Here is a 115,343-nt window from a genome sequence, read left to right on the forward strand (position 1 = left end):
GACCAGGATGGCATCATTGTTGTGAGAGAAAACGTAGCCATTGTTCGACCCCAGCCCGTAACTGGTCGTCTCATGGAAGAGCGACGCCGGATACTGCTGGACCGAGACAGGCTCAACCACCACATCCGCGACCTGCTCAATATCGTTCGCAGGCGTGGACACCGCCTCTTCTGCCGCGTCTTTAGCAGGCGTCTGGGCGCAGGCCGCCAACAGGGCCGATGCGCCAATCAACAGGGTTTGTTTCAAGTACATAAATGCCTCCCGCAACCAAGATTGCGGAAAGCTAGCACTCGCCTTTCAGGATAGCGAGACCGTCAGGCCGGTTTTACAGGGTTACCGTGCCGGCAATCCGGCGGCCATTGCGATCAAGCTCGATCGCCCAGCGCGACGCATCGGTATCGAGGGCCTCGTCCAGCTGCTCCAAGGTCTTGATCGGCGCATTGTTGACCGAGACGATCAGGTCGCCGGGGCGCACAACCCTCCAGGCATATGCGCCGCGCAGGATCCGGGTTACGAGCACCCCTGTCACGAATGGATCGCGGCCCATCTCCTCAGCGAGGCGGGGGGAAAGCTCGGCAACTTCCGCACCGGAAAACGGATGGCGGCCTTCCAGCAGCTCAAGTTCAGCCTTGGTCGCTCCCGGTGGCGGCGCGAGCGTGACACCGACGGTCTCATAGCGCCCGCCATGCAGGACTTTCAGCTGGGAGACCTCTCCGGGTGAACGCGTCGCGGCGAGGAATTTCAGGCCGTTCTCGTCAAAAACCTCGCGGCCATCGATCTCCGTGATCAGGTCGCCGCGCTTCAAGCCCGCCTCGTCGGCCGGGCCATCATCGAAGACTTCCGTCACCATCACGCCGACCGGCCGGTTCATGCCCTGCGACTTGGCGATGTCATAGGTCACCGATTGCGCCTTCAGACCGAGCCATGGGCGGACAATACGCCCCTCGTTGACCGCAGCATCGACGACCCGCTTGACCATCTCGGCCGGGATGGCAAATCCAATGCCGTTCGAGCCGCCAGAGCGCGAGAAGATGGCGGAATTGATGCCGACCAGCTCACCCTTCGTATTGACCAGCGCGCCACCGGAATTGCCGGGGTTCACTGCCGCATCGGTCTGCAGGAAGAAGGCGTAGTCGGACACGCCGACATCGGTCCGCGCCGTCGCGGAGATGATGCCGCTGGTGACCGTCTGCCCCACGCCGAACGGGTTACCGATGGCCAGAACGATGTCGCCGACTTCCGTATCACGCGTGTCGCCATACTGTACGGTCGGAAGCGGATCGCCTTCGGTGTCGATGCGCAGCACGGCAAGGTCGGTACGCTCATCAGCAAGGATGAGCTCTGCCTCGTATTCGCGGCGATCCGAGAGGACGACGAGCAACTCGTCGGCATCGGCCACAACGTGGTTATTGGTGACGATCACGCCGTCATCAGAGACGATCACCCCGGAGCCGAGCGAATTCTGGACACGCTCCTGAGGGGCTCCGAAAAACTCCCGGAAGATCGGGTCATTGGCAAAGGGTGAAACGTTCTGGCGAACGACTTTCTTTGTGTAGACGTTCACCACCGCCGGCGAGACCTTCTTGACGAGTGGCGCATAGGACAGCTCCACCTGCGCGTGGGTCTGAGGCACCTGCTTGTCGGTATCGTTGCCGAAGAAACTGACGCCCTGCGCGCCAGCCTGTCCGGCTGAGAAGAGCGGGCTGATAAGAACTGCAAGCAGGGCGAGCACAGCGACCACACTCACCAGAAGCAGTTTCGAAACATGGCGGGTCATGGTGTTGGTTTGCATCATGAAAATGGCTCTATTGCGGCGCCGCCGGGGGCGCAATCAGGCAATTCATGACAATTCAGAAAGACGTTCCGGCCGCAGCAATCAAGTGGCCTGGTCGCGCTCTGCCAATGCCCGCAGATTATTCTCGTGGTCCTCGCGGCTGATCCGGTAAAAGCTGACGCACACAATCATGATCATCCATAGCGACAACAAGGTCAGCGCATAGCCCCAGCCGAGTGTCCGCACGGCTTCGTCGCTTGCCTGCGAAGCCCGCATGCCGGGCGTGATGGCAGCAACGGCAAGGATGAAGGACGCAGTCAGCACACCCACGCCCTGGGCGAGCTTGCGCATGAAGCTGATGCCCGCGAAGTAGATGCCCTCGGACCGCCGCCCGGTCACGAGTTCGTTCTGCTCGACAATATCAGCCACCATGGACGCGGCGAGCATCTGGTAAGCGATGATCAGGGCCAGGTCGAAGACGGTGATACCAAGCACAATCATGTAGAGTTCGTCTGAGCCATTCGGCGGCAAGAGACCGAACTGGCGTGCGATGACCGGCATAGGCGCTATCGTGAACGCGAGGATGCCGATGGTGATGGCCGCGCGCTTCTTGCCGAAGATGCGGCCGGCGATCGGCGCGAGAACGAGCGCGAGGATCGACGAAACATAGACGGCTGCGGTCAGTCCGGTGATCTGGGTATTCGAGAACTCCCAGAAGAAGCCATTGATGTACTGGTTCAAGGTTGCCGAGACGCCGGATGCCAGCAACCCGAACAGCGTTGCGAGAAACAGGGCCCGGAACGAGGGGTTGGACACCGTCTCCCAGATCTCACCCAGCACTTTCAACGGGGTGAGCTTGCGAGGCGCAGGGGGCGCCTTGAGGTGGGGAATATGCCGGTGCGTCCCGAAGGACGTGACGGTGATCGACGCCAGGATACAACAGGCACCAAGCAGGCCATAAGTGTGCCAGCCGGTAATATGGAAGAAGCCCGAGGGGTCGCCTTCGCTCGGCTTCAGAAGGAACAGGAACAGGATGATCTGGACGGTCAGGCCGCCAACCCAGGCAAAGAAATAACGGAACGACATCAGTGATGTGCGCGCGTCGTAATCCTGGGTCAGCTCCGCTGCGAGCGCTGTGCTCGGCACTTCGAACAGGGTGTACATCAGGCGCACAGCGACCGTGAATCCGAGGAGCCAGGCAAACAGGCCGAGCCCGGAAAGGTCTCCGGGCGGATTCCAGACAAAGAAATAGGCGATCGTGACCGGGATCATCGCCGTGTACATGAGCGGGTGGCGGCGGCCCCACTTGGTACGCAGATTGTCCGACCAGTAGCCGACAATCGGGTCGGAAACGGCATCGATCAGCAGCGCAATCCAAAGCGCCGCTGCCACGAGAACCGCCGACAGGCCGAGCACCTGGCTGTAGAATAACAGCAGCACATATTCGAAGCCGTTATTCTTGATGCCACCTGCCGCGCCGCCTACGCCATAGGCGAGGCGGGTGAGAAATCCGGGGGCTCTATGCTCAGCCATTATGCGCGCCGAACCGGCTCAGCGCCTATTCGACGATGTCGAAGTATTCGATTTCCGGGCGACCTGCGAGACAGGCGCCCAGTTTGGCGCCGGCTGCCTTGAAGTAGTCGGTCTGGCCGTGTGCCTTGAGTGCATCCTCGGAGGCATACTCCTCCATGAAGATGTAAGTCTGCGGGTCGGATTTCGATTTGTAGAGCTGGTAGGTCAGCGTGCCGGATTCGTTTGCCTTGACCTTTGCCATGAGATCCTTGCCGACCTCTTCAAACTCGGCGTTCTTCCCTTCGGCGATGGTCAGTTTCGCGACAACTCCGATCATGCAGTCCTCCCAGTGATTTTTCTGTTTGTAGAACCATAACCAACTGTTTCGGCCGGGCAAGCCATGACGTCGCGGATGCGGGCGCTCAGCCCCGAAAGGCGGTCACCTCGATTTCGATCTTCATTTCCGGCGCAATCAGCCCGGCGACCACCATGGTCGCGGCCGGGCGGATCGTCCCGAGATGCCGGCCGAGTACGGGCGCGATGGCGTCGACCAGGCCTCTGTCGACCACTGTGTACTGGACACGGACGATATCACTCATTCCGAAGCCCGCTTCATCCAGGACGCGCGAAATGGTGGCAAAACACGCTTCGGCCTGCGCGGCAGCATCTTCTGGCATGGCCATCGTCGCATAGTCGTAGCCGGTCACGCCGGACACGAAACACCAGTCGCCCTGCACCACCGCGCGCGAATAGCCCAAAGTCCCTTCAAAGGGCGAACCGGTAGAAATCAGGCGGCGCGGCGACGGCATGGCGGTCAGGCTATTTGCCTTCAAACTTCGGCGCGCGTTTTTCGAGAATGGCGTTCACGCCTTCCATGTGGTCCTCGGTCTCGTGCATGAGGGCTTGCGAGGCCGCCGACAGCTCCATGATCGTGTCATAGGAGGCGCTCTGGCCGTGACGCAGCAGCGTCTTGGCAAGGCGTAGGGACTGCGGCGGCTGGACAGCCATGCGTTCGGCGAGCTTCATGGTCTCGTCCATCAGCTGGTCACCCGGCACGACATCGGAGACCAGCCCCCATTCCTTGGCCGTCTGTGCGTCGATAACGTCACCGGTAAAAAGCAGCTGCGCCGCGCGCGAGTTGCCGATAATGCGCGGAAGCAGCCAGGCCCCGCCGTCGCCGGGAATGAGGCCGAGCTTCAGGAAGGTCACACCAAATTTCGCATGATCGGCGGCGATCCGGACATCGGCCATGCAGGCGACGTCGCAGCCAAGGCCGATTGCCGCACCATTCACCGCAGCAATCAGCGGCACTTCAAGATTGTAGAGCGACTTGACCACCAGGTGGATGTTGCGGCGATAGCCATTGCGGATGTCGTTCGGGCTGCCGCCAAAGGCGCCTTTGCGGTCACGCATGGCCTTGACGTCGCCGCCGGCCGAGAAGGCCTTTCCCTCGCCCGTCAGGATTGCGACACGGATCGCCGGGTCTGCCTCGATCTCGGCGCAAGCCGCGGCCACGGCAGGACCGTCGCCTTCCTGGCCGAGCGCGTTCATCATGTCCGGCCGGGTCAGCGTCAGGGTCGCAATCGGGCCGGATTTTTCAAGTTTGATGACGGACATGGTGCAGCGCTCCCGGATAATCTGATGAAGGTTCCGGGATGGTCTATGGCAGGCTGGCTGCCCTGATGTCGAGCCCTGACCTTACGACTTCCGGTAAGTTCCGATGAACCAGTCGTCCCATTCCTCGGTTTCGGGATTGTACTGCTCGAAGTGCTGCGTGACCGAGCCGTCATCATTGGGGACCCAGCTGCCCCTGAAGGGGAAGGTCGTTCCATTGCGGTACTTGATCTCACCTTCGAGCAACATGTGGCCTCTCTGGTTGATCCCGCCGGAATACTCGATGACCGAGCCGGCGCTGACCCAGAGCTGGTGCCACTTCTTGTCGCCCGGGTCGTAATAATTGTAGCTCTGCCCGGTGCCGCCAGCCGTGTTCGTCCAGTGTTCGACGATCAGACAGCCGCGCTCTTCCTTCGTGATGATATTCGTTCCAGCCGGCTGCTCGGCCAGATCGGTCACGGTCCATTCGCCGAGCCAGAAGTCAAAAGCCTCATAGGGCGGCGAGCTGCACGGTTCGGGCTGACCACTGCCCTGTGCATTGGCCCCCGCAGAGAGCCCAAGCGCCGCCAGCGCCGTGACGAGAGATTTCCTGTACATGTATCCTCCCGATAAAAAAGACCCGCCCTGCCAGCTTGGGCAGGACGGGTCCTTGCGTCAAATGAAAGCTTTTGGACGACTTACTCGGCAGCGACCTTCTCGACTTCGCCACTGAGCGCCGTGTAGCGGCGCATATGGTGATCGATATTGCCAAACTCGCTGTCGATCATGGTCAGGCGCTTGAAATAGTGGCCAACAGCCAGTTCGTCCGTCATGCCCATGCCGCCATGGATCTGGATCGCTTCCTGGCCGACAAAACGCCCGCCCTGGCCGATCCGGACCTTGGCACCGGAAACCGCCTTCTTGCGCGTGACTTCATCCTCATCGAGCTTCAGCGTCGCCATATAGGTCATGGAAATCGACTGCTCATGCTCCATGAACATGTCGACCATACGGTGCTGAAGGACCTGGAACTTGCCGATGGCGATGCCAAACTGCTTGCGCTGCTTGGAATACTCAACGGTCATCTGGTGGGCGACGCCCATGGCGCCCATGGCCTCGGCACAGACGGCGACGGTGGCTTCGTCGACAACCCGCTCGATCAGCGGCAGGGCCTTGCCTTCCTCGCCGATGAGGGCATCGGCCGGCACTGTCACATTCTCGAAGTAGACCTCGGATGCGCGGCGGCCATCGACTGTCGGGTAGTCACGCGTCGTGACGCCATCGGCGTCTTTCTCGACGATGAAGACGGAAATGCCGTTCTTGTCGCGACGGTCGCCCGATGTGCGGGCGGTCACGATGAGGTGGCTCGCCCACGGCGCGCCAATCACAACGGCCTTGTGACCGTTGATCACATAGCTGCCGTCTTCCTTCTTCGCCATCGTCTCGAGGTCGTGCAGGTCATAGCGGCCACGCGGCTCAGCATAGGCGAAAGCGAAGACACGCTCACCGCCGATGATCGCCGTGAGGTGCTCTTCCTTCTGGGCGGGCGTGCCCGCATGCTTCAGGAATCCGCCAGCGCAGACGATCGTCGGGACATAGGGTTCGACGACCAGGGCCTTGCCGAATTCTTCCATGATGACCATGGAGTCGACGGCGCCGCCGCCAAGACCGCCATCGTCTTCTGAAAACGGCGCAGCGAGAAGGCCGAGTTCGGCGAATTGCTGCCACATCTCCGGACGCCAGCCTGCATCACTTTCCGAGACCTTGCGGCGGGTGTCGAAGTCATATTGATCGCGAAGCAGCCGGGCCAGGCTGTCGCGGATCATTGTCTGTTCTTCTGAAAAGTTGAAATCCATCGGTTTCCTCCAAATTCCCTTTGTTCAATATTCGTCGAGTATGGCCGCACAGGCGCCGAGCTGGCTTGCCGTGGGCGGCGTGATCTTGGTCGTTTTGGCACCAGACACCATCATCACGCGGTCCTGGCTGCTATCATCCCAGTCGATAACCACCGTCAGCGGATAGTCATCAAGGACAACAAGTTTCTCATTCAGGTCTTCATCCCCGTAGTCGATCAGGACCTCATGGGCCGGATGCGTCTGCCCCATAAGAAAGTATTCCGTGGCGGCTCCAACCCGCACCACGGGATCGTCTTCCAGCGATGCGAGTTCGACCGTTGCACCTTCGCTGAATGGCCGCAGCGCCTTGATGGCGTCACGTTCGGCTTCGGTCGGCAGCGGCGTGTCAAAGCAGCTGCGATAGTCGATGCCGCCATAGAGCAGGAAAAGGCTGTCGGGTGACATCGCCTCGTCTTCTTCAGTGTCGAAGATGCTCTGGTACAGTACCCAGTCGTCTCCAGTGAGAACCACACGCTCGCGGAACGTATCCGCGCTGCCGCCGGTGCTGGACGACCAGAAGACAGACGAACCGGCCTCCAGTTCCGGCAAGGCCGGCTCGTCCGCCGAGGCGGGACAAGACAGGCTTGCCAGGACAGCAGCAGCGGCGACCGGAGCAACCGGAAACGACCTGAAGCCCGATGCCGCGCCTTTGGGTATCTCGTTCACTTTCACTCCAGAAGCTCCGAGCAGTATCCAAGGTCCTGGCCAGCCATGTCGGTCGGGCTCAAGCCCCCTTGAGGCTCGATCACTTCCAGCACCTGGCCCTTGTCACCCGATGCCCAGACGACCTGAACCGGCATACCGAGAACCGGCGAGACAGCAAGGGTCATTTCGGCCTCGCCATACGCCGTCTGGACCGACAATGCATCACCGGCCCCCTCGATATTGGAAATGAGCTCAACCTTCATCGGCTCTGCAACGCTGTAGACGCTTTTGACCCCTGTGCGCACGGAGGCCGAAGCACCCGGAATCAGGGGCCAGATCGCCGACAGCGCCGCCCGGTCTTCATCGCCGGGCAGTGGCTGGTCGCACGACTGCGAATGCACCCCCGAAAACTCGACGATGTAGTCCGCCGCTTCACCGCTGGAGCGCTGAATGTCCGGATCGTAAATGATGAAGTCTTCTCCGGAGATGACGACTTCATTCAACCGGATATAGGTCTGGTCGCCGAACTCGTACTTCCAGGTAATCATGGTGCCCGGCTGCGGAGACTGGAATCCCTGCTGGGCGGCACTCACCTGCGCAGATGCAATCGACATGACAAGCAGGATGAGTGCACGCACCATTGGGTCTACAGCCCCAGGATCATCTTGGTGATGATGTTGCGCTGGATCTCGTTCGAGCCGCCGTAGATGGACGTCTTGCGCATGTTGAAATAGGTCGGCGCGGCCTGATGGGCATAGTCCGGCCCGATCGGGAATTCGTTCGAGCCGTCCTCGGGGAAGCCGCGGAAATACGGGTGGCCATAATGGCCGACCGCTTCCAGGGTCAGCTCGGTCAGGCGCTGCTGGATTTCCGTGCCCTTCACCTTGAGGATCGAGCTTTCCGGGCCGGGGCCCTTGCCCTGCGCTTCGCCAGCCAGCGTCCGCAGCTCGGTGAACTCGAGCGCTGTCAGGTCGATTTCGAGCTGGCTGATCTTGCGGATGAAATCGTCATCCTTGATCAGCGGCTTGCCGTCGAGCAGCTCCGTCGAGGCGATCGCACGCAGCTTTTCGACGCCGCGCTTGGAACGGGCCACGCCAGCAATGCCGGAGCGCTCATGCGCGAGCAGGAACTTGGCATAGGTCCAGCCTTCATTCTCCTTGCCGACGAGGTTCTCCACCGGCACGCGAACATCGGTCAGCCAGGTCTCGTTGACCTCATGGCCACCATCGATGGTCTTGATCGGCTTCACCTCGATACCCGGCGTATTCATGTCGGCGAGGATGAAGCTGATACCTTCCTGCGGCTTGGCAGCGTTTGGATCGGTGCGGCAGAGGAAGAAGCCCCAGTCTGCGTGCTGGGCGAGCGTCGTCCAGGTCTTCTGGCCGTTGATCACATAGTGGTCACCGTCGCGCACGGCCGTCGTCTTCAGCGAAGCGAGGTCGGAGCCTGCGCCCGGCTCTGAATAGCCCTGGCACCACCAGACCTTGCCGGAACGGATACCCGGAAGATGCTTGGCCTTCATTTCCTCTGAGCCGAAGGTGTAGATCACCGGGCCGACCATCGAGACGCCGAAAGGCAGCGGCATGATGGTGTCCATGCGGGCATTCTCTTCAGACCAGATGTAGCGCTGGGTCGGGGTCCAGCCCGTGCCGCCATACTTCTCTGGCCAGGCCGGAACAGACCAGCCCTTTTCGCCGAGAATCTGGTGCCAGGCGAGCATGTCGTCCTTGCCGAGATCCTCTCGTGCCCCGACACCGCGCAGGTGCTTGGGGTAGTTTTCTTCGATGAAGGCCCGGACCTCCTTGCGAAACTCGACTTCCTCCGGGGTGAATTCCAGGTTCATACGCTTATCCTCGCGATCGATTTTCTTATTTGGTATTTCGTTCCCTTCTGCCTGCACGATGGAACGAAAGCAAGTTGACGCGGACGTCAACGTAAGCCTTGTCGCACCCGATTTAGCAGTTTCTCCGGACTTAATTCGCCGGCTGGCCCAGAAAAGGCGCGCATGCTGTCTTCAGAACACCGACAGCGGCAGCCGACCCCATGCCCCCGCCAGTATTGAATTCGAACGGCAGGAGCGGCCTCATGGCGATGCGCTCAAGCGCGGCCTCATGGGCTGGACGTTTCGTCACATGTCCCGACAGCACATGCGCCACGGCATCCGGATTGATGGCATGGACAACGCCAGCCGCAATTGTCGTGGCGAAGCCATCGAGGACGACCGGCACAGACTGGATGCGCGCGGCCAGGATGGCACCAACGCAAGCGGCCAGCTCACGCCCGCCAAGGCAGCGCAAAGCCTCCAGCGGATCATCCAGGTGGCCGCGATGCGTCGCCAGGGCCTTGTTCACGAGTTCGGTGCGAGATGCGCTGACATCCTTGGGAGTCTGGGGCCCGGGGCGAACCCAGTAATTGGCGGTGCCGCCATAAAGCGCGCAGGCCACGGCCGCCGCAGACGTCCCGATTCCGGCACCGATGACACCGAGGGCGAGGAGGTCCGGCTTTCCCTCAAGAGCCTCGAAACCATAGGCAATCGTCGCCGCGCACTCGCGTTCGGACATCGCCGGGACTTCCGCGAAATCCGCCGTCGGTTTGTCGAGGGCAAGTTCGAAAACCCGGATGTTTACGCCAACCTGTGCAGCGATTGCCGAAAGCGGCGCCTTTCCTTCGCGGAGGGCTTCCACCTTGGAGCGGGTACTGTCATCGCTGGAAAGCGTGATCTCTTTGCTCGAGATACCGTGCGAGCCAGCGAACAGGGCAAGCGTTGCGTTCTCGATGCGCGGCGGAAACCGGCCCTGCCAGTAGGCCAGCCATTCGGCGGCTTCACCGAGGCGCCCGAAATCGCCCTCGCGCCCCATGCCGAGCAGCGCCTGACTTACGCTTTCTGCAGGGGCCGGATCATGTTCGACCTTGCGAAGTGCCAAATCGCGCACATCATCAAAAGGCGTTGCAGGAGAGGCTGCGTCACTCAACGTATTCACTCACACATAGGAATGGGCGCAAACCGCCTGAAAGACCCGTTGAAGTCAATGAAAGATTCGTGATTTTTTGCCAATCTACGACAAAAGTCGCACAGTGAAATTGAAATGACGAAAAAGCCAATTCCCATCATGTCGCCCTGTCAGTCCGTCTGCGCCGTGGACGGCCAGACCGGATTTTGTCTTGGATGCGGTCGGACGCTGATGGAAATCGGCACCTGGACCAAACTCACCCATGAGCAGCGCCAGGACGTGATGAGCGTGCTGGGCGACCGGATGGATCATCTCAAATCGCTCGGAAAGCTTGGCCCGAACGCATGAGCGCGCGCCTGGTCTCCACGCTGATCAGCGCAGCCGCGATTGCCGGCGCCGTCGCCATCTTCGTCGTGCCGAAACTCGATGAAACGCCTGAACCTGATACCAGCCGGCCAGCCGCTGAAATCAACTCCGCGACCACGACACCCCAGCCTGCCGACACAACACGGCGCCAGGCCGTGCTCTCCATCCGGGACGATGGCCACTACTGGGCGCGAACGCTGGTCAACCGCAAGGCCAGCGTCGACTTCATGGTGGATACCGGCGCCAGCACGGTCGCGATCACCCAGGACGATGCCCGCAAGATGGGGCTTTCGCCCGATGAACTCGAATATATCTGGGAAATCCGCACCGCTGGTGGCCTTACTCATGGAGCGAGCGTGCGGATCGACTCCATCAAGATCGGTCAGGTCGAGGTGAAGAATGTCAGCGCCATGGTGATGCGCGAGGAGCTGACGCAGTCGCTTCTCGGCATGAGCTTCCTGCGCGAGCTTTATTCCTATGAGTTCCGCGGCGATCGCCTGATCATCCGCCAATAACCTTCCAGACCATCCGAACCGATACGACCACCAGCAGCACGCCAAAGAGCTTTCGCAACAGGCCGGCATCGAGCTTGTGAGCGAGGGACGCGCCGACCGGCGCCATGGTCACCGTGCAGATCGATATCAGCGCGAAGGCGGGCAGGTTCACATGGCCCAGCGAGAAAGGCGGGAGACCGGCCTTCCCAATGCCATTCCCGATCGCAACGGCCGCGCCCGGCAATCCGATGGCAACGCCAAAGCCGGCCGCTGTGGCAACAGCCTGATGGATCGGCCTGCCGCAGACGGTCATCAGGCTTACGCCGAACGTTCCGCCGCCAATCCCCATGATGGCCGAGAGCGTCCCAAGCGCGCTGCCAAGTCCCATCCGGGCCGGGCCTTTGGGCAGGTCTTCAGCTAGCCGCCAGCTGGGACGTCCGAAATAGAGCTGCATTGCCAGCACCAGAAGCAGGGCGCCAAAAATGAACGTCAGGACGTCCTTCGACACATAGCCTGCAATGGATTGGCCAATAACGGCGCCCAGCACGATCCAGGGCGCCCAGCCGCGGATGACAGCCCAATCCACCGCCCCCCGCCTGTTATGCGCCATGACGGAGCGGATCGATGTCAGGATGATGGTCGCAAGCGACGTCGCAATGGCAACGTGCATCGCGGTTTCGCCATAGCCGAGCGCCGTCAGCAGGAAATAGAGGACTGGCACGATGACCGCTCCGCCACCGATCCCGAACAGGCCTGCAGCCAGCCCGGCGGCAAGGCCGGCGGCGATCAGGGAGACAAGCAGGATGCCGTATTCCGAGACGAACGCGGCCATCATGCCGGAACAACGTGCGGCGAAACATGAGACAGCGCTTCGTCCAGCACTTCGAGCCCCGCACCAGCTCGAACGGCTTTTTCAGACAGCGTACGCCGCCAGCCTCTTGCGCCAGGCTGGCCTGCGAAGAGGCCCAGCATATGCCGCGTCATGGAGGACAGTTTCACCCCCTCCTCCAGGCGCGCCGCCATATAGGGCCGGTAAGCCTGCAGCCCGTCCAGACAGGCCTGCATATCGAAAGCGTCATGCCCCTGCCCGGTCTCGAGCAGCCGGTCGACATGCGTCAGGACGTGGGGCGTCTGGTAGGCGGCCCGACCAAGCATGACGCCGTCGAAGGTCTTTAGGTGTTCAGCGCTCTCGCCGAGCGTCTTTATTCCGCCATTGAGGACAATCGTGAGCTCGGGCCGCTCGGCTTTGAGGTCGGCCACCAGGCCGTAGTCAAGCGGCGGGATGTCCCGGTTCTCCTTCGGGCTGAGCCCGGAGAGCCAGGCCTTGCGCGCATGCACGGTGAAGACCTCGCAGCCGGCATCGGCGACCTGATCGACAAAGCCGAACAGGGTCTCGCGCGGCGGGTCATCATCGACAGCAACCCGGCACTTGACCGTCACAGGAATGGATACCGCCTGCCGCATCGCGCTGACACAGCGGGCCACGGTTGCCGGCTCCTGCATCAGGCAGGCACCGAACCGGCCAGACTGCACACGGTCCGATGGGCAACCGCAATTGATGTTGACTTCATCGTAGCCGAAGCTTTCCGCGATCCGGGCTGCCTCGGCGAGCTTGTGCGGGTCCGAACCGCCAAGCTGCAGCACAACCGGGTGCTCGTCAGCGCTGAAGCCAATCAGGCGGTCGCGATCACCGTGGATCACGGCATCTGCGGTCACCATTTCGGTCCAGAGCAAGGCACGCTTCGACAATGCACGATGGAACATCCGGCAATGCCGGTCCGTCCAGTCCATCATCGGCGCGACGGAAAATCTGTAATCGAGCAAGGTGTCCTTGACCATTCCGACCTGCAAGGTGGCAATTGGGCCTCGTCCAAGCACACATTGCCTTACCAGTAAATCGGCGAGGTGTTCGCCCGCTACTCCTCGGAGCTGGCTTCAAGGAAACCGTTCACGTCCAGCCAGTGGATGAAGGCATCGAACCACTTGTTGCTGGTGCGGTCCGGATTGCCGAGGCCGAAGCCATGGCCGCCATTCTGGTAGAGATGGAACTCAACCGGGATACCGGCATCGAACCAGGACTGGATCAAGCCAAACTCGCCGCCGAACAGGAAATCGTCCGTCGCGATTGCGGCGAACATGGGCGGCGCACCCTCCGGCACGTCGACCGGGCCCATGCCGCCATAGATCGGGCCGATAAAGGCGAGGTCGACGGTCTCCGAATTGAGCGTGGTGTGCATTGTTAGGCCAGCGCCGGCGGAAAAGCCGATCATGCCGATCCGCGCCGGATCGACACCCCACTCATCCTTGTTTTCAAGGATCATGGCGTAAGCGGCTTCGGCATCCTCCAGCTGGTTGGAGAGATCCCAGCGCGGCGGTCCGGCGGGTGTGTCATCATCCTCGTCCCGATTGCCCGCCTCGGCGAAGCGCCGTTCCATCTCTTCCTTGAAGGCGTCGAGTGTGTCTGCTGTCGGCTGTAGCCGGTATTTCAGGACGAACGCGTTGATGCCCTTGTCCTGAAGCGCCTCGGCGACTTCCCAGCCTTCATTGCCCATGGACAGCCACATGAAGCCCCCACCCGGCGCGACGATGACACTGGCGCCAGTGGCTGTCTCCGGGTCCGCCAGGAAAGGCGTGAGCGTGGCTGCGGTAATGTTGCGCGCCATCGGATCGCCCCACTGGCGAAACCAGGACTCGCTGGCCGTCTGGCCTTCCACGCCGCCTGTATTCAACGGGATCGCTCCAGCCTCGGCAGGCGCCTCCATGGGATACATCGTCCCGTCCTGAGCAAGCGCCGGGCCGGCGAAAGTAACGGTACAGAAGGCCGCGATCATGGATCGGATCATCATGGCTTTTGCCCTTCCTCGGTGGACTGGCTTGCGGGCGCAGGTTGCGGTGGAACGCTGATGCCCTCGGGCGTCTGTTCGACCGGCTGAAGCGTGCCGTCCGGATTATGGTAGAGATATTCGACGCGGACGGAGCGGCGGCCGAGTGCCCCCGGCACGCCGTCGATCGTCTGTGACGCATCGTGGTAGAAGAGATACCACTGGCCTTCGAACTCGACCGTGCCGGGATGGATGGTGAAACTGTTCTCACCCGAACCGGTGAGCATTCCCTGTAGCGTCCACGGACCGGTGATGCTCGGCGCCGTCGCATAGTGGATCTGCTCATCCTCGCTGACACTGCGGTGGATCGCGGCGTAGAGGAGATAGTAGGTCCCGTTGTGTTTGTGGATCCAGGGGCCTTCCTCGTAGGGCGCGATGTCGAGCGTCTGGATCGGGCCGTCGAGCTCGATCATGTTCGGCGCAAGCTTCGCATAATAGAGGATCTGGTTGCCCCACCAGAGCCAGGCCGTGCCGTCATCGTCCTGGAACACGGTCGGATCAATGTCATCCCAGGAGTGCGCGGCCATCTTCGTCATGCTGTTGCTGATGAGAGCAGACCCGCGCGCATCGACGAAAGGCCCGGTCGGACTGTCGGACACGGCCACCCCGACCGCCTTGCCGGGATCGGTGTCGTCGTGCTCGACCGTTGTGTAGAAGTAGAACTTGCCGTCTTTCTCCTCGACCTCGGACGCCCACGCGTCGCGCTTGGCCCACGCAAAGTCGGTGGGCTTCATGACCGGGCCATGCGCCGTCCAGTTGCGCATGTCGTCGGAGGAATAGACCAGCCATTCGGTGATGTTGAACATCTGGTCTGGGCCGGCCTCGTCATGGCCGACATAGAGATAGACCCGCCCGTCATGGACCATGGGCGCGGGATCGGCTGTGAAGGCATCCGAAAAGAGCGGGTTGGCCCCCGGCAGTCGGGGCTCATTTGCCGCCGGTGCGCCCTGCGATACGCAGGCTGAAAGGAGGACCGCAGCAAGGCCGGTCGTCAGCGATGATCGTTTGGCAGACATCACTCACTGCTCCTCTGTCAGGACAACGACCGAATGCGGCGGCAAGTTTGCCACGCCGCCTTCGACCTCGAACGGCGATGGCGTGACAGCCTCCGGTGCCTCGAACGTGTTGTGCGCGTCCATGGCTTCCGCTGTCAGGATCCGTCCCGTGAAGGCACTCGCCCCGAACGCACTGATATCAACGGCGTGCGCGGCCTTCGCGTCGGAATTGATGAGGGCGACAACCAGCTTGCCGTCCGGCGTTTGCGCCGCCGAAAGGCTGATCGCGGGGATGGTGTGGTCACCATGGCTGTAATCCGGCGCATCGTAGCTTACCGGCAGCGCCGTCGCGCCCTGGAAGGGCTTGTACATCTCGAAGACGTGATAGGTCGGCGTCAGCACCATGTCGGGGCCATCCGTCAGGATCATGGCCTGCAGCACGTTCACCATCTGGGCGATGTTGGTCATGGCGACCCGGTCAGCATGGTCATGGAATATGTTGAGGCTGAGGGCCGCGACGACCGCGTCGCGCATAGTGTTCTGCTGGTAAAGCGCCGGCGTGTCCTCCGTGGCCGGGTCGTACCAGGTGCCCCATTCGTCAACATACAGGCCGAAGTCGTCACCCAGGTCTTCATGCTCTTCGAACATCGCGATCTGGTCCGTGATCACATCCTCCATGCGGAGTGCGCGTGACAGGGTGGAAATCCACTCCGCCTCCGGAAAGCCCACCGCTGCGCCCTTGGCGCCCCAGTCGCCGGTCGGCAGGGAGTAGACGTGCACGGAAATGCCTTCGGCCAGATCGGCGATGTAAGGATGGCTCAATACGGCGTCCGAGTATTCGATATTCTCGTCATGCGAGCCGGAGATGATGCGCTTGGGCTGCTCGCCCTCGGTCTTCGCGAAACTGGAATAGAGCGCGTACGTGTCCGCGTAGTATTCCGGCGTGATATGACCGCCGCAGCCCCAGGTCTCATTGCCGATGGCGAGATAATCCACGGTCCATGGCTCGTCCCGGCCATTGGACCGGCGTTCCTCGGCGCGGTCGCCTCGGGTGGCCGTGATGTATTCCAGCCAGTCGGCGGCATCCTTCGGCGTGCCGGTGCCGATATTGATGTTGAGATAGGTTTTCGCACCTAGCCGTTCGGCGAGGTTGAAGAATTCATGCGTCCCGAACGTGTTCGGCTCGAGCGTCCCACCCCAGGCGGCGTTGGTACGCAGTGCCCGTTCGCCGATGCCGTCACGCCAATAGTAGCGGTCCGAATAGCAGCCGCCCGGCCACCGGATCACGGGAATGTCCAGCTTGTCGAGCGCGGCGAAGACATCGTCGCGAATCCCATCCGTATTGGGGATATCGCTGTCTTCGCCGACCCAGATGCTGCCATAGGGCTGGGCCCCGAGATGCTCGAGGAACTGGCCGTACACTTCTGGTGCGATCGTGCCGATGGGCGAGGACGGATCAACTGTGGCACGCGTCTGCGCCTCGATCGTCGCACACGCCGATAGCGCTATCATGCTTGCCGCTAATAATGCAGACCGGATCATTCTTTTCTCCCTGATCTATTCTCGTTGTTTCGCCCCTGTCCGGGCGCCCCTGCCTTATAGCGGCAATGGGTGGAAGTCGGATTGGGCTTGCCCTTCCACGATGCGGTTTCGCAGCGGAGCGCCGAAGCCCTCCGCGCTGATCTCAAAAACATCCCCCGGCTTGGCTTCGATACCATCCGCAAAACTCAACGTCGCCGTCCCGAAGAAATGGACATGCACGTCGCCCGGCCGCCGGAAACCTTCATATTTGAAATGGTGCGCTTCGAGATTGGCGATGGAATGGCTCATATTGTCTTTGCCGCTGGCAAAGGGCTTTTCCCAGACTGTTTTTCCATCGCGCGAAATCATCGACCTGCCCCGTATGTCGGCAGGCAGCTCGCCGAGCCGCAGCTCTGGCCCGAAAGCGCAGGGGCGCAGCTTCGAATGGGCAAGATATAGATAGTTGATCTTCTCCATCGTGTGGTCGGAAAACTCATTGCCGAGGCAGAAGCCGAGACGACGCGGCCGGCCATCCGCCGCGATGATGTAGATGCCGGCGATCTCGGGCTCTTCGCCGCCGTCAAGCGCAAATCGGGGTGAGACAAGGTCTCCACCAGGCCTGACGACCGACAGCCCGTCGCCCTTGTAGAACCATTCCGGCTGCACACCCTCCTGCCCGCTTTCCGGCTTGCCGCCTTCAAGCCCCATGCGGAACATCTTCATGGAATCGGTAAGGTTTTCCCCGCCCGCTTCGAGCTTCGCATGCATGGCGTCGCGGGTGTCGGCGCTGCCGAGATGGGTCAGGCCTGTCCCTGTGACCAGAAGGTGGGCCGGGTCGGGGTGGCTAATGGGCGACAGGATGCGCCCCTCCAGAAGCAGCGCTTCATAATTCAGACGCCCAGAACCCAGTGAAGCCTGGATAGCGTCAGACAGTCGAAGCCCCTGCTCCATCACTTTGAGAGCAAAGTCATACAGCGAAATCGCAGGCTCCAGCGGCGCCAGCGTTTCGCTGTCGAGAACACAGGCAACCCGCCCGGCGCCAGAATCGTCAAGATACTGAACGAGGTTCATTGGTGATCCGTCTCGTCAATGCCGGCAACATGAACGAAATCCCGGCGCGACTCTTCGAGGAGGATCTGCATCGTACGCGCCGCCCCTGCGCTGTCGCGCTTCAGGATCGCATCGCAGACCGCCTTGTGGCGCGGCAGGGACAGGTCATGGGTGTGCGGATGGCGGCTGGTAAGCTCGATGGAGTATTTGAGCGCATTGTAGAGCGTGCGCCCGATATGGGCGAGAAACGGGTTTTGCGTCGCATCGACAATGGCTTGGTGGAATTCAAGGTCCGGGTCCATGAGATCAGACGTGGTATCGGCCTCCTCCATCGCCTCATAGGCTGAGCGGATGCGCACCAGGTCCTCTTCACTTGCATTCCTCGCCGCCAGCGCCGCAGCGCCCGGCTCATAGACCATGCGCGTATCAAACAGGGAGTCGATGAAGTCCTGCTCGGGCAGCGACTGGATTGTCCAGCGCAGCACGTCCGGATCCAGCATCGACCAGTTCTCACGCGCCCTGACCGTCGTCCCGACCCGCGAACGCGACTCCACCAGCCCCTTGGCCATCAGGACCTTTGTCACTTCCCGCAGGATGGGCCGGCTAACGTCGAATTCCTCGCCGAAATACTGCTCGCTCGGCAAACGATCACCGACCGGATAGTCGCCCGAGACAATTCGCAGACCCAGGGTCTCGACGAGTTGTTCGGTGAGGTTTCGAGGTTTCAGCGACATGAGGTAACCGATGTGTTGGCAGCGTCTTACTCATATTGTATGACCAGATGACGCAAATCAAGCCGCGTTCAGAAAGCGCCGCAAAAAACGGTTCAGGGAGAGGCATTGAATGTCTGACCAGAAGAGGAAACTCCGGTCTCAGGCCTGGTTCGGCACAGCCGACAAGAACGGCTTCATGTACCGGTCCTGGATGAAGAATCAGGGGTTTCCGGCACATCAGTTCGACGGCAAGCCCGTCATCGGCATCTGCAATACCTGGTCTGAACTCACCCCCTGCAACGCACATCTTCGCGGTGTTGCCGATCGGGTTAAGCAAGGCATCTACGAGGCGGGCGGCCTGCCGGTAGAGTTCCCTGTCTTCTCGAATGGCGAGTCGAACCTCCGCCCCACAGCCATGATGACCCGCAACCTTGCCAGCATGGACGTCGAGGAGGCGATCCGCGGCAATCCCGTCGATGGGGTCGTGCTGCTGGTCGGCTGCGACAAGACCACGCCGGCCTTGCTCATGGGCGCGGCAAGCTGCGATGTCCCGGCCATCGTCGTCAGCGGCGGGCCGATGCTGAACGGCTACCACAAGGGCAAGCCCGTCGGCTCCGGCACGCTCGTCTGGCGGATGAACGAGCAATACAATGCCGGCGAGATCAGCCTCGACGAGTTCATGGCCGCCGAGCAGTCCATGTCGCGCTCGGCTGGCTCCTGCAACACGATGGGCACGGCCTCCACCATGGCCTGCATGGCCGAATCCCTTGGTGTGACGCTGCCCGAGAACGCCGCCATTCCCGCCGTCGATTCCCGGCGCTATGGCCTTGCGCACCTTTCCGGCATGCGCGCCGTGGAGATGGTGAAGGAAGACCTTGCCCTCTCCAAGCTCCTTACCCGCGAAGCCTTCGAGAACGCGATCCGCGCGAACGCCGCAATCGGCGGATCGACGAACGCCGTCATCCACCTGAAAGCCATCGCCCAGCGGATCGGCGTCGATCTCACGCTTGATGACTGGCAGACGCTGGGCGCGGACGTGCCGACCATTGTGGACCTGCAGCCCTCCGGCCGGTTCCTGATGGAGGAATTCTACTATGCCGGCGGCTTGCCTGTCGTCCTGCGCCGCCTCGGTGAACTCGGCCTCCTGCACCGCGGCGCGCTGACGGCGAACGGCAAGCCGATCTGGGAGAACGTCAAGGACGCGCCCTGCCACAATGACGAGGTCATCCGCCCGCTCGGCAATCCGCTGGTCGCAAGCGGCGGCATCTGCATCCTTCGCGGAAACCTCGCCCCGCGCGGCGCCGTGCTGAAGGTTTCGGCCGCTACGCCAGAGCTGCTGAAGCATCGCGGCCGCGCCGTCGTCTTCGAAGACTTCAAGGACTACAAGGCCCGCTTTGCCGATCCTGATCTCGACATAGACGAGACCTCTGTCATGGTGCTGAAGAATTGTGGACCGAAAGGCTATCCGGGCATGGCTGAAGTCGGGAATATGGGCCTGCCGCCGAAACTGCTGAAGCGCGGGATCACCGATCTCGTCCGCATTTCGGACGCGCGGATGAGCGGCACCGCCTTTGGCACCGTCGTCCTGCATGTGGCACCTGAAGCGGCAGAATTCGGTCCTCTCGCCGCCGTGCGCAATGGCGACATGATCGAACTCGATGCGCGCGCGGGCCGGTTGCATCTCGATATCCCGGATGAGGAGCTCGAGGCCCGCCTCGCTGAGCTTCGGGCCAGTACCGTCGCCCAACCTGCCGGAGGATATGAAGGCCTCTACCGCCGGCATGTGCTGCAGGCCGATGAAGGCTGCGATTTCGATTTTCTTGTTGGCTGCCGGGGCGCCGCCGTCCCGCCCCATTCCCATTGAGCAATACTGCCATGACCACCCCTGCCCCACTTACAAACACCTATCCGAGCCTCGCCGGCCGGACTGTCTTCATTACGGGTGGTGCGACGGGGATCGGCGCCGAGCTGGTCAGTGCATTTGCAGCCCAGAAGGCAAAGGTCAGCTTTGTGGACCTGCAGAAGGATGCGGGCAAAAGCCTTGCAGACACAACCGGCGCCAGCTTCTTCGAATGTGATCTACGCGACACCTGCAAGCTTGCCGACATCATTGCAAAGGTCGGCGAGGCGAACGGCCCGATCAGCGTTCTCGTCAACAATGCCGCCGACGATACGCGCCACGATTTTCGCGAGGTTACTGAAGCCTATTGGGATGACAGGATCGCGGTGAATCTCCGCCACGCCTTCTTCGCGATCAAGGCCGCGCATTCCCAGATGCTTGAGGCCGGCGGCGGCTCCATCGTCAATTTCGGCTCGATGAGCTGGTATGAATGCCAGGGCGGCATGACCGGCTACACCACGTCCAAGGCCGCCATCGAGGGCATGACGCGCGGCCTTGCCCGCGATCTCGGCGCCGACAATATCCGCATCAACACGCTGGTGCCGGGCTGGGTGATGACACCGAAGCAAAAGGCAATGTGGGTCGGCGAAGAGGTAAAGCGCGAGATCGAACGCGGTCAGTCGCTGAAGAGCGAGCTGCTGCCGCAGGATATCTGCGCCATGGCGCTGTTCCTCGCCTCGGACGATGCGCGGATGTGTACGGCCCAGTCGTTTATAGTCGACGGCGGCTGGATCTGAATTCTAGAATAGAAAGAAAAACGGGAGGCCAAATGAAACAGCTTATCACGCTAATTGTTAGCGCTATCGCTATCGCAGGGTGCGGTTCCGGAAGCTCGGAGGGCGGCGCCGACGACCAGCTCACCGTCGGTTTCTCTCAGGTTGGCTCCGAAAGCGGTTGGCGGACGTCGTTTACGCAGGCCGTGCAGGCCGAAGCGCGCGACCGGGGCATCGACCTGAAATTCTCCGACGCACAGCAGAAACAGGAAAACCAGATCCGCGCTGTGCGCAGTTTCATTGCCCAGGGCGTCGATGCCATTGTCATCGCGCCCGTCGTCGAAACCGGCTGGAAGCCCGTGCTGACGGAAGCCAAGCGCGCCGGTATCCCGGTCGTCATCGTCGACCGTAACATGGCGCTCGAAGATGACAGCCTGTACCTCACGCGCGTTGCGTCCGACTTCGTCGAGGAAGGCCGCAAGGCCGGCCGCTGGCTGATGGAAGAGACGGGCGGCGATTGCGACATCGTCGAGCTACAGGGCACGGTCGGCGCCACGGCCGCCATCGACCGCATGACCGGCTTCAATGAGGTGATCGCCAACTACCCCGATGCCGAGATCGTCATGACACAGACGGCAGACTTCACCCGCGCCCGCGGCAAGGAAATCATGGAGACCTTCCTGCGCGCCATGGACCCTGCCGATATCTGCGCGGTCTGGGCGCATAATGACGAGATGGCGCTCGGCGCGGTGATCGCCATGAAGGAAGCCGGTATCGATCCAGGCGACGACATTCTCGTCGTCTCCGTCGATGCCGTGCCGGACATCTTCAAGGCCATGGCCGATGGCGACACCAACGCCACGGTCGAGCTGAGCCCGCATATGGGCGGCCCGGCCTTCGACGCAATCGAGGCGCATCTGCGCGGCGAGAGCGTGGAAAAGCTGATCTCGGTGAATGGCGACCTCTTCACCCAGGAGACCGCCGCCGAGGAATACCAGAAGCGGACCGCCGGCTGAGCCAATGACTGCTGCCACGTCGCTACTCTCCCTCCGCGGGGTCCGGAAGGAATTTCCGGGCGTCGTCGCACTGGACGATGTCGACTTCGAGGTGAGGCCCGGCGAGGTCCACGCGCTGCTCGGCGAAAACGGCGCGGGCAAGTCGACACTGATCAAGGTGCTGACAGGCGTCTATCCGCGCGATGGCGGGGAAATGTCGCTGGGCGGCGAGACGCTGTCGCCGCAATCGGTTGGCGAAGCACAGGCGGCGGGGATCAGTACGGTGTACCAGGAGGTCAATCTCCTGCCCAACCTGTCGGTCGCGCAGAACCTCCTGCTCGGGCGCGAGCCGCGGCGCTTCGGCCTGACCGACTGGAAGCAGATGAATGCCAAGGCGCGCGAAACGCTGAAGCGATTCCGTCTCGACATCGACGTGACCCGCCCGCTGGGTGCGTTCTCCGTCGCCATCCAACAGCTTGTCGCGATTGCCCGAGGTGTCGACCAGCGCGCGAAAATTCTTGTCCTTGATGAGCCGACGGCAAGCCTGGATGCCAGCGAAGTCGAGGTGCTATTCGACATCCTGCGCGACCTGCGGACCGCCGGGCTGGGCGTGGTCTTCGTCACCCACTTTCTCGACCAGGTCTATGCGCTATCGGACCGGATAACGGTGCTGCGTAATGGCAGGAAGATCGGGACGTTCGAGACAGCCGAACTCCCTCGCCCGAAACTCGTCGAGCACATGCTGGGCTATGAGCTCCAGGGCACGGCCAGCAGCCACGCAAGCCGCGGAACAGTAACAGAGGGAAACGACGCGGCGCTGGAAATGGACAGTGCCTGCGTATCGGGTTCGGTGCAGGAGATCAGCCTGGCGGCGCAATCGGGCGAGGCGATCGGTCTTGCCGGCCTGCTCGGTTCCGGGCGCACCGAAGTCTGCCGCGCACTCTTCGGTCTCGACACGCTTTCCAGTGGCCGGATTCGCCGCAATGGCCGCGATGTGCACATCACATCGCCGCGCGGCGCCATTGCAAAAGGCATCGCGCTGTGCCCGGAGGACCGCAAGGCAAACGGCATCGTGGGCGAGCTTAGCGTGCGGGAGAATATTGCCCTCGCCTTGCAGGCCCGGCGCGGCTGGTGGCGGCCCATTCCGGCCCGTGAGAAGCGCGCCATGGCCGAGAAGGCGATTACCGATTTCAAGATTGCGACACCTGACGCCGACAAGCCCGTCCGCCTTCTCAGTGGCGGCAACCAGCAAAAGGTCATCCTCGCGCGCTGGCTCGCCATCGCGCCGGATGTGCTGCTCCTGGACGAGCCGACACGCGGCATTGATGTCGGCGCTCATGCTGAAATCCTGCGCCTCATCCACCAGCTCTGCGAGCGCGGAATGGCGTTGATTGTGACGTCTTCGGAACTGGAAGAACTCGTCGCCTTCAGCCACCGCGTCATCGTGCTGCGCGACTTCCGCCAGATCGCAATGATCGAAGGCGAGGACATCACAGAGGACGCCGTCTTGCAGGCGATTGCCTCATGACCGGGCCGAAGTCGATCATTTCCACACTGCAGCGCCACGGCGCGCTCTGGCCGCTGGTCGCGCTCGGCCTCATCTGGCTGGTCATCATCATCGTCAATCCGGGCTTCTTTGCTTTCACCATTCAGGACGGGCGAGTGTTCGGCGGCGTCATCGATATCTTCAATCGCGGCGCACCGGTCGCCCTGATCGCCATCGGCATGTCGCTCGTCATTGCTACTGGCGGAATCGACTTGTCGGTCGGAGCCGTGATGGCGATTGCGGGCGCCGTCGCGGCCAATCTCATTGTCGGGACGGACCTGCCCGCGCCGCTGATCATCCTCGCCGGCCTCGGCGCAGGCCTTGCCGCCGGGCTGTTGAACGGCACGCTCGTCGCGGGGTTTGGAATCCAGCCGATTGTCGCGACCCTCATCCTGCTCGTCGCCGGGCGCGGCGTCGCGCAGCTCCTGAACGATGGCCAGATCATCACCTTCCAGAACGAGGCCTTCGCCTTTGTCGGGGTCGGCACACTGCTCGGCCTGCCCATGCCAGTCTGGCTGGTCCTGTTCGTTCTCGCTGCGATGCTGTTGATCACCCGCCGGACAGCGCTCGGCCTGTTCGTTGAGGCGGTTGGCGCAAATGCCTCGGCGAGCCACTATGCCGGCGTTCCCGTGCGCGCCATCAAGCTGACTGTCTACGCGATTGCCGGCCTCTGCGCGGCGCTCGCAGGCCTCGTCGCAACCGCCGACATCCAGGGCGCCGATGCGAACAATGTCGGCCTCTGGATCGAGCTCGACGCCATCCTCGCCGTCGTCATCGGCGGCACCAGCCTGATGGGCGGGCGGTATTCGCTCGTGCTCGCTGTTGTTGGCGCGCTTATCATCCAGTCGCTCAATACCGCCGTCGTGTTGTCGGGCATTCCGCCGAAGTTCAACCTGGTGATCAAGTCGGCCGTGATTGTCGCCGTTCTGATGCTGCAGTCGCCGGTCGCGCAGGCCCAACTTGCCTCGCTGCGCAGGAGGTTCACCGCATGATCCCGGCCCGCCACGCGCCCGTCCTCGTCACCGCAGGTCTCTTCGCAGCGCTCTTCATCCTCGGCGCGCTGCAGTATGACGGCTTCGGTACGCTGCGTGTCTTCCTCAACCTGTTCACCGACAATGCCTTTCTCGCGGTGACCGCCATCGGCATGACCTTCGTCATCCTGTCCGGCGGCATCGACCTGTCGGTTGGGGCGGTCATCGCCTTCACCGGCGTGCTGACCGCCGTCCTCATACAGGCGGGCTGGCCGCTATGGCTGGTATTTCCGCTCGTGCTGGTCATCGGCGGGACGTTCGGCGCCGGCATGGGATGCCTGATCCACTTTTACAGGCTACAACCCTTCATCGTGACGCTTGCCGGCATGTTCCTGATGCGGGGGCTCGCCGTCGTGGTCAGCGAACGCTCCGTGCCCATCGAGCATTCTGTCTATGACGCGGTAAACGCGGCGGGCGTCATGCTGCCGGGCCGCGCCTTCATAAGCGCTCAGGCGATCATGCTCGTCATCGTGCTCGCCGGCGCTCTCATCCTTGCCCACTACAGGCGATTTGGAACCTATGTCTACGCCATGGGCGGCAATGCGGAATCGGCCCGCCTGATGGCTGTGCCTGTCGCGCGCACCACGATCGGCATCTATGCCCTCAGTTCCTTCCTCGCCGCTCTCGCCGGGATCATGTTTTCCTTCTACACCTCATCGGGCTACGCCCTCGCCGCTGTCGGTCTCGAGCTGGATGCGATTGCCGCAGTGGTCATCGGCGGCACGCTGCTCACCGGGGGCTATGGCTATGTGATCGGCACGCTTGTCGGCGTGATGCTGATGGGTCTTGTGCAGACCTACATCGCCTTCAACGGCTCGCTGAACAGCTGGTGGACCAAGATCGTCATCGGCGTCCTGGTGCTCATATTTGTCTGTCTCCAGAGGATCCGGATACCCACCAGGGCTGCGACAGGGTCCGCCCGCGAATGACGGTCTGCTACACCCGATAGCGATATCCAGGAAGTCCGCGCGCATTCGTTCGCAGCACGAACAGGCCACCAGATTTCGGAAGCGCGCTCAGGCTTTGCCCATCAAGCCCCTCCCGTGCGGACGTCACGAAGACAAGGTTCATGTCTGGACCGCCAAAGGCGGGACAAGTCGGTTGCGGCGCAGGCAAGTCAATCGCACTGAGCGCGTCGCCATCCGGCGAGAAGACGGCAAGCCTGCCACCGCCCCACAGCGCAGACCAGTAACGCCCTTCGCTGTCGACCGTTGCGCCATCCGGCGCCCCCTGCTGCGGCTTCGCGAAGACAGATGATGCGCCTTTTTCATCGCGCCGGCGGATGACGCCTTCCATCGTATCGGCATAATACATTGCATCGCCGGATGGAGACCAGGCCAGGCCATTCGGTATGCCCAGTCCCGGTATCTCCAGCCTGACGCCAGACGCCCCGGCCAGCCGGTAAAAGCCTGTCTCGCAGGGCGTTTCACCGCCCCCTTCATGCATGGATCCTGCCCAGAAACTCCCGTCCGGACCAACCTTTCCATCATTCAGCCGCACATTGTGAGCCTCAAGTTCGGGCGGCCGCGCAAGCCAGTCGATCTTGCCGGTTTCCGGCTCGAAAAGCGCAAACCCGCTCTCGAAGGCGCAGACAAACCGGCTGTCATCGCCTTCAACGAGGCCAAAGGATCCCAGGCGCTCAGGTAGGCCAAAAGACTGTACCGAGCCCACCGGCCAGGTCAGGCGAAACATCCGGCTTTCCTGAATATCGGTCCACCAGACCGTCTGGTCGCTCGCCCGCCAGACAACACCCTCGCCCAACGTATTGGCGACATCGATGATGTCGATCAGCTCAACTTCGATCATGCCTATTCGCCTTGGCCCGGCGCATTGGGGAATTCGAGTGCCTTGTAGTATCCCAGGTCGTGCGCGGGCGGTTCCGTCCCTGCAGGCAAATCAAGTCCGTTGACGCTCATCCAGTAAGCCAGTGAAGCGTCCCGCCACCAGCGGGCCTCCTTTGACTGAATGTCGAGATAGGCCGAAACCTCCCGAAACCGCTCGCGATCAATGGCGCCCTCGAGAGACTGCCAGTGCACCTTCAGCTCGCCCACCTGGGACACGCCACGATCATAGTGATCGACCAGCGCCTCCCAGAGCGTGCGCCCGGATTTCATCTCATGGTCCCATGGCACGCGGTGGAACCAGAGGAGCAGTTCCTCAGGGGTCGTGGCGATATCGGACCAATTCTCCCGCAACGGTTCGGCATACTGCGCGATGGCATTGGAGCCCGTCTGCGTCCGGTCGAACCCGATCGCTTCCTTTGTGGCGCGGTGATAGTAATAGGGCGTCCAGTCCGCCCGGCCGAGATCGTCCACCCAGGGTGCCGGCCCATAATGGTGCCCTGTGCCCATGAGATGGGTGAGCCCGAGCGGTGTCATGTAGTTCACCACCGCCTCGCGCGACGCCATCATCATGTCCACGATCACGTCACGCGCCTCGGGCCCCGTACTGAAGGTCAATGCCGCCCAGTCCCGCGCAATTCTTTCTGCCGACGCCTCCGGATCCCAGGCCAGACGGCCGAAAGCGTACCAATTGGCCTGATCGAAATGCGAACCGGTCCAGTTCCGGTCACTGCCAATATTCGAAACGCCAGCGATGGCGGTCAGCGGTTCGCCCGTCAGCGCTCCATCGACGACTTTCGCGACCGTCGATCCCTGACCGTAAGCGTAGGTGTCTGCCGACAGCACCTCCTCCCAAAGCGTGCCGAGATAGGCGAGATGCGTCGAGAAGCCGAGATACTCCTTGGTGACCTGAAGCTCGAGCGCCAGCGGTGTGACTTCCATTGCGCCAAAAAGCGGATGGAAGGGCTCGCGTGGCTGGAAGTCGAGCGGTCCATTCTTCACCTGGACGATGACATTATCGCGGAAGGCCCCGTCCAAGGGTTTGAATTCCGTATAGGCCTGCTTGACCCGGTCCTCCGGCTCCTCGGCCGAATAGACGAAGGCGCGCCACATCACGACGCCGCCATGGGGCTCAAGCGCGTCGGCCAGCATGTTGGCGCCCTCGGCATGGCTGCGGCCATAGTCCTGCGGGCCGGGCTGGCCTTCCGAGTTCGCCTTGACGAGAAAGCCGCCGAAGTCGGGAATGCGGGCATAGATCTCGTCCGCCTTGGCCTGCCACCATTCCTGCACATCTTCGTTGACCGGGTCCGCCGTCGGCAGCCCGCCCAGCTCCATGGGCGCTGAGAAACGCGCGGTGAGATACACCTTGATCCCATAGGGCCGGAATACATCGGCCAGCGCCGCGACTTTCTCCAGGTATGGCGGCGTCAGCACGGTCGCGTCGGCATTCACATTGGTCAGGGACACACCATTGATCCCGATCGACGCATTGGCGCGGGCATAGTCCTCATAGCGCCGGTCGAGAAAATCCGGCAGGAGGTGCCAGTTCCAGATCGATTGGCCCGCATAGCCGCGCTCGACATGACGGTCGAGATCATCCCAATGGTTCAACAGCCGGAGGTCGACAGAGGGCGCCTCCTCAACGGAGAGGCCGCGCACATCTTCACCGCGCGAGGTCCGCATCAGAAGATCGAAAACGCCATACATCAGGCCGGCGTCCGACTGGCCCGCAATCAGCACGGCATCACCGTCACCTGTGGCCAGGGTGCTGATGGTGTAGCCATCCCGCCCCAGACCCGAGACGTCCGGGCGATCGGTTTGCGCAAGGCCATCGGTGCAGGCTGCACTTGCCAGGACAAGCGACCCCCGGCCAGGCGCTTCGCCGCGCGGCAGCTTGTTTCCGGTCAGGGACTCGAATGCGATATCCAGCTCATCCAGCGATTTCCGGATGGTGGGAGACGGATCATCGCAGCCCGTGACAATGTTCGAAGGCGTATAGGCAACACCGCTCGCAGGGGCCGTGTATCGCAGCCAGAGCCGGTATCCATCTTCCGCCTGCGCCAGCGGGACGATCAGTACCGTCGCCAGCGCAGCAAGGGCCATAGCTCTGAAGCGCATCGCATTCCTCCCATTGTCATTTTTTATCTCCGGAATGGCCGGAATCGGCGGGTTGCGGGTTGTCGCCGGTAGAAATGTTAGCGTACAACATTTTCAGCAACAAGCACGCGCAAAATCCATGCGCCCACCGCGGGCTCCCTACGCCCCAACTCGTCCTCGGGAGGATAGAACTCAATGAAAAACGCATTTTCCAGAAGCAGCTGGCTGGCCACAACATGCGCCATCGCGATGCTGACGGCCTGTAACGCCAATGACGCGACAACGGCCGGACAAACCGGGGCAGCGCCAGCGGCGCAGGACACACAGGCCGCTGAGGCGCCCGCCGTTCTGCCTTACATGAACCCGGACCTGTCACCGGAAGAGCGCGCGAAAGATCTCGTCTCGCGCATGACGCTGGAAGAAAAAGCGTCCCAGATGTACGACAAGGCCGCCGCCATTCCGCGCCTTGGCATCCATGAATACAACTGGTGGAACGAAGCGCTGCACGGTGTGGCCCGCGCCGGTCATGCTACGGTCTTCCCGCAGGCCATCGGCCTTGCCGCAACCTGGGACGAGGACCTGATGCTTGAGGTGGCGACGACCATCTCCGACGAAGGCCGCGCGAAGCATCATTATTACGCCGCCGAAGACGTCTACGCCATGTATGGCGGCCTCACCTTCTGGTCGCCCAATATCAACATTTTCCGCGATCCCCGCTGGGGCCGCGGCCAGGAAACCTATGGCGAGGACCCGTTCCTGACGGGCCGCATGGCCGTCAATTTCGTCAATGGCATCCAGGGCGATGACGACAAGTATCTGAAGGCCGTGGCGACCGTGAAACACTATGCCGTTCACTCCGGCCCGGAACCGTCCCGCCACCGGGACGACTATGTCGCGACCGATGCCGACCTCTGGGAGACCTATCTGCCGGCCTTCAAGATGGCGATGGATGAAGCTGACGTGGAATCGGTCATGTGCGCCTACAATGCCGTCTGGGGCGCCCCGGCCTGTGCATCCGAACGCCTGATGGTCGATCTCCTGCGCGGCGATCTCGGCTTTGATGGCTATGTCGTGTCGGACTGCGGCGCAATCGGCGACTTCTACTATGATGAGGAGAAAGTCGCAGCGGGCGAAGCGCCCTATGTCGCGCATGATTATGTCGACACGCGCGCCGAAGCAGCCGCCGTTGCCGTGAAGATGGGCACCGACCTCAATTGCGGTGACGGTGAAGGCAACAAGATGGACGCCCTGCCGGAAGCCGTGGCGCAGGGACTGATCGATGAAGAGACGATCGATCAATCGGTCATCCGTCTGTACACAGCGCTCTTCCGCCTGGGCATGTATGACGACCCATCCCTCGTTCCGTATGCAGATACTTCGATTGATATCGTCGCAAGCGATGAGAACATCGCGCTGTCGGAAGAGACAGCGCGCAAATCCCTCGTCCTGCTGAAGAATGACGGCATCTTGCCGCTCGCGGACGATACGAAAGTCGCCGTGATCGGGCCGAATGCCGACAATTGGTGGACGCTGGTCGCCAACTATTATGGCCGCCCCACCCAGCCGGTCACGGCGCTGGAAGGGATAAAGGCCAAGGTCGGCGAGGAAAATGTCACCTATGCGCTCGGCTCTACCATCGCTGGCGACATCTACTCCGACTACAAGCCGGTGCCGGCGAATGTGCTCTTCCATGAAGACGAGAGCGGCGAGCTCGTTTCCGGCGTTCAGGCTGCCTATTACGAGGACAAGTTCATCTCCGGCGAGCCATTGCTCGAACAGGTCGAGGACAACATCGACTTCTACTGGGAGCGCACGCCCGGGACGAACGGCCTCAACGATGAGTTCGGCGCCATCTGGCAAGGCGTAATCGTCCCTGAAGAAGATGGCGTCTACCGCTTCCAGCCGTCTCGCTGGTCAAAGGTCGAAATCGATGGCCGCGAAGTCGGCGAAACCGATGATGTCGAAATGAAAGCAGGTGAGCGCTATCCGTTCACGATGACGCTGAATTTCGATAGCGGCTGGCCGCGCGACCAACTCGACAAATACGCCTATCTCAACTGGACAAACGTCTCGCGTGACCTGGAGGCCGAAGCCCTCGCCGCTACCGAGGACGCTGATGTCATCCTGTATTTCGGCGGCATCGACGCCAATCTTGAAGGCGAGGAAATGGGGGTCGAGCTCGACGGCTTCCTTGGCGGGGACCGCACGCATCTGAAGCTGCCCGCGCCGCAGGAAGCGCTCGTCAAGAAGCTTCACGCAACGGGCAAACCGGTCGTGATGGTCAACTTCTCGGGCAGTGCGATGGCGCTCAACTGGGAAGATGAAAACCTGCCCGCCATCGTGCAGGCCTTCTATCCCGGTGAAAAGGCCGGCGAGGCGATCGCCGACCTGCTCTGGGGCGAATACAGCCCATCCGGGCGCCTGCCGGTGACCTTCTACAAGTCCGTCGAAGACCTTCCGGATTTCCTCGACTATTCGATGGAAAACAGGACCTACAAGTATTTCGAGGGCGAGCCGCTCTACCCGTTCGGGCATGGGCTGAGCTATACCGCGTTCAGCTATTCCGATGTCGGCGTCGCGGGCGATTACGTGCCGAGCGAAGACCTTACCGTCAGCGTCGACGTGACCAATTCCGGTGACATGGCCGGCCGGGAAGTCGTGCAGGTCTACCTCACTCGCACCGACCGCCCGAACCGGTCGGTGCCGAAGGTCGAACTCGTCGGATTTGACGTTGTCGATCTCCAGCCCGGTGAAACCGCGAGTGTTGAAGTGACGGTCCCGGCAAGCCAGGTCGGCTATCATGACGAGAACGGCAATCTCACCTTCCCGGAGGCAGGAAGCTTCACAGTCTCCGCAGGCGGTGGCCAGCCGGGCTTTGCCGAAAATGTCTCATCGGTCGAGGTCGCGGTTGCCGGCGACTAGCCACCGGACCTGCCAGAACTGATTGGCGGCGGGCGCGGGAGCGTCCGCCTTTTTTCTATGCGGGCGTCACGGGGCAGTATTGCCGGACGAAATCCTCATGCGCGGGCAATTGCTGCACGGCCCGCTCGATCTGCGCACGCTGCCCATCGAGCGCCCCTTTGAGTTTGTCATCGGGGAACATGTGTCCGACCGCATGCCACCCGGTCGGGTAAAGCCCCTGCCCCATCATGACCTGGACCCAGGAGTCGGTCAGGAACAGCTCGTCGCAATTGTGATAGGCATAGGCGCTCTCCCGGAACAGCGCGATCCGTTCGGCGAGCGTATCCGGGATATCCATCGCCTTGCGCCCGCGCCAGAAATCGGAATCCTCGCGCTCGGTCAGCTTGTAGTGAAGGATCAGGAAGTCGCGCACCTGTTCGAGTTCGCGGTTCATCTTGCGGCTGAAGAGGTTCGCAAGGTCCTCCGTCACGCCGTGATAGGGAAAGAGTGCGACGAGATCGGCGACACCGCGCTGGATGAGGTGGATGCTGGTCGATTCCAGCGGCTCCAGAAAGCCGCCCGACAGGCCGAGTGCGACACAGTTCTTGTTCCAGGCACGCTTGCGGCGCCCTGTCCGGAAGCGGATCAGACGCGGGTCGGTGCGCAGCGGCCCGTCGATGGCGTCTCGCAGTTTCTTCTCGGCCTCATCCGGATCGAGGTAATTGCTGTCGAAAACGATGCCATTGCCAACACGGTGCTGAAGCGGGATCCGCCAGCGCCACCCGCCCTCATGGGCAATCGCGCGGGTATAGGGGATGGCCGGCCCGGTCGCCTCCGACTGCGCGGCCACCGCAGCATTCATCGGAAGCCAGTCGCTCCAGTCGTCGAAACCGGTCTTCAGCGCCTGCTCGATCAGCAATCCACGAAAGCCTGTGCAGTCGATGAAGAGATCGCCCTCGATGCGTTCGCCCGATTGCAGCTTCAGCGCTTCGATGAAGCCGGTCTCACCCGATTGCTCGACATGCTCGATCAGGCCTTCGACGCGCCGCACGCCCTTCTGCTCACTGAAGGCCCGCAGGAATCGCGCATAGGCCGTCGCGTCGAGGTGGTAGGCATAGTTGAGCACCGACTTGTCCGGCGCGGTGTAGAACTTGTCCGCCCGCGCGGCCTTGAGCTCGAGGCAATAGTCGTCGAGCGAGCCGCCAAACCCATGGCTCTTCGCATGCAGCCAGAGATGATGAAAAGGCGCCACCCAGGTGTGGCGGCCGAGCGTGCCAAACGAGTGGATGTAGCGATGGCCGGGCTTCAGCCAGCCTTCGAACTCGATACCAAGCTTGAAGGTCGCGCCGGTGGCCTTCATGAAATCGGCTTCGCGAAGGCCCAGATGCGCATGGAAAGTGCGTTGCGTCGGGATGGTCGCTTCACCAACGCCGACCGTGCCGATCGTGTCGGATTCAATGAGCGTGATCTCAAGCGCCGGGCCGAGATGGTGCGACAGTCCTGCCGCCGCAATCCAGCCCGCCGTGCCGCCACCGGCAATCACAACGCGCTTCACCAGATTTGTCTGCGTATCACTCATGAGGTTCTCAACGGTTCAGTTTGCGCAGCACCTCTGCGCGAAGGCGGCGCGCCATCATCTCATCGATTTCGCCCAGCGGACCGCGCGCAGCCCCTGGCAGGTGCGCCCCGGCCTGGCCGGCGTCACCGAACACGTAATAGTCGAACATCTCGCGCCAGGCGGCCTTCTCGGAAGCAGGACGGTCGCGCAGGCTCAGCAGCCCGTGCAGCAAGGTGTTCATTGGCGAGTCCGCATAGGATGGTACCGCATTCCACCAGTAATTCAGGAGGATATTGAACGGCTCCCTGGCTTCAACCTGATGCCACCAGAGCGCGGGATACATCAGCAAGTCACCCGGTTCGAGATCGGCGATCTGCGCGGCTTGCGCAGCCTCCTCGAATTTTGGATGCGCATCGAGATCGGGATTGTGAATGTCGACCATGCTGATGACCTGCCCGCCCGGCGTCGGCGCCAGAGGTCCCGGATAGAGATTGTGAACCTGGTCGGGCGGAAACAGGATGAACCGCCGCCGCCCGGCCAGGCAGACGGCGATATTGTTCGACATGTCGTAATGCGCCCGGGCCGTCGTCTTGCCGCCGAGCCAGAGCGAAACGACGGGCGGCGCCTTGGCGAAGGGCGCAAGCGGCGCCAGATCGATACCGTTCTCAGCCTCGAAGCCAGGAAAGAACAGCATCTGATCCGTAGACTGAACATAGTAGCCGGGCGGGTTCGGCTGCCCGAAAGTTTGTCTGACAGCGGAGAAAAATGCCTCAAGCGAAACCTGCGACCGCTGAAAATTCATCGCGGTAACGGTCTCGTCGTAAAAGGGCTGGCCTTCGGCTTCCGGTGCAAGGGTGTAGAGGACCAGCGGCCGGCCACTGTAAAACTGGGCGAGGTAGTCCATCGCGGCGTCCGGCCCGTCGAGCCCCGCCTTCACGATCGGCCATTGCCGCCCGACACCGCGGACGATGACCGGCCTGTCAGCCTCTATAATTCTCGCAAACGGTATCCCGCCAGGGCCCGAAACCTCCAGGATTTCGGTGCGGCTTGCGTTTTCGAGAAAGCTGGCCGTGTTCAACCTGAGCCCCCACTTGACTGCGCGGCAACCTTCCTCGCCTTCATCTGGATGAGACGGCTGATATTGTTCAGCGAAGCGACCATCATGTAAGCCGCGTAGAGGTAGCCTGCCCGGTTCAGCTGATGCAGGGCCTCGGCATCCAGTTCATTCAGCCGTTCGATGCTGACCGCCGAAAACCCCGGTATGCTGAAGGTCATGCCCTCACCGAATTCGCCTTCGATATTGACCGGCTCGATGAGGTTGAATTTCTCAAGAGCCGCGAAGAGCGGCTTTCGCACTTCCACTCCGGCATGCAGTCGCCGGAGGATGCCTGCGACGTGCTCGAGATAGGGAGAATTGCCGCCATGCTTGAGAAACAGGGGTACGCCATTCTCATCGCCGACCGCAGGATGATCGAGATCGACATTGATCATGGGCTCAGACTGCGCCTGATCCTCCTGGGAGGCCATCCTGATCGTGAAAGGCCCGCGCGCCAGAATGGCTGGAATGTATGATGACACCCAGCGGTCGCCGTCGAGATACAGGTTCTCCCCGCTGTCAAAGCCAAGCAACACGACCGCCTGATAGGCGCCGGCCGGATCCTTCTTCAGCAGGATCGGGAATTCGCGCTGCAGCTCCAGAAACTCGGTCGGGACGACCACGGCCTGATTGACGCCGTCCCCGAACTCTTCTCCACGCGCTGTGCTGACCTTCAGGTCGGCATGATCGACATTGTTCAGAAGGACGGTATTGGACACGCCTGGCTCCGTTCTTTGATGCCCGTCAGACTGGCCGGGTCCGCTTCCCGCTGACAGCCGCAAGCCCTGACACTCTGCACAAATGGCATGTAATTCAATAGCGGAAAGGCCGCCGGGGGAGGAAACCGGCGACCTTTCTTTTTGACCGCCAACGGACCTGGTGTCCGAGGCGACTTCTCTAGAATCTGTAGCGCGCTGACAGAATGTAACGCGGCGACAGTTCGTAGGCGTAGTAGACCTGCTCAGGCACACGGTGGTAGGTCCGCTGGTCCTCGCCGGTCAGGTTGATCGCCTCGAAGGACACGGCAATCTGGTCGGTGATGTCGTAGCTGACATTCATATCCCACTGGCCATAGTCCTCGACATAGATACCGGAACGGTCACCGGTCTGGTTTGTCTGCGCGAGGAAGGTGTCACGCCAGTTGTAGGCCAGACGCGCCGAGAAGCCGTACTTCTCGTAGATGCCGGTGATGTTGTAGGTGTCCGACAGGCCGGTCAGCGCGAACTGGTTCTCGGACGGGCTCGCGCCCGGATCGAGTTCCACGTCGCCATTCACGACCGTGTAGCTGCCGGCAATGCCGAAGCCGGTATCGCCGAAGAAGTGCTGACCGGCAAACTCGAAGCCGTCAATCTTGCCTTCCCGGTTGTTGATCGGCTGCTCCACCGCAAAGGCGAAGAGCGGGTCATCGCCATTTGCAACCACATCGTACTGGCCGAGAATGGCGTCGACATAGCTCTGAGGAAGCGCATTCGCGGCAGCGCCGTCCGTGCCCAGACGGGACTGGAACTCGGCCTGCGCGGCAGCAACATTGCCACCATTGGCATCGATCAGGGCAACAAGGGTGAACAGGTTGGCTTCCGACTGGTCAACGCCAAGATCGGAAATGATGTCCAGCGCGTCGCCGGATCGGGAACCCGCTGACCCCGCAGTGGGATCGCGAAGATCGAACAGGTTGCGGTCAACGACACCCGTACCGATGAAGTTCTTCACCCGCTTGTCGAAGTAACCAACCGACACATAGCTCGACTCGTCGAAGTACCATTCCAGCGAGAGATCGAAGTTGTCCGATTCAAGCGGCAGGAGATTCGGGTTCTGCGATGCGCCCGTCACCTGGCCACCAAGGACCGTCGGACGGTTGGGCGCATTCGCCGTCGTCGATGCGAACAGGTTCGAGAAGGCCACACGGCCGATCGTCTTCGAGAAGGATGCCCGCGCGACGATGTCGTCGGTGAGGTCCATCTGGAAGTCCAGGTTGGGCAGCAGGTAATCATAGCTGCCTGACCCGCTCACCGATTCGCGGTCGGTACCGTTCTGGATGACGAAATCATTGTCAGCCGTCCACACAATGGCCGTCGGAACGGTCTGGAGCGTATCAGAGCTGACCTCTGTTTCTTCATAACGCAGGCCGGCATTGATGCGGGCAGGACGATTGAAGAATTCGCTCTCCATCTCGAACTGAGCATAGAGCGATGTGATTTCTTCACTCACCGTGTCGTTCGAACCGCCCCGGATGATGTCGTTCTGCGCATAGGCATCCTGGAAGATCGGGAAGAGCTGCGTGGGGCTCGAGCGGAAGGCCGTATCCGCCTTGCCGACCGGCAGATCGTCGAACACGCACTGAAGACAGTAGGTGGTCACAAGACCCGGTGCGAACTGCTCCACATCACCAGGATTGCCGATGCCCCAGGAGCCGAGGTCCTGCTGCGTCGTCGCCGTGGCGCGGTCGAAGGTACTGTCGCGGTAGTTACCGCCCACGACGAGGCGGGAATTGTCGAGTTCCCATTCGAAGCGCAGATCGAGTTCGTCGATGCTGTTCTTCGCCGACGCGGTGCTGGAGCGCTGCACCTGGGTGCCGAGGTCGCCGGCATCGAGAATACCGTTGCCGTTGCCGCGCACGCTGTCATCGATGGTGTAGTCCTGGACCGGATAGCCGGACCGGTAGTCGACCGAGTGGCTCAGGATCACCGGCGCACCGAACGTCACGAAGGTCGCGCTGTGCCCCAGCGGATTGTTGCCGCGGGACTTGGAGATCGAGCTGTGAGCGTCAAAAATGACCGACATATCGTCGTTCAGTTCCCAGTCGGCATTGAAGCCCAGTGAGCTCAGCGTATCGCGTGTCGCACGATCGGTTTGCTCAAAGCCGATATCCTTCGACCCGTTATTGTTCTCCTGCATGAAGGCAGCAGAGGCAACCGGACCGTTATTGTTGAAGATGATCTGATCGAACGGGGTCGCGAACCAGTTGGTTTGTTCGAAACGGAGCTCTTCGGAGTCGTTGCGGGCGAAGGTGTAGTCACCCGTCAGGGTGAGGTTGTCCATCGGCCGGAATTGCATGACCAGCTGACCGTTGATGCGCTCCCGCGAGAGTTCGGACAGGTCGTAGCGGCTGTCCTGCGGAATGGCATAGAGCTGCCCATCCTTCGGCGGATTCGTGATCTGCGTGCTGCCATCGCCGCGCACATAGCTGCTGTCTTCAAACGGCCCATCGACCGCTGGATCAAAGACAATCCAGTCATTGATCTGCTGCGTCGGCGCGCCGGAATCGCGCTTGGCGTAGGAGCCGAAGAGGCTGACGCCGATACGGTTCTCTGCATCCGACCAGCTCGCGATACCGGAGAGTTCCGGGGTCACATCGTCGCCGTTGACGACGCTGTCATCGATGACGCCCTTGATCTGGCCCGAGCCGACAAAGCCGGACTGACCATTGTCCAGCGGGCGCTGTGTCACGATGTTCACTGTGGCACCGATGCCGCCGGTTGGCAGGATGGCCTGACCCGTCTTGTAGACTTCGAGCGCGCTAACGCCCTCGGATGCGAGGTTGGAGAAGTCGAATGCCCGGTCGCCGCCGGCGCCGTAGTTGCCGCGTTGGCCGACCAGACGTGTTTCCGCGGTCGGCATGGTGCGCCCGTTCAGTGTGACGAGGTTAAAGTCCGGACCGAAACCGCGGACGGTGATTTCCGAGCCTTCGCCGTTCGTCCGGCTGATCGACACACCCGTGATGCGCTGAAGCGATTCAGCGAGGTTCGTGTCGGGAAACTTGCCGATGTCTTCGGCGGAAATCGCGTCGACAACGCCGTTGGCGTTGCGCTTGATGTCCATCGCCTCTTCGAGCGATGACCGGATGCCCGTTACAACGACGACGTCCTGCCGGGCCTCTGACTCGGCGTCGGCGTCCTGAGCGTGAGCAGGCATCGCCGCCGCGATGGATACGGCCGATACACCCCCCAAAAGGCTACGCCACGCGATAGCGCCTGTACGACGGGTATAGCTCCGCTGGTTGCTTGAAGTCACTTTTACCTCCCTTCGCCACCCTCTTTCCAATCGAGGATGATCATCCTTGTGGTGATGCGCCATAATGTTAGCGCTATCGTGCTCTAACAGAGCATTGTTTCGAGGGGCTGACAATCCCCTTCCCAAAATTTTTGATAGCGCTATCTTAAGTTCCTGAGTTTTCTACAAAAAACCTTGTGAAACCTGGACCCGCCATGGGGCAGGTGTGACCGAACAAACACAGCCCAAACAGGCTGTTTTCCGGACAACCCTAGATACCCATGGTCTTCGTCGGCAGTTCGTACAGCACGTCAGACGAAGTGATGAACAGACGCGAACCGTCGCCGCCAAAGGCACAGTTTGCTGTCGCTTTGGGCATTCTGATCCGTCCGAGGACCTGCCCCTGTGGCGCAACCACAAATATCCCGCCCGGGCCTGTTAGGAATATTCGACCGGCGGCATCGACGGCCATGCCGTCAGGCAGGCCTGGGCTGCCATCTTCAGCAAAAGGCGCGGCATCGAAAAGAATTCGATCCGACGCAATTGCACCATCCCCATCGAAGGAGAGTTCACGCAGGATCGGCGCGGCCGGATCTGACTGGCTCACATAGAGGCGGGTCTGGTCCGGCGACAGCGCAACGCCGTTGGGAAATGTCATGTCATCGAGGAGCAGCTCCACAGTGCCGCCGGGCCGGAGCCTGTATACACCATTGAACGTCAGGGCCTTCAGCGGCGAGTCGTTCATCCCCGCCAGACCGTAGGGCGGGTCGGTGAAGTAAATTGTACCATCGGAGGCTTCAATCACATCATTCGGACTGTTGAACGGTTTTCCGTCGAACTGGTCGGCGACGACAGACCGCTCGCGTGTCTCGATGTTCAGCCGCTCGACGCGCCTGAGCCCGTGATTGCAGACCAGGAGCGATCCGTCATTCGCATACAGCAAGCCATTGGAACCGGGCTCCCTGAACCCTTCGGCTTCCGCCGCGCCGGAGGGGTCGAGGAAAAGTTCCTTGCCGCCCGCCTCGCTCCACATCCACGCCTTGTTCTGAGGGACATCGGAGAAGTAGAGCCGCGCGCGCACAGGGTCCCAGGCCGGCCCCTCGCTCCAGGTGAATCCCTCGGCCCGCTTGATCAGCTTCGCGCCCGGATCGACAGTGTCGCGCAAGCCGTCATCGAACACATCGAGCGTGACGGTCGCACCCTCATCGCTCACCAACGGGGCCGGTGCCTGGCACGCCGCTGCGGCGCCCGCGAGGCCAATAAGAACTTGCCGCCTGTGAAACCTCATTGGACCGAAACCTCCGTTTCAATCGCAGCCGCCGGAACACGCGTCTGCGCGCCTTCGGTCACCTCGACCGAGACCTCGCCCGCAATATCATCCGACGACGACCCGATCATGAAATCGAGACGCCCCGGCTCAATCAGCCAGCCGCCATCACCGTCATAAGTCGCCGATTGCGCAGGCGAAAGCGAGAACGTGACCGTAACCGACTGTCCGGCCGGGATGCTAACCCGTTTGAAGCCACGTAGCTCCTTCTTGGGCCGTGCGGTGCGCGAAACGGGGTCGCGCATGTAAAGCTGCACAACCTCTTCCCCGTCGCGTTCACCGTTATTGGTGACATCCACCGAGATATCGAATGCGTCCATCGGCCCGACGGCGCGCTTGCTCAACTGCGGTTCGCCGTAGGTGAATGTCGTATAGGTCAGCCCGTGACCGAACGCGAATTGCGGCGTGATCGGCAGGTCCATATAGCGATTGGAATCGACCGACAGATCGGGATTGGCGGGCCGTCCGCTTGGTGGTTCGGAGTAAGTGAAGGGGAGCTGCCCCGTAGCCCTCGGAAAATCGACAGGCAGGCGGCCGGCAGGCATGCGGGCCCCGTAAACGACATCCGCAACAGCCGGTCCCGCCTCAACGCCAAGCATCCATGTCAGCAAGACAGCGTCAGCCTTTTCCGCGACATCCGGAATGGCCATGGCCCGGCCCGTGACCAGAAGCACGACCGCATCCGGCCTGGCCGCCAGCACGGCATCGGCCAGCGCCTTCTGTCCGGCTGGCAGCTCGACCGATGAGCGGCTGCGGGCCTCGCCCGACAGGTCAAAATCCTCGCCGATGACGAGGATGACTTCGCCTGCTGCTTTCGCGGCCTCAACCGCCGCCGCAATTGCCGTCTCATCGACCGTCTGGATACCACCGCCGGATTCGTAGCGCACTTTGACGCCGTCCGGTGCGCCATCGGTCAGGCCCTCGAGGATCGAAACAACATCATCCGCTTCGCCCCGCGCGCGCCATGAGCCGAGCTGGGTCATCCGGTCTTCGGCCAGGGTCCCGATGACCAGGATGTCGCCTGAAGGCTCGTTCAGCGGTAGCGTCTGATTGTCATTCTTCAAAAGCACCATGCTGCGGACGGCGATCTCGCGCGCGGCAGCCCGGTGCTCAGGGGTCAGGAGGCTCGCCTGTTCGCGCGCGGTGTCGTGATAGGCCAGCGGATTGTCGAACAGGCCGAGCCGCTCCTTCACCGAAAGGATATGGCCGACCGCCAGGTCGAGATCGGCCTTGAGCGCCGGGTCACTTTCCAGCATCGCAGCCAGGTCTTCCCCGAACACACCACTCGTCATGTCCATATCAACGCCCGCCCGAAGCGCGAGCGCGCCTGCTTCGCCGCGGTTTGAAGCGACACCATGGTTGAGAAGCTCGGCGATGGCATTCCAGTCGGACACGACAAGACCGTCAAATCCCCATTGATCGCGCAGGATGCCATCGACCAGCGCCTCGGTTCCGGTGACGGGCTCGCCGCCAATATCGTTGAACGCCGTCATGTAGGAACCAACGCCAGCCTCTTCGGCAGCATAGAATGGCGGCAGGTAAACCTCATGGAAGGTGCGCTCAGAAATGTCGGCAGAGCCATAGTCGCGCCCGCCCAGGGCCGCGCCGTAGGCACCGAGATGCTTGGCGGTCGCCAGTATCGTGTCGGGCTCGGCAAGCGAGGTCCCCTGATAGCCGCGCACCTGCGCAACCGCCATCTGGCTCGATAGATAGGGATCGGACCCGGCGCCCTCGACAATCCGGCCCCAACGCGGATCGCGGGCAATGTCGATCATCGGCGCGAATGTCCAATGCAAGCCGGCCGACGTGGCCTCTACAGCAGAAATGCGTGCGGCCTCTTCCCAGGCAGACGGGTCGAACGAACTGGCAATCGCGATCGGCACCGGGAAAATCGTGCGATATCCGTGCACGACATCCATGGCAAAAAGGAGCGGGATGCCGTGTTCGCTTTCCTCGACGGCGACCCGCTGAAGCGCGCCGAGCGGTTCGGCGCCCGCGACATGGAGATAGGATCCCACCTTGCCGGCGCGCACCCGGTCGAGCTCGGCATCGGTGAGCCGTGAATTCAGCGATTTGCTGCGCCCGCCAGCCGCCTGGACGAGTTGCCCGATTTTCTGGTCGACGGTCATTTCATCGAGGAGACTTTCGACCCGCGGACTGAAGTCGGACGCTGGTTCAGCCTCTGAAACAGGCGGCGCTGGTGCAGCGGTCTGCGCAGGCGGCGCAGCAACACAGGACGCCGCTGCAAACGCAACCGCCACAGCACTGGCAGCCCTGCCGCGCTGTCCGCGTTCGGCCCGTAAATGCTCGATAATTCGCGCGAAATTCTGCACCACAGCCATTTCGTCCTCCCTTGGTCTGGCGTCTTCGCCATGAATTATGTTAGCGTTCCCACTTCCAAAATTGTTAGGCACTGTCAAACTGCTTTTGGAATTCGAAGACCAAGACGCTGGATCAACCAGCCATTCGAAATGACCGAGGGACAAGGGAGGAATCGTCCGTGAAACGCTGCCCAGCGATCCAACGCGATCGCCAGACAAATCTTGAATCCAGCGCGCAGACACACGCCAGTTCGACGGTCTGTCATGGATAGTTCTCTTCTTGGCCTGCTGATCATCATCGGAGGCATCGCAGCACTGCTGGCGATGATCATCCTCGCACGTATCCCAGCCTTCATTGCGCTTCTTGTGACCTCGATTGGCGTTGCGCTGGCCGCTGGCATGCCGGCCGACGCCATCATGGGCTCGATCCGCGACGGCATGGGTGGGACGCTCGGCTTCGTTGCGGTGGTTGTCGGCCTCGGTGCGATGCTCGGCGCCATTCTCGAGCATTCCGGCGGCATCCAGTCTCTGTCCCGCGCAGCCCTTTCAACAGCCGGACCACGCGGCGCTCAGTGGGCCCTGGCCGGCGTCGGCGTTGCCGTGTCCATTCCTGTCTTCTTCGACGTTGCCTTCATCATCCTCGCGCCAATGCTGTTCGGCCTGGCGCGACGCTCCGGCCGCCCGGTTCTCTGGTTTGCGATCCCCGCGCTTGCGGGCATGGGCATGGCGCACACATTCCTGCCGCCAACGCCCGGGCCGATAGCAGTCGCCGACCTCATCGGCGCCAATCTTGGCTGGGTCTTCCTGACCGGTCTGGCAACGGGCGTCCCGGCCGTCTTGCTGGGCGGCATCGTATTCGCCCCGATGGCATCGAGACTGGCAGGACCTGTACTGGATGCCGGACCGGCCTCCTTGCCTGAAGCGCTCGAAGAAGTGGCTCCCGAAACGGACGGCGCGAAACCGCCCTCGGCCCTTGCCGTCCTGCTGATCATTCTCGCTCCGCTTGCGCTCATCGTCCTTGGCGCCTTCGCAGGAATGTTGCCTGTGCCAGAGGCGGTCCAGGGTGTCCTGACCTTCGTCGGACATCCCTTTGCGGCCCTGCTGGTCGCCTGCGCCGTCGCCTATGTCGTGCTGGGCCTTGGCCATGATTTTGAACCGGAAGCCCTGAACAAGGTCATGGGAAAGTCGCTGGAGCCGGCAGGCGTTATCGTTCTTATCACGGGCGCGGGCGGCGCGTTCAAGCAGGTCCTGGTCGATTCCGAGCTCGGCAACCAGATCGCCGACCTCATGGTCTCCGCCAATCTCGCCCCCATCGTCATGGCCTTCGCGATTGCAGCCATATTGAGGGTCGCCCAGGGCTCTGCCACCGTCGCCATGATCACCAGCGGCACACTCGTCTCAGCCATGATCGACACGGCAAATGCCTCGCCCATAGGCCTCGCCCTGATCGTCTCCAGTATCGCATCCGGCGCCATTGTCTGCAGCCATGTGAACGACTCAGGCTTCTGGCTGGTGAGCCGCTATCTTGGCCTGACCGAAACGCAGACGCTCAAGACCTGGACGGTGATGACGACCATCATCGGCGTATCGGGCTTCCTCATCGCCTGCCTCATTGCGCTCATAGCGACCTGACGGCCAACCGCCTTTGCGACCGCGAATGTTTGATGTTAACGCTATCTTTCAGAAAGTAGCCCCATGGATTTGCCGCTCCGTTCAGATCAGATTTTGCCAGATGACGCAGACGCGTTTCTGATTGGGCGGGTCTGGTCGCATGAGGAAGGTGGCCCCTGCCCCGTGCTGATCAGCGGCGGCCGTGTGATCAACCTGATCCCTGTCGCGCCGACCGTGTCTGCCCTGCTGGAATCGACGCTGCCGGACCGTACCGAACTGTCCGGCCTGCCCGATCTCGGACCGCTCGACGCATTCCTGTTGCCGGACGATGATGAACGCTGCCTCGGCAGCCTGCTCGCGCCGTGCGACCTGCAGGCCATAAAGGCTGCGGGCGTGACCTTCGCTGCCAGCCTGCTTGAGCGTGTCGTGGAAGAACGCGCTGGCGGAGACCCGGCGCGCGCGGAAGAATTGCGCGCTGAACTGTCAGCGACCATCGCGGGCGACTTTGCGTCGATCAAGCCGGGGTCTGCCGAGGCAGACACCCTGCGCACCCGCCTGAAGGCTGAAGGGCTGTGGTCGCAATACCTGGAGGTTGGCTTCGGCGAATATGCTGAGATCTTCACCAAGGCCCAGCCCATGTCCGCGGTGGGCTGCGGCGCGGAGATCGGCATCCTGTCGGCCTCCGACTGGAACAATCCTGAACCCGAAGTCGCCCTCGTCGTGACCTCGCGGGGTGACATTGTCGGCGCAACGCTCGCCAATGATGTGAACCTCCGGGACATGGAAGGCCGATCGGCACTGCTGCTCGGCAAGGCGAAGGACAACAATGCATCCTGCGCCATCGGCCCTTTCATCCGGCTGTTCGATGGGGATTTCGGCCTGGCGGATGTCGGGCGCGCCGAGATCAGCCTGGAAGTGGTCGGCAAGGATGGCTTCCACCTGGAGGGCGCCAGCGACATGTCAAAGATTTCCCGGCGGCCGGAGGACCTCGTCTCACAGGCAATCGGCAAGCATCATCAGTATCCGGACGGCCTGCTTGTCCTTCTGGGAACGATGTTCGCCCCGGTGGAAGACAGGCGCGCGCCAGGTCAGGGCTTCACGCACGAAGCTGGCGATTGCGTAAAGATATCAACGCGCTCTCTCGGCACCCTGATCAACTGGACGACCGCTTCGGAAACGACTGCGCCTTGGACATTCGGAACCGGCGCGCTGATGACCAACCTTGCAAAGCGAGGAGTGCTCTGATGACCGATACCGGCAAGCGACAATTCAGGCTGCGCTCGCAGGACTGGTTCGACAATCTCGATCATGCCGACATGGCCGCACTCTACCTCGAACGCTTCACCAATTACGGCCTGACGCTCGAGGAGCTGCGCGAAGGCCGTCCCATCATAGGCATCTCTCAGTCGGGCTCGGACCTTGCGCCGTGCAATCGCATTCATGTCGACCTTGTACAGCGCGTGAAGGATGGCGTGCGCGACGCTGGCGGCATCCCGATCGAATTCCCGATGCATCCGATCTTCGAGAACTGCCGCCGCCCGACCGCCGCCCTCGACCGTAACCTCGCCTATCTCGGCCTTGTCGAGATCCTGCATGGCTATCCGCTCGACGGCGTTGTCCTCACCACGGGATGCGACAAGACCACACCGGCCGCGCTGATGGCCGCTGCGACAACCAACCTGCCGGCGATCATCCTCTCCGGCGGCCCGATGCTCGACGGCTGGTCGAATGGCGAACGCGTGGGGTCCGGCACGGTTCTCTGGCGCGTGCGCAAGGAGTATGCGGCCGGCAAGATCACGCGCGAGACGCTGATCGAACGCGTCGCCGCATCAACGCCGTCTGCCGGCCACTGCAACCCGATGGGCACGGCGCTGACGATGAACTCGCTCGCCGAAGCGCTCGGCATGTCGCTCACCGGCTCGGCCACCATCCCGGCGCCTTACAAGGAACGTCCGCAATGCGCCTACCAGACGGGCAAGCGCGCGGTTGGCCTGGTCGAGGAAAAGCTGAAGCCGCTCGACGTGATGACGCGCGCGGCCTTCCTGAACGCCATCCGCGTGAACGCCGCGATTGGTGGCTCACCCAATGCCTATCCCCACCTCATGGCGATTGCGCGCCATGCCGGCGTCGAGCTTACAGCCGCCGACTGGAACGAGTTCGGTTACCACATTCCGCTGCTCGCAAATGTCCAGCCGGCCGGCGAATATCTCGGCGAACATTTCCATCGCGCTGGCGGCATCCCGGCCATCATGACGGAGCTTGCAGGTGCCGGTCAGCTGGACGAGGCCGCGATGACCGTGACAGGCAAACCCCTCGGCGAAACTCTCAAAAACCTCCGCCGGGCTGATCGCAAAGTGATCTATGCCTACGACACGCCCGTGCGCCAAAAGGCAGGCTTCAAGGTCCTCACCGGAAACCTCTTCGACAGCGCCATCATGAAGACGAGCGCCATATCGGACCACTTCCGGAAGACTTATCTCTCGGACCCCGGCAAGACAGACGTCTTCGAGGCCCGCGCCGTCGTGTTCGACGGATCGGAAGATTATCGCAGCCGGATCAACGACCCCGCGCTGAACATTGACGAGCGCTGCATCCTCGTCATGCGCGGCGCCGGACCGGTCGCCTGGCCAGGCTCGGCGGAGGTCGTGAACATGCAACCGCCTGACGCGCTGATCAAAAACGGCGTCGACAGCCTGCCGACCCTTGGCGATGGCCGCCAGTCCGGTACCTCGGGCAGCCCCTCCATCCTCAATGCCAGCCCCGAAGCGGCCGAAGGCGGCGGCCTCGCCTGGCTAAAGGATGGCGACGTCATTCGGATCGACCTCAATACAGGCCACTGCGACGCGCTCGTCGACGAGGAGGAGATCGCCCGCCGCAAGCAGGACCTCGCCTATGCCGTCCGGGGCAGCGAAACCCCGTGGCAGGCTATGTACCGCGCCTCCGTCACACAGCTCGGCGATGGCGCCGTCATCAAGGGCGCAGACGAATTTCGAAACGTTACCGCGCGGCTACCGCGCCACAATCACTGACCCAACGAATCCGAAAGGATAGACATGACCGACAAGCTCACCGGACAGCATCTCATCGCAGGCGAATGGCACGCATCTACGAAGACCTTCGAATCCAACGGCCTCGACGGAGAGAGCTTTGACGTCTCCAGCGGCGGCGCAGCCGAAGTCGATCGCGCCGCAAAGGCCGCCGACGAGGCCTACCGAACCTATGGCTGGACCTCGCGCGAAACGCGGGCCGATTTTCTCGACAAGATTGCAGACTGCATAGAGACCCGCGGCGAAGCCATCACCAAGGCTGGCATGGCCGAAACCGGCCTTCCCGAGGGCCGCCTCAATGGCGAGCGTGGGCGCACGACCGGCCAGCTCCGCCTCTTCGCCGACCATATCCGCAAGGGCGAATACCTCGACCGGCGCCATGCCGAAGCGCAGCCCGACCGCCAACCTGCCCCGCGCCCGGACCTGCGCCTCATGCAACGTCCCATGGGCCCGGTCGCCGTGTTCGGCGCATCCAATTTCCCGCTCGCCTTCTCGACCGCTGGCGGCGACACGGCCGCCGTACTTGCTGCTGGTTGCCCCGTCATCGTCAAGGCACACCCGGCCCATCCGCGCACCGGCGAACTCGTCGCGCGCGCCATCGCAGAGGCCATTGATGCCTGCGGCATGCCAGCCGGTACGTTCGGCTTCATTCAGGGCGAAACCCATGAGCTTGGCCAGGCCATGGTCGACCATCCGCTCGTCAAGGCCGCCGCCTTTACCGGCTCTCTCGGTGCAGGGCGCGCCCTTTACGACCGCTGCGCCGCAAGGCCGGAGCCGATCCCGTTCTATGGAGAATTCGGCTCGATCAACCCGGTCTTCATTCTACCCGGCGCGCTGAAGGAAAGAGGCGTACAGATCGGCGAAGGCTGGGCCGGATCGCTGACACTCGGCGCCGGCCAGTTCTGCACCAATCCGGGCATTGTCTTCGCTCGCGAAGGCGAAGGTCTCGATGGCTTTGTGGACGCTGCGAGCAAGGCCATCGCCGCATCCGCGCCCCAGACCATGCTGACCGACTCCATCGCCGCCTCTTACCGCAAAGGCGCGTCGACCTTCAGGCAGAGCGACAATGTCAAAGAGCTGGCCTGTTCAGAGGCCGATGGCCGTCAGGGCGGTCCTGCTATCTTCAGGGCGTCGCTCGACACATGGCTCACAAACCCCGCCCTGTCGGAAGAAGTGTTCGGCCCCGCCGGCATCGTTGTTACCGTCCCCGATGACACCGCCTACAGCCGCGCAGCCGAGGCGCTTGCAGGCCAGCTGACTGCCACCGTGCAGATGGAGGCGGGCGACCGGGAAACGGCCCGTTCGCTGCTTCCGGCGCTCGAACGCACGGCGGGCCGGATCCTGTTCAATGGCTTCCCAACGGGGGTCGAAGTGTCGGACGCCATGGTCCATTCCGGCCCCTATCCGGCGACGACCAATTTCGGCGCGACGTCTGTCGGCACGATGGCGATCCGCCGCTTCCTGCGGCCGGTCTGCTATCAGGATATGCCCGACGCCCTGCTGGACGGCGACCTGCGCTTTTAGGCGCCGGGGCGCAAGGCCGGGAACCGCTCCCGGCCGGCGCAGCCCTTCTGCTACCTGACGTCCAGCTGGAACGGTGTGACCGGGATAATCCCGTCTGCGTAGAGATTGCAGATCGGTGCATCGCCCCAGCAGTGGCGGATGGTTGCTGGCTCAATGCCGTCCGGCACCGTGGCAACCAGTGTTCTGCCATCGAGACGGGCATCAGCCCAGTCGCATTGGCCAGCCGCGTTGCAGACGGAGACGCTGATCACCCGGTCGCTCGAGATCGAGGTGTAATCGCCCTCAGGCAGGTCGATCTTTATGGATCCGCCATCCCGAACGGCCGTCACCGGTGAGTAGCCTGTGGTGCTGGCGTCCGACGCCCCGGACAAGCCATCCAGCACATCGACCGCGCGCATGGCGACGGTGAGCTTGTCAGGCGGGTGGATATCCGTGCGGTGCCCGACATCCATCGTCGTGACAAGACCCGTTAGCGGGTCGGCCAGCGCGACACGACGCTGGGCATCCTGCACACCCGCCCAGCCAGACTCCGACGGCAACTCAGGCATCGCGCCATAGCCCGGCAGCTGGACGACGAGGACTGGCAGGTCTGACCCGAAATTCGAGCGCCAGCCCGCAATCAGCTGATCCAGCAGGCCCTCATAGGCATCCGCCCGCCCGGTATTGCTTTCGCCCTGATACCAGATGGCGGCGCTCATCGGCGTGCCGTGCAGCGGCGCAATCATCGCGTTGCCAATCGTGGTGAAGCCAGTCACCGATTCCCAGGGCGGACGCGGACCGCCATCATCGGCCTGCATCACCGCCTTGTAGGACCAGCCCGACGCGAGCGGGACAGCCTCGCCGACCTCCGGCTCAAGCTGCATCACCTCGCCCGGCCCCATCATGCCCCCCGGGCCGTAGCTGTTCAGCACGTTGATCAGGATCGTGTTTTCGCCCGCTTTGAGCACGCCGGGATCGACGGGATAGACGCGATGGTCTGTCCAGCTTGAGGTCGAGCCGATGAATTCGCCATTGATCCAGACCGCATCTGAATCATCGAACAGGCCGAGCGAGATTGTCGCCGGTCCGGCCGCCTGTTCCTCTGTCAGGTCAAAGCGGCGGGCAAACCAGAGCCGGCCGAGATGGGTCTCGATGTCAGCATCACCATAGGCTTTCCAGTCGGCGAACTGTTCGGGGACACGCTTCCAGCTGGAAAGGTCAAGCTTGGCCTCCCACGGCGCGCTTTCATGCTCGGCTGTCCACCACCGCTCCCAGACCGCACCATAGGCTTTCATCGCCGCGTCCGGGTCTTCGCGATAGAGGTCGAGCGTGGCAAGGCTTTCGTCAAATCCGCCGGCTGCCTCAAGGCGCGCCTGTGGCAGCCAGGCTTCGATCTGCGAACCGCCCCATGAGGAATCGATCAGGCCGATCGGTATGCCTCGCTCCGCACGCAGGCCCTCTCCCATGAAATAGCAGACGGCGGAAAAGTCCCGCACGTTTTCAGGCGATGCTGGCGCCCAGCTGGCCTCTTCCGGCAGCTGCGATTGCGGCGAAAGCGCCGTTTCCTGTGGCACGGTCAGAAGGCGCAGGCTGTCATCGGCGCTCTCGGAAATTGCGGAATCCGGATTGAGCGCCCGGTAGACCGGGTATTCCATATTGGACTGTCCGGAACATAGCAGGACATCGCCAACCAGGATGTCTTCAGCCGTGTACCTCGTCGTGGCGTCGCTGATGGAGAGCTCATACGGCCCGCCTGCCTGCAGCGGCTCAAAGCTGACAGACCAGGCCCCATCCGGACCGGCCCGTGTCTCCACAGTCTGGCCCGCAAGCGAAGCGGTGATCACAGCGCCCGGATCGGCTTTACCCGTAATCTGCAGGTTTGCGCCGCGCTGCACGACCGCATGGTCGGTATACGCCCCGTCGACCAGGAGCTGGGCCGCCGATGGACCAGCCCCCGCCGCCTGGCAGCCCCCCAGAAGTGCGAGTGCGGCGAGTGTCCTTGCGGCCTGTCTCATTGTCTTTCTCCCGGATCAGACCTTGATGCCGGCCTTCTCTGCGTCGGCGAGGAAGGCCTTGAGGCCCTTGTCGGTCAGGACATGGCCGGCAAGCGAGCGGATCACATCCGGCGGCGCGGTGACGACATCGGCGCCGATAAGCGCGCATTCCTTCACATGGTTGGCACTGCGGATCGAGGCGGCAAGCACTTCAGTCTCGAAGCCGTAATTGTCATAGATAGTGCGGATGTCCTGGATGAGGTCCATGCCATCGATGTTGATATCGTCCAGCCGGCCGATGAAGGGCGAGATGTAGCTTGCCCCGGCCTTGGCTGCGAGCAGCGCCTGATTGGCCGAGAAGCAGAGCGTCACATTGGTGCGCGTGCCTTCGGATCTCAGCTTGCGGCAGGCTTTCAACCCGTCGAGCGTGAGCGGCAGCTTCACGACGACATTGGGTGCCAGCGCGGCCAGCGCCCGGCCTTGCTCGAGCATGCCGGCCTCATCGGTCGCGATGACCTCAGCGCTCACCGGACCATCGGTGACTTCACAGATTTCCACGATGACTTCGCGGAAATCGCGGCCGGACTTTCCGACCAGGCTGGGATTGGTCGTGACGCCATCCACAAGACCGGTTGCATGCAGGTCGCGGATCGCTGCGACATCGGCAGTATCGACGAAAAACTTCATGGCTCGCCTCCTATTTCAGGCTGCGGTTGACGAGGTTTTCCAGATATTCCTGACGGCCGGACGTGTGCTTGCCGTCGAGGCCTGCGCTCGCAGCGTGGTCGGCAATCGTTTCCAGTGACGCGTCCGGCGACAGCATGCGCTGGCCGAGCTCGCCTTTCCAGCCGGCATAGCGCTCATCCTTGAAGGCCTGGATCTCGCCGCGCTCGACAATGTCTGCCGCCGACAGGAGTGCCCGCGCCAGCGCATCCACGCCGCCGACATGCGCATAGACCAGATCGATCTCATCGGAGCTCTGGCGGCGCACCTTGGCGTCGAAGTTGAAGCCCCCAGTATCAAGTCCGCCGGATGGCAGCAGCTCGACCAGCGCCAGAGTGATGTCGCGGATGTCGAGATGAAACTGGTCGGTGTCCCAGCCATTCTGGTAGTTGCCGGTGTTGATGTCGATCGAGCCCATCATGCCGAGCGAGACCGCCGTTGCCACTTCGTGCGAGAAGCTGTGGCCCGACAGCGTCGAGTGGTTCGGCTCGATGTTCACATGCACCTCGCCAAGCAGGTCGAAGCGTTTCAGGAAGCCATAGATCGTCGCCACGTCGAAATCGTACTGGTGGTACATCGGCTCGTGCGGCTTCGGCTCGATCAGGATCTTGCCGTCAAAACCGAGCTTATGCTTGTGCTCGACGACCATGGAAAGGAAGCGGCCGAAATTCTCCAGCTCGCGGGTAAGGTCGGTGTTGAGCAGCGTGTCATAGCCTTCGCGCCCGCCCCAGAGGACATAGTTTGCGCCCCCGAGCTTGTGGGTCGCCTCCAGGCAGTCGCGAATCTGGCGGATCGCGCAGGCGGCAACTTCCGGGTCCGGATTGGTCAGGCCGCCGGCGGCATAGCGCGGATGGCCGAACAGCTTCGCCGTACCCCAGAGCAGCTTGACGCCGGTCTCTTCCTGGTAGCCGGCCAGACGATCGGTCTGGCGCTTGAAATTGTTCGACAGCTCGTCGGGCGTGTCGGAGGCTTCGGTGATGTCCTCATCGTGGAAGCAGTAGAATGGCAGGCCGAGCACCTTGAAGAAATCGAAAGCGGCGGCCATGCGCGCATCGGCGGCGGCGCGGTCATTTCCGGTACGCTGCCAGGGGCGGTTGAAGGTGCCAGCGCCGAACACGTCGAAGCCGTCCCAGCAGAAGGTGTGCCAGTAGCAGACGGCCATGCGCAGGTGGTCTTCCATCCGCTTGCCGAGGACCATCTGGTCCTTGTCATAGTAGCGGTAGGCCAGCGGGTTGTCGCTGCTTACGCCCTCGAACTTGACCGGCGCCATGTCGGCGAAGGGTGACCGGCTCCCAAGACTTGCATTCGAATCTGCCATTTCAATCTCCTGTAAATTCGCCGACCAGCGCCTGGTAGAGACGGGTGAACTTCACGCGTTTCTCCTGCAGGCGGTCGATGTCGGGGTCGTGTGGTTCGATAACGTTGATCGCGCGGGGCGCGGCGAAGGCCTCGTCATAAGTGCCCTTCAGCTGGGAGTAGCGGGCAAGCCTTGCTGCGCCGAGCGCGGGCCCGGTTGCCGCGCCGTCGCGATAGACGAGCGGACGCTCCAGGACGGCGGCAAGGATGCGGCCCCAATAGGCAGACTGGGAGCCGCCGCCAATCACGGAAATCGAATGAACATCGATGCCGGAATCGAGCAGCGCATCGAAGCCGTCCGCCATGCCGAAGGCGACGCCTTCCAGGACGGCCTGCGCAATCTGGCCCTTGGAGCTGTCATGGTCGAGACCGAACAGGACGCCGCTCGCATAGGGGTTGTTATGCGGCGTGCGTTCACCTGAAAGGTAGGGGAGGAAAACCTCCTTGCAGGCTAGGCTTGCGTCCCGTTCGGCCAAGTTGATCATGTCTTCAGCTGATGGCGTACCGGTCGCCTGGCAGGCCCAGTCGACACAGCTCGCCGCACTCAGCATGACGGACATGAGATGCCAGCGGCCCGGCAGGGCGTGGCAGAAAGCGTGGGCGGCAGAGTCCGGGTTCGAGCGGAACTCGCTGCCTGCCACGAAGATTACACCGGAAGTGCCGAGCGAGAGCAGCGCATCGCCTTCATCGACGATTCCGGCGCCGACAGCGCCAGCGGCATTGTCACCGCCGCCCGCCACGACAGGCACGCGATCCATGCCCCAGGCTTCAGCGGCCTCCTGGCGGAGGATGCCGGTTTCCTCGACACCTTCATGCAGGCTCGGCATGTGATCGACGGTCAGCCCGCAGGCGTCCAGCAACGGCTCATGCCATTTGCGGCCTGCAACATCCATCCAGAGCGTGCCGGCCGAATCCGACATGTCGGAGGCCAGCTCGCCGGTCATCCGCAGGCGGACATAATCCTTCGGCAGCAGGACCTTGGCGACCTTGGCGAAAATTTCCGGCTCATGCCGGCGCACCCATTCGAGCTTTGGCGCGGTAAAGCCGGGCATGACGAGATTACCGCCCTTCTCGACAAAGTCCGGCTCTTTTTCCTGGAGGGCCGAGGCCTCTTCCAGACTGCGGCCGTCATTCCAGAGGATGGCCGGTCTCAGCGGGTTCAAGGCCTTGTCGAGCAGCGTTGCGCCATGCATCTGGCCCGACAGGCCGACGGCCTTCACGGCGTGACGATGATTCACGTTCAGGCCGGCAACCGCCATGTTTGTGGCCGTCCACCAGTCGGCGGGCTTCTGCTCCGACCAGAGCGGCTTCGGCCGCGAAATCGGAAGATCAGCGCTCGCCGTGTCCACGACACGGCCAGCCTCATCCATCAGAACGGCCTTTACGCTCGATGTCCCGATATCAATTCCCAGAAACACGTCTCTGGTTTCCTTCCCTCTCCTTGCGACATCCTGCAGTTGTCCTTGCGTGCGAACACCAGCAGCCATCGCGATTATATGATAACGCTAACATATTGCGCCTGCGTGGACAACACTGCTGTGTGCGGCTTTTTGTTCGATTGCAGTAAGCCGAGGCATGCGCCGCCGGTGAAGCTCGCTGTGTCGAGGGCATATCTTGTCCCCGAAACGACGAATCCGTGCCAAAACCACTTTAAACTTGCCAGAGTGTGAGTTAGCGTCGTTTATGGTAGCCCTAACATTTTGGGTTGGGTTCAAGAGAAAAGCAGTTCTCCATTGAAGGGGATTGGGAGGAAAAATGACTGATACGACAGCGGCCACCGGCCGGTTCGAAGGCGACTTTGCGTTCGTCCTTCTCATCAGCTGCGTCGCCACGATTGGCGGCTTCCTGTTCGGATTTGACAGCGGCGTGATCAATGGCACGGTCGACGGGCTGAGCGCGGCGTTCAATTCCGATGCAGCCGTCACCGGCTTCAATGTCGCGTCCATCCTGCTGGGCTGCGCGGCAGGCGCGGCAGCCGCGGGCAAGCTGTCCGACATGTTCGGGCGCCGCACGATGATGATCGTCGCCGCGATCTTCTTTATCGTCAGCGCGTGGGGCTCCGGCATTGCGGGTTCGTCCATGGAGTTCGTGATCTACCGGATCATCGGCGGCCTTGCTGTCGGTGCTGCCAGTGTCATGGCCCCTGCCTACATTTCCGAAGTCGCACCGGCCCATTTGCGCGGCCGCCTGTCTTCGATCCAGCAGGTCGCGATCATTGCCGGCCTGTTCGTTGCCTTTCTCAGCAACTTCCTGATTGCGGGCGCTGCAGGCTCTGCCACGAGCGTCTGGATGTGGGGCTTCGAAGCCTGGCGCTGGATGTTCTGGATCGAGCTCATCCCGGCGGCGATCTTCCTGATCGCGCTGCTCGCGATCCCGGAAAGCCCGCGCTATCTCGTCGTGAGCGGCAAGAAGGATGCAGCCCGCAGCGTGCTTGAGCGTATCACGGGCCAGCGCCGCGCAGCCGGCAAGGTCGCGGAAATCGAGGAATCCCTCGCGCGTGATCACAAGCCGCGTATCTCTGACATCTTCCGCGGTGGCACGGTGCTTCGTCCCATCATCTGGGTCGGCATCGGCCTTGCGGTGTTCCAGCAGCTCGTCGGTATCAACGTCGTCTTCTATTACGGCGCCGTGCTCTGGCAGGCGGCCGGCTTCACCGAAAGCGATGCGCTTCTGACCAACGTCCTGTCAGGCGGCCTCAGTATCGCAGCCGTGGCTTTGGGCCTCATGCTGATTGACCGTATCGGCCGCAAGCCGATGCTGATGATCGGCTCGATCGGCATGGCGGTTACGCTTGGCCTCGTCGCCTTCGCCTTCTCGACCGGCGCGCTGGTCGATGGCAGCCTGAAGCTCTCCAGCTCGATGGGCCTGCTCGCGCTCGTCGCAGCCAATATCTATGTGATGTTCTTCAACTTCTCCTGGGGACCGGTCATGTGGGTGATGCTGGGTGAGATGTTCCCGAACCAGCTGCGTGGCTCCGGCCTCGCGGTTTCGGGCTTCTTCCAGTGGATCGCGAACTTCGCCATCACGCTGACCTTCCCGATCATGCTGGCCGCACCCGGCATCGGCCTGACGGGGGCTTATGGCGTATACACCGTGTTTGCCATCATCTCGATCTTCTTCGTGATGTGGGCGGTGAAGGAAACCAAAGGCAAGGAACTGGAAGACATGCAGGGCTGATCTGCCCTCTTCCAGAGCAAAACGATATGCGGCGGGCCTTCCAGGTCCGCCGCATTTTTTTGCGCGATCAGAATTTAAAGGGGGGCGTCTGGTTGGGGAGCGTCGCCCTTGTCCATGTCAGGCCCGGCACAGAGCGTGGCGCGCGGCCACACTCACCTTTCAGCCGCGTTCGCGCGCGAAAAGGAGCGTGGCCGCCAGAGCCTGGGGCTCGCCCTACTCCACGCTCAGCGTGACGCTTTGCGTGTCGGCAGAGCTTGAGCCCGTCATGATCTCAAACTCACCGGGTTCGACGATCCGCTCCATATCCTTGTTCCAGAAGCGGAAATCCTTTTCGCCAAGGGTGAAGCTCACGGTCTTCGTCTCGCCCGGCTGGAGCGTGACCCGCTCGAAGCCGCGCAGTTCCTTCACCGGCCGGGTGACCGAGGCGACGAGGTCGCGAATGTAAAGCTGCACCACTTCGTCGCCGGCCATATCGCCGGTATTGGTCACATCGACCGTCACGGTCACCTCGCCATCGACACCGATCGTGGCGGACGAAAGCGTCGGCGCGCTGATGTCGAATGTGGTGTAGGACAGCCCATAGCCGAACGGATAAAGCGGCTCGGTCGTATCGAAGAGATACCCGCGCAGCGCACTCGGCTTGTGATTGTAGACGAGCGGCAGCTGGCCGACCGAGCGGGCCATCGTCACCGGCAGCTTGCCGCCGGGATTGTAGTCGCCGAACAGGACGTCGGCCATCGCGGTGCCGCCCTCCTGGCCGAGATACCAGCCCTCGACCAGCGCATTGGTCTTCTCTGCAACCTCATCGACGCCAAGGGGCTTGCCATTGATCAGCACGGTGACGACAGGCTTGCCGAGCGCGAACATCGCGTCCGCCAGCTCCTGTTGCTCGCCGACAAGTTCGATGTCGGTGCGGTCGCCGAGGTGCTGATTGTCCCAGCCCTCGCGGCTGGTCGCTTCCGTGCCGCCGATGACGAGGATGATCACATCCGCGCTTTCTGCGACCGATTTGGCCTCCTCGATCATGGCGAGGTTCGCCTCGCGGTCGGCGAGGATGATCTCATTCTCCCACCAGTCGCCCTGCGAGGTGATCTCGACGCCCGGATGATGAACGATTTCTGCGGCGTCGCCGACCTCAGCCTCGATCCCGTCAAGGACGGTGAGGACACGGGTCGGGACGTCAGAATAGCCGCCGAGACGCACCGCGTCTGCATTCGGTCCGATAACGGCGATCTTGCCAAACGCACCCTTGTCCAGCGGCAGGACACCGTCATTCTTCAAGAGGACGATCGACTTGCGCGCCGCCTCTTCAGCAAGCGCGCGCGCGTCTGCATTGTCGGTGATCTCTTCGGCATAGGCGGCGTCCGCATATGGATCCTCGAACATGCCGGAGAGGAATTTGATCTCGAGCATGCGCCGGACAGCGGTGTCGATTTCCTCTTCGGTGACGAGGCCTTTTTCCAGTGCATCAGGGAGCAGCTTGAACGCATTGCCATCCGGCAGGTCGAAGTCGACGCCGGCTTTCAGAGCACGTACGGCGGCTGCTTCCATGTCCGGCTCGACGCCGTGCAGGCGAACGAGATCGTCAATGCCCCAATAGTCGCTGACAACACCACCCTTGAAGCCCCACTCGCCGCGCAGGACATCATTCAGCAGCCAGCCATTGGCATGCGAGGGCACGCCGTCGATTTCATTGTACGACGCCATCAGGCTGCGGATTTCCGAGTTCTCCACGATGTGTTCAAACGGCGGGAAGAAGACCTCGCGCAGGATACGTTCCGAGAGGTTGGACGGGCCGACATTTGTGCCGCTTTCAGGCTGTCCGTGGCCGGTCATGTGTTTCAGCGTCGCGAAAACCTTGTCGTCTGCCAGCGGCAGGGTGCGTCCCTGGAAGCCATAAACGGCGGCAAGGCCAATCTCCCCGGCGAGATAAGGGTCTTCGCCATAGGTCTCCTCGATGCGGCCCCAGCGCGGATCGCGCGCCACATCGACCACTGGCGAGAGCACCATGTGCGGCCCGCGCGCCCGGATCTCGCGGGCAACAACGGAATAGATGTCCTCGATCAGCTCAGGGTCCCAGGTCGAGGCAAGGCCGATCGCTTGCGGGAAGGAGGTCGCCCCGCGCGCGGCATAGCCGTGCAGGCCTTCTTCGTGGAACAGGACGGGGATGCCGAGACGCGTCTCCTCGACGGCATACTTCTGGATCGCATTGACCAGTTCGACCGTCTGCGCCTCATCCCTGAAGGGCTGCTCCAGCGGGCTCGACGGGCCCTGAAGGTCATTCGGCCGGGCAAAATGGCCAAAGCCTGAAGGATAGGCTGCCTCGGCCAGCGCGGGATCGAACTTGCCGTCTTCGTCGAACAGCTCGGTCTTGGTAGTCCAGATCGTTGTGATCTGGGCGATCTTCTCCTCGAGCGTCATGCGTGAGAGCAGGTCTTCCACGCGCGCATCAACGCTGAGGCTCGCATTCCTGTACGGTGCGTCGTCGTCCGAGACTTGCTGCGCCTGAGACGTGGCCTGAAGACCGGCTGCGTTCTGGCAGGCAACCGCGAGACAAACCGCAGCCGTTGCTGCGCCAAGCCGCTTCAGCAAGCTGTGCTTGAATTGCCCTGTGCCGCTTCTAGAATCGCGCATCGACGTCACTCCCTGTCATTTTATGATAGGGCTAACATAATGACGACAGACGCGACCTGTAAACTGTTTTCGACGCGCTCAGGCAGGCGGCGCGAGACTTTCTCGCTCAACGATGTGGATGCTGTCATTGACCAGGCGCACGGGCTCGCCATTCCAGCTTTCGGCCGTCACATCCGAGATGATGTCCACCGAGGCTTGCGCCATTTCGGCGATCGGCTGGCGAACCGTCGTCAGGCGCGGCCAGATCGCGGCGGCAATGGCTGTATCGTCGAACCCGACGACGGACAGCTCCTTCGGGATCTGGATCGAACGGCGTTGGGCGGCCGCGATGACGCCCGCGGCCATGTCGTCATTGCTTGCGAAGATCGCAGTGGGACGGTCGGGCAGTTCCAGGAGGTCATCTCCGCGGTGCATCCCCGTGCGGAAGGTGAAATCGCCTTCCAGGATGAGCTTTTTGTCGATCTGGATTCCCTTGTCGATAAGCGCCTGCTCATACCCTTCCTGGCGCTTGCGGCTCCAGGGCAGTTCGTGCGGCCCTCGAATGAAGCCGATCTTCTTGTGTCCAAGGTCGATCAGATGACAGGTCATCGTGTAAGCAGCCGCCCTGTCGTCGAACACGACGCTCGACTGCTTGAACCGGTCATCGGTGCTGCCAAGCAGGACGGTCGGAATACCAATGTCCTGCATCAGCTCCAGCAGCTTGGTATTGCCGCTCAGGGGCGGGGCGAGGATGAGACCGTCCAGCTGGATGGAGCTCAACCGCTTCAGGATCATGGTCGTGTCGAGGCCGTCTTCGATATCCGAGAGGTCTTCGATGACGAGGTGATGCCCGAGATCGCGGCAGTGCTTGAGGGCGCTGACCACGAGGGCACTCAGATAACTCGGACTGGGGTTGTAATAGGCAAGCCCGATCAGTTTCGACCGGCCGCCGGCAAGCCCGCGCGCCATCAGATTCGGTTTGTAGTTCAGCGCTGCGATGGCCGCTTCGACGCGCTCACGTGTCGATGCCTTCACAAGCTTCTGCTTGTTGAGCACCCTTGAGACAGTCATTTGGGAGACGCCAGCCTTCTCGGCGACTTCCTTGATTGTAATCGGCTGACGCTTGTTCAATTTTCTTTCGTCCAGTCCATTTTTTTGCAGGCAAGGTCAGTATCGCCCTGCTTGCTGGAATGGCAAGAACCTTCAGTGTTAGCGCGAACTATTTGCGACAATTAGCCCGATTCTTGTGATTGAGCGGACCCTGCCGATAATCGACCCTGGCGCGATCGGATCAGATGGGCTGGCGATAGTCAGCCGCACGGAGCGCTTCGGCAATGGCGCTGCGCATGGACTTTGCTTTGTAGTTTTCATCGTAAACCGTCGGGCGTTTCAGGACCCCGTCAGTCCTGGGAAGGAAGCCCTGCAGCCAGTTCTGGTCATCCACCATTCCCCAGATCAGGACTTCCTTCAGCTGGGGATAGGTCAGCATCAGGTCGAAATACTCACGCGTGTAATCCGCGATCAGGCGGTCTCGATAAGCGATGTCGGGACGAAGATCGGTGTCGTTGACGTCAAACTCGGTGATGTAGAGCTCAAGCCCCATGCCCACGATCTCGTCGCAGAAGGCGATCCAGTTCTTCTGCTTCTGGCGGGTGAACTCGTCCGGCATCTCATAGTTCGAATGGCTCTGGAGGCCGACGCCATCGATGGGCACGCCCCGCTTGAGCATGCCTTCCAGCAGGCGCAGCACCCCTGCCCGGTGAAGCGTGCTGGTATCTTCCCAGCTCATGAAATCATTGTAGACAAGCTTTGCATCCGGCGCGTTTTCCTTGGCGACCGCAAAGCAGAAATCCATCAGCCGCTCGCCCATCCTTTTCGATAGAGACGTCTCCCGGAACTCGCCTGTTTCATCGCTGACGGCTTCGTTCACGACATCCCAGGAGTAGATGAAGGGGTGATAGCGCGAGGCCATCTGTGCGATGCGCGGGCCGACGAATTGCTCCGTCTCAGCAGCGCTCGCGAAGTCCAGCGCGTTCACCCAGTCGGGCGACCAGATGCTGCGATGCCAGAGCAGCGTATGGCCGCGCATGGTCAGGCCGTTTTCCTTCGAGAACGCCGCCAGCCGGTCGGCCGGCTCGAAGTTCACGACATCCGGCTCGGGATAGACCGTGTACCATTTGTGCTCATTTTCGGCGACGATGGTCGCACATTCGCGGCGGATGATGTCGAGATACTGGGGATCGTCCAGCTGGTGCGCCGCCATGGCAGAGCCGAAGCGGATACCTTTTTCCGCCGCAAGCTCATGCAGGCCCGGGCCTGTTGCCGCATTACCTGCAGCGCTTTCTCCGGCGGCAACGCAACCGCCAAGCCCTGCAAAGGCCGATGCGCCGGCCCCCATTTTCAACCAGTCACGCCGCGAAAGCCCGTTCATCATTGTCTCCCTCGAATAGGTCACCGGCCAGGTCTTGCCATGGCTCTCCGAAACTTTATGATAACGCTAACAACAAATCGTGGCTGGCGTCCAGTCCGCGAGAAAAATATCCATCCGCCTCAAGGGAGGGGCTCTTCAGATGTCAAGAAATTCGATTGTTTCGGCGATGGTCCTTCTGGCCCTTTCGGCCTGTTCGTCTGCGCCGGCGACTGATGATGCGCCCGCCCCCTCCACCGCACTGTCGGCCTCATTCGACTGGTTCGAATACACCGGAAACGATCCGGCCTTCAGCGATCCGCCCGGCTCCGAAGGCTACCTCAATCCGGTCCTTGCGGGCTTCTACCCCGATCCAAGCGTGACCCGCGGCCCGGATGGCTATTACCTCGTCCATTCGACCTTTTCATACTTCCCCGGCATCCCGGTCTTCCACAGCAAGGACCTCGTCCACTGGGAGCAGATCGGCAATGTCATCGACAGGCCCGGCATGCTCGACTTTGACGGGCTCGGCCTGTCGCGCGGCGTGTTTGCGCCGACCATCGAGTATCATGACGGCGTCTTCCATGTCGCCAATACCTGCGTCGATTGCGGCGGCAACTTCATTGTCACCGCGACCGATCCGGCCGGCCCATGGTCAGATCCGGTCTGGCTGCCGGAGGTGGGCGGCATCGACCCATCGCTCTTCTTCGAGGAAGACGGCTCGGTCTGGATCATGAACAATGATGAGCCACCGGGCGGTTCGACCTATCCCGGGCACCGCGCCATCTGGTTCCGCCAGATCGATCCTGACACCTTCCAGTCCATCTCAGAACCGATCGTGCTGATCGATGGCGGCGTGCGCCCCGAGGAAAAGCCGATCTGGATCGAGGGCCCGCATATCTACCATGTCGGCGACTGGTATTATCTGAGCGCAGCAGAAGGCGGCACCGCCGTCGATCATTCGCAGGTCGTGCTGCGCTCCAAAGCGCTGACGGGCCCCTACGAGCCGTATGAGAACAATCCGATCCTCACCCAGCGCCACCTGCCGGAAGACCGCCCCAACCCGATCACGTCTGTTGGCCATGCAGACCTTGTCCAGGACGCCGACGGCAACTGGTGGGCGACCTTCCTCGGCGTGCGGCCCTATGAGGGCGACCTGTACAATACGGGCCGCGAGACCTTCCTGATGCCGGTCGACTGGAAGGATGGCTGGCCGGTCATCCTCGAAGGCGAGGAAGAGGTGCACTACAGGATGGACACCCGCCCTGCCCCGCTCGGCACGATCGGCGAGCACGTGCCGTTGTCCGGCAATTTCACGGTGCGTGAGGACTTCGATGGCGAGACGCTGCCGTTCCACTGGATGACGTTGCGCGTGCCCCAGTCAGACTGGTGGGCGCTGGACGGCGGCGCCCTGGTATTGGACGCAAGGCCCGTCGAGCTCGGCTCCAGGACGCAGCCTTCCTATCTCGGCCGGCGCCAGCAGCACCAGAACGCTGTCGCCACGACGAAGGTCGCGTTCAGCCCCGAATCCCCGGGCGATGAAGCTGGGCTCGCCGTGCTGCAAAGCGATGAATATTTCTACGCGCTCGGCCTGACCGTCTCGGATGCGGGTGAGCCTCAAATCGTCCTGCGCCAGCGCGCCGGCGCCGACCAGCCCATCGAGGGAACAGTCGTGGCGACAGCGCCGTTTTCCGGCGAGGCGGCCGAGCTCAGGATCACCGCCCGCAAGGATGCCTATGACTTCGCTTTCCGCGAACCGGGCAACGAGGATTGGACCGCCATCGCCACGGGCCTTGATGGCAAGATCCTCTCGACCCGGGTCGCAGGCGGCTTTGTCGGCGCCACCTTCGGGCTCTATGCAGGCGCCGCCGCGCGCTGACCAGACATGCGCCAGACCCTCGGCGCGGTGAGCGGCGGCCGTCGCCAGCAACCTTCCGTCCTGCGCTTTCGGCTTTTCCGTTGCGCTTGGATTTAATTTCGTCTAGCGAAAATGTTAACGCCAACATTCTCGGGTGGGACCCGCGAACCTCAACTGAAAGCGCCCCGCAGAGACATGCGGAGAACAGCGATACGGCGAAAAGGGGAGACACGATCATGCGCCACAAAACTTCATGGTATGCCCTCGCGGCGGCAGCCGGGCTCTTGCTTGCAGGCTGTGCCCGCTCAGCCCCGGATCCAGATAGCGCGACGAGCCCTGAGCCTGCTGCAGAGGAGTCAGTCTGGCCCGCCGTCGAGAGCAATCTCATCGATCCGGCGATCGAGGCGCGCATTGACGAGATCATGGCCAAGATGACGCTGGAGCAGAAAGTCGGCCAGGTCATCCAGGCCGACAATGGCTCGGTCACCCCTGAGGATGTGAAGACCTACCGGCTCGGCTCGGTGCTCAGCGGCGGCAACTCGGCCCCCAATGGCAAGCCATACGCCAGCGTCGAGGAATGGGTGGCCGCCACCGATGCTTTCTACGCCGCCTCTGTTGATCCCGAAGGTGTCGAGATCGCGATCCCGATCATCTGGGGTATCGATGCTGTCCACGGCCACAACAACGTCATCGGCGGCACCGTTTTCCCGCACAATATCGGCCTTGGCGCCGCGCGTAATCCGGAGCTGATCGAGAAGATTGCGGAAGTGACCGCCACAGAGCTTCGCGTCACCGGCCATGACTGGACCTTCGCGCCCACCGTTGCCGTCCCGCGCGATGACCGCTGGGGCCGTACCTATGAAGGCTTCGCCGAGGACCCCGAAGTCGTCGCCTCCTATTCCGCAGCCATCGTCGAAGGCCTGCAGGGCGAATTCGGCGCGGATGACTTCCTGGACGAGACCCACGTCATCTCGACCGCCAAGCATTATCTCGGCGATGGCGGCACGCAGGGCGGCCAGGACCAGGGCGACACGAAAGTGTCCGAGGCCGAACTCGCACGCATCCATGGCGCCGGCTATCCGCCCGCCATCGAGGCAGGCGCACTGTCCATCATGGCGACCTTCTCAAGCTGGAACGGCACGAAGACGACAGGCGACAAGTACCTGCTGACAGATGTCCTGAAAGACAGGATGGGCTTTGACGGCTTTATCGTCAGCGACTGGAACGCGCATGGACAGATCGATGGCTGCACCAATGAGGACTGCCCGGAAGCGCTGATCGCCGGCATCGACATGTACATGGCACCCGACAGCTGGAAGGGCCTCTATGAGAACACGCTCGAGCAGGTAAAGAGCGGCGAGATTCCGATGGCGCGCCTCGACGATGCCGTCCGCCGCGTCCTCCGCGCCAAGCTCCATTACGGCCTGTTCGAAGAGGGGCGTCCATCTGAGCGCCCCCTGGCCGGGCGCACAGACCTGCTCGGCTCACCCGAACACCGCGCGGTCGCCCGTCAGGCGGTGCGCGAGTCGCTGGTCCTTCTAAAGAATGACGGCGTCCTTCCGATTGCGCCAACCGCGAACATCATGGTCGCTGGCGACGGCGCTGACAGCATCTCCAAACAGTCCGGCGGCTGGACGCTGACCTGGCAGGGCGGCGGCATCGACAATGAAGAATTCCCGAACGGCGCCTCCATCCTCGATGGCCTGTCTGAAGCCGCGAACAACGTCACTCACAGCCCTGACGGCAGCTACGACGAGAAACCCGATGTCGCGATCATCGTGTTTGGCGAGGATCCCTATGCCGAGTTCCGCGGTGACGTCGATCATCTGGCCTATGATGCCGCCGGCTCGAAGGAAATCGAGCTTCTCCGCAAGCTGCAGGCAGACGGCATTCCGACCGTGAGCGTCTTCCTGTCCGGCCGCCCGATGTGGGTGAACCCGGAGCTCAACGCCTCTGATGCGTTTGTCGCCGCCTGGCTTCCCGGCAGCGAAGGAACAGGCGTTGCCGACGTTCTGGTCGCCGCCGAGGATGGCTCGCCACGTTATGACTTTACCGGCAAGCTCTCCTATTCCTGGCCAAAGCGCCCTGACCAGGGCCCGCTCAATGTCGGCGACGAGACCTACGATCCGCTCTTCGCCTATGGCTACGGCCTCTCCTATGCCGAACCTGGCGAGGTGGCCACGCTGGACGAAACCGTGCCCGACACCCTGCAGGCCAGCGGCAACACCAATGTCTATTTCGCCAATGGCAGCTACAGCGCGAACATGCGCATCTTCAAGTCTGGCACCGTCAGCGAGAGCCGCGTCGACCATCGCGCCCAGGAAGATGCCATCTCCCTGACCTTCGGAGACACCGGCGGCTGGGTGTCCTTCACAGACGGCTCCGTCAGCGACCTTGTCCGCGAATCCAATGCCGACATCGAACTCCTGCTGACATTGCGCTCGACCCTGACATCGCCCGTTTCGATCGGCATGGCGTGCGAAGGCGAAGACTGCCGCAGTTCGCGTGAGCTTTCCCCCGCCGACCTCGGCAATGGCGACTGGACGGATGTCCGCATCTCGCTGAGCTGCTTCAGCGATATCGATCTCACCTCCATCATTGCGCCCATCTACGTTGAGGCGAGTGGGCCCGGCGAGCTCGCCATCTCCGAGGCAAGACTCGTCGAGGACGCAGACGCCGCAGAGACCTGTCCGGGTGATTGATCCAGCAATGCCCGGGACGACCGAACTGTCGGACAAGGCGGCGCTTTGCTACCTGTCGGCTCACGGCTTCGACATGGCCGTCCAGCCCGGCGTGGGCGGCCGCATCGTCTCCCTCTCATTCGGGGGGGTGGACGTGTTCCAGCCCGATGCCCGGCCAGACGCCATGAGGGTGTTTGACGCCGGCTGCTTTCCGCTGGTGCCGTTCTCCAACCGGATCAGGGGCGGCACGTTCGAATTCGGGGGGTGCCCCCACACCTTGAAGCGCAACTGGGACGGCGATGAGCACGCCATCCACGGCGAGGGCTGGACGAGCGCCTGGACAGTGACCCATCAGGACGACGCTTCGATCCGGATGTGGATGGCCAGCGCAGGCTGGTGGCCCTGGACCTATGAGTGCAGCCAGCTCATCAGGCTGATGCCGGGCCGGGTCAGCCTGTCCCTCAAAGTGACCAACCTCGACACCAGCGCCATGCCCGTCGGCCTCGGCTTTCACCCCTATTTTCCGAGGAACGACCAGACGCAACTGCAGTTCAACGCGGCCGGCATGATCGAGCCGATGAACCATGGCCCGCTTCAGGTTGAACCGCTGACCCCGACGACCGACTTTTCGCAGGACACAGCCGTGCGCCTTCGCGATCTGGACCATGGCTATGCTGGCTGGGACGGCGTTGCGATAATCCGCCAGCCGGAGGAGGGCCTCGAGATAACCGTCAGGACAAATGCTTCACCTGCCGGCGCAGTGGTCTATATCCCTCCGAGCGCGCCCTTTTTCTGTTTCGAACCTGTGTCCCAGATCAATGGCGCGTTCGAAATGGACCAGACCGTCGAGACGGGTCTGCACGCGCTGAAGCCCGGCGAAAGTCTCGATTTTTCCGTCGCGATCGACGTTGAGAAGCGTCCAGACGCGCCAGACAGAAAGGACAGTTCCGCATGACCCGCTTTGATCAGGACCGCAGACGTCTCCTCCAGCTTGCCGGCGTGACGGCCGCCGTGCCGCTCTTTGGCTGCGCTGGCGCGCAGACATCTGACGGGTCCGGCGTTCGCGCCATCGGCCAGCCCATGCCGGGCAATGTTCGCCTGCCTGATACCCCGCCCGAGAAAGGGGCCGCTGACAGCGTCGGCATCGCAGTCATCGGACTTGGCGGCTTCGCGCTGAATCAGATGATGCCCAACTTCGTGAACGCCCGGCGCGCCCATATCGCGGCGGTCGTCTCGGGCAATGCCGACAAGGCAAACCGGGTCGGGGACGCCTATGGCGTGGCGCCGGATGCGCGCTACTCCTATGACAATTTCGACGAGATCGCCTCCGATGACCGGGTCGATGCGGTCTATATCGTTCTGCCGAGCGGACTGCATGCCGAGTGGGCGGAGAAGGCCTTTGCGGCGGGCAAGCACGTCCTCTGCGAGAAACCCATGGCGCTCAACAGCGCCGAATGCGAACGCATGATCGCCGCGGCCCGTGCCGCCGACCGCAAGCTGATGATCGCCTATCGCTGCCACTTCGAGCCGTTCAACATGCGCGCGATGGAGCTGATGGATGAAGGCGCTGTCGGCGATATCCGGCTGATCCGGACCGGCCAGCATTACCGGATGGGGCCGACCACGCCGGCCGATAACTGGCGCGCCAATCGCGCCCTCGCCGGCGGCGGCCCGCTTGAGGATTACGGCCTCTACGGCCTGCAGTCCGCGCTCTATCTCTCGAATGAAATGCCAAGCACGATCAGCGCGCGGACCTTCCAGCCGGAAGGCGATCCGCGCTTTGCGGAAATCTTTGCCTCCGTGCAGACGCAGATGCAGTTCCCGTCCGGCGCCGTTGCCCAGCTGTCGACCTCCTATGACGCTTCCGGTTCGAACCGCGCGCTCGTGCGGGGCACGCGCGGCGTCCTCGAAATGGACCCGGCGACCAGCTATGGCGGCCTGCGCATGACGCTTCGCCGCGATCGCAGCTCGGAAGAGCTCAATCCGGGCGACCCCGCGATACAGTTCGCCGCCCAGCTCGACCACTTCGCGGACGCCATCCGCGACGATATCGAGATCCGCACGCCGGGCGCCATGGGCCTGCGCGATATCCGCCTCATCGAAGCGATCTACAAGGCTGCCGAAACCGGCCAGGCCGTCTCCCTGATGCCGGACGGCCGGATGAAGTGATGGCGTTGAAGACCGGTCTCCCGGGAGACCGGTCTTCCGCTTCAACGCATCAAGCAGCCGCTTTAACGCACGATACGCCGTCGCTATTGACGCCGGGCGGGATAAGGCCTGAAGGGTTTTTCTCGCACCGGCCAGCCAGACAACAAGAAACGCTGACCGGCACATATCGCTTTGTGCGGGGAGGCACACAGTATGGCACTAGAGACGATCGACCTTGTCATTGTCGGGGTTTACGCAATCGCGCTGTTCGCGATCGCAATCCTGGTATCGCGTGAGCCTGCGGGCCACCAGAAAGACACCGAAGACTATTTCCTTGCCGGCAAGGCGCTACCCTGGTGGGCCATCGGCGCCTCGCTGATCGCGGCCAATATTTCCGCCGAGCAGATCATAGGCCAGTCCGGACAGGGCTTCGTCGTCGGCCTCGCCATTGCCGCCTATGAGTGGCAGGCGGCCATCGTCCTGCTGATCGTCGCCAAATTCTTCCTGCCAATCTTCCTGGAGCGGAAGATCTTCACCATGCCGCAATTCCTCGAGACCCGCTTCGGGCCGGAGGTCAAATCGATCATGGCGGTATTCTGGATCATCCTCTACACGGCGGTGAACCTGACCTCGATCCTGTGGCTGGGCGGGCTGGCCATCTCGGCGGTCACCGGCTGGGCGGTCCTGCCGGCGATGCTCGGCCTTGCCGCATTTGCCGTTCTCTACTCGCTTTATGGCGGGCTGAAAGCCGTCGCGATGACCGACATCATCCAGGTCGTCATCCTGATCCTTGGCGGCTTTGCGATCCTCTGGATTTCACTCGGCCTCGTTGGCGGTGAAGACGGCGCCATGGCCGGTCTCGCCACGCTGATGGGCGAGATCCCCGGCCACTTCAACATGATCCTCAAGCCGGACCATCCCAACTATGGCGACCTTCCGGGCATCTGGACCCTGCTTGGCGGGCTCTGGGTGCTGCACTTCTCCTATTGGGGCTTCAACCAGTACATCATCCAGCGCGCGCTGGGCGCAGAGAGCTTGCCGGAAGCCCAGAAGGGGCTTGCTTTTGCCGCCTTCCTGAAGCTGCTCATCCCGGTCATCGTGGTGATCCCGGGCATTGCCGCCTTGTGGCTGGCCCAGAATGGCCAGCTCGACATGGCCAAACTGTCGGCCCGGCCCGACAGCACCTATGGCGTGCTCATGACCCTCGTGCCCGGCGGCCTGCGCGGCCTCGTCTTCGCAGCGCTGATTGCCGCGATCGTCTCCTCGCTCGCCTCGATGATGAACTCGATCTCGACGATCTTCACCATGGACATCTATCGCGACTACATCGCCAAGGAGCGCACGGAAGGCCACTATGTGCTGGTCGGCCGGCTGACGGCGCTGACCGCCATGGTGATCGCGCTCATCCTCGCCAAGCCCTTCCTTGGCGGCATGGAAAGCGCCTTCCAGACCATCCAGGAATATACCGGCTTCATCGCGCCGGGCGTTGTCGCGGTCTTCCTGCTGGGCTTCTTCTGGAAGCGCGCCAACGAGGCGGGCGCCTTCGCCCTGCTGATCTCGTCGGTCGTGCTCAGCGTCATCGCCTCGATTGCGCTGCCGGAGCTGCCCTTCGTCCTGCGGATCTGGATCGTGTTCCTGACCTGCCTCGTCATCGGCGCGATCGTGTCGCTGATGACCAGGGCGCCGAAACCCGAACAACCGGTCGACCTTGGCGGCATCGAGTTCCACACACGGACCGGCTTCAACATCGCCGCGGTGCTGATCGTGCTGATCCTCGCCGGGATCTACGTCGCCTACTGGTAAGCGGCCACGGCTGTCTTGATCGTCTTGTCGGGGAGGGAGCCCTGCCCCGTCAGGCGGACTTTGCCGCCTCGTCGCCGAAATAGCGGCACAGTGTTTCAATCACGGCCATGCCGACCCCGCCTGTCGCGCGATAGTAGATCGTCTGGGCATCGCGGCGGGTTTCAACCAGCCCCTCCGCCCGCAGCTTGGCAAGGTGCTGGGACACGGCCGACAGGGATTGGCCGACCGCCTCGGCGAGCTGGTTGACCGGCATTTCACCGGCCGCCAGCGAGCAGAGAATCTTCAGGCGCGTCTCATTGGCCATGGCCCTCAGCGTCCCGCAGGCTTCCTCGATCTGCGACGACAGGACGTCGAAGGCGTCCGGCGACGCAGGATGATTGGCTGGCTGGCTCATACAGGCGAAGCTTCCGTGGCTGGATGCGAACCGGTGTCGGTTTCCGCTTCAGGTGCGGGCAACCAATCCGGCCCTCTGAGGGCGACATAGATCGCCGGTATAACAAGCACAGTCAGCGCGGTTGAAGAAGCAAGCCCGAACAGTAGCGAGATCGCGAGGCCCTGGAAGATCGGGTCGCTCAGGATCACCGCTGCACCGATCATCGCGGCCAGCGCCGTCAGCAGGATCGGCTTGAAGCGGATGGCCCCGGCATCAAGCAGGACGTCCTTCAACGGTGTGGTCTCATCCTGGCGGTGCTTGACGAAGTCGACCAACAGGATCGAGTTGCGCACGATGATCCCGGCCAGCGCAATGAAGCCGATCATGGAGGTTGCCGTGAAGGCGGCCCCGAAGATCCAGTGCCCGATCATGATACCGATCAGCGTCAGCGGAACCGGCGTCAGGATCAGGAGCGGTGTGCGGAAGGTCCCGAACTGGGCGACCACCAGGATGTAGATCCCGATCAGCGCCACACCGAAGGCGAGCCCCATATCCCGGAAGGTCACATAGGTGATCTCCCATTCGCCATCCCAGAGCACGGACGGCACTGTCTCGTCTTCCGGCTGGCCGTAAAGACGCACAGCGGGCTGTTCGAGACCGGCCCCGGCCCAGTCATAGGCCGCGATCCTGTCCTGTACTTCCATCATGCCGTAGATCGGCGCTTCGAACCGGCCTGCCAGTTCGCCCATGACCATATCGGCGAAATAGCCGTCGCGGCGGAACACATTGGTCGAGCCGGCATCCATGGATGTCGTGATCAGGGTGCCCATTTCCGCCGGCATGCTTCCGGCAGGCGCGAACCGCCGGGCGACCGGGATGGTCGCGGTGGTTTCAGACCAGACACGCTCGGACTTCGGCAAGCGGATCGTCACCGGCAGCGGATCACGTCCGCCGCCGCGCGGGGCGACACCGACGGTGCGTCCCGAATAGACCAGCCCGACCGTGTCGAGCACGTCCTGCTCAGCGACGCCCTGGTCGTTGGCCACGATCTTGTCGACCGACAGGACGAGGCGCGGCTGGTGGCCACCGAAGGAATTGTCGACATCGACGATGAACGGCGTTTCGCGGAAAAGCTGCTCCACGACATCAGCCGTGCGCCGGCGTGTCTCGGCATCCGGGCCGTAGATCTCGGCCAGCAGCGTCGACAGGACGGGCGGGCCCGGCGGGACTTCGACCACCTTTGCACTCGCCCCGTCCGGCAGCGGGATCGCCTTGATCCGCTCACGCAGGTCGAGCGCGATTTCATGGCTGGAGCGCTTGCGCTCGCCCTTCTCCAGGAGGTTCACCTGCAGGTCACCCAGTTCCGGCGACTTGCGCAGGAAATAGTGGCGCACCAGGCCGTTGAAATTGAACGGCGCGGCGGTGCCGGCATAGGCCTGGATCGACTCGACCTCTTCGACATCCTTCATGGCGTCGGCCAGCGCGAACAGGCTGCGTTCGGTGTCCTCCAGCGCGGCACCCTCTGGCAGGTCAAGGACCAGCTGGATCTCCGACTTGTTGTCGAAGGGCAGCAGCTTGACCGTCACCGCCGTCGTCGCGAACAGGCCGAGCGATGCAATCGTCGCCACACCGACAACTGCGAGGAAGATCCAGGCATTGCGACGGCTTTCGACGATCGGGCCGGCGACGGTCCGGTAGAAGCGGCCAAGCCGGGTTTCACCATGCTCGGCGTGTTCGGCAGCGGGCGCCTTGCCGGCGATCTTCATGATCAGCCAGGGCGCTATGCCGACCGCGACGAAGAAGGAAAACAGCATGGCTGCGGACGCATTGGCCGGGATCGGCGCCATGTACGGCCCCATCAGACCGGAGACGAACATCATCGGCAGCAGGGCCGCGATCACGGTCAGCGTCGCCACGATGGTCGGGTTGCCGACCTCGGAGACGGCATCGACCGCCGCCTTCACGCGCGAACGCCCGTCCCCCATCGCCCAGTGCCGGGCGATGTTCTCGATGATGACGATTGCATCGTCGACCAGGATGCCGATGGAGAAGATGAGCGCGAACAGGCTGACGCGGTTGATCGTGTAGCCCATCATCAGCGACGCAAACAGCGTCAGCAGGATTGTTGTCGGGATGACGATCAGCGTCACCAGCGCCTCGCGCCAGCCAATCGCAAAAGCGATGAGGACCACGATGGACACGGTCGCAAGGCCAAGGTGGAAGAGGAGTTCGTTGGCCTTGTGATTGGCCGTCTCGCCATAGTTCCGGGTGACCGCAATGTGCACGCCTTCCGGCAGCATCTCGCGTTCCAGAAGCTCAAGCCGTTCGAGGATCTGGTCGGCAACGACAACGGCATTGGCGCCCGGCCGTTTGGCCAGCGACAGCGTCACCGCCGGCAGCGCTTCGAAGCCGTTCGCGCCTTCGCGCCGTTCCAGCGTCCAGGCGCGCGCTTCGGTCTCGACGCCGGTAACGCGCACCGTTGCGACATCCGAGACATAGACCGTCCGCCCATCCGGGGCGCGCAGCTGCAGGCGCTGGATCGTGCCGATCCCGTCGACGCGGTCGCCGGCCTGCACAATGATCGAGTCGCCCTCGCCCCGGGCCATGCCGGCCGGACGCGCCTGAACGGCCTGGCCGACAGTTTCGACCAGCGACTGCAACGGAATGCCATAGGAGGAGAGCGCGGCAATATCCGGCTCGACCCTGAGCTCCATCGGCCGCCCGCCAATCACGCTGGTCAGGCCGACATCCTCGATCTTGACCAGTTCCTTGAGCAACTCGTCAGCCAGCATGCGCAGGCTGGTGTCGTTCCAGACATCGCCCGTCCACGGCTCCGGCGACAGGGTCAGCGTGACAATCGCCACATCATCGATCCCGCGCCCGACAACCTGTGGCATCGGGACTTCGGGCGGAATGCGGTCGATATTCGCGCGGATCTTCTCATGGATGCGGAGCACGGCGTCATCGGCGTCGGTGCCGACGACGAACCGGGCCGTGACCATGGTGCCGTCGTCGCGGCTCTGGCTGTAGACATGCTCGACATCCGGAATCGCCTTGACGATTTCCTCGAGCGGCTCGGTCACCTGTTCGACGACATCGGTGGCCTTCAGGCCCGGCGCCTGCACCATGATGTCGACCATGGGCACCGAGATCTGTGGCTCTTCCTCACGCGGAATGGTCAGCAGGGCAACGAGGCCGACGGCCAGCGCGGCAAGCAAAACGAGCGGCGTCAGCGGCGACCCGATTGTGGCGCGCGTGATCGACCCGGAAATGTCGGGTTTCATGAGTTTTCCGCCTCCGGCAGCATGATGACATCGCCGCGCTTCAGCCCGGACAGGACCTCGAACTCACCCGTTGTCACGAGCGGTTCGGCCAGCACGACCGGCGCTTCGACGAAACGGTCGCCGACGCTCACCTTCACGAAATCGATGCCATAGCGGGTGGTGACAAATTCCGCCGGGATGACGATCGCCGTGCGTTCGCCAACCGGAACAAGCACGTCGGCCCGCTCACCGACGAGTGCGTTCAGGCCGCCTTCGACAACAGCGTCCGCAATCACGGCCCCATCACGCAGCGCCGGATAGACTTTCACGATCTGCGCCGACTGGGCCGCGCCGCTGCGGGCCGGCAGGCGCAAGGGCAACTCCTTGCCCTCACCGATAAAGGCCAGGTGGCGCTCCGGCAGGGAGAGGCGCACAAGCCCTTCGAGCGTGACCAGCCGGGCGATCGTCTGTCCCGGCGAAACCACGCTGCCCTCTACGATGAGGACATCGGTCACCCGCCCATCGGCCGGGGCGCGAATGTCGCCTTCGGAGCGGCGCGCCGACACGCTGCGGCGTTCGTCTTCAGCCGCTTTCAGATTGGATTTCAGGACGTTGAGCGCTGTCTGCTCGCGCTCATAGCGCGCTTTCGGATAGAAACCGTCTGCCAGCAATTTCTCGGCCCGCGCGAGGTCTTCGGTCTGCTGCTGAATCTGGGCCGACAGGCCCTCAATACGCGAACTCAGTGCGGAGATCTGCGGGGCGATCGTTTCGTCGGTCACGACAGCGATGACATCGCCAGCCTTCACTTCCTGGCCTTCATCGATCCGCAGGCTGGTCACAACCCCCTGCAGGCGCGAGCGGGCTTCTGCCGAGTCGGTCGCCTCGATGCGGGCGACGACCGGCCGGTAATCGGTGATGACCGTATCGTCGATCGTGATCGTCTGGGCAGCGGCCGACAGGGCGGCAACACAGGCCGCGAGGCCGAGGGTAAGCGCGCGTATCATCATTTCAGTACTTCCCGCTATCGATGATCTGGCCCGTCGACGGGTCCAGCCGGATGCATGGCAGGCCAGCGGTTTTCCATGCGCCGATCCCACCTGCGAGGTGGGCGGCGTCCGCGTCCGTGGCTTTCAGGTATTGCTCAAGCGCCATGCGTGAGCGCTTGCCCGATCCGCACTGGAAAATGACCTGGCGGCTGCCATCGGTCGGGATGGCTTTTGGCTCGAAGGTCGAGAGCGGATGCAGCAGGGCGCCGTGAATGCGCTCATTCGCGAATTCTGAGGGCTCGCGCACATCGACAAGCAGGACTTTGCCGGCCTTCAGGTCTTCGAAAACACGTTCCGGTGCGAGGTCATATTTGTCGCTCATCTCATTCTCCGTTTCTTCGCCGACTTGCCTTGCAGGCGCATCAGGCGGTTCGTCTATCAAATCGTCTCAGGGCTGCATATAAGGTATATTGCGTAGTTGCTAAAGTTCTAAAATACACTATTTTTCGGCGTGGGAGGAGAGAACCATGTCTAAGATTGTCATTCTCGGTGCAGGCCTCGGCGGCATGATTGCCGCGTTCGAAACGCGCAAGACGCTGGGCAAGAAACACCAGGTCGCCATCATCAGTGAGACCGACTACTACCAGTTCCAGCCATCGAACCCCTGGGTGCTGGTTGGCTGGCGTGACCGCAAGGACATTACGCTCGATCTGGCGAAACCCATGAAGAAAAAGGGGATCGAGCTGATCGTTGGCCGGGCCGAAAAGGTCGATCCTGCCGGAAAATGCGTCCACATGCCGGACGGCTCAAAAGTCGATTACGACTACCTGATCATCGCAACCGGCCCCGAACTCGCCTTTGACGAAATCGAAGGCCTTGGGCCGCAGGGACACACGCAGTCCGTCTGCCATATCGACCACGCTGTCAAAGGCGCCAGCAATTTCGAGACCTTCTGCGACAATCCGGGCCCCGTCGTGATCGGCGCCACACAGGGCGCCTCCTGTTTCGGCCCCGCTTATGAAACGGCCATGATCATCGAGACCGAGCTGCGCAAGCGGAAGATCCGCGACCGCGTTCCGATGACCTTCATCACCCCAGAACCGTATATCGGCCATCTCGGCCTCGACGGCGTGGGCGACACCAAGAGCCTGCTCGAAAGCGAGATACGCGACCGCCACATCAAGTGGATCACGAATGCCCGCATCGTTCGCGCCGAGGCTGACAAGGTCATCGCCGAGGAGCTGAACGAGGACGGTTCGGTCAAGCAGACCCACGAAATCGCGTCGAACTACACGATGCTGATGCCGCCCTTCCGCGGCGTACCAGCTGTGCGCGATGTTGAGGGCCTGTCCAATCCGCGCGGCTTCATCATCACCGATGAGCACCAGCAGAACCCGACCTGGCCGGAGATTTTCGGGATCGGCGTCTGCATCGCCATCCCGCCTGTCGGCAAGACACCCGTGCCTGTCGGCGTGCCGAAAACCGGCTTCATGATCGAATCCATGGTCGAGGCGACAGCCCGCAACATCAAGCAGCTGATCGAGGGCGAAAAACCGACCCACCGCGCGACCTGGAATGCCGTCTGCCTGGCAGACTTCGGCGATGGCGGCGTCGCCTTCATTGCCCAGCCGCAGATCCCGCCGCGCAACGTCAACTGGTCGGCCTCGGGTGGCTGGGTCCACCTCGCGAAAGCCGGTTTCGAGAAATACTTCCTGCACAAGCTGCGCACCGGGCAGTCCGAGACCTTCTACGAGAACGTGGCCCTCAGCCTGCTCAAGACCCACAAGCTGAAAGGGGTTGAATCCGAATGACCTCAGACCGCCAGCATATTGTCTGTGCCTCCTGCGGCGCGGTGAACCGCGTGCCCGCCGGGGCGAACCTGTCAAAGGGAAAGTGCGGCACCTGCAGCACGGCCCTGGCGTCCAGCATGCCCGTCGATGTCGACGACAAGGTGCTGGCCCGCATGCTGGCCAAGGACGAGGGCGGGTTCATTCTCGACGTCTGGGCGCCGTGGTGCGGCCCGTGCCGGATGATGGCGCCGGCCTATGCCGACGCCGCGCAGCATTTCGGCGGAACGGTCCGTTTCCTGAAACTGAATTCGGACGCCAATCCGCAATCCTCGGCGCGGCTGAACATTCGCGGCATTCCGGCCCTTTTCGCCTTCGACAAGGGCAAGATCGCCGATCAGCGCGCGGGCGCCCTGCCGGCGAAGGATCTCGTCAACTGGGTGAAGAGCACCCGTATCGCACCCCAAACCTCTACAAGCTGAGCCTTGAAAGGACCCTGAAAATGAACCTCGATCGTGCTGTTCTCGCTTTTGCCGGCCTCGTCGTGCTGGCTGGTCTCGCCCTTGGCTACTGGGTGACGCCCTGGTTCTACCTGCTGAGTGCCTTTGCCGGCCTCAACATGCTGCAGGCCGCCTTCACCGGATTCTGCCCGGCAGCGATGATTTTCAAGCTGCTTGGCGTGCGGCCGGGAAACGCGTTCAAATGAGCTGGAGACCGACCGCCTTCCTGACGGCCGTTTCAGTCCTCGCCCTGCCCGCCGCGGCCGATCCTGTCAGCCTGCCGGACGCCGTACGCCAGGCGCTGACCGTCTCGCCCGGTATCGAGACCGCAGAAGCCGGCCTCGATGCGGCGCAGGCGGGCCTTGCGCAGGCAAAAGGCCAGCGCGGCGTCAGCGTCGGCGCTCAGGCACAGCTTGGCGCATCGGCGACCGATTTCACGACAGGCAGCGTCAACCAGTATCCCCGGCAGGTCGCCCTGCAGGCAGAACTGCCGCTCTATGCATCCGGCAGCCTCGCCTCGGCGGAGTCCGCCGCCCGGTTCGGGCTCGACTCCGCGCGCCAGATGAAGCTGGGCACCGAAGAGTCCATTACGCTGCAGACCGTTCAGGCCTATGCCAATCTGTGGCTCTCGGCGGAGGCCGTGGCGGTCCGCAAGGCGGAGGTGGAAACCCTGCGTCTTCGCGAGGAAGAAACCCGCGCCAATGCCGAAGAGGGCCTTGCCACCCGGACCGATACCGCGCTGGCCGCCTCACGCCTTGCCTCCGCGCGCGCCCGGCTCGCGGGCGAAGAGGCCCAGTACGAAGCCGCGAAGCTGCGCTTCGAGCGCTTGACGGGCCAGCCTGATGCAACGCCGCTCGACATCGAGGCTATCAGTCTCGACCTGCCGGAAACGCGGGCGAGCAGCCTTTCGATTGCCCAGCAGAACAATACCGGCCTCGCCGCCGCGCGCGCAGCACTCTCTGCCGCCCGCTCGCGCGAGTCGCAAGTGCGCGGCGAGTTCGGCCCGAAAGTTTCGCTGAGAGCGCGGGCGTCGGCCGGTGAGGATGTCTACTTCTTCTTCGAGGACCCGATCTCCGACATCGGCGCCTTTGTCACGGTCGAGGTCCCGCTCTTCACCAACGGGGTGAAGCCTGCCGCCATCGACCAGGCCAGTGCCGGGCGGCGCATCGCCGATGCCACGCTGCGGGACCGGCAGATGGAACTGAACGAAAGCGTTCAGGCCGTCTGGTTCAGGATCATCGCTGCCGAACAGTCGCTGGAGGCCGCAATCGCCGCTGAGGAGGCCGCAGCGATTGCTGCCGAAGGCGCCCGGCGCGAGCATGATCTCGGCCTGCGGACGCTGACCGACCTGCTCGATGCCGAGGATGAGTATAGCCGCGCCGCGATCGCGCACCGCGCGGCCGCCGCCGACCTGCTGGTCACCCGCGCCAACCTGCTGGCGCTCATGTCCGGGCTCAAGGACCAGCTCCTGCAAAACGGATGACGCGGCACAGGCCAAGGCCGTGCCGCGTCAAATTTCAATCCGCCTGAGGACCGCGAAGCCGTTTAGGCGTCGAGGCGCTCGATGATGATGGCCGGGGCCATGCCGCCCGCCGCACACATGGTGACCAGGCCGTACTTGCCACCGGAGCGCTCAAGCTCGTCGAGGGCGGTGCCAATCAGGATCGAGCCCGTCGCGCCGATCGGGTGGCCGAGTGCCATGGCGCCGCCATTGATGTTGACCTTGTCACGGTTGAGGCCGAGGTCGCGGATGAACTTCTCTGCGACGACGGAGAAGGCTTCGTTGATCTCGTAGACGTCGATATCGTCGGTCGTCATGCCGGCTTTCTCGAGCACCTTCTTCGCCGCCGGGACCGGGGCGTTGAGCATCAGCGTCGGGTCGTCGCCCATATTGGCGGTGGCCACGATCCGGGCGCGCGGCTTCAGGCCGTGCTTCTTCATGTAGCCTTCGGACGTCAGGAGAATGGCCGCAGCGCCATCGACGACACCGGAGGAGTTACCGGCATGGTGGACGTGCTGGATCTTGCCCTTCAGCTGCGGGTACTTCTTCTCGATCATGTTGCCATAGGTCGTGCCCTTGTCGTCGACCGGCACGTCCCAGAACATGTTGAAGACGGTCTTGAGGCCAGCCAGGCTTTCCATCGTGGTGCCCGGGCGCGGGAACTCGTCCTTGTCGAGGGCGAGCGATCCGTCGCGGTTGTAGACCGGGATGACGGACTTGTCGAAACGGCCTTCATCCATCGCCTTCTTCGCCCGCTCCTGCGAGACGACGGCCAGACGGTCGACCGCTTCCCGGTCGATGCCTTCCAGCGTTGCGATGGCGTCGGCACAGCAGCCCTGCTGCGACTGCGGGTGCATTTCGCGCAGGTGCAGGTTGCCGGCATCCATCATCGGCGGGTTTTTCGGGTCGGCGGTCGAAGAGGTGTAGCTCATCATCTCGCAGCCACCGGAGATGATGCAGTCTTCCATGCCGGACATGATCTGGGCAGCGCCGAGCGCAACCGAGGTGATGCCCGATCCGCAGAAGCGGTCCAGCGTCACACCGGAGGCCTTCACATCGAAACCGGCATCGAGTGCGGCCATGCGGCCCATGTCGGCACCCTGTGCGCCGCGCTGCGAGCTGGTGCCCCAGATCACATCGTCAATCGTGGCGGTGTCGACCTTGTTGCGGTCGCGGATCGCGCCCAGCACCGTCGCGCTGAGATGCTGCGGGTGAAGGTGGGCGAGCGAACCCTTGCCGACCTTGCCAATGCCACGCGGCGTGCGCACCGCGTCAATAATGTATGCCTCTGCCATGGAAACCTCCCGAAACAACTCGTCCTATTGGCTTGTATCTGTCCGGTAGGCCCCTTCCCTTCGGGAATAGCAATCTCTGCCCTTGCGTCAGGGCCCCGCGCGCCGTGCTCAGAAGCCGAGAACGTCCCGCATGGCGTACAATCCGGCTGGCTGGCGCACCGCCCAGCGCGCGGCAGCGAGCGCCCCGTTCGCAAAGACGGCCCGGTCGAGCGCGGTATGGGCAAGGCTGACCACTTCCATGTCCGAGCCGAAGGTGACCTCATGCTCGCCAATGACACCGCCGGAACGTCGCACGGCAAAGCCGATCGCGCCGGGTTCGCGCTTCGCATCCGGCCCGTCATAGGGCGGGCGCCGAAGGGTCCTGAGGTCCGCGCCGCGGCCGGCGGCGGCAGCATCGCCGAGCATCAGTGCCGTTCCCGACGGGGCATCCACCTTGCGGCGGTGATGCGTCTCGAGGATTTCGATGTCCCAGTCCTCGCCGAGGCTCTCCGCCGCGCGCCTGGTCAGCTCGCAGAGCAGGTTCACGCCGAGCGAGAAATTGCCGGCCTTCACGATCGGCATCTCTTCGCCCGTCTCAGCGATCTCGGCTTCCTGGCCGCCATCAAACCCGGTCGTGCCGATCACAGCGGCTTTCACGCCCTGGCCTTTCAGGACGGCCAGCGCGGCGAGCGTGGCCTTCGGCGCGGTAAAGTCGATCCAGACATCGGCGCCTTTCGAGGCTTCGGCGGGGTCTTCCACCGCCAGCACGCCCATTATTGACGTGTCGAGGATCGCGCCGATATCCTTGCCAAGGTTCGGCGAGCCCGGCGCTTCGCTCGCCCCGCTGATGCGATGACCTGCCGCCAGCGCCGTGCGCGCAATCTGCTGGCCCATTCGTCCGGCAACCCCGGCAATCGCGATGTTCAAAGACGTACTCATACGGCGTGTCTTAAACGGTTTTGAGAGAAGGCGCATAGGGGCAAGTGCGCCAAAATTTCGTTCAGGAGGCGAAGTGACTGCCCGGCCTCAGGCTTTCGTGTTAACGACTGGTTAGCCTTTGGAATCTCCGGGACGAGAGGAATACGTCATGCGCAAACTTATCCTGACAGGCGCCGGCCTGCTGGCCGCCGCGGCGCTGCCAGCCTTCGCGGATGGGTATCGCAATGCCCCGCCGCCCAATCCCGGTCCGGCGCCACTGTCCCCGCATGAAGCCCGGGTCCACCATCCCGACAAGGAGGTGCACGTCGTGCGCATCCGCCGCGAGGTGGAACCAGCCTATACTGTGTCGTCGAGCTGCGGCTGCTGCTGCGCACCGGCCTCATATTCGCGCAGCTACACAACCGAGCCTGTCGTCGTGCGCACCTATACGCGGACCTATACCCGCATGGCGCCGCCCAGCTGCGGCTACAGCCCGGCCTATCGTCATCACGATGGCGGCCACCAGCACGACCATCATGAACATCACCGGGAGATGCATGGCGACATGCACCATCAGGAGCGCCATGGTGACGGCTATTACCATGAGAGCCGCTATCATGACGGGCGGTATGCTCACCAGTCCTGGCAAGACCAGCGCGACCGCTATGCCGGTCCGCACGGCGATGCGCCGGCCTATGGCGAAAACCGGATCATCTGGACTGATGATGGTGAGCGCAAGGAAAGCACTTACACCGCCCGGCGCGATGGCTATTCCTACTACCAGGCCTGGAGCAACTAGGCCCCGGCCCTCCTTCGCTATTTTTTGTCATCCCGTTCCGATTGGACCGGCCAGCCCCTATCTCCTTTCGGCAAGCCGGAGGGAGGAAGAGGCATGTTCAATGGAAAAATGATGCATTTGAAAGCGGCGGACGGCTTCGAGTTTGCCGCCTATGACGTTCACCCCAGCGGCCCGCACAAGGGCGGGCTCGTCATGGTGCAGGAAATCTTCGGGGTGAATGACGACATGAAGCGAGCCGCAGACCGGTTTGCCCGCCATGGCTATCACGTTATCGCCCCGTCCATGTACGACCGGCTCGAGCCGGGTTTTTCAGTCGACGATCACTCACCCGAGAGCATTCAGAAAGCCGGCGGCCTTGCCCGGCAGAATGGCCTCGAAAATGCGATGATGGATATCAAGGCCTGCTTCGAGGCGCTCGAACCGGAAGGTTCGGTCTACGTGACGGGCTTCTGCTATGGCGGATCCATGTCCTGGCTGGCGGCCTGCAACATTCCGGGCTTCAAGGCGGCTTCAGCCTATTACGGGTCCCTGCTCGCCGGGACGAAGGACCAGACGCCGCATTGCCCCGTCATCGCCCATTTCGGCAAGCTCGACCCGCACATCCCGGTTGCCGACGGCGAAGCCTTTGCCGCCGCCAATCCTGACGTGCCAACCTATTTCTACGAGGCCGGACACGGCTTCGCGCGTGAAGGCTCGGATGACTATGACGCCGAAAGCGACAGGCTGGCCCTGGAGCGAACGCTCGCCCTGTTCGAGGCCAATCCCTGATATCTGCTAATCCGATCCAGCCGGCCGGACCGGTGCGGTGAAGCTGCAGATGTCGAGCACTTCCGGCGGCTTGCGGTAGAAGAACTCATTGTCGCGCACGCGCAGCGAGGTCTTGAAGGCCTCGAACGCATCGCTCCGAGTGTCCATCTTTTCCCACGCCGGGCGTTCGTCGTCCGGAAGGTCCGAGGCGACGCGGAACCGCTCGATCAGGTCGCCCCGCTCCGGCGGCTGGATGACACCGTTCTCGATGGCGCGCTCGCCGCGCTTCAGCGCCTGCACATGCTCCATCCCGTCGATGACGCGGCCGAAAATGGTGAGGTTACGGTCGAGATAGCGCTGGGCGTCGAGGACGATGTAGAACTCGGTCGAGCCCGAATCCGGATCGGTATCGCGCGCCATCGCCATCGCCCCCGGGCAATGCAGCAGCCACTCCTGGTCGAGATCGGCGTTCCGGCCGACCGGGAAGCCGTCGATATGGCCAGCCTCCGGCGCGAACAGGTCCTCATTGCCCAGCGGCACGAAACGCTCACCGCCATAAGGCCGGTCATTCTCGTTCTCGAGCGTAGCCCATTCCTCGATGGCCGCCTCGTCCTTGAGGCCGCCCTGGGCGACAAAACTCTCGATGACGCGGTAGAAGCGCTGCCCGTCCATCGTGCCCGCCGCCGACAGGGCCCGCATGCGCGCGGCGTGCTCCGGCGCAAAAGCCGGATTGAGCTCGACGGTGACGGGGCCTTTCTCGGTGTCGATCAGGAGCAGGTTCTCCGCCGGGATCGGCACCCATTCCGGCGATGCGGCATCCTGCGTGACGCCGTCGGGCGCCGCCCCGCAGGCTGCCATGAGAAGGGCCGCTGCCGCGGCCGCCTGATTGATCCGAATACCCATCACCGACATCCTTTCGCCTCTCGATGCGGCTGACCCTATCCGGCTTTGAAGCGCTCTGCTATGGGCCTTTCCCCATGTACCAGATCACCGCCAAGGGCCCGCGCGAGGCCATCGAACCTGCCTGGGACGCGCTTGCCTGGGCCGACCCGTCACCGGCCGGCGCCGTCGACGCCAAGGAAGACGGCCGCCACGCCTGGCGCCTCGATGCCTATGCCGAGACCGCTGATGATGCCGAAGCGTGCAAGGCGATGATCCTGGAGACCTCGCCGTCGCTAAACCCGGTGATCGAGGCACTGGAAGACCGTGACTGGGTGACCCTGTCGCTGGAAGGCCTGCCGCCGGTCGAGGCCGGGCGCTTCATCGTGGCAGGCAGCCATGCGCTGGCGAAGTCCGCACCCGGCAAGACGCCGATCCTGATCGAGGCCGGCCCCGCCTTCGGCACAGGCCATCACGGCACGACGCTCGGCTGCCTGCTCGGCTTCGAAGAGGTGCTGAAGCTCGCCCGCCCGCAAAAGGTGCTGGATGTCGGCACCGGCTCGGGCGTGCTCGCCATTGCTGCGATCAAGGCCGGGGCGAAGCGCGCCTGGGGCACGGAGATCGACGCCGACAGCGTGCGCGTCGCCAATGAGAACGCCGCCAAGAACCATGTCGCCAACGCCTTCCACACCTTCGAGACCGGTGGCGGCATGAACACGACGATCCGCGGCGACGGTCCGTACGACCTCGTCTTCGCGAACATCCTGTTCCGCCCGCTGGTCGGTCTCGCACCCACTATTGCCGGGCTCAGCGCCCCGGGCGGCCATGTCATCCTGTCCGGCCTGCTGAGCCATCAGGAGCCGCTGGTCCGCGAAGCCTATGCCAGCCGCGGCCTCGGCCTCATCCACCGCGTGCGCAAGGATGGCTGGTCGAGCCTCGTTTTCGAGCGGATGCGCTGACGGCCCGCCTTCCGCTGATGCCGCTTTCGCACTAGGTATGGCGGTATGAGACAGAATTTCGATGTGAAGGGCGGCCCGCAGCTTGGCCGCAACAACCTCCCCCGCCTTCGCGCCGCGATGAAGGCGCAGGGTCTCGACGGCTTCTACATCCCGCATGAAGACGAATACCAGAACGAGTACCTGCCCGCCTGCAATGACCGGCTGGCCTGGGCGACCGGCTTCACCGGCTCGGCCGGCGCAGCGATGGTCTTCCAGGACATGGCCGCGATCTTCGCCGATGGCCGCTACACCCTGCAGGTGCGCGACCAGACCGACCCCGACCTGATCGAGGTGCACGGCCTGCCCGAGCCCGGCCCGTTCGGCTGGCTGGAGAAGCAGTCGCTGAAAGGCAAGACGCTCGGCTACGATCCGCGCCTGATGACGCCGAACGATCTCGCCACGCTGGAGGGCGCGGCAAAGAAGGCCGGCGCGGCGCTCAAGGCTGTCGACGACAATCCCATCGACCAGGCCTGGGACGACCGCCCGCCCGAGCCGATGACGAAAACCGTGCCGCACAGTGTCGAGCATGCCGGTCAGGATGCCACCGACAAGCGCGCGAAGATCGCCGCAGCGCTCCGCGAGGATGGCGCCGACGCCGCTGTCATCACCTCGCCCGCCTCCATCGCCTGGGCGTTCAACATTCGCGGCGGCGACGTCGCCTGCTCGCCGCTGCCGCTATCGCGGGCCATCCTGAAGGCGGACGGCACGGCCGATCTCTTCATCGATCCGCGCAAGACCTCCGACGCCCTGCGCACGCATCTTGGCAACCAGGTCCGCCTGCGCCCGATGGAAGAGCTGGAGCCGGCGCTCGCAGAGCTTGGAAAACAATCGGTGAGCCTCGACCCGGCCCTCGCCTCGGCCTGGTTCTTCGGCAAGCTGGAAGCGGCCGGCGCGGAAATCATCCGCCAGCCGGACCCGGTCCTGCTGCCCAAGGCCTGCAAGAACGAGACGGAGATCAAGGGCACCGAAGCGGCCCATATCCGCGACGGCGCCGCCCTGACGCGCTTCCTGCACTGGCTCGACACCGAAGCCCAGTCCGGCGAGGTGACGGAGATCGATGCGGCGCTGAAGCTCGAAAGCTTCCGTGAGGATCTCGGCGGCCTCAACGACCTCTCCTTCGAGACGATTTCCGGCGCCGGCCCGCATGGCGCGCTGCCGCATTACCGCGTCTCCTCGGCCTCGAACCTGAAGCTGGACCGCGGCACGCTCTATCTCGTCGACAGTGGCGGGCAATATCTCGACGGCACGACCGACGTGACCCGCACGGTCCCCATCGGCGCGCCGTCGGCAGACATGAAGCGGCATTACACGCTTGTCCTGCAGGGTCATATCGCCCTTGCCACGGTGCGGTTTCCGGAAGGCACGACCGGCACCCATCTCGACAGCCTGGCGCGCTACCCGCTCTGGCAGGCCGGCCTCGATTATGACCATGGCACGGGCCATGGCGTCGGGGTCTATCTCGGCGTGCATGAGGGCCCGCAGCGCATTGCCAAGGCATGGAACAGCATCGCCCTGCGCCCCGGCATGATCGTGTCGAACGAGCCCGGCTTCTATCGCGAGGGCCAGTACGGCATTCGCATCGAGAACCTGCAATATGTTACGCCGCCCACGGACATTCCGGGCGGGGAGCGCAAGATGCTGGGCTTCAGGAACCTCACCTGGGCGCCGCTCGCACGCGGGCTGATCGATCTGGATATTCTGTCTACGGACGAACGGGCCTGGGTCGACGCCTATCATGCCGAAGTGCTTGAGAAGATCGGACCGCTTGTTGAAGGCGAGGTGGCCGACTGGCTTGTGGCCCAGTGCGCGCCGCTTTGATCGCGGCGTCGCGCTAGAGCCCGGCCAGCTCCAGCCAGTCATCCTCGCTCATCACCTGGATGCCGAGCTCTTCGGCCTTCTTGAGCTTCGAGCCTGCGCCCGGGCCGGCCACGACAATGTCGGTCTTCTTCGACACCGAGCCTGACACTTTCGCGCCGAGCGCGGTCGCACGGGATTTGGCCTCGTCACGGGTCATCTTCTCCAGCGTGCCGGTGAACACGATGGTCTTTCCGGCGACCGGGCTGTCGCTGGCCGCCGCTTCGGCATCCTGCACCTCAACCTCATCGAGCAGGGCCGCCAGCATCTCCTGATTGTGCGGCTCGCCCGCGAAATCCATGAGGCTGTTGACGGCCGTCTGGCCGACACCGTCGATAGACATGAGGTCGGCTTCGGCCGCCTCGTCGCCCTCCGAGGCCTTCTGCACCGTGTCCCAGAAGACATCCCATTTGAGATAGCTGCGCGCGAACAGGCCGGACGTCGTTTCCCCGACATGGCGGATGCCGAGCCCGTTGAGGAAGCGCTGGAAGGGCGGATTGCGGCGCGCATCGATGGCGGCGAAGAGATTATTGGCCGAGGTTTCGCCAAACCCTTCCCATTCGGCCAGCGGCGGCAGGCCGGCATCCGAAATCCGGTCGGCCAGACGGAAAATGTCCTGCGGGCCGCGCACAACGCCCTGGCTGTGGAACAGCTCGACCTGCTTGGCCCCGAGGCCATCAATGTCGAGCGCCTTGCGGGAGACGAAATGCTTCAGCCGTTCGACGGCCTGGGCCGGGCAGGTCAGGCCGCCCGTACAACGCCGGCGGACATCTTCCTCGCCCTTTTCATCGACCTCGCGAACCGCCGCCGATCCGCATTCCGGGCAGACATGCGGCATCTCGAAAGGCGGGGCGCGGTTTTCATCGGGATCGACGACGCCGAGCACTTGCGGGATGACATCACCGGCCCGCTGGATTTCGACCATGTCGCCGGGCCGGACATCAAGGCGCGCAATCTCATCCTCATTGTGCAGCGTGGCATTGGACACCACCACGCCGCCAACCGTGACCGGCTTGAGGCGGGCAACCGGCGTCAGCGTGCCGGTGCGCCCGACCTGGATTTCGATGGCTTCGAGCTTGGTGACCGCCCGCTCGGCCGGGAATTTGTGCGCAATCGCCCAGCGCGGGAAGCGGCTGACAAAGCCGAGACGTTCCTGCCAGTCGAGCCGGTCGACCTTGTAGACCACCCCGTCAATGTCATAGCCGAGCAGGGCGCGCCGTTCGGCCATGTCGCGATAGGCCTCCAGCAGCTCATCGACGCTGTCATGCGGCTTGAAGAGGTCATTGGTGACAAAGCCCCAGCGCCCAAGCTTCTCGACCGCTTCGGTCTGGGTATCGGCGAAGGGATCGGAAATCTCGCCCCAGGCATAGGCGAAGAATCGCAGCGGCCGCGAGCGCGTAATGGACACGTCGAGCTGGCGCAGGCTGCCGGCGGCCGCGTTGCGGGGATTGGCGAAGACCTTCTTTCCGGCCTCCTCCTGGGATGCGTTGAGGGCGTTGAAGGCCTCGCCGGTCATGTAAACCTCGCCCCGGATCTCGATGGTCGCGGGCCAGTCCTTGCCGGCAAGGGTCCGGGGAATGTCGCCAATCGTGCGGGCGTTTGCCGTGACATCCTCGCCGACCTGGCCATCGCCGCGGGTCGCCGCCCGGACAAATTCACCATCCCGGTAGGTCAGGCTGAGCGACAGGCCGTCTATCTTCGGCTCGGCCGTGATGGTCAGGCGTTCACCGTCATCAAGCCCGAGATAGCGGCGGATCCGCCCGGCGAACTCGACGACATCCTCGTCCGAGAACGCATTGTCGAGCGAGAGCATGGGCACGCCATGGGCGACCTTGCTGAATGCCTCCGACACCTCCACGCCGACCCGGTCGCTCGGGCTGTCCTTGCGCTTGAGATGCGGGAAGGCCGCCTCAATGGCGCTGTTGCGGGCCCGCATCGCATCATATTCGGCGTCCGTGAGGTGCGGGTCGTCCTGCTTGTAATAGGCCGCATCCGCCAGCCTGATTTCCATGGCCAGCCTTGCCAGTTCCTGCCGGGCCTCTTTTTCGCTGAGCGCCTCGACGGGAACGGGCTGGTTCATACATCTTCCAAGAGCCTCGTCGCTGCGGCCCTTGCCTCTTCTGTCACGGTTGCACCAGACAGCATGCGGGCGATTTCCTCATGCCGTTCATGCTGATCTAGCCCTTTCAGCAAGGTCTCGCCAAGCCCGTTCGCGGCCGCACCTGTCTTGGAGACGAGCCATTGGCCGGACGCGGCTGCGGCAACCTGTGGACTGTGCGTGATCGCGAAGACCTGGCGGTTGCCCGCAAGCCGGGCCAGCCGCTCGCCAATCGCCGCGGCCACCGCCCCGCCGACACCCTGGTCAGCTTCGTCGAACACCATGACCGGGACGTTCGTCGTCTCGGCGAGGGCGCATTGCAAGGCCAGCGAAAAGCGGGCGAGTTCGCCGCCGGACGCGATCTGCCGCAACGGGCCGAAGCCGGCGCCGGGGTTGGTCTCGACCTCGAACTCGACCTTTTCGCGCCCGTTGAGGCCCGAGGCATCGTCGCCGACCGGGTCGAACCGCACCTGGACGCGCGTGCGCTCCAGCTTCAGCGGCTTGAGCTCGTCCTCGATGGCCGATTCCAGCCGGCCCGCCGCTGTCCGGCGCGCCTCGCTGAGCCGGTCGGCGGCCGTGCGCCAGCGCGCTGCGGCCGCCTTCTCTTCCGAGCGGGCCTTGTCGATAGCGCCCTGCGGAGCGTCGCTGAGCGCGATCTTGGCCGCGACATCATCGAGCAGCGCCGGCAGGCCGTCCGGCTCGACACCGAACTTGCGGGCCGCGCCTTTCAGGGCATGCAGCCGCTGGTCGGCCTTCTCGAGCCGGTCCGGATCGTGCTCGGCCTCGACACTCAGCGCATCCAGCGCGGCGCGCGCTTCGCCGGCCTCGATGAGGGCGCGCTCAAGCGCGTCGGCAGCGCTGCGGGCGGCCCGCGCCAGTGCGCCATCGCTTTCGGCGAGGCCTTCAAAGGACAGGATCCGCTCACTCGCCCGGCTGGCGCGCGCAAGGGCCGCTTCGACATCGCTGCCATCGAACGCCTCGACCGCCTCGCCGGCCGCCGCGGCGATCTTTTCCGACTGCATCAGGATCGACCGCTCGGATACCAGCGCCTCGACCTCGCCGGCCTCGGGCGCGAGCGCCTCGAGCGTCTCCAGCGTCTCGGCCAGCCAGGCATGGCGGGCCTCGGCCTCTTTCAGGTCTGTCTCGATGCGTTCGCGCGCCGACCGCGCCGCCTGGTAGGCCTTCCAGCTTTCCCGGCAGGCCTGCAGCAGCGCTTCATTGCCGGCATAGGTGTCGAGCAGGTCGCCATGCCGGGCCGTTTTCATCAGGCCGGATGCCGAGTGCTGTCCGTGGATTTCGACCAGGCTTTCGCCAAGCTCGCCGAGCAGGCCGGCATTGACCGGCTGGTCATTGACGAAGGCCCGCGCCGGACCGTCCGCCGGGATGACCCGTTTCAAGGTCAGCGTCTCGAAGGGCGAGGCCTCGACACCGCGCTCGGACAGGAGGGCCCAGGCCTCATGGTCGGGCGGCAGGCAGAACTCGACGAGAATACTGGCCTGGTCGGCATCCTTGCGGACGAATTTCCGGTTTCCTGCCGCGCCGAGGGCGAGGCCCAGCGCGTCAAGAATGATGGACTTGCCCGCACCGGTCTCGCCAGTGAGGGCGGTGAAGCCGCCAGCGGCCTCGATATCGAGCCGCTCGATCAGCAGGAATGAACGAATGGAGAGCGCAATGATCATGCGCCCTCATAACATCAGAACAAAACCGGAACAAGTCTGTTCTTCGCGACCCTATTCGACCGAGGCGCTGACCCTGGGCGGCGCGACGTCCAGCAGGCCCTGCCGGTCGAGCAGCCTGTAGCCGTCCTCATACCATTCGCTGTCGGGATAATTGTATCCGAGCACCGATGCAGCGGCGACAGCCTGGTCCATCACGCCCAGCGAGATGTAGCACTCGATCAGCCGGTAAAGCGCTTCGGGCGCGTGGCTGGTGGTCTCATACTCGTCGACCACGGTCTTGAACCGGTTCACCGCCGCCAGGTGCTGGTTGCGGCGCAGGTACCAGCGGCCGATTTCCATGTCCTTGCCGGCCAGCTGGTCGCGGACCATGTCGATCTTGACCTGCGCGTCGCGGGCATAGTCACTGCCCGGATAGCGGCGGACCACGTCGGTCAGCGCATCGCGGGCCAGTTCGGTTGTCTTCTGGTCGCGGCCGACGTCGACAATCTGCTGGAAGTAGCTCAGCGCGATCAGGTAGTGCGCATAGGGCGCGCCCTGCCCGGCCGGGTTGAGCGCCAGATAGCGCTGCGCCGTGGAGACGGCATCGTCATAGCGCCGCGAGCGGTAGGAGGCATAGGCCGACATCAGCGTCGAGCGGCGGGCCCATTCCGAATAGGGGTGCTGGCGCTCGACCTCGTTGAACAGCTCGATCGCGCTGACATAGTCGCGCGCATCCATTTCATCGGCAGCCGCATTGTAGAGCGCCTCCACCGGCCGCTCGACATAGGCAAGGTCGCGTGCACGCCGATTTGAGCTGCACGAGGTGACCAGGAGCGCGCCACATACGAGGAAAAGACAGGTTCGAGAGGAAAGCACCATCAATCTACTTCTTCCGGCTGCTGGAGATTGCGCCTGCACTTTGACTTTCAGGGCCGCGATGTAAAGGGCACGATACAGGAACTTCCTGCTACCTTGCTTGTTTTTAAGCAGCGATTATCTAGTTTAATTGACACACAACACGCCGATTCCGGGATCTACAGGCGCCCGGCCAGAAAGGCGAGGCGAGCAATGGATGACGAGGAATCGGGCGGGTTTACCGCATCGGAAATTGACACGATTGTCGGCGAGCGCATCCGGCGCCGCCGCATTCTGACTGGCCAGACACAGGACCAGCTCGGCGATGCGCTGGGCGTTTCCTACCAGCAGATCCAGAAATACGAGACAGGCGCCAATCGCGTCAGCGCCGGCCGCCTCTACCTGCTGGCGGAAAAGCTGGAAGTCGCTCCAGCCTGGTTTTTTGACGGCCTGGGCGAGACTGGCAAGGACGATGTCGAGGACGAAATGGTCTCCTCCTCGCGGCTGGCCATCGAATGTGTACGTAACCTCGCCCGGATCAAGGACGAGAAAGTGCGTGCCGCCATCGCGACAATGATCCGCACGCTGGCCGATTCGGATGGCGAAGGGGCCGGAGAGGCCATGCTGGCAACCCAGCTGACAAATGGCCATGCGGCGCAGGCAGGTCGCGAGAAGAGCTGACCGATTTCAGGATTTGAAGGCGTTGCGCCGATGCGAAGCCTACACGGCGCCGTGCGCGCTACTGGCGGGCTGCGAGGCTGACCGGCTCCATGTCCGCAGCGACTTCATCGGTTTCCCAGCACCAGGCCGACGGCGTATCCAGCAAGGCGCGGACAAGCTTGTTGTTCAGCGCATGCCCCGGCTGGCGGGCTTCGTAAATACCGGCAATAGGGGCGCCAGCGAGCATAAGGTCGCCAACGGCATCGAGGATCTTGTGGCGCACAAACTCGTCGCTGGCGCGAAGGCCTTCCGGATTGACGACCGTGTCGCCGTCGAGAACCACCGCATTGTCGAGCGAGCCGCCGCGGGCCAGCCCCTTGGACTTCAGGAACTCCACCTCATGGGCAAAGCCGAAGGTCCGCGCGAAAGCGATATCGCGGGCGAACATGCCCGGTAGCAGCCGCAGTGACATCTGCTGCGTACCGATGGCCCGGCTCTCGAATTCGATCTTGGCGTGGATGGCGAGATAGTTGTCCGCCGAGGGCTTCAGGCGGGCGGTTTTCACCCCGTCTCCCACTTCCACCTCTTCAAGGATGCGGATCCGGCGGCGCAGCGCGCCCTGCTGGCGCAGGCCTGCCGAGAGCAGCAGCTCACAATAGACAGCCGAGGAGCCATCCATGATCGGCACTTCAGGGCCGTCGATCTCGATCAGGAGATTGTCGACACCGATACCGGCGCAGGCGGCGAGCAGATGCTCGACCGTGGCGACCGTCACGCCGTCTGCATTCTGCAGCGTTGTTCCGAGCTGGACCTCGCTGACATGGTCGCCGCGCGCCATCAGCAGATTGTCCCGGTCCTTGATGTCCGTACGGCGGAAGCGAATGCCCGTCCCGACAGGTGCCGGTTTCATCACCATGCGCGCGCGGGCGCCCGAATGCACGCCGACACCGGCGCAAACCACGGGACAACTGACGGTCTGCTGCACCTGAACGCTACTCATGAGGGACGCCCTTATTTCCTGACACTGCTAAGAAAAGGAGTCTCGCCCCTGGTTCAAAACAAGGAATGTTTCGCAATATGACAAACAGGGCCCCGGCATACGCCAAAGCCCTGTTTTCAAATGGATAATCCTGTTACAAAACCGACTGCTGTCAGTGGTTTGCTGACCGCCTCAGGAAGGCCGGGATTTCGAGGTCCGCATCGTCGAACGGTGCGGCATCGGGATGGTCTTCCGGCGAGGAGACGATTTTCTCGTCGAAATCGACATCCTCCTGGTCATTGTCACCCTGGGCGGTGCCTTTGCGCCAGCCGAAGAGGTTGGCAAAGCCTGCGCCGCCATCATCCTCGCCCCGCTTGGACTTCTGCGCGGGTTGCGGCTGGGGTTGCGGGCGGTTGAAGACCTGATCGGCGGAAACCTGGTCGCCCCCTTCTGTGCCTTCCATGTGGGCGGCCGGCAGCGGACGGCCACGGAAGTCCGGGCGCGGATCGGTTTCGAACATGTCTTCCTGCTGCTGGTCGTGAACGACGACCTTGGGGCGTTCTTCAGCGGCGGGCGCCGGTTCATCGCGCTTTTCGGCAACGGCCTCGACCGTCTGCGCCGGCGTTTCCACGATGCCCATGCCGATGGCACTGTCGATACCGGCCGCGACAACCGAGACGCGCAGGCGCCCTTCAAGCTCGGGATCGAAGGTGGAGCCGAGAATGATATTGGCGTCCGGGTCGACTTCACGGCGGATTTCATTGGCCGCTTCGTCCAGCTCGAACAGGGTCATGTCGTAGCCGCCGGTGATATTGATCAGCACGCCCTTGGCGCCCGTCATCGACACATCGTCGAGCAGCGGGTTGTCGATCGCGGCGCGGGCAGCTTCAAGCGCGCGGCCTTCGCCCTCGCCCTCGCCCATGCCCATCATGGCAGAGCCCATGCCCTTCATGATCGTGCGGACGTCTGCAAAGTCGAGATTGATCAGGCCCGGCATCACCATCAGGTCGGTAATGCCGCGCACGCCGGAATAAAGCACGTCATCGGCCATGCGGAAGGCTTCGGCGAAGGTCGTGCGCTCATTGGCGACGCGGAAAAGGTTCTGGTTCGGGACGACAATCATCGTATCGACCGACGCCTTCATGCGCTCAAGGCCGCCTTCGGCAATCTTCATGCGGCGCGCGCCTTCGAAGCTGAACGGCTTGGTGACGACACCGACAGTCAGGATGCCCTTGTCGTGGGCCGCCTTTGCAATGATCGGCGCAGCACCCGTCCCCGTTCCGCCGCCAAGGCCAGCAGCGATGAAGACCATGTGGGCGCCTTCAAGGTATTCATTGATGTCTTCGATGGATTCTTCGGCCGCCGCAGCGCCGACCTCAGGCCGCGCACCCGCGCCGAGACCGGATGTGGTCTCAAGGCCAAGCTGGATGCGGCTTTCGGTCTTCGAACGTTCAAGGGCCTGCGCGTCAGTATTGGCGACGACAAACTCCACGCCCTGCAGGTTGGCGTCGATCATGTTGTCGACGGCGTTTCCGCCGGCTCCACCAACACCGAATACGACGATCCTGGGCTTGAGTTCCTGAGTCATTCTATGCGCCTTTGCCAATCTACCGAAGGGGGTGTCCGAGGAACACTCTGGCCGCCCTGAACTAAAAGACGGTTAAGTGGACGCTTCGCGGCTCAAAAATTTTCACTGAGCCAGCGAAACACCTTGTTCAGAAGTCCGTTCCCGCCTGGTCCTCCTGCGGCTTCAGACGTGCTGCCAGCCCGTGCCACGTCTACAAATCCCCTGAATTCGTACGATAGCAGACCTGCAGCTGTGGAAAAGACCGGATTGGCATGAGATTCACCCAAAATGTCGGCCTCGATCGGTTTTCCGAGGCGTACTGGCTGCTGCAGGACGCGTGAGGCGATGTCGCGCACACCGGGGAGCTGGCTTGCGCCGCCTGTCAGTACGGTCCGTCTCGGCATGATTTTCTTCAGTTCGCTGCCGGCCAGCATCTTCGCGGCATATTCGAAGGTTTCCTCGATGCGCGGGGCGATGATGGCGGCGAGCTCGCCGCGCGCCATGCGGCTGGCATTGAGGCGGCCATCGTCGCCGAGGCGGGGAACCTCGATCCGTTCGGCAAGGCCCGGGCTGGCCGTATCGGCTGTACCGTGGACCGTCTTCATCCGCTCGGCTGCCGCAAAGGTCGTGCCGATGCCCTGCGCCAGGTCGCCCGTGACGTTCGAGCCGCCCGCCGGGACAAGGCCCAGCCAGGCCGGCGATCCGTTGATGAAGGCGCAGGCCGCCGTCACGCCGGAGCCCATGTCGATGCATAGCGCGCCATTCTCGATCTCGTCATCGATCAGCGTGCCCGCGCCGCTTGCCACGGCCGACGGAATGATCCGGTCGACCTGCAGGTGAGCGCGGCCAACGCATTCGACGAGATTGCGCACCAGCGACCTCGGCGCGGTGATGACCGACAGGAGTACGGACAGTTTGTCGCCGATCATGCCGGCGGCGTCCTTGATCCCTTCCTGGTCGTCGAGCTTGTAGAGGACCGGATGCGCGCTGAGGATCTCGCGCTGCTTGGGATTGACCTTGCCGAGCGCCATGGCGTGCAGCTTCTTCATGTCCTTGCGGGTCACCTCGCGCCCGCCAAGGTCCATCGCCGCGGCCACGAATTCGCACGTCACCTTCGGACCGGTAATGCCGAGCACGACCTGTTCGATCCGCTCGCCGGCCTCACGCTCGGCATCCTCAACCGCCAGGCGGATCGAGCGTTCGAGCGCTTCCATGTCCTTGATCGAGCCACCGGTGAAGCCGCGGCTCTGCTGGCGCCCGCCCCCGAGGAAGGAAAAACCCGCCCGCGAGGACGGATCGAACCGGCCGATCAGGCAGGTGATCTTGGAGGACCCGATGTCGAGCGACGCTATGGCCTGCCCGATACGGGCGGCTTTTGCCGGTTTCAGTTTCGCGTCAGCTCTGGCCATGATGTGATCAGCTTTCTGCGGGCGCGCTTCCCGGCCCGGCATTGCGTTTCGGTTTCAGGTAAGCACGCCCCGGCACACGCAGGTCGACGCGGGTAATCTCGCGGTCGGTCAGCTCCGCGCGGGCATCCAGGGCGGCAAGTTCAGCGGCGGCCCGGTCGATCTTCGCGTCGGCCGGCAGCTGGATGGTCAGCCCGCTGCGCAGCTTCACATCCCAGCGGCGCGCGGAGACGCGCTGGGCATAGGAAACCTCAGGGACAATGTCCTGGTTGCGCGACAGCGCCCGCAGCAGGGCCTGCACACCATCCGGCGCCTCCGCCCCCGACAGGCGCAGCAGTGAAGGGTGATCCTTCGGGTCGAGCCCTTCGACCGTCCGGCCGAGACTGTCGACCACTTTCCAGGCCTCGCCATTGTGCCACAGCGCCACCGGTTCGGCGGGCGAGGCGTGGATCAGGATCTGGTTCGGCCACAGGCGATAGACCCGCGCATTGGTCACCTGGCCCGTCTCAACGACACGCCGGCGGATGGCATGGGGGTCGGCCCGGAACATGTTCTCGCCAGGCTCGATCTCCGACATGCGCTTGACCATGCCCTGCAGTGTCGGATGGCCTTCCAGCCCAACAACCTTCACGTCCTCAACGGCAAAGCCGGTCGCGCCCGCCATGCCGTCCAGCGCGGCATCGACGCGGTCCCCGACCTTGGCGAGCGACCCGCCGATCAGCGCGGCGCCGGCCACGATCACGGCCAGCACCATGACCAGGCCGAACACGACCGATGACGCATCTACGCGCTCATAGTCCGGCTCAGGCGGTGGCGGCGGCTGCTTGCGCCCGCGCGCGGCGGCCTTCTGCGGCTGTTTCCTGCCCTTTACCTGCGGCATGAAGCATCCTCGATCATCCAGCTGACGAGATCCTCGAACGGCATGCCGGTATAGGCCGCCTGCTCCGGGACCAGGGAGGTCGGTGTCATGCCTGGCTGGGTATTTGTTTCCAGTATCACGAGCCGGTCCTTGTCTTCGTCAAATCGAAAATCGGACCGCGTCACGCCTCGGCACCCGAGCGCCTGATGCGCCTTCAGAGCTGCTTCCAGAGCCTTTTGCGTTATGTGCTCAGGAACCTCCGCCGGCACGACATGGCGCGATCCACCTGCTGCGTATTTTGCATCAAAATCGTAAAACTCCCTTAACGTTGTGATCTCGGTGACAGCCAGTGGCTTGTCGCCCAGAACCGCTACGGTGAGCTCGCGTCCGGGGATGTATTCCTCGGCCATGAGGTTGTCGCCGTACTTCCAATCGTCCGACAGCACGAATTGCGACGGGCCATTGTTCTGCTCGCGCACGAAGACCACGCCAAAGCTCGATCCTTCATTGACCGGCTTGATGACATAGGGCGGCTTCAGCGGGTGGGCGCGCGCAGCTTCTTCGCGGGTGACGGCCACGTCCTGCGCGACGTCCAGCCCGGCCTGCTGGTAGACCGCCTTGGACTTGCGCTTGTCCATCGCGATGGCAGACGCGGTCACGCCGGAATGGCTGTAGGGTATGTCGAGGATCTCGAAGAGCCCCTGCACGCAGCCATCCTCGCCCCAGGGGCCGTGCAGGCCGTTCAGGATGACGTCCGGGGCGGCCTCGGCGATCTGTCGGGCAAGGTCGCGCGTGGCATCGATACCGACAGCGTCATAACCGGCAGCCTTCGCCGCCCGCAGCATCTGGGTGCCCGAAGAGACGGACACCTCCCGCTCCGAAGACCAGCCCCCGTAAACCACTGCGACGCGCTTCATGCCATCCTCCGATTGTGTCAGCCGGGCCGGGCGGGCCCGGCGCCGAGACAATCATGGTGGCGGCGAGAAATTAAGGCAGTGCTACACTGCGTGCATCGGGCGCTGCGGAATTTTCCACGCGCCGGCCTGGGCCGACGGCGCCTATTCGGACTCTTCGGCGTCCCCTGAAAGCCGGTCGAACATGGTTTCCACGAGGTCGACATATATGCCGGTCAGCTCGTTGATGTTCTGCTGTGTCACACCGCCATTCAGGATGACGTAATAGTTGATCATCCAGTTCTCATCGTCGAAGGACGCTGTCTTGACCGCGGCAAACATCTCGTTCGTGCTGGCAAGGAAAGCGGCCTTGTCTGTGACGTTGCCAGGGTAATTCTGGATGGAAATGAGACGCAGGCCATGGCACTGCTGGTCCATCTCATCGCAGGCAACCCCCGACAGGTAGATGGTATAACCGTCAATCGTGCCGCCCCAGATCGGCTCCTCGCCGTCCGAGCTGAGCTTTTGCGCATCGCTCGAGCCGTTTTCGGTGAAGGCGGTCTGGACCACGTCATCGCTCAGATATTCAACGATGGTTTCCTGTGCGTGGGCTGACAGCGATAGCGCAAGCAGTCCAGCGGCGGTTAGAAGTGATTTCATGGGTCGGGCCTCCATTACCGATTCGCGAAGTCTAGAAGTGCAGGCGCCGAGCGTCCAGACGCCAGCCAGCAGCGGCGCCCGGCAGCATCCGCACCATCAGGCCTTGCGCGCGCAGGCTTGCCTTGAAATGGTCACACTACATTACGGTTTGGTAAGTTGAACCATCCGCCGGATTCTTGTCGTTACACTTGTAACGGGCCTCGGGTCACAGAAGAGGCTTCGCAAGAAGGAAACGTCGGAATGTATATTAAAACCGCCCTCCTGGCGGGCACCCTTGCCTGCGCCCAGCATTTCACCGCCCTGCCCGCCGCGCATGCCGATAGCGCGGAGCTGGACACGCATGTTTTTCGCCCCGGTGATTTCGACCAGTATTCACCGAGAACAGCGTTCGACATGGTCAGCCGGATCCCCGGCTTTTCGATCCGCGAGGACAATTCCGGAGACCGTGGGCTGGGTCAGGCCGAAGGCAATGTCCTGATCAATGGACGGCGGATCTCCGGCAAGTCCGTCACCACCCGCGAAGCCCTTGAGCGTATTCCTGCTACAAATGTAGAGCAAATTTCCGTCGTCGACGGCGCGACGCTGGACGTGCCGGGCCTCTCCGGCCAGGTCGCGAATGTCACCGCCCGGGTGAGCGGCGTGTCGGGCACCTGGGACTGGTCATTCCGCTTCCGCGAAAACCTGCCGCCCGCCTATGACAGGTTCACGGTCTCGGTGACCGGCCGGCAGGACGCCTTGACCTGGACGCTCGGCCTCACTGGCGACCCGATCCGCGGCGCAGCGAAGGGCAGCGAAAATGTCTTCGACGCCGATGGCGAGATCTTCGAATTCCGCAAGCTGGACGTCGCCAATCTTGGCCACCGGCCGGGCGTCTCCGGATCGCTGGAATGGACCCCGGCGAGCGGCCATGTCGCCAACCTCAATGCCGAGTACAATCTCTATGAATTCGACGGGCGCGAGTTTTCCCTTCGCTTTCCGCTGGATGGCCGGCCTGACAGCAAGCGCTTCTTCCGCAATTCGGAGGATGAGTGGAACTCGGAGATTGGCGGCGACTATGAGTTCCCGCTCGGCCCGGGAAAGCTGAAGACGATCGCGCTCTGGCGCTTCGAGCACAGCCCCTATCTGAACAGCGTGCGTACCACGCAGGCGGGCGAAACGCTAAGCGAGCACACCATCTTCAAACAGACCATCGATGAAGGCGAATCGATCCTGCGCGGCGAATATGGCTGGCAGCCCGCAGAAGGGCGCGACTGGCAGGTCTCGGCCGAAGGCGCGTTCAACTTCCTCGAAGCCGACGCCCTGCTCCGGCGCCTTGATGATGCCGGAGACCTTGTCGTCGTGCCGCTCGACAATGCCAGTGCGCGGGTCGAGGAGACGCGCGCCGAAATCAACCTGACGCATGGCCGCCGGCTGTCCCCGGACATTTCGGTGCAGGCCTCGCTCGGCATGGAGTATTCCGAGCTCTCGCAGTCGGGCGATGCCGCCCAGACGCGCGAATTCACGCGGCCGAAGGGGTTTGTATCGCTCGCCTGGGGCGCCACTGAGACGCTGACCGTCAACGCCCGGCTGGCGCGCGAAGTCGGCCAGCTCGATTTCGGCGACTTCATCTCCTCGGTGAACCTCAATGCGGGCAATGGCAGCCAGGGCAATCCCGACATCGTGCCGCAGCAGAGCTGGCTCGGCGAGATCGAACTGGAAAAGGATTATGGCGAAGCGGGCGCTCACACGCTGACCTTCGCTGTCGAGTCGATCGAGGACATCGTCGACCGGGTTCCCTTCGGCCCGGACAGCGAAGGCCCCGGCAATCTCGACAAGGCGACGCGCTATTCCGTTTCGGCGAACGGGACGTTCAAGCTGGACCCGGTCGGCTTTCGCGGCGCGCAGCTCGATTACGATGTCGAGGCCGGCTATTCCGAAATCGACGATCCGCTGACGGGCGAGACGCGCCGCATCAGTGACGATGTCGTTATCGGCGGGCTGATCGAGTTTCGCCACGATATTCCGGGCACTGATCTCGCCTGGGGCTTTGGTACCGAACGCTATGACCGCGCCCCCTTTGTCCGGCTCGACCAGGAAAGCCTCTGGGAAGTGCGCCCCGCCTTTGCCTGGGCCTTCGTCCAGCACAAGGACATCTTCGGCATGACCGGCACGTTCACCTACGGCAACATGCTCGACACCGATGAGCAGTTTACCCGGAAGGTCTATGATGGGCGGCGCACGAACGGGCTCTTGTTCCGCGAGGACCGGACCTGGAATCTCGGCCCGATCATCACGATTGGCCTGGAGGGCAGCTTCTAGACTGCAATCAGACTGAATTTGTACCGGAAATGGACTGGAATCGTACGGAAATTATACCGTCTGCAGACGGCCGATCCGGCGGATTTCCCAGCGCAGGTCGACCCCCGTCACATCCAGCACACGCGCCCGCACAAGCTCGCCCAGCGCCTCGATATCGGCGGCCGTCGCATCGCCTGCATTGATCAGGAAATTGCAATGTTTTTCGCTGACTAGCGCCCCACCGACCCGCAATCCGCGGCACCCTGCCTGGTCGATGAGCTTCCAGCTGGAGCGCTGGTCTGGCGTGCCGGGCGGGTCGGGATTGGCAAAGGTCGATCCCCCAGTGCGCTCCTTGATGGGCTGCGTCTCCGCCCGGCGTTTCTGGTGCTCTGCAATCTCTTTTTCCAACACCTCCGGGTCCCCCGCACCCGAGCCGGTCAGCAGGATTCCCGTGACGATGATATCGTCCGGGAAGTTGGTGTGGCGGTAGGAGAATTCGACTTTGGGATCGCCGTATTGTGCAATATCTGCTTCGAAACGCACGCGCTCGCCCGAGCGGGTAATGCCCTCGATCTGATTGGCGACATCCTTCAGCTCACGGCCATAGCAGCCGGCATTCGTACGGACCGCGCCGCCAATCGTTCCCGGAATTCCGGAGAAGAAAGACAGGCCCGCAAGTCCGGCTTTCGCCGCTGCCTTTGCGACTGAAAGATCGAGCGCACCGGCCCTTGCAAACAGCGAATTCGGCCCGGCCGGCTCCACCTTCCCCCAGTACCCGCCCATGAGCCGGATGGTGACCCCCTCGATCCCGCCATCGCGGACGATCATGTTCGAGCCGACCCCCATGAAGGTAACCGGTACCTCTTCCGGCAGGGCCTTCAGGAAGTCCGCCAGATCGTCTTCATCGGCCGGAATGAACAGCACATCCGCCGGCCCGCCAACACGAAACCAGGTGTAGGGCGCAAGCGGCTGATCATGCAGCAGCTTGCCCCTCGCAGGCGGGAGATTGCCTCGCCAGTCGCCCAATTCAGCCACCCAGCTTCCCGGCCAAAGCATTGGCATGATTGGTAATATCGCCCGCGCCAAGGCAGACGATCATGTCGCCGGGCTGCGCGATGTCGCGGATGATGTCGGGCAGCGTGTCCAGCGTCTCCAAGGCGCGCACATCCTTGTGGCCGTGGGCGCGGATACTGGAAACGAGCTCGGTATGCGAGGCCCCATCGATCGGGTCTTCACCGGCCGCATAGACAGGCGCAATGAGGGCGATATCCGCCTCGCGGAAGCAGGTCGAGAAGTCGGCAAAGAGGTCATGCAGCCGCGAATAACGGTGCGGCTGGGCCACGGCGATAACGCGGTTTGCACCCTGCATCGCCCGCGCCGCCTTGAGTACGGCGGATATCTCGACCGGGTGGTGGCCATAATCATCAATGATGCGGATGCGCCCATCTTCCCCGGCGCCCGCCGGTGTCCATTCCCCGGCGGGCGTAAACCGCCGCTTCACACCGCCAAAATTCGCAAAGCTCTGCTTGATCTGCGCCTCGCTGGCGCCAAGCTCCAGGGCGACCGTGATCGACGCCAGTGCGTTGGAAACATTGTGGTCGCCCGCCATCGGCAGGCGCACGCCTTCCATCACCATGTCCGGCCGTCCAAGCCGCCCGCGCACCATGACGTCGAAGGTCACCCCATCCGGATCCGAGGCAAGGTTGACCGCCCGCACATCGGCCTGACGGTTGAAGCCATAGGTGATGATCCGCCGGTCCGAGACCCGACTCACCATGGCGGCCACTTCCGGATGGTCGGTACAAAGCACGCCGAAACCATAGAAGGGAATGTTGCCGACATAGGTGTCGAAGGCTTTGCGCAGCGCCTCCATGGAGCCGTAATGCTCCATGTGTTCAGGGTCCATGTTCGTGACGATGGCGATGGTGGCGCGCAGCTTTGTGAACGTGCCGTCGCTTTCATCGGCTTCGAGCACGATCCAGTCACCCGTGCCCGCCTTGGCGTTGGAGCCGTAGGCATTGATGATCCCACCATTGATCACGGTCGGGTCGATTCCCGCGCCATCCAGCAGCGCAGCAACCATCGTGGTCGTGGTCGTCTTGCCATGCGTGCCGGCGACGGCCACGGTCCACTTCATGCGGATGATTTCGGCCAGCATGTCAGCGCGTCGCACGACGGGGATGCCCTGCGCACGCGCCGCCTCGACCTCAGGGTTCCCGCCCTTGATGGCCGACGAGATGATGACCGCCCCGGCCCCGGCAACATTCTCAGCCGCGTGCCCGATATGCACTGTCGCGCCCTTCTCGCGAAGCCGCTCGACATTGGCCGAGTCCTTCACGTCGGAGCCTTGCACCTTGTAGCCGAGGTTCATCATGATCTCGGCAATGCCGGACATGCCGATGCCGCCGATCCCGACAAGGTGTGCCGGGCCGATATCGAAGGGAGAAGGTTTGAGCGTCATGGAAGCGGGCTCTTCAAAGGGCATGGGGAATGTTTCCTTGGCGTAGCGTGCGCTGGCACATCTAGGCAAGCACCCGGATGCGCAGCATGACGGCAGCGAGGCAATTTCAGGGCATTCGGGCTTGCGCAGGCCGCATTGCCGGGCAAACTGGTGCCATGACGATGCACCTTGCCCAGATGAATGTCGGACGGCTCATAGCGCCGACCGGCGATCCGCGCGTCAAACCCTTCATGGATGCGCTCGAACTCATCAACGGCATCGGAAGGCGGATGCCGGGCTTTGTCTGGATGCTGGACGGGCTGAATGATCCTGGCCACGACCCCAACGCGCCCGCTTTTCCAGACGACCCCCTGCTCGTACCGAACCTCTCGGTCTGGGAAGACGCCGCCAGCCTCGAACGCTTCGTCTGGGGCACGGTGCACAGGAAGTTCTGGGACCGCCGACATGAGTGGTTCGAAGTGCTCGACGAGATGTACCTCGTCATGTGGTGGGTAAACGAGGGGCACAAGCCGACGCTGGAAGAGGCCAAGGCGAAGCTGGCCAAGCTGCGGGCTGACGGGGATAGCGACGAGGCGTTTGGCTGGGACTGGCTAAAAGCTGCCGTTTAGCGCCGCGCGGCCTGCTCTGCGAGATCAGCCAGATCGCGCGCTGCTGTTACTGTTCCGGTCACACGGGCAAGGCTCGCCCGGTTCTTGAGGTCGATCTCATCCTGCAGGCGCACGGTGATCAGCTCGCCGAGGAGGTTGGGATAGAGATTGTCCTCGACAATCATGTCCGCTGCACCCGCGTCGACCAGGGCTTCGGCATTGGCTTCCTGGTGATTGTCCATGGCGATCTTCAGCGGGATCAGGATGGACGGGCGGCCGACCGCTGCAATTTCGCTGACGGTACCGGCGCCGGACCGCGCGATAACCATATGCGCTGCCGCCAGCTGTTCCGGCATGTCAGAAAAGAAGGATTTGAGCTCATGGTCGAGGCCGGCCTTCTCATAGATGGCCCGAACCGCATCCATCTGCTCTTCACGCACCTGCTGAACGACCTTGAGACGGGCGCGCAGCGTCGCGGGTGTATGGTTCGCGATGGCCAGCGGGATGATGTCGCCAAGGATCTTCGCGCCCTGGCTGCCACCTGTGATGAAGACGGTCAGCTCACCATCCATCGGCGGGAACGGCACCTCCCGTTTGGCCGCAATGGGGGCACGGACGGGATTGCCGACCGGATGGTGCACAGCGCCGCCCGGTAGCCGGTCGAGCCGTTCGAAACCGGACGCGACAATGGCCGCCTTGCCCGAGAATCGGCGATTGACCCGGCCGAGAACCGCGTTCTGCTCGTGGATCAGGATCGGGACTTTGAGCCGGCTGGCCGCGCTCAGGGCCGGAAAGGCCGGATAGCCACCAAAGCCCGCGACAAGCGCCGGCTTCAGGCGCTTCATCGTGCGCGCTGCTGAATTGATGCCACCCCGGATTTTCAGTGCAGCGCCCGGCAGCGTCCAGGGCTTGCGCAGATTCGGGCTGGCCGCACGGACCTCCTCCTTCCAGTCTGCCGGGAAGGTTTCAGCATAGCGCAGGCCCCGCGCATCGCTCATCAGGCCGACGTGCCAGCCGCGCGACCGCATCTCTTCGGCAAAGGCCGCAGCCGGGAACATATGCCCGCCTGTCCCGCCAGCACCAATGATAACAAGGGGTTTGCCGCTATCGGTCTCAGCCATGCTCTCTCCAGGCAGCTGCACTCTGGCGGCGGATTAGCGCCAGAGCGAGGCCCAGAGTCAACGCGATTCCAAGCATTGATGAGCCTCCGTAGGAAATGAAGGGCAAGGTCATGCCCTTCGGTGGAATAAGGCTCACATTGACGGCGATATTGATGGCAGCCTGAAGGCCGAAAAGTGCAAAGAGTCCGGCAGCGGCCGCCCTTGGAAAGGGGTCGCGCACACGCGACGCCGCGCGCAGGCCGCGCCAGCAGATGAAAGTGATAAGACCGATCAGCGCGATCGCTGCGACATAGCCGAATTCCTCGCCGAGGACAGCGAATATGAAATCGGTGTGGGCGTCCGGGAGATGGGTTTTGACCGTCCCCTCGCCCGGACCGACACCCAGCAGACCGCCGCGCGCAATCGCCTCGGACGCCTTGTCGATCTGGTAGGTGTCATATTCGCTCGGATTGACGAAGCTGTTCACCCGGTAGCGCACATGCGGCAGCAGGGCATAAAGCGTCAGTGACAATGCAACCCCGCCACCAAAGAAGATAGATGCCCACTTCCAGGGCAGGCCCGACACAAAGAAGGTCACAATAAACGCTGCTGTCAGCAGCGCAGACTGGCCGACGTCCGGCTGCAGCAGCAAAAGGCCCAGGGTAACGACATAGAAGACCAGCGCGACCACGGCCCAGGGCCCGCCGGGAAAGAGCTGGCGCTGCGCCAGCAGCCAGCCGGACAGAACGATCAGGGCCGGCTTTGCAAATTCCGAAGGCTGCAGCGTGAAGCCGCCAATCTCGATCCACCGGTGCGCGCCCTTCGCTTCATGACCGATAATCAGGATCGCGGTCAGCATCACGAAAGAGCCGCAGAATACGACAGCCGAGATACGCCGCGCCCAGACCGCGTCGAGCATGCTGGCGGCAACCAGTCCGACAGCCGCGGCGACCGCGAAGACGCTGTGACGCTTGACGAAATAGAAGGCATCGTCGAGGCCAAGCCGCTCAGCTGCGGGCGGACCTGCAGCCAGCGACAGCATCAGCCCAAGCCCCAGCAGCGACAGGGCGGCAATCATGATCTGCCAATCGACGCTGCGGCGCCATTCAGTAAGATGAGACTCGTCGGAGCGCGGCAGGATCAGCGTATCGCCGAACTGGACGCTCATGCTGATTCCTTCACGCTGACGAGCGCATTGCCACCAAGGTCCTGAACGATATGGCGGAAGGCCTCGCCGCGCGCTTCGAAGTCCTTGAACTGGTCGAAACTCGAACAGGCTGGCGAGAGCAGGATGATCGGACTGTCCTCGCCGGATGCCTTGGCATCCTGATAGGCGTGCGACACCGCCTCATCGAGCGTACCAGAGATCTCATAGGCCGCCTTGCCCTGAAGCGTTCGCGAGAACGCGTCGGCAGCATCGCCGATAAGATAAGCCTTCGTAACCCGGTTGAAGAGCGGGGAAAGCGGGCCGATGCCTTCGGCTTTCGGCACACCGCCGGCAATCCAGTAAACCTTCGGATAGGCCCGTAGCGCCTGTTCGGCCGCCTGGGCGTTGGTCGCCTTGGAATCGTTGACGAAGCGCACGCCCTCAATTTCACCGACTTGCTCCATGCGATGAGCCAGTCCGGGGAACGAGCGGATGGCGTCGAAGATGCGGCCCGGTTCGAGACCAAGTGACCGGCAAGCGGCGTAGGCCGCCGCGGCGTTCTGGAAATTGTGCCGCCCCGGCAGGGTCGGCGCTTCGCTGAGGTCACCAACGCGAACGGCGTTGCCAAGCAGGCTGTCATAGAGCTTGCCATCGACCGCGCTAATACCGCGGCCAAGGGCAAACTCAGACGAAACCTGACTGACGCGAACCCCGCCGCGCGTGGCAAGGTCCATGGCAATGGTCTGGGTGATCGTGTCATCGACGGCAATCACGGCGGTATCGCCCGGCTGCTGGTTCAGGAAGATGCGGCGCTTGGCATCGATATAGCCTTTCATACCGCCATGGCGGTCGAGATGGTCAGGCGAGATATTGAGCAGCACCGCCACATCGCAGTGCAGGCTCTTTACAAGGTCGAGCTGGTAGGAGGACAGCTCCAGCACATAGACGGCATTGGCGTGCAGCGGCGCCATGTCGAGCACGCCGGTCCCGATATTGCCACCGACGCGGGCATCCATCCCGCATTCCTTGAGGATGTGTCCGATGAGCGCCGTGGTGGTCGATTTGCCGTTGGTACCGGTGATCCCGACCACTTTCGGGCGGGCCCGTTCCGGCAGCGATTGCACAGCACGGGCGAAGAGTTCCATGTCGCCCACGACCGGCACATTGGTCATCTGGGCCAGGCGAACCAGCCGGTGCGGCTGCGGGAAACGGTAGGGAATGCCCGGCGACAGCACCAGGGCTGCGAAACTTTGCCAGTCCCGCTTGTTCAGGTCCGATAGCGGGATCCCGGCCGCCTCTGCCCGCGCACGGGTCTCTTCATTGTCATCCCAGGCATGCACACGTGCCTTGCCGGCTCTGAGCGCCTTGGCGGCGGCCAGACCGGTGCGGCCCAGTCCGAAGACTGCCACATCACGTCCTGCATACTCGGTAATCGGGATCATCTGGCCTGCCTCACCTCAGCTTCAGTGTTGCAAGGCCCGCGAGGGCGAACAGGACGGACAGGATCCAGAAGCGGACAACCACACGGGTTTCCGGCCAGTTCTGCTTCTGGAAATGATGATGCAGCGGTGCCATCAGGAAGATACGCTTGCCAGTGCCGGTCAGCTTGCGAGTGATCTTGAACCAGGACACCTGCATCATCACCGAAAGCGCCTCAATGACGAAGAGGCCGCCAATGATGGCAAGGGCAAATTCGTGTTTCACCGCGACAGCGACCACGCCAATGAGGCCGCCAAGACCAAGCGAGCCGGTGTCGCCCATGAAGACCTTTGCCGGATAGGCATTGTACCACAGGAACCCCATGCCAGCGCCGATCATGGCGCCGAGCAGGACGCCCATTTCACCCGCGCCGGGCGTGAACTGGATGCCGAGATAGTCAGCGAAAACAAAGTTGCCGGTCAGGTAGGCGATCAGAGCGTAGGAGGCGGCGGCAAACATCATCGGCACGATGGCGAGCCCGTCGAGACCATCGGTAAAGTTCACGGCATTGGCTGCGCCGACAATCACGATCATTGCGAAGACAATGAACAGCCCGCCCAGCGGCACGAAATAATCGTTCACGAACGGCACGGCGACACCACCCGAAAAGCTCTGGTCGTTCGGCTCGACGGAGGTTTCCGGCGCCAGTGAGGCAATCGCCTGCGCCAGGTCGTTCAGCGGTCCCCACTCAGCATGGCCGAGCGGCGTATGAGCGCCGTGAATCCCCATGATGAAAGCGCCTGCGAGCGCCGCGACAAGGAACTCGATCAGCAGGCGCACCTTCGCCGACACCCCCGCATCCGTCTGCTTGGTGACTTTCGCATAATCGTCGAAAAACCCGAGAAACGCATAGGACAGACTGACGAAAAGGACCGTCCAGATATACGGATTACCGAGGTCGGCCCAGAGAAGCGTACCGACGAGAATGCCGATCCAGATGAGGAAACCGCCCATGGTTGGCGTTCCGCGCTTGGACAGCTGGGCTTCCAGAGAGAGGTCACGAATCGGCTGGCCCTTGCCCTGGCGTGCGCGAAGCTGGTTGATGATCCAGTCGCCCGTCAGAACAGAAAAAAGAAACGCCGTGACGACCGCACCACCGGTCCGGAACGTCGTATAGTTGAACAGGCGGAAAAGCCCGTCATCGGCTGCTAGCAGCTCATACAGCATTCGCACCCCCTGCGGCCCGTTCTGGGCCACCATCCATCACCTGCCCGCCTGCGGCGCTCCATTGGCGCAGTCTTTCAGCGAGCCGGCCCATCCCGGATGCATTCGAGCCTTTGATCAAGAGGAGATCGCCGTTCGTTAAGGAGATTTTAACAAGCGAATCCAGCTCATTTGCCTTGACCGCCCAATGGGTCTCGATTCTCCCTTCAAGCGAATCTGCAAGCGGCCTCATCCCCTCTCCCGCGAGAAACGCAACAGTGGCGCCGGAGGCGAGGATCGGCTCGGCGAGCGAGCGATGCTCAGCTTCTGAAGTCGCGCCGACTTCGAGCATTTCCCCTAGCGCAACGACATGCCTTGCACCCTTGCGGGCTGCAAAGCTTGATAGCGCTGCGCGCATGGAGGCGGGGTTCGCATTGTACGCATCGTCCACGAGAATCACCTCGCCGCCGTCGGGCAGTGCAAGCGTCTCAGCTGTTCCGCGTCCGGGCGGCGGGGCATAGCCTGAAAGGTCGAGGGCGGCCTGATAGAGGTCGATCGAACTGTTGAGCCTAGCCGCGAGCAGCGCGCAGGCGACATTGTCGGCCCAGTGCTCGCCTACCGCATGGATTTCTACGTCGAGCTTGCAGGTCAGCGTATCGAGCGCGATGTGGCTCATGCCGCCAGCGGTCGAATAGGCTTCCACCCAGGACCAGCCGTCGCGATTCTCTATCCAGTCCAGCTTCGCGCCATCTCCATCCTGGCCGAACACGGCGATGGCAGCGTCCGGCTTCAGCCCGCGGACGTGATCGACAAGACTGGGAAGCATCGCATCGCGCGCCGGCAGCACGACGACGCCATCCGGCTCAATGAGGCCTGCAGCGATATCAGACTTTTCGCGTGCCACCCCTTCAATGGAACCGACGCCCTCCAGATGAGCCGGCGCAATCTTCGTGATGACGGCCACGTGCGGCTTCACCATGTGCGAGCGAGGGGCGATCTCACCCGGCGTGGACATGCCGATCTCGAACACAGCGAATTCCGTCTCGGCCGGCATGCGCGCCAGCGTCAGTGGGACACCCCAGTGATTGTTGAAACTCTTGACCGACCAGTGCGCCTTGCCCTGTCCGCGATGAATCCGAGCGATCATCTCCTTGACAGACGTCTTGCCAACGGAACCGGTGACGGCGATACGCACAGCGTTTTCGGCGCGCTCGCGTGCGAACACGCCCATGGCGACAAGCGCCGTCAGCACGTCATCGACAATGACCAGCGGGCCGTCGACGCCCTCGAGCGGGCGGCTGACAAGGGCTGCGCTTGCCCCCGCCTCGAATGCATTGGAAACGAAATCGTGGCCGTCGCGCACATCGGTCAGCGCGACGAACAGGTCACCCGGCTCGAGCGTGCGCGTATCGATAGAAACGCCTGTCACCTCAAACGGTGCGGTGACCTTGCCACCCGTTGCGGCAGCGATCTCATCGGAGGACCAGAGCGGGCGTGTCATGCGTTGACGCCCTCCAGCGCGGCCTTTGCAGCCTCCTGATCGGAAAACGGAATGACGGTCGAGCCGATGATCTGCCCGGTCTCGTGGCCTTTGCCAGCGATCAGCAGCGTGTCGCCCTTGCTGAGTTCGGCGACAGCCTTGCGGATCGCTTGACCGCGATCGCCAATCTCGACACCGTTCGGAACCGCTTCCAGGATCGCCTTGCGGATGGAAGCCGGGTCTTCAGAACGCGGATTGTCATCGGTGACGATCACGACATCTGCATGCTTTGCTGCAATCTCACCCATGAGCGGGCGCTTCTTGCGATCGCGGTCGCCGCCGCAGCCGAATATCACGACCAGCTTGCCGGCGGTGTGTGGGCGCGCCGCTCGGATCAGAACATCAAGGCCGTCCGGCGTGTGCGCATAGTCAACGAAGACACCCGCGCCATCCTTGGTCTCGCCAACAAACTCCAGGCGCCCCTTGACCGGCTCCAGTTGCGCCATGCCCTTGCAAACGTCAGCCACAGACGCGCCAAGGGACAGCGCAAGGCCGGCTGCCGTCAGTGCGTTCAGCGCCTGGAACTCACCGATCAGCGGCAGCTCGACCTCGAAGGATTCGCCGCGCCATTTCAGGAACAGCTTCTGCCCGGTCGCGCGCGGCATCAGTTCCTCGATCTTCAGGTCGTCACCGCGCCAGCCGACCGAGACCGGGCGCAACCCGGCCGCCTTTGCCGCCGCCTCGAAGGCGCCGCGCTCCGGGCTGTCGGCATTGACCACTGCCGGCGATCCGGGCGGTGTAAGCTCGGAGAAGAGCCGCAGCTTCGCCTCGCGGTACTCCTCCATCGTGTTGTGATAGTCGAGGTGGTCCTGCGTCAGGTTCGTGAAGGCGCAGGCCGCCAGCTTGACCGCGTCGAGACGGTACTGAACCAGGCCGTGGGAAGACGCCTCCATGGCGCAATGCGTTACCCCCTGATCGGCGAGCGTGGCGAGCGTTTCATGGATCGCGACAGGGTCCGGCGTCGTATGCCCAAGATCGATCCGGCCCGACGGACCGATCGCACCAAGCGTGCCCATTGAAGCTGAAGTGAGGCCCGACGCTGCCCAGATCTGGCGCAGGAAATCGACAGTCGAACTTTTCCCATTCGTTCCCGTCACAGCAACGACCGTTTCCGGCTGGCGTCCATAGAACGCGGCCGACGCTTCAGCCAGAGCCAGGCGCGGTTCGTCCACATCGATCGCGACGGCATCGCCCAGCGCCGGCAGATCCTTGCCAATCACGGCAATCGCACCATTCGCAATCGCTTGCGGAACATAGTCCCGCCCATCGGCGGCGACACCCTGCAAGGCGGCAAAGATGAAGCCGGGCTTTACCTTCCGGCTATCCGCAGACAGGCCGGTCACCTCGATGGCGGGCAGGTCGCGCCCAGGAAACAGATCAGTTAGATTCATAGCGAACTCCTTCTCTCAGAGACGGAGCGAACCATCGGGCCTTCGACCGGATCCAGCTGCTCGAATTTAGGCTCGACACCCAGCATGGGCGCAATGCGTTCGATCACCCGGCCAGCCGTCGGCGCCGCATTCCATGCTGCTGTGCGTCCGCGACTCGCTCCTTCTTTGGGGTCATCGAGCACGATCAATACGACATAATCAGGGCTGTCTGCCGGAAAGATGGCAGCGAAGGAGGCCATGTTGGCCTCGTCGGAATAACCGCCCGCAACGGGCTTTTCCGCGGTGCCAGTCTTACCGGCCACCCGGTAGCCCGCCACTTCGGCATGTTCGCCCGTGCCGCTGAGGACAGCATCGCGCAGCATCGCGGTCACGAGAGCTGCTGTCGGCGCGGATATCACGCGGCGTGTGCGCCGGCGTTTGCCATCCATGATAATGGTCGGCTCGACCAGCTCCCCGCCATTCGCGAAGATCGAAAAGGCGCTGGCAAAAGCGATGGGCGACACGGCAATACCGTGGCCATAGCTGATGGTCGCAGCATGGATCTCATCGAATTGCTGCGGCAGGATCGGCGCCGCACTGCCTGCCAGCTCGATCGGCGAGCGCTCGAAAAGACCGAGATTGGCGAGCATTTCCTGCTGTCGGCGCGCACCAAGCATCACGGCAATCTTCACGGTGCCGATGTTCGAGCTTTCGGCCACGATCTTCGTTGGCGTCGCATGACCACCGATTGGGTGCGTGTCGTCGATCATGCGCCCGGCAATGACGAGCGGCTCACGAACATCGAACTGGTCGCTCGGCCGGATTGCGCCAGTATCGAGTCCGGCGGCGACTGTCAGCGGCTTGAAGACTGACCCGAGTTCAAACACGGCGCCGGAGGCCCGGTTAAGCCGCGCCGGATCGTCCATGGAAAGCTCGTGTGCACGGTTCGGATCAATCGGCGGCCAGCTGGCCAGTGCAAGCACTTCACCGTTGCGCGCATTGAGGACAACGCCTGCGCCGCCCTCAATATCATACTCCCCGGCAGCAGCCGAAAGCTCCGCCTCGAGCGCGAACTGGACGTTGGAGTCGATGGTCAGCTTGAGAGGGTCGCCACCATTGGCAAGATCGCCATCGCGCGCATATTCCACACCGGCCAGGCCCTGCCCGTCCGTGCCGGCATAGCCGAGAACATGCCCGGCAAGCGTCCCGCGCGGATAGGCCCGGCGGCTTTCCTCGCGGAAGCCGAGCCCCTCCAGACCAAGCTCATACACCGCCTGGCGCTGGCGCGGCGTCAGGCCGCGACGTACCCAGACGAAGGCCCGGTCCCGATTACCGAGATCAGCCGTCAGCTCATCGACATCGAGATCCGGAAAAACTTTGGCGAGGCCAGTGGCAACATCGGCCGGATCCCAGATCGCGCGAGGATCGGCGAACAGCGAATAGACCGCAACGGATGTCGCCAGAAGCTCCCCGTCCCGGTCGACAATGTCTGCACGCTGGACGGGCTGCTCGAATGCACGGGCAACGCCCGCCTCGCCCTCCGGGCCGTTGATGGCAACCATGCCCGCCTTCACGGCTATAATTCCGAAGACAAGACACAGGGACATGGACACCAGCTTGGTGCGCAGTGAAGCCCCCTCAGCCGGACTGGAACGCACGACATCACTCATCGCCCGCCTCCCCGTCCGTCTTTTCGGCGGGCCCGATGACTCGGTCGAGATCGTCAGCGCGCACGAACTGCTCTGCGCGGGCTGGGACCATGCCAAGCTCGTTGCGGGCGAATTCCTCGATCCACTCCTGGCGTGACAGGTGGCTCAGCTCACCGAGCAATACCTTGCGCTCCTCAATGGCGTCAGCGATTTCGGCTTCAACAGCCGCTATCTCTTCGGCGCTTTCGCGCGCGCCGTATTTTGCCCGGTACAGGCTGAAAATCAGCAACCCGATAACGGCCAGACCAATCAGGAATGCGCGCCGGCTCATGAGGAAGCCTCCACCAGCTCAAGCGACGGCAAATCGACACCCGTGCTTACCGGCCTCGCCATGGCAGGCGCATCGGTCCGGACAGCGACCCTCAGCCTCGATGAGCGCGCCCGGGGATTGACCTCCAGCTCGGCGTCTGACGGCTCGATGGCCTTTTTCGACGGCATGTCGAAGCTTGGCTGCGCTGCGTCTTCCTTTTCAGGCAAATGACGCGAGCCGCCGCCCTGAAGGCCGGAACGTTCGCGCATGAAGAGTTTCACCATCCTGTCCTCCAGCGAATGGAAGGTCACAATGACGAGCCGTCCGCCTTCGTTCAGAAGCAATTCCGACGCTTCAAGCGCCCGTGCGAGCTCGCCAAGTTCGTCATTCACGAACATCCTGATCGCTTGGAAGCTCCTTGTGGCCGGATGAGTGCGAGCCCCGCGCCGGCCGCCGAGAACCTCTTCGATCAGGTCGGCAAGATCGAGGGTTGTGGTGAAGGGAGCCTTAAGGCGGCGCTGCACAATCGCACGCGCGATGCGCCGCGACTGCTTTTCCTCGCCCAGACGGAAGAAGATGGTTGCGAGATCATGCTCATCCATCTGGTTGACGACGTCAGCCGCGCTTGGTCCGGACCGGCCCATACGCATGTCGAGCGGCCCGTCGCGCATGAAGGAAAAGCCGCGATGCGCCTGGTCGAGCTGGAAGGAGGACACGCCAAGATCGAGCGTGATGGCATCAACGGTTTCGAACCCTGCTTCGTTGACCAGCGAGCGCATATCGCCGAACCGGCCAAGGACAGGAATGAGACGATCTTCCGCCTCAGCCGCGGCGGAGGCACGCTCAATGGCGTCGAGATCGCGGTCGATACCGATCACGCGGCACTTGGCGGCGGCCAGCAGCGCGCGAGCATATCCCCCGCCGCCATAGGTCCCATCGACCAGCACTTCGCCAGCCTTGGGCGCCATGGCAGCGACAACTTCATCCAGAAGAACCGGCTTGTGCCCCATCACTCGCCCCCTGCATTGCCGAGCCCGGGCAGCCCACCCGCAGCCATCGCCTGCTGGAACGGCTCAGCCATTGCGTCCTGATTGTCGCGCGCCGTTTCGGCCATCTGCGCGTCAAATTCAGCGAAGCGGGACGGTTCCCAGATGTGAAAACGATCAAACGAACCGGCAAAGACCAGTTGCTTCTCTATACCGGCCGCCTTCAGCAGTGCCGGCGGGATGGTGATACGGCCGGTATCATCCATTTTCAGATCCGCAGACCGGGTAAAGATGGTGTGCATGAAAGCGCGCCGGTTGGGATCGTTTGGTGCCATGCGCGCAAGGGTCTGGCGGTAGAGGGACATCAGCTCGTCACCGCCGCCCTCAAGACAGCCGGACCCGTCAATGGCAGGCCACAGGAACACGCGGTTTCCGCCCGACAGGGCCGCGCGGAAGGGGGCGGGCACGGAAACCCGGCCCTTTGCATCGAGCGATGTTTCGTAGGTGGAAACAAACACCAACCGATTCCCTTGTGCCCCATTGCCCCACTTCTTGGGACAATCTCATCATGATTTGGGATAGCATGGGCTTACTTGGGAACCAATGGGCAAGCCTGACGATTCGCTTGCTCCACAAGAGATCAGAAAAAGAACATATTGCGAAAATATCGGAACGCACGCCGCAAACATTGGCGACTTGGCGCGTTAACCTTCTGAAAACTCTTGATTTACAGAGTGTTAAGGAAGCGAAAGAAAAGCACAGATTTTTTTGCAGGCGAAACGATACGCTGCGTGGCCGCCCATCAGCTTGCCCAGGCAATTGGCAAGGATGAAGAAATTGACGGCTTCTCAGGACTTTCAGTGGTAAGGGCTCGCCGACATGCAAGTTCGCGCCGTCATATTTGCCATCGGCCTGATGATTGCCCTGCTGGGCATTGCGATGATTCCGTCCGCGCTGCTCGACATCGCTGACGGGTCGGAAGACTGGCACATCTTCCTGATATCGTCGGCCATCAGCATCCTTATCGGCTCTGGTCTGGCTGTCCTGTCCGGCGGGGCGCCGCCATCGACCACGACCCGAGAAGCTTTCCTGCTGACAACCCTCATCTGGATTGTCCTGCCCGTCATCGCGACCTTCCCGTTCATGAGTTATGGCATGTCCTTCACCGATGCGATGTTCGAAGCCGTGTCCGGTCTGACCACGACCGGGGCGACCGTGATGACGGGCCTCGACACGACCGCCCGTGGAATCCTGCTCTGGCGCGCCATCCTCCAGTGGATCGGCGGCATCGGCATTATCGTGACGGCCATTGCCATCCTGCCCATGCTCCGCGTCGGGGGCATGCAGCTGTTCCAGATCGAAAGCTCCGACGTGTCCGGAAAGGTTCTGCCGCGCATCACGGAAATCACCGCGCAGACTGGCATTGTCTATGTGATCATTTCGATCGCCTGCGCGCTCAGCTACGCGGCATGTGGCATGTCCGCCTTCGACGCCATCGCGCATTCCATGACAACCATGTCCGCGGGTGGCTACTCCACCCATGATGCGTCCTTCGCCCATTTCTCCGACACCCCGGCCGCTTATGCCGCAACAGTCTTCATGTTCATTGCCGGCCTGCCCTTCAGCTTGCTGACACTGCTGATCCTGCATGGCCGGTGGCGCCCCATGCTGAGCGACCCCCAGCCCCGCCTCTATGCCTTCCTGGCCCTGAGCTTCGCGACGGCCATCGTCGTTTGGCATGAGGCAGTCGTCGATCCGCCGATCTTCGACCATATCTTCCACGGCTTTCGGCAAGCCCTTTTCAACATCATCTCGATCATGACCGGGACAGGTTATGCCTCGGCGCCCTACGACACCTGGGGAGAGCCGGCGGTCGTAGTCTTCCTGATCGCAACCTTTCTTGGCGGGTGCGCGGGCTCAGCAGCGTGCGGGATCAAGATGTTCCGGCTGGAAATCAGCTTCAAGGCTGTGCTCGCCTATGCCGCCCAGATCGTCCGCCCAAACCGGGTGGTCCGTATCCGCTATGCCGGGCGCACCATTCCGTCAGATACGCTGCAATCGGTGATGGTGTTCGTCTTTCTCTACATGGCGACCTTCGTTGTTGCCGCGATCCTGATCTCTATGACGGGCGAAGACCTTCTGACGTCGATCTCGGCATCGGCGACATCGGTGTCCAATGTCGGCCCAGGCCTCGGGCCCAAGATCGGCCCATCCGGCACGTTCCAGCCGCTTTCCGACATGGCAAAATGGGTCTGCCTGACCGCGATGCTGCTCGGCCGGCTTGAATTCGTCGCCGTTTTCACCCTGCTGACCGCGCGCTTCTGGCGCGGCTGAACAGAGTTGGCTGCAGAAAAGCTTGCGCAATCGTATAGTTGCGGCACCCGCAGCTTTGCGGCAAAACGCTGCCCATGAGCCAGATTTCCCGTTCGCACGAGATGACACTTGAAGAATCCATGCTCGACATGGGCCACCGGGCGCGTACCGCATCGACCCGGCTTGCGACCCTGTCTCCCGAGCAGCGCACCGAAGGGCTTGAAGCCATGGCGAGCGCGCTCGAGGCGGCCGAGAGTCTGATCCTCGACGCAAACAAGCGGGATATGGCCGCTGCGCGGGAAAAGGGACTCACCCCCGCCATGCTGGACCGGCTGGCGCTGGATTCAGGGCGCGTGAAGTCAATTGCCAAGGCCGTCCGCGAAGTCGCCGCCCTGCCGGACCCGGTCGGTGCGGAAATCGCCCGCTGGACAGTCCCGTCCGGGCTGGACATCGCCCGCGTACGCACGCCGCTTGGAGTGATCGGCATCATCTATGAAGCCCGCCCGAACGTGACCGCTGACGCTGCCGCGCTCTGCTTGCGCTCTGGCAATGCCGCCATTCTCCGGGCCGGCAGTGAAAGCTTGCAGTCGGCCCTGGCCATCGCAACTGCCTTGCGCTCCGGCCTCAAGGGCGCTGGACTGCCGCAGGACGCAATCCAGCTGGTCAACACAACGGACCGCGATGCGGTCGGTTACATGCTGACGGGCCTGCAGGGACAGATCGACGTCATCGTTCCACGCGGCGGCAAAGGCCTGGTCTCACGCGTCCAGCAGGATGCTCGCGTGCCGGTCATCGGGCACCTTGAAGGCCTGTGCCACGCCTATGTCGACGCTGATGCC

95 protein-coding genes (2 of these 95 running past the window's edge) are annotated in these 115,343 nt (G+C 62.9%); 33 read left to right on the forward strand and 62 right to left on the reverse strand.

The window, feature by feature from the left end; all coding sequences use genetic code 11:
- The 12 genes from D1227_RS12040 to D1227_RS12095 form a co-directional block, all read right to left on the reverse strand.
- On the reverse strand, positions 1 to 252 hold the start of the coding sequence (locus D1227_RS12040; RefSeq protein ID WP_119404848.1) for a S9 family peptidase. The gene continues 1,764 nt to the left of window position 1, outside the view; the window shows 252 of its 2,016 coding nt (coding positions 1-252); it begins with the start codon at positions 250 to 252; the stop codon falls past the left edge of the window.
- A 73-nt stretch (positions 253 to 325) separates the two neighbouring features.
- Positions 326 to 1,795 (reverse strand): Do family serine endopeptidase, encoded by a 1,470-nt coding sequence (locus tag D1227_RS12045; RefSeq protein WP_233350162.1) that lies wholly within the window; start codon positions 1,793 to 1,795, stop codon positions 326 to 328.
- An 81-nt stretch (positions 1,796 to 1,876) separates the two neighbouring features.
- Positions 1,877 to 3,307: an MFS transporter gene (locus D1227_RS12050; protein ID WP_119404850.1), complete on the reverse strand. Its 1,431-nt coding sequence runs from the start codon at positions 3,305 to 3,307 to the stop codon at positions 1,877 to 1,879.
- A 25-nt stretch (positions 3,308 to 3,332) separates the two neighbouring features.
- Positions 3,333 to 3,623: a putative quinol monooxygenase gene (locus D1227_RS12055; protein WP_119374861.1), complete on the reverse strand. Its 291-nt coding sequence runs from the start codon at positions 3,621 to 3,623 to the stop codon at positions 3,333 to 3,335.
- An 85-nt stretch (positions 3,624 to 3,708) separates the two neighbouring features.
- Positions 3,709 to 4,095: a RidA family protein gene (locus D1227_RS12060; RefSeq protein WP_119404851.1), complete on the reverse strand. Its 387-nt coding sequence runs from the start codon at positions 4,093 to 4,095 to the stop codon at positions 3,709 to 3,711.
- Between the two features lie 10 nt (positions 4,096 to 4,105).
- Complete coding sequence (locus tag D1227_RS12065; protein ID WP_119374859.1) at positions 4,106 to 4,903, reverse strand: crotonase/enoyl-CoA hydratase family protein; 798 nt, start codon at positions 4,901 to 4,903, stop codon at positions 4,106 to 4,108.
- An 81-nt stretch (positions 4,904 to 4,984) separates the two neighbouring features.
- Positions 4,985 to 5,497 carry a hypothetical protein gene (locus tag D1227_RS12070; RefSeq protein WP_119404852.1) on the reverse strand — a complete coding sequence of 171 codons (513 nt, stop codon included), beginning with the start codon at positions 5,495 to 5,497 and terminating at the stop codon, positions 4,985 to 4,987.
- Between the two features lie 80 nt (positions 5,498 to 5,577).
- Entirely contained in the window at positions 5,578 to 6,735 is a 1,158-nt protein-coding gene (locus tag D1227_RS12075) for an acyl-CoA dehydrogenase family protein (RefSeq protein ID WP_119404853.1), read from the reverse strand.
- Positions 6,736 to 6,759: 24 nt separating this feature from the next.
- Positions 6,760 to 7,440, reverse strand: a complete 681-nt coding sequence (locus D1227_RS12080) for a hypothetical protein (protein WP_119455294.1) — start codon at positions 7,438 to 7,440, stop codon at positions 6,760 to 6,762.
- 2 nt (positions 7,441 to 7,442) lie between these two features.
- Positions 7,443 to 8,060 carry a hypothetical protein gene (locus D1227_RS12085; RefSeq protein WP_119404855.1) on the reverse strand — a complete coding sequence of 206 codons (618 nt, stop codon included), beginning with the start codon at positions 8,058 to 8,060 and terminating at the stop codon, positions 7,443 to 7,445.
- A gap of 5 nt (positions 8,061 to 8,065) precedes the next feature.
- Complete coding sequence (locus D1227_RS12090; RefSeq protein WP_119374854.1) at positions 8,066 to 9,262, reverse strand: acyl-CoA dehydrogenase family protein; 1,197 nt, start codon at positions 9,260 to 9,262, stop codon at positions 8,066 to 8,068.
- 130 nt (positions 9,263 to 9,392) lie between these two features.
- Positions 9,393 to 10,400 carry a nicotinate-nucleotide--dimethylbenzimidazole phosphoribosyltransferase gene (locus D1227_RS12095; protein WP_119404856.1) on the reverse strand — a complete coding sequence of 336 codons (1,008 nt, stop codon included), beginning with the start codon at positions 10,398 to 10,400 and terminating at the stop codon, positions 9,393 to 9,395.
- 105 nt (positions 10,401 to 10,505) lie between these two features.
- Between D1227_RS12095 and D1227_RS12100 the strand changes: the two genes are divergently transcribed.
- Together D1227_RS12100 and D1227_RS12105 are read left to right on the forward strand one after the other, a co-directional pair.
- A complete protein-coding gene (locus D1227_RS12100; protein WP_119374852.1) occupies positions 10,506 to 10,718 on the forward strand; it encodes a DUF1289 domain-containing protein in 213 nt (70 codons plus the stop codon).
- Positions 10,715 to 11,251 (forward strand): retropepsin-like aspartic protease family protein, encoded by a 537-nt coding sequence (locus D1227_RS12105; RefSeq protein ID WP_119404857.1) that lies wholly within the window; start codon positions 10,715 to 10,717, stop codon positions 11,249 to 11,251. The genes D1227_RS12100 and D1227_RS12105 overlap by 4 nt, the downstream gene beginning before the upstream one ends.
- Here the strand turns inward: D1227_RS12105 and D1227_RS12110 are convergent.
- The 7 genes from D1227_RS12110 to D1227_RS12140 all read right to left on the reverse strand — a co-directional run bounded on the left by D1227_RS12110 (position 11,238) and on the right by D1227_RS12140 (position 18,412).
- Positions 11,238 to 12,065: a sulfite exporter TauE/SafE family protein gene (locus tag D1227_RS12110; RefSeq protein ID WP_233352891.1), complete on the reverse strand. Its 828-nt coding sequence runs from the start codon at positions 12,063 to 12,065 to the stop codon at positions 11,238 to 11,240. The two genes, D1227_RS12105 and D1227_RS12110, sit on opposite strands and share 14 nt — an antisense overlap.
- The gene (gene dusA, locus D1227_RS12115; protein WP_119404858.1) at positions 12,062 to 13,069 is read right to left on the reverse strand and encodes a tRNA dihydrouridine(20/20a) synthase DusA; all 1,008 of its coding nucleotides are present in this window, start codon (positions 13,067 to 13,069) and stop codon (positions 12,062 to 12,064) included. The genes D1227_RS12110 and dusA overlap by 4 nt, the downstream gene beginning before the upstream one ends.
- 77 nt (positions 13,070 to 13,146) lie before the next feature.
- Positions 13,147 to 14,076, reverse strand: coding sequence for an alpha/beta hydrolase (locus D1227_RS12120; protein WP_119404859.1), 930 nt, complete (start codon positions 14,074 to 14,076; stop codon positions 13,147 to 13,149).
- Positions 14,073 to 15,128: a glycoside hydrolase family 43 protein gene (locus tag D1227_RS12125; RefSeq protein WP_119404860.1), complete on the reverse strand. Its 1,056-nt coding sequence runs from the start codon at positions 15,126 to 15,128 to the stop codon at positions 14,073 to 14,075. The genes D1227_RS12120 and D1227_RS12125 overlap by 4 nt, the downstream gene beginning before the upstream one ends.
- A gap of 3 nt (positions 15,129 to 15,131) precedes the next feature.
- Positions 15,132 to 16,649: an alpha-N-arabinofuranosidase gene (locus D1227_RS12130; protein ID WP_119404861.1), complete on the reverse strand. Its 1,518-nt coding sequence runs from the start codon at positions 16,647 to 16,649 to the stop codon at positions 15,132 to 15,134.
- Between the two features lie 54 nt (positions 16,650 to 16,703).
- Positions 16,704 to 17,699, reverse strand: coding sequence for an AraD1 family protein (araD1, locus tag D1227_RS12135; protein ID WP_119404862.1), 996 nt, complete (start codon positions 17,697 to 17,699; stop codon positions 16,704 to 16,706).
- Entirely contained in the window at positions 17,696 to 18,412 is a 717-nt protein-coding gene (locus D1227_RS12140) for a FadR/GntR family transcriptional regulator (RefSeq protein WP_119374784.1), read from the reverse strand. The genes araD1 and D1227_RS12140 overlap by 4 nt, the downstream gene beginning before the upstream one ends.
- 109 nt (positions 18,413 to 18,521) lie before the next feature.
- Between D1227_RS12140 and D1227_RS12145 the strand changes: the two genes are divergently transcribed.
- The 6 genes from D1227_RS12145 to yjfF are packed head-to-tail and all read left to right on the forward strand — an operon-like array spanning position 18,522 to position 25,505.
- Positions 18,522 to 20,255, forward strand: a complete 1,734-nt coding sequence (locus D1227_RS12145; protein WP_119404863.1) for an IlvD/Edd family dehydratase — start codon at positions 18,522 to 18,524, stop codon at positions 20,253 to 20,255.
- An 11-nt stretch (positions 20,256 to 20,266) separates the two neighbouring features.
- Positions 20,267 to 21,028, forward strand: a complete 762-nt coding sequence (locus D1227_RS12150) for an SDR family NAD(P)-dependent oxidoreductase (RefSeq protein WP_119404864.1) — start codon at positions 20,267 to 20,269, stop codon at positions 21,026 to 21,028.
- A 32-nt stretch (positions 21,029 to 21,060) separates the two neighbouring features.
- Positions 21,061 to 22,020, forward strand: a complete 960-nt coding sequence (locus tag D1227_RS12155; protein WP_119404865.1) for an ABC transporter substrate-binding protein — start codon at positions 21,061 to 21,063, stop codon at positions 22,018 to 22,020.
- A gap of 4 nt (positions 22,021 to 22,024) precedes the next feature.
- On the forward strand, positions 22,025 to 23,527 hold the full coding sequence (locus tag D1227_RS12160; protein WP_119404866.1) for a sugar ABC transporter ATP-binding protein: 1,503 nt from the start codon (positions 22,025 to 22,027) through the stop codon (positions 23,525 to 23,527).
- On the forward strand, positions 23,524 to 24,537 hold the full coding sequence (locus tag D1227_RS12165; RefSeq protein ID WP_119404867.1) for an ABC transporter permease: 1,014 nt from the start codon (positions 23,524 to 23,526) through the stop codon (positions 24,535 to 24,537). Before D1227_RS12160 ends, D1227_RS12165 begins: the two co-directional genes overlap by 4 nt.
- Positions 24,534 to 25,505 carry a galactofuranose ABC transporter, permease protein YjfF gene (gene yjfF / locus D1227_RS12170; RefSeq protein ID WP_119404868.1) on the forward strand — a complete coding sequence of 324 codons (972 nt, stop codon included), beginning with the start codon at positions 24,534 to 24,536 and terminating at the stop codon, positions 25,503 to 25,505. Before D1227_RS12165 ends, yjfF begins: the two co-directional genes overlap by 4 nt.
- Positions 25,506 to 25,512: 7 nt before the next feature.
- On the opposite strand, the gene D1227_RS12175 is transcribed toward yjfF, so the two are convergent.
- Both D1227_RS12175 and D1227_RS12180 read right to left on the reverse strand, forming a co-directional pair.
- Positions 25,513 to 26,382, reverse strand: a complete 870-nt coding sequence (locus D1227_RS12175) for an SMP-30/gluconolactonase/LRE family protein (protein ID WP_119404869.1) — start codon at positions 26,380 to 26,382, stop codon at positions 25,513 to 25,515.
- Positions 26,383 to 26,384: 2 nt separating this feature from the next.
- Positions 26,385 to 28,535: an alpha-glucuronidase family glycosyl hydrolase gene (locus tag D1227_RS12180; RefSeq protein ID WP_199288321.1), complete on the reverse strand. Its 2,151-nt coding sequence runs from the start codon at positions 28,533 to 28,535 to the stop codon at positions 26,385 to 26,387.
- Positions 28,536 to 28,709: 174 nt separating this feature from the next.
- Between D1227_RS12180 and D1227_RS12185 the strand changes: the two genes are divergently transcribed.
- Positions 28,710 to 31,436, forward strand: a complete 2,727-nt coding sequence (locus D1227_RS12185; protein WP_119404871.1) for a glycoside hydrolase family 3 C-terminal domain-containing protein — start codon at positions 28,710 to 28,712, stop codon at positions 31,434 to 31,436.
- A gap of 55 nt (positions 31,437 to 31,491) precedes the next feature.
- Here D1227_RS12185 and D1227_RS12190 read toward each other — a convergent pair whose 3' ends face one another.
- The 6 genes from D1227_RS12190 to D1227_RS12215 form a co-directional block, all read right to left on the reverse strand.
- Positions 31,492 to 32,994 (reverse strand): tryptophan halogenase family protein, encoded by a 1,503-nt coding sequence (locus tag D1227_RS12190; protein ID WP_119404872.1) that lies wholly within the window; start codon positions 32,992 to 32,994, stop codon positions 31,492 to 31,494.
- A 7-nt stretch (positions 32,995 to 33,001) separates the two neighbouring features.
- Positions 33,002 to 34,051, reverse strand: a complete 1,050-nt coding sequence (locus D1227_RS12195) for a cupin-like domain-containing protein (protein WP_119404873.1) — start codon at positions 34,049 to 34,051, stop codon at positions 33,002 to 33,004.
- Complete coding sequence (locus tag D1227_RS12200) at positions 34,048 to 34,788, reverse strand: SapC family protein (RefSeq protein ID WP_119404874.1); 741 nt, start codon at positions 34,786 to 34,788, stop codon at positions 34,048 to 34,050. Before D1227_RS12200 ends, D1227_RS12195 begins: the two co-directional genes overlap by 4 nt.
- A gap of 178 nt (positions 34,789 to 34,966) precedes the next feature.
- Positions 34,967 to 38,017, reverse strand: coding sequence for a TonB-dependent receptor (locus D1227_RS12205; RefSeq protein ID WP_233350161.1), 3,051 nt, complete (start codon positions 38,015 to 38,017; stop codon positions 34,967 to 34,969).
- Between the two features lie 313 nt (positions 38,018 to 38,330).
- Positions 38,331 to 39,272 carry an SMP-30/gluconolactonase/LRE family protein gene (locus D1227_RS12210; protein WP_233350160.1) on the reverse strand — a complete coding sequence of 314 codons (942 nt, stop codon included), beginning with the start codon at positions 39,270 to 39,272 and terminating at the stop codon, positions 38,331 to 38,333.
- Positions 39,273 to 39,343: 71 nt separating this feature from the next.
- Positions 39,344 to 41,728, reverse strand: a complete 2,385-nt coding sequence (locus D1227_RS12215; protein ID WP_119404877.1) for a glycoside hydrolase family 3 N-terminal domain-containing protein — start codon at positions 41,726 to 41,728, stop codon at positions 39,344 to 39,346.
- 243 nt (positions 41,729 to 41,971) lie between these two features.
- Here D1227_RS12215 and D1227_RS12220 point away from each other — a divergent pair, with 243 nt between their 5' ends.
- The 4 genes from D1227_RS12220 (at position 41,972) to D1227_RS12235 (ending at position 47,889) form a co-directional block, all read left to right on the forward strand.
- Positions 41,972 to 43,339 carry a GntT/GntP/DsdX family permease gene (locus D1227_RS12220; protein WP_119374768.1) on the forward strand — a complete coding sequence of 456 codons (1,368 nt, stop codon included), beginning with the start codon at positions 41,972 to 41,974 and terminating at the stop codon, positions 43,337 to 43,339.
- Positions 43,340 to 43,402: 63 nt separating this feature from the next.
- Positions 43,403 to 44,563, forward strand: a complete 1,161-nt coding sequence (locus D1227_RS12225; protein ID WP_119404878.1) for a fumarylacetoacetate hydrolase family protein — start codon at positions 43,403 to 43,405, stop codon at positions 44,561 to 44,563.
- Positions 44,563 to 46,347 (forward strand): IlvD/Edd family dehydratase, encoded by a 1,785-nt coding sequence (locus D1227_RS12230; protein WP_119404879.1) that lies wholly within the window; start codon positions 44,563 to 44,565, stop codon positions 46,345 to 46,347. Before D1227_RS12225 ends, D1227_RS12230 begins: the two co-directional genes overlap by 1 nt.
- Positions 46,348 to 46,371: 24 nt before the next feature.
- A complete protein-coding gene (locus tag D1227_RS12235; protein ID WP_119404880.1) occupies positions 46,372 to 47,889 on the forward strand; it encodes an aldehyde dehydrogenase (NADP(+)) in 1,518 nt (505 codons plus the stop codon).
- Positions 47,890 to 47,939: 50 nt separating this feature from the next.
- On the opposite strand, the gene D1227_RS12240 is transcribed toward D1227_RS12235, so the two are convergent.
- Genes D1227_RS12240 through xylB form a run of 4 tightly spaced genes read right to left on the reverse strand, consistent with a single transcriptional unit; the run spans position 47,940 to position 53,359 of the window.
- Positions 47,940 to 49,883, reverse strand: coding sequence for a sialate O-acetylesterase (locus D1227_RS12240; protein WP_119404881.1), 1,944 nt, complete (start codon positions 49,881 to 49,883; stop codon positions 47,940 to 47,942).
- Positions 49,884 to 49,898: 15 nt separating this feature from the next.
- Positions 49,899 to 50,549, reverse strand: coding sequence for a fructose-6-phosphate aldolase (gene fsa, locus D1227_RS12245; RefSeq protein ID WP_119404882.1), 651 nt, complete (start codon positions 50,547 to 50,549; stop codon positions 49,899 to 49,901).
- Positions 50,550 to 50,559: 10 nt separating this feature from the next.
- Positions 50,560 to 51,903, reverse strand: a complete 1,344-nt coding sequence (gene xylA, locus D1227_RS12250; RefSeq protein ID WP_119374762.1) for a xylose isomerase — start codon at positions 51,901 to 51,903, stop codon at positions 50,560 to 50,562.
- A gap of 1 nt (position 51,904) precedes the next feature.
- Positions 51,905 to 53,359, reverse strand: a complete 1,455-nt coding sequence (xylB, locus tag D1227_RS12255) for a xylulokinase (RefSeq protein WP_119404883.1) — start codon at positions 53,357 to 53,359, stop codon at positions 51,905 to 51,907.
- A 337-nt stretch (positions 53,360 to 53,696) separates the two neighbouring features.
- Between xylB and D1227_RS12260 the strand changes: the two genes are divergently transcribed.
- Complete coding sequence (locus tag D1227_RS12260; RefSeq protein ID WP_119374760.1) at positions 53,697 to 55,118, forward strand: sugar porter family MFS transporter; 1,422 nt, start codon at positions 53,697 to 53,699, stop codon at positions 55,116 to 55,118.
- Positions 55,119 to 55,331: 213 nt separating this feature from the next.
- Here D1227_RS12260 and D1227_RS12265 read toward each other — a convergent pair whose 3' ends face one another.
- From D1227_RS12265 to D1227_RS12275, 3 genes are all read right to left on the reverse strand, one after another.
- A complete protein-coding gene (locus tag D1227_RS12265) occupies positions 55,332 to 57,752 on the reverse strand; it encodes a glycoside hydrolase family 3 N-terminal domain-containing protein (protein ID WP_119404884.1) in 2,421 nt (806 codons plus the stop codon).
- A 78-nt stretch (positions 57,753 to 57,830) separates the two neighbouring features.
- Positions 57,831 to 58,862 (reverse strand): LacI family DNA-binding transcriptional regulator, encoded by a 1,032-nt coding sequence (locus D1227_RS12270; RefSeq protein ID WP_119374758.1) that lies wholly within the window; start codon positions 58,860 to 58,862, stop codon positions 57,831 to 57,833.
- A gap of 160 nt (positions 58,863 to 59,022) precedes the next feature.
- Positions 59,023 to 60,162 carry an endo-1,4-beta-xylanase gene (locus tag D1227_RS12275; RefSeq protein WP_233350159.1) on the reverse strand — a complete coding sequence of 380 codons (1,140 nt, stop codon included), beginning with the start codon at positions 60,160 to 60,162 and terminating at the stop codon, positions 59,023 to 59,025.
- 139 nt (positions 60,163 to 60,301) lie between these two features.
- Here D1227_RS12275 and D1227_RS12280 point away from each other — a divergent pair, with 139 nt between their 5' ends.
- The 5 genes from D1227_RS12280 to D1227_RS12300 all read left to right on the forward strand — a co-directional run bounded on the left by D1227_RS12280 (position 60,302) and on the right by D1227_RS12300 (position 68,628).
- Positions 60,302 to 62,017, forward strand: coding sequence for a glycoside hydrolase family 43 protein (locus D1227_RS12280; protein ID WP_119404886.1), 1,716 nt, complete (start codon positions 60,302 to 60,304; stop codon positions 62,015 to 62,017).
- 215 nt (positions 62,018 to 62,232) lie between these two features.
- Positions 62,233 to 64,698, forward strand: coding sequence for a glycoside hydrolase family 3 protein (locus D1227_RS12285; protein ID WP_119404887.1), 2,466 nt, complete (start codon positions 62,233 to 62,235; stop codon positions 64,696 to 64,698).
- Between the two features lie 7 nt (positions 64,699 to 64,705).
- Positions 64,706 to 65,632, forward strand: coding sequence for an aldose 1-epimerase (locus D1227_RS12290; protein ID WP_119404888.1), 927 nt, complete (start codon positions 64,706 to 64,708; stop codon positions 65,630 to 65,632).
- On the forward strand, positions 65,629 to 66,846 hold the full coding sequence (locus tag D1227_RS12295) for a Gfo/Idh/MocA family protein (protein ID WP_119404889.1): 1,218 nt from the start codon (positions 65,629 to 65,631) through the stop codon (positions 66,844 to 66,846). The genes D1227_RS12290 and D1227_RS12295 overlap by 4 nt, the downstream gene beginning before the upstream one ends.
- Before the next feature lie 192 nt (positions 66,847 to 67,038).
- Positions 67,039 to 68,628, forward strand: coding sequence for a sodium/sugar symporter (locus D1227_RS12300; protein ID WP_119404890.1), 1,590 nt, complete (start codon positions 67,039 to 67,041; stop codon positions 68,626 to 68,628).
- A gap of 49 nt (positions 68,629 to 68,677) precedes the next feature.
- Here D1227_RS12300 and D1227_RS12305 read toward each other — a convergent pair whose 3' ends face one another.
- From D1227_RS12305 to D1227_RS12320, 4 genes are read right to left on the reverse strand one after another with little or no spacing between them, the layout of a single operon-like run.
- Complete coding sequence (locus tag D1227_RS12305; protein ID WP_119374751.1) at positions 68,678 to 69,022, reverse strand: ArsR/SmtB family transcription factor; 345 nt, start codon at positions 69,020 to 69,022, stop codon at positions 68,678 to 68,680.
- Positions 69,019 to 72,285 carry an efflux RND transporter permease subunit gene (locus tag D1227_RS12310; protein ID WP_119404891.1) on the reverse strand — a complete coding sequence of 1,089 codons (3,267 nt, stop codon included), beginning with the start codon at positions 72,283 to 72,285 and terminating at the stop codon, positions 69,019 to 69,021. Before D1227_RS12310 ends, D1227_RS12305 begins: the two co-directional genes overlap by 4 nt.
- Positions 72,282 to 73,271, reverse strand: coding sequence for an efflux RND transporter periplasmic adaptor subunit (locus tag D1227_RS12315; protein WP_119404892.1), 990 nt, complete (start codon positions 73,269 to 73,271; stop codon positions 72,282 to 72,284). Before D1227_RS12315 ends, D1227_RS12310 begins: the two co-directional genes overlap by 4 nt.
- Before the next feature lies 1 nt (position 73,272).
- On the reverse strand, positions 73,273 to 73,632 hold the full coding sequence (locus tag D1227_RS12320; RefSeq protein WP_119404934.1) for a rhodanese-like domain-containing protein: 360 nt from the start codon (positions 73,630 to 73,632) through the stop codon (positions 73,273 to 73,275).
- Positions 73,633 to 73,777: 145 nt separating this feature from the next.
- Between D1227_RS12320 and D1227_RS12325 the strand changes: the two genes are divergently transcribed.
- The 4 genes from D1227_RS12325 to D1227_RS12340 are packed head-to-tail and all read left to right on the forward strand — an operon-like array spanning position 73,778 to position 77,020.
- Complete coding sequence (locus D1227_RS12325; RefSeq protein ID WP_119404893.1) at positions 73,778 to 75,061, forward strand: NAD(P)/FAD-dependent oxidoreductase; 1,284 nt, start codon at positions 73,778 to 73,780, stop codon at positions 75,059 to 75,061.
- Complete coding sequence (locus tag D1227_RS12330) at positions 75,058 to 75,519, forward strand: thioredoxin domain-containing protein (protein ID WP_119404894.1); 462 nt, start codon at positions 75,058 to 75,060, stop codon at positions 75,517 to 75,519. Before D1227_RS12325 ends, D1227_RS12330 begins: the two co-directional genes overlap by 4 nt.
- A gap of 20 nt (positions 75,520 to 75,539) precedes the next feature.
- Complete coding sequence (locus tag D1227_RS12335) at positions 75,540 to 75,743, forward strand: YgaP family membrane protein (RefSeq protein ID WP_119374746.1); 204 nt, start codon at positions 75,540 to 75,542, stop codon at positions 75,741 to 75,743.
- Positions 75,740 to 77,020: a TolC family protein gene (locus D1227_RS12340; RefSeq protein ID WP_119404895.1), complete on the forward strand. Its 1,281-nt coding sequence runs from the start codon at positions 75,740 to 75,742 to the stop codon at positions 77,018 to 77,020. Before D1227_RS12335 ends, D1227_RS12340 begins: the two co-directional genes overlap by 4 nt.
- A 62-nt stretch (positions 77,021 to 77,082) precedes the next feature.
- On the opposite strand, the gene D1227_RS12345 is transcribed toward D1227_RS12340, so the two are convergent.
- Both D1227_RS12345 and dapB read right to left on the reverse strand, forming a co-directional pair.
- Entirely contained in the window at positions 77,083 to 78,333 is a 1,251-nt protein-coding gene (locus D1227_RS12345; RefSeq protein ID WP_119404896.1) for an acetyl-CoA C-acetyltransferase, read from the reverse strand.
- A gap of 108 nt (positions 78,334 to 78,441) precedes the next feature.
- The gene (dapB, locus tag D1227_RS12350) at positions 78,442 to 79,251 is read right to left on the reverse strand and encodes a 4-hydroxy-tetrahydrodipicolinate reductase (RefSeq protein ID WP_119404897.1); all 810 of its coding nucleotides are present in this window, start codon (positions 79,249 to 79,251) and stop codon (positions 78,442 to 78,444) included.
- Between the two features lie 148 nt (positions 79,252 to 79,399).
- Here dapB and D1227_RS12355 point away from each other — a divergent pair, with 148 nt between their 5' ends.
- Positions 79,400 to 80,029, forward strand: coding sequence for a hypothetical protein (locus D1227_RS12355; RefSeq protein WP_119374742.1), 630 nt, complete (start codon positions 79,400 to 79,402; stop codon positions 80,027 to 80,029).
- 93 nt (positions 80,030 to 80,122) lie between these two features.
- Positions 80,123 to 80,797, forward strand: a complete 675-nt coding sequence (locus D1227_RS12360) for a dienelactone hydrolase family protein (RefSeq protein ID WP_119404898.1) — start codon at positions 80,123 to 80,125, stop codon at positions 80,795 to 80,797.
- A 6-nt stretch (positions 80,798 to 80,803) separates the two neighbouring features.
- Here the strand turns inward: D1227_RS12360 and D1227_RS12365 are convergent, their stop codons facing one another.
- Entirely contained in the window at positions 80,804 to 81,679 is an 876-nt protein-coding gene (locus D1227_RS12365; RefSeq protein ID WP_233350158.1) for a peptidylprolyl isomerase, read from the reverse strand.
- Positions 81,680 to 81,753: 74 nt separating this feature from the next.
- Here D1227_RS12365 and D1227_RS12370 point away from each other — a divergent pair, with 74 nt between their 5' ends.
- Both D1227_RS12370 and D1227_RS12375 read left to right on the forward strand, forming a co-directional pair.
- The gene (locus tag D1227_RS12370) at positions 81,754 to 82,614 is read left to right on the forward strand and encodes a 50S ribosomal protein L11 methyltransferase (protein WP_119404936.1); all 861 of its coding nucleotides are present in this window, start codon (positions 81,754 to 81,756) and stop codon (positions 82,612 to 82,614) included.
- A 45-nt stretch (positions 82,615 to 82,659) separates the two neighbouring features.
- Positions 82,660 to 84,471, forward strand: coding sequence for an aminopeptidase P family protein (locus D1227_RS12375; RefSeq protein ID WP_119404899.1), 1,812 nt, complete (start codon positions 82,660 to 82,662; stop codon positions 84,469 to 84,471).
- 13 nt (positions 84,472 to 84,484) lie between these two features.
- Here D1227_RS12375 and ligA read toward each other — a convergent pair whose 3' ends face one another.
- The 3 genes from ligA to D1227_RS12390 are packed head-to-tail and all read right to left on the reverse strand — an operon-like array spanning position 84,485 to position 89,142.
- Entirely contained in the window at positions 84,485 to 86,587 is a 2,103-nt protein-coding gene (gene ligA, locus D1227_RS12380; RefSeq protein ID WP_119404900.1) for an NAD-dependent DNA ligase LigA, read from the reverse strand.
- Positions 86,584 to 88,284, reverse strand: coding sequence for a DNA repair protein RecN (locus D1227_RS12385; RefSeq protein WP_119404901.1), 1,701 nt, complete (start codon positions 88,282 to 88,284; stop codon positions 86,584 to 86,586). Before D1227_RS12385 ends, ligA begins: the two co-directional genes overlap by 4 nt.
- Positions 88,285 to 88,335: 51 nt before the next feature.
- On the reverse strand, positions 88,336 to 89,142 hold the full coding sequence (locus tag D1227_RS12390) for an outer membrane protein assembly factor BamD (protein WP_119374737.1): 807 nt from the start codon (positions 89,140 to 89,142) through the stop codon (positions 88,336 to 88,338).
- 189 nt (positions 89,143 to 89,331) lie between these two features.
- Between D1227_RS12390 and D1227_RS12395 the strand changes: the two genes are divergently transcribed.
- Positions 89,332 to 89,799 carry a helix-turn-helix domain-containing protein gene (locus D1227_RS12395; RefSeq protein ID WP_119404902.1) on the forward strand — a complete coding sequence of 156 codons (468 nt, stop codon included), beginning with the start codon at positions 89,332 to 89,334 and terminating at the stop codon, positions 89,797 to 89,799.
- A gap of 58 nt (positions 89,800 to 89,857) precedes the next feature.
- On the opposite strand, the gene lpxC is transcribed toward D1227_RS12395, so the two are convergent.
- The 6 genes from lpxC to D1227_RS12425 form a co-directional block, all read right to left on the reverse strand.
- Positions 89,858 to 90,778, reverse strand: coding sequence for a UDP-3-O-acyl-N-acetylglucosamine deacetylase (gene lpxC, locus D1227_RS12400; RefSeq protein WP_119404903.1), 921 nt, complete (start codon positions 90,776 to 90,778; stop codon positions 89,858 to 89,860).
- Between the two features lie 151 nt (positions 90,779 to 90,929).
- Positions 90,930 to 92,345 (reverse strand): cell division protein FtsZ, encoded by a 1,416-nt coding sequence (gene ftsZ, locus D1227_RS12405; RefSeq protein ID WP_119374734.1) that lies wholly within the window; start codon positions 92,343 to 92,345, stop codon positions 90,930 to 90,932.
- Positions 92,346 to 92,437: 92 nt separating this feature from the next.
- Positions 92,438 to 93,733: a cell division protein FtsA gene (ftsA, locus tag D1227_RS12410; protein ID WP_119375247.1), complete on the reverse strand. Its 1,296-nt coding sequence runs from the start codon at positions 93,731 to 93,733 to the stop codon at positions 92,438 to 92,440.
- Between the two features lie 7 nt (positions 93,734 to 93,740).
- Positions 93,741 to 94,610, reverse strand: coding sequence for a cell division protein FtsQ/DivIB (locus tag D1227_RS12415; protein ID WP_119404904.1), 870 nt, complete (start codon positions 94,608 to 94,610; stop codon positions 93,741 to 93,743).
- On the reverse strand, positions 94,598 to 95,506 hold the full coding sequence (locus tag D1227_RS12420) for a D-alanine--D-alanine ligase (RefSeq protein ID WP_119404905.1): 909 nt from the start codon (positions 95,504 to 95,506) through the stop codon (positions 94,598 to 94,600). Before D1227_RS12420 ends, D1227_RS12415 begins: the two co-directional genes overlap by 13 nt.
- A gap of 141 nt (positions 95,507 to 95,647) precedes the next feature.
- Positions 95,648 to 96,142 carry a YbjN domain-containing protein gene (locus D1227_RS12425; protein ID WP_158586643.1) on the reverse strand — a complete coding sequence of 165 codons (495 nt, stop codon included), beginning with the start codon at positions 96,140 to 96,142 and terminating at the stop codon, positions 95,648 to 95,650.
- A gap of 240 nt (positions 96,143 to 96,382) precedes the next feature.
- On the opposite strand from D1227_RS12425, the gene D1227_RS12430 reads away from it, so the two are divergent.
- The gene (locus D1227_RS12430; protein WP_119404907.1) at positions 96,383 to 98,440 is read left to right on the forward strand and encodes a TonB-dependent receptor plug domain-containing protein; all 2,058 of its coding nucleotides are present in this window, start codon (positions 96,383 to 96,385) and stop codon (positions 98,438 to 98,440) included.
- 51 nt (positions 98,441 to 98,491) lie between these two features.
- Here the strand turns inward: D1227_RS12430 and murB are convergent, their stop codons facing one another.
- Both murB and murC read right to left on the reverse strand, forming a co-directional pair.
- Entirely contained in the window at positions 98,492 to 99,445 is a 954-nt protein-coding gene (murB, locus tag D1227_RS12435) for a UDP-N-acetylmuramate dehydrogenase (RefSeq protein ID WP_411710418.1), read from the reverse strand.
- Between the two features lies 1 nt (position 99,446).
- Positions 99,447 to 100,880, reverse strand: coding sequence for a UDP-N-acetylmuramate--L-alanine ligase (gene murC / locus D1227_RS12440; protein ID WP_199288322.1), 1,434 nt, complete (start codon positions 100,878 to 100,880; stop codon positions 99,447 to 99,449).
- A 155-nt stretch (positions 100,881 to 101,035) separates the two neighbouring features.
- Here murC and D1227_RS12445 point away from each other — a divergent pair, with 155 nt between their 5' ends.
- The gene (locus tag D1227_RS12445; RefSeq protein WP_119404910.1) at positions 101,036 to 101,488 is read left to right on the forward strand and encodes a DUF3291 domain-containing protein; all 453 of its coding nucleotides are present in this window, start codon (positions 101,036 to 101,038) and stop codon (positions 101,486 to 101,488) included.
- On the opposite strand, the gene D1227_RS12450 is transcribed toward D1227_RS12445, so the two are convergent.
- The 10 genes from D1227_RS12450 to D1227_RS12495 are packed head-to-tail and all read right to left on the reverse strand — an operon-like array spanning position 101,485 to position 112,709.
- Entirely contained in the window at positions 101,485 to 102,588 is a 1,104-nt protein-coding gene (locus tag D1227_RS12450; protein ID WP_119404911.1) for a UDP-N-acetylglucosamine--N-acetylmuramyl-(pentapeptide) pyrophosphoryl-undecaprenol N-acetylglucosamine transferase, read from the reverse strand. The genes D1227_RS12445 and D1227_RS12450 overlap by 4 nt on opposite strands.
- The gene (locus D1227_RS12455; RefSeq protein ID WP_119374725.1) at positions 102,581 to 103,735 is read right to left on the reverse strand and encodes an FtsW/RodA/SpoVE family cell cycle protein; all 1,155 of its coding nucleotides are present in this window, start codon (positions 103,733 to 103,735) and stop codon (positions 102,581 to 102,583) included. The genes D1227_RS12450 and D1227_RS12455 overlap by 8 nt, the downstream gene beginning before the upstream one ends.
- Entirely contained in the window at positions 103,732 to 105,156 is a 1,425-nt protein-coding gene (gene murD, locus D1227_RS12460; RefSeq protein ID WP_119404912.1) for a UDP-N-acetylmuramoyl-L-alanine--D-glutamate ligase, read from the reverse strand. The genes D1227_RS12455 and murD overlap by 4 nt, the downstream gene beginning before the upstream one ends.
- A gap of 10 nt (positions 105,157 to 105,166) precedes the next feature.
- Positions 105,167 to 106,360, reverse strand: a complete 1,194-nt coding sequence (mraY, locus tag D1227_RS12465; protein ID WP_119374723.1) for a phospho-N-acetylmuramoyl-pentapeptide-transferase — start codon at positions 106,358 to 106,360, stop codon at positions 105,167 to 105,169.
- Complete coding sequence (locus D1227_RS12470; RefSeq protein WP_119404913.1) at positions 106,350 to 107,837, reverse strand: UDP-N-acetylmuramoyl-tripeptide--D-alanyl-D-alanine ligase; 1,488 nt, start codon at positions 107,835 to 107,837, stop codon at positions 106,350 to 106,352. Before D1227_RS12470 ends, mraY begins: the two co-directional genes overlap by 11 nt.
- The gene (locus D1227_RS12475; RefSeq protein WP_119404914.1) at positions 107,834 to 109,267 is read right to left on the reverse strand and encodes a UDP-N-acetylmuramoyl-L-alanyl-D-glutamate--2,6-diaminopimelate ligase; all 1,434 of its coding nucleotides are present in this window, start codon (positions 109,265 to 109,267) and stop codon (positions 107,834 to 107,836) included. Before D1227_RS12475 ends, D1227_RS12470 begins: the two co-directional genes overlap by 4 nt.
- Positions 109,264 to 110,916, reverse strand: a complete 1,653-nt coding sequence (locus D1227_RS12480) for a peptidoglycan D,D-transpeptidase FtsI family protein (RefSeq protein WP_119404915.1) — start codon at positions 110,914 to 110,916, stop codon at positions 109,264 to 109,266. Before D1227_RS12480 ends, D1227_RS12475 begins: the two co-directional genes overlap by 4 nt.
- Positions 110,909 to 111,226: a cell division protein FtsL gene (gene ftsL, locus D1227_RS12485; protein ID WP_119374719.1), complete on the reverse strand. Its 318-nt coding sequence runs from the start codon at positions 111,224 to 111,226 to the stop codon at positions 110,909 to 110,911. The genes D1227_RS12480 and ftsL overlap by 8 nt, the downstream gene beginning before the upstream one ends.
- On the reverse strand, positions 111,223 to 112,215 hold the full coding sequence (gene rsmH, locus D1227_RS12490) for a 16S rRNA (cytosine(1402)-N(4))-methyltransferase RsmH (protein WP_119404916.1): 993 nt from the start codon (positions 112,213 to 112,215) through the stop codon (positions 111,223 to 111,225). The genes ftsL and rsmH overlap by 4 nt, the downstream gene beginning before the upstream one ends.
- Positions 112,215 to 112,709 carry a division/cell wall cluster transcriptional repressor MraZ gene (locus tag D1227_RS12495; protein ID WP_158586644.1) on the reverse strand — a complete coding sequence of 165 codons (495 nt, stop codon included), beginning with the start codon at positions 112,707 to 112,709 and terminating at the stop codon, positions 112,215 to 112,217. Before D1227_RS12495 ends, rsmH begins: the two co-directional genes overlap by 1 nt.
- 50 nt (positions 112,710 to 112,759) lie before the next feature.
- Between D1227_RS12495 and D1227_RS19800 the strand changes: the two genes are divergently transcribed.
- From D1227_RS19800 to D1227_RS12505, 3 genes are all read left to right on the forward strand, one after another.
- Positions 112,760 to 113,023, forward strand: a complete 264-nt coding sequence (locus D1227_RS19800; protein WP_147373302.1) for a hypothetical protein — start codon at positions 112,760 to 112,762, stop codon at positions 113,021 to 113,023.
- Between the two features lie 47 nt (positions 113,024 to 113,070).
- On the forward strand, positions 113,071 to 114,525 hold the full coding sequence (locus D1227_RS12500; RefSeq protein WP_233349752.1) for a TrkH family potassium uptake protein: 1,455 nt from the start codon (positions 113,071 to 113,073) through the stop codon (positions 114,523 to 114,525).
- A 74-nt stretch (positions 114,526 to 114,599) separates the two neighbouring features.
- Positions 114,600 to 115,343, forward strand: the 5' portion of a protein-coding gene (locus tag D1227_RS12505) for a glutamate-5-semialdehyde dehydrogenase (RefSeq protein ID WP_233349754.1). Its footprint extends 543 nt past the window's final position; the window shows 744 of its 1,287 coding nt (coding positions 1-744); its start codon is at positions 114,600 to 114,602; its stop codon lies off the right edge, out of view.

The sequence above is a fragment of the Henriciella mobilis genome (assembly GCF_003576315.1).
Classification (GTDB): Bacteria; Pseudomonadota; Alphaproteobacteria; order Caulobacterales; family Hyphomonadaceae; genus Henriciella; species Henriciella mobilis.

Bases quoted from the DNA above. Each gene is read 5' to 3' on its own strand.
- D1227_RS12335 (WP_119374746.1), top strand. From the start codon at position 75,540: ATGAACCTCGATCGTGCTGTTCTCGCTTTTGCCGGCCTCGTCGTGCTG.
- D1227_RS12090 (WP_119374854.1), bottom strand. From the start codon at position 9,262: ATGAACCTGGAATTCACCCCGGAGGAAGTCGAGTTTCGCAAGGAGGTC.
- D1227_RS12220 (WP_119374768.1), top strand. From the start codon at position 41,972: ATGGATAGTTCTCTTCTTGGCCTGCTGATCATCATCGGAGGCATCGCA.
- D1227_RS12075 (WP_119404853.1), bottom strand. From the start codon at position 6,735: ATGGATTTCAACTTTTCAGAAGAACAGACAATGATCCGCGACAGCCTG.
- D1227_RS12290 (WP_119404888.1), top strand. From the start codon at position 64,706: ATGCCCGGGACGACCGAACTGTCGGACAAGGCGGCGCTTTGCTACCTG.
- D1227_RS12315 (WP_119404892.1), bottom strand. From the start codon at position 73,271: ATGATGATACGCGCGCTTACCCTCGGCCTCGCGGCCTGTGTTGCCGCC.
- D1227_RS12150 (WP_119404864.1), top strand. From the start codon at position 20,267: ATGACCACCCCTGCCCCACTTACAAACACCTATCCGAGCCTCGCCGGC.
- D1227_RS12285 (WP_119404887.1), top strand. From the start codon at position 62,233: ATGCGCCACAAAACTTCATGGTATGCCCTCGCGGCGGCAGCCGGGCTC.
- D1227_RS12085 (WP_119404855.1), bottom strand. From the start codon at position 8,060: ATGGTGCGTGCACTCATCCTGCTTGTCATGTCGATTGCATCTGCGCAG.
- D1227_RS12065 (WP_119374859.1), bottom strand. From the start codon at position 4,903: ATGTCCGTCATCAAACTTGAAAAATCCGGCCCGATTGCGACCCTGACG.
- D1227_RS12060 (WP_119404851.1), bottom strand. From the start codon at position 4,095: ATGCCGTCGCCGCGCCGCCTGATTTCTACCGGTTCGCCCTTTGAAGGG.
- xylA (WP_119374762.1), bottom strand. From the start codon at position 51,903: ATGGCAGATTCGAATGCAAGTCTTGGGAGCCGGTCACCCTTCGCCGAC.
- D1227_RS12140 (WP_119374784.1), bottom strand. From the start codon at position 18,412: ATGTCGCTGAAACCTCGAAACCTCACCGAACAACTCGTCGAGACCCTG.
- D1227_RS12145 (WP_119404863.1), top strand. From the start codon at position 18,522: ATGTCTGACCAGAAGAGGAAACTCCGGTCTCAGGCCTGGTTCGGCACA.
- D1227_RS12050 (WP_119404850.1), bottom strand. From the start codon at position 3,307: ATGGCTGAGCATAGAGCCCCCGGATTTCTCACCCGCCTCGCCTATGGC.
- D1227_RS12160 (WP_119404866.1), top strand. From the start codon at position 22,025: ATGACTGCTGCCACGTCGCTACTCTCCCTCCGCGGGGTCCGGAAGGAA.
- D1227_RS12395 (WP_119404902.1), top strand. From the start codon at position 89,332: ATGGATGACGAGGAATCGGGCGGGTTTACCGCATCGGAAATTGACACG.
- fsa (WP_119404882.1), bottom strand. From the start codon at position 50,549: ATGAAGTTTTTCGTCGATACTGCCGATGTCGCAGCGATCCGCGACCTG.
- D1227_RS12265 (WP_119404884.1), bottom strand. From the start codon at position 57,752: ATGCGCGATTCTAGAAGCGGCACAGGGCAATTCAAGCACAGCTTGCTG.
- D1227_RS12470 (WP_119404913.1), bottom strand. From the start codon at position 107,837: ATGACACGCCCGCTCTGGTCCTCCGATGAGATCGCTGCCGCAACGGGT.
- D1227_RS12275 (WP_233350159.1), bottom strand. From the start codon at position 60,162: ATGAACGGGCTTTCGCGGCGTGACTGGTTGAAAATGGGGGCCGGCGCA.
- D1227_RS12360 (WP_119404898.1), top strand. From the start codon at position 80,123: ATGTTCAATGGAAAAATGATGCATTTGAAAGCGGCGGACGGCTTCGAG.
- D1227_RS12345 (WP_119404896.1), bottom strand. From the start codon at position 78,333: ATGGCAGAGGCATACATTATTGACGCGGTGCGCACGCCGCGTGGCATT.
- D1227_RS12390 (WP_119374737.1), bottom strand. From the start codon at position 89,142: ATGGTGCTTTCCTCTCGAACCTGTCTTTTCCTCGTATGTGGCGCGCTC.
- dapB (WP_119404897.1), bottom strand. From the start codon at position 79,251: ATGAGTACGTCTTTGAACATCGCGATTGCCGGGGTTGCCGGACGAATG.
- D1227_RS12320 (WP_119404934.1), bottom strand. From the start codon at position 73,632: ATGAGCGACAAATATGACCTCGCACCGGAACGTGTTTTCGAAGACCTG.
- D1227_RS12330 (WP_119404894.1), top strand. From the start codon at position 75,058: ATGACCTCAGACCGCCAGCATATTGTCTGTGCCTCCTGCGGCGCGGTG.
- murC (WP_199288322.1), bottom strand. From the start codon at position 100,880: ATGACGCTCAAACCTTCTCCCTTCGATATCGGCCCGGCACACCTTGTC.
- mraY (WP_119374723.1), bottom strand. From the start codon at position 106,360: ATGCTGTATGAGCTGCTAGCAGCCGATGACGGGCTTTTCCGCCTGTTC.
- D1227_RS12300 (WP_119404890.1), top strand. From the start codon at position 67,039: ATGGCACTAGAGACGATCGACCTTGTCATTGTCGGGGTTTACGCAATC.
- D1227_RS12295 (WP_119404889.1), top strand. From the start codon at position 65,629: ATGACCCGCTTTGATCAGGACCGCAGACGTCTCCTCCAGCTTGCCGGC.
- D1227_RS12305 (WP_119374751.1), bottom strand. From the start codon at position 69,022: ATGAGCCAGCCAGCCAATCATCCTGCGTCGCCGGACGCCTTCGACGTC.
- yjfF (WP_119404868.1), top strand. From the start codon at position 24,534: ATGATCCCGGCCCGCCACGCGCCCGTCCTCGTCACCGCAGGTCTCTTC.
- D1227_RS12415 (WP_119404904.1), bottom strand. From the start codon at position 94,610: ATGCCGCAGGTAAAGGGCAGGAAACAGCCGCAGAAGGCCGCCGCGCGC.
- D1227_RS12340 (WP_119404895.1), top strand. From the start codon at position 75,740: ATGAGCTGGAGACCGACCGCCTTCCTGACGGCCGTTTCAGTCCTCGCC.
- D1227_RS12480 (WP_119404915.1), bottom strand. From the start codon at position 110,916: ATGAGTGATGTCGTGCGTTCCAGTCCGGCTGAGGGGGCTTCACTGCGC.
- D1227_RS12365 (WP_233350158.1), bottom strand. From the start codon at position 81,679: ATGGGTATTCGGATCAATCAGGCGGCCGCGGCAGCGGCCCTTCTCATG.
- D1227_RS12225 (WP_119404878.1), top strand. From the start codon at position 43,403: ATGGATTTGCCGCTCCGTTCAGATCAGATTTTGCCAGATGACGCAGAC.
- D1227_RS12475 (WP_119404914.1), bottom strand. From the start codon at position 109,267: ATGAATCTAACTGATCTGTTTCCTGGGCGCGACCTGCCCGCCATCGAG.
- D1227_RS12450 (WP_119404911.1), bottom strand. From the start codon at position 102,588: ATGGCTGAGACCGATAGCGGCAAACCCCTTGTTATCATTGGTGCTGGC.
- D1227_RS12280 (WP_119404886.1), top strand. From the start codon at position 60,302: ATGTCAAGAAATTCGATTGTTTCGGCGATGGTCCTTCTGGCCCTTTCG.
- D1227_RS12155 (WP_119404865.1), top strand. From the start codon at position 21,061: ATGAAACAGCTTATCACGCTAATTGTTAGCGCTATCGCTATCGCAGGG.
- D1227_RS12175 (WP_119404869.1), bottom strand. From the start codon at position 26,382: ATGATCGAAGTTGAGCTGATCGACATCATCGATGTCGCCAATACGTTG.
- D1227_RS12100 (WP_119374852.1), top strand. From the start codon at position 10,506: ATGACGAAAAAGCCAATTCCCATCATGTCGCCCTGTCAGTCCGTCTGC.
- D1227_RS12230 (WP_119404879.1), top strand. From the start codon at position 44,563: ATGACCGATACCGGCAAGCGACAATTCAGGCTGCGCTCGCAGGACTGG.
- D1227_RS12105 (WP_119404857.1), top strand. From the start codon at position 10,715: ATGAGCGCGCGCCTGGTCTCCACGCTGATCAGCGCAGCCGCGATTGCC.
- rsmH (WP_119404916.1), bottom strand. From the start codon at position 112,215: ATGGGGCACAAGCCGGTTCTTCTGGATGAAGTTGTCGCTGCCATGGCG.
- D1227_RS12370 (WP_119404936.1), top strand. From the start codon at position 81,754: ATGTACCAGATCACCGCCAAGGGCCCGCGCGAGGCCATCGAACCTGCC.
- D1227_RS12055 (WP_119374861.1), bottom strand. From the start codon at position 3,623: ATGATCGGAGTTGTCGCGAAACTGACCATCGCCGAAGGGAAGAACGCC.
- D1227_RS12420 (WP_119404905.1), bottom strand. From the start codon at position 95,506: ATGAAGCGCGTCGCAGTGGTTTACGGGGGCTGGTCTTCGGAGCGGGAG.
- ftsL (WP_119374719.1), bottom strand. From the start codon at position 111,226: ATGAGCCGGCGCGCATTCCTGATTGGTCTGGCCGTTATCGGGTTGCTG.
- D1227_RS12190 (WP_119404872.1), bottom strand. From the start codon at position 32,994: ATGAGTGATACGCAGACAAATCTGGTGAAGCGCGTTGTGATTGCCGGT.
- D1227_RS12260 (WP_119374760.1), top strand. From the start codon at position 53,697: ATGACTGATACGACAGCGGCCACCGGCCGGTTCGAAGGCGACTTTGCG.
- ftsZ (WP_119374734.1), bottom strand. From the start codon at position 92,345: ATGACTCAGGAACTCAAGCCCAGGATCGTCGTATTCGGTGTTGGTGGA.
- D1227_RS12385 (WP_119404901.1), bottom strand. From the start codon at position 88,284: ATGATCATTGCGCTCTCCATTCGTTCATTCCTGCTGATCGAGCGGCTC.
- D1227_RS12425 (WP_158586643.1), bottom strand. From the start codon at position 96,142: ATGAAATCACTTCTAACCGCCGCTGGACTGCTTGCGCTATCGCTGTCA.
- D1227_RS12215 (WP_119404877.1), bottom strand. From the start codon at position 41,728: ATGGCTGTGGTGCAGAATTTCGCGCGAATTATCGAGCATTTACGGGCC.
- D1227_RS12185 (WP_119404871.1), top strand. From the start codon at position 28,710: ATGAAAAACGCATTTTCCAGAAGCAGCTGGCTGGCCACAACATGCGCC.
- D1227_RS19800 (WP_147373302.1), top strand. From the start codon at position 112,760: ATGATTTGGGATAGCATGGGCTTACTTGGGAACCAATGGGCAAGCCTG.
- D1227_RS12110 (WP_233352891.1), bottom strand. From the start codon at position 12,065: ATGATGGCCGCGTTCGTCTCGGAATACGGCATCCTGCTTGTCTCCCTG.
- D1227_RS12500 (WP_233349752.1), top strand. From the start codon at position 113,071: ATGCAAGTTCGCGCCGTCATATTTGCCATCGGCCTGATGATTGCCCTG.
- murD (WP_119404912.1), bottom strand. From the start codon at position 105,156: ATGATCCCGATTACCGAGTATGCAGGACGTGATGTGGCAGTCTTCGGA.
- D1227_RS12235 (WP_119404880.1), top strand. From the start codon at position 46,372: ATGACCGACAAGCTCACCGGACAGCATCTCATCGCAGGCGAATGGCAC.
- D1227_RS12445 (WP_119404910.1), top strand. From the start codon at position 101,036: ATGACGATGCACCTTGCCCAGATGAATGTCGGACGGCTCATAGCGCCG.
- D1227_RS12240 (WP_119404881.1), bottom strand. From the start codon at position 49,883: ATGAGACAGGCCGCAAGGACACTCGCCGCACTCGCACTTCTGGGGGGC.
- D1227_RS12120 (WP_119404859.1), bottom strand. From the start codon at position 14,076: ATGATGATCCGATCCATGATCGCGGCCTTCTGTACCGTTACTTTCGCC.
- D1227_RS12180 (WP_199288321.1), bottom strand. From the start codon at position 28,535: ATGCGCTTCAGAGCTATGGCCCTTGCTGCGCTGGCGACGGTACTGATC.
- lpxC (WP_119404903.1), bottom strand. From the start codon at position 90,778: ATGAGTAGCGTTCAGGTGCAGCAGACCGTCAGTTGTCCCGTGGTTTGC.
- D1227_RS12165 (WP_119404867.1), top strand. From the start codon at position 23,524: ATGACCGGGCCGAAGTCGATCATTTCCACACTGCAGCGCCACGGCGCG.
- ftsA (WP_119375247.1), bottom strand. From the start codon at position 93,733: ATGGCCAGAGCTGACGCGAAACTGAAACCGGCAAAAGCCGCCCGTATC.
- D1227_RS12310 (WP_119404891.1), bottom strand. From the start codon at position 72,285: ATGAAACCCGACATTTCCGGGTCGATCACGCGCGCCACAATCGGGTCG.
- araD1 (WP_119404862.1), bottom strand. From the start codon at position 17,699: ATGAACCTCGTTCAGTATCTTGACGATTCTGGCGCCGGGCGGGTTGCC.
- D1227_RS12375 (WP_119404899.1), top strand. From the start codon at position 82,660: ATGAGACAGAATTTCGATGTGAAGGGCGGCCCGCAGCTTGGCCGCAAC.
- D1227_RS12355 (WP_119374742.1), top strand. From the start codon at position 79,400: ATGCGCAAACTTATCCTGACAGGCGCCGGCCTGCTGGCCGCCGCGGCG.
- D1227_RS12070 (WP_119404852.1), bottom strand. From the start codon at position 5,497: ATGTACAGGAAATCTCTCGTCACGGCGCTGGCGGCGCTTGGGCTCTCT.
- D1227_RS12130 (WP_119404861.1), bottom strand. From the start codon at position 16,649: ATGATCCGGTCTGCATTATTAGCGGCAAGCATGATAGCGCTATCGGCG.
- ligA (WP_119404900.1), bottom strand. From the start codon at position 86,587: ATGAACCAGCCCGTTCCCGTCGAGGCGCTCAGCGAAAAAGAGGCCCGG.
- D1227_RS12455 (WP_119374725.1), bottom strand. From the start codon at position 103,735: ATGAGCGTCCAGTTCGGCGATACGCTGATCCTGCCGCGCTCCGACGAG.
- dusA (WP_119404858.1), bottom strand. From the start codon at position 13,069: ATGGTCAAGGACACCTTGCTCGATTACAGATTTTCCGTCGCGCCGATG.
- D1227_RS12430 (WP_119404907.1), top strand. From the start codon at position 96,383: ATGTATATTAAAACCGCCCTCCTGGCGGGCACCCTTGCCTGCGCCCAG.
- D1227_RS12045 (WP_233350162.1), bottom strand. From the start codon at position 1,795: ATGATGCAAACCAACACCATGACCCGCCATGTTTCGAAACTGCTTCTG.
- D1227_RS12325 (WP_119404893.1), top strand. From the start codon at position 73,778: ATGTCTAAGATTGTCATTCTCGGTGCAGGCCTCGGCGGCATGATTGCC.
- D1227_RS12125 (WP_119404860.1), bottom strand. From the start codon at position 15,128: ATGTCTGCCAAACGATCATCGCTGACGACCGGCCTTGCTGCGGTCCTC.